Consider the following 112,981-nt stretch of genomic DNA (forward strand, 5'->3'; position numbering starts at 1 on the left):
CCCCTAACCCCTCCCTCGCCCCGCTGGGCGATGGAGGGGGACTTCATTTGGCCGCGTGTGCTGCTGCCACGTGCAAACATGACGGCCAACGGAATCCGACCTGACGCGCTTCGCGCGTCAGGTCTCCCTGTACCCGAATTCACTCTCCCACCCGTCGGGCTGGGCCGAGGAGCGCAGCCGAAAGCGGATCAGGGCGAGCGATTGTCTGAGCGAAGCGAGTTCGAGCTCGACCCCGCTTTCGGCGAGCACCGCAGGTTGCCCGTAGCGCAGCGAAGGGACCCAGACCATCGGGTCGCCTTTCTTTTGGGTACTTTTCTTTGGCGACGCAAAGAAAAGTGCCTCGCCCGCCGGGGCGAGACCCGGCTTGCAGGAAGACCCACAGCCGCACAAGCTTGCACAGGCTTCGACAAGCTCAGCCCGAACGGTGGAAGATGTGGCGTTAGAGAATCGCCTGCATGGATCCCGGATCAAGTCCGGGATGACAAGCCAGATTAATGGATGATCAAGATGCTATGAATTCAATAGCTGCTTGTGACCGTATCAAAAGGGCAAAAGGCGTATTTGACTAACAGACCCCGAGAAGAACGCTTCCTCAGGACCCAGCCTCAATCACCCGCACAATCTCCCCCCACCCCAACCGCCGCGCATACCCCAACGCATTCACCCCCTCCCGGTCCACCAGCGCAGGGTTCGCCCCGGCAGCCAGCAGGCGCCGCACAACCGCGGTGTGGCCATGAATGGCGGCGAGCATCAGCGGCGTCCGGCCGGCTTCGTCGGGCGCGTTGATGCGTGCACCCTGCGCGATCAGGCGCTCCACCTGCGCGAGTTGGCCGCTGCGTGCAGCCTCGTGCAGCGGTTGCGGCGCAGCGCGCTCCTGTGTTTTCGCCAAACCCACTTCCGCGCGGTTGCGCTGTGTTTGTGCGGCACGGTCCTCCTGCGCATTCGGTGCGGCAGGCATTGCGCTTCTTGCCACAGGAGCCGGGGCTGCCGCGGATGCAGCTGAAGCGGTGGCTGGAGCGACCGGGGCGGCGGGCGCAGCCGAACCTTTCACGATGGGCACGGGCTCGTCTGCCGCACTTGCAGCGTCTGCCATCCGGCTCGGAGGAGCAGCTTGCATCGCGGGTTTCGGTTCAGAACGAGGTGCGGGCGCGGGAGCAGGAGCAGGAGCAGGAGCAGGAGCAGGAGCAGGAGCAGGAGCAGGAGCAGGAGGCGCGGCGGTTGCCGGCGCTGGGGGGTGTGCGCTTTCCGCCAGCTGCGCTGCAGGTTCCCTGCTGACAGCTGCAGTATCTGTTCTGGCGCCCGCGACTGGCGGAGCAGGGCGCGGGGCTGGTGGTCTGGCGGGGGAAGTTGCAGCGGCTGTCGCTGCGCTGTCTGCCGGCTTTGCGGAAGACTTGGCGGGTGTCGAGGGGGCGGGCGCTGCAGGAGCTACGGGCGCCACGGGCGTAGCAGATGGAGCGGGAACTGCCGCAGGCGCCGCTCCACGGCCGGCCACCAGTTCTTTCTCTTCGGGGGTGCCACGGTCGAACTGCAGCACCAGCAAACCCGTCAGCCCCGCCAGGGCGACGCTGGCCAGCAACGATATCTTCCAGCGCGACTGGTTGGCCGCAGGTACCTGCGGCGCGGCTGCGTGGGTGACGGCCTTTGCGTCAAGCACCGCCTGCGCATGCGCACGCACGGCGTCGCGCACGTGCACACCCGGGCGGCGCGTGTCCTGCGCGCTGGCCTCGTGGTAGCGCCGTGTCAGCTCATCGCCTTGACGGGGTTCTGTCATGCAAACTCCTGTAGCTGTTGGCGCAGGCTGCGCCGGGCATAACGCAGTCGGCTCTTGGCGGTTTCAAAACTCACGCCGGTGGTGCTGGCGATGTCTTCAACACTCAGGCCGGCTTCGGCCTGGAGCAAAAAGGCTTCGCGCTGGTCTGCCGGTAACTGCTCTACCGCGGTGATCAGCGCCTCGGCCTGCTCCCGTGACTGCAACTGGCGCACCGGGCCAAAACCGGAGTCGGCCGCCAGCGTGTGGGCCAGGCCGTTCTCTTCATCGTCGTCCCCATGGTCGTCCATGCTCGCATGGTTCTTCGCCGTGCGGAAGTGGTCAACCATCCGGTTGTGCGCGATGGTGAACAGCCAGGTCTTGAAGCGGGCCGTCGGCTGGTAGCTCGCGCCTTGCCGCGCGACGGCAAACCACACATCCTGCAGCAGGTCGTCGGCCACCGCCTGCACCCGCACACTGCGGAACACATAACGCCACACACCCATTTCATGCCGCGCATAGAGCGCATCGAATGCACTGATATCGCCGCCGGCGTAGCGCAGCATCAGCGACTCGTCGCTGTCCTGGGCATCGTCGGCGGGCGGTGCGGCACTAGGCATGCCGCACATTAGCACGCCGCAGCACAAGGCTTCTTCAGGACAGCGGCTCGCCGCAAGGTACCGGAGCGCAGCGAGCGGTCTCCCCATCAAGCAGGGGCCGCGGGTCCGGCTTTGCCGGCCCGCACGCGCAGCGGCCCCCCGGGGGGGCAGGGCGCTACACGCAGTGAGCAACCGTGGGGGCTCAATAAGGATCAGGCACGTAAGTAGTGTTCCCCGACTGCGGAAACGGGTTGGGCACCGGCAACTGCACCACTGGTTCGCGGATGATGCCGGCGGCAACCAGGTTCTCTCGGCTGTCATAACGGATGCGGATGATTTCGTTGGGTTGCGCCTGCAGCCGTGCAAAGCTGGTGTGCGACACCACCGAGGTTTCGCGCTGGCCGTGGGCCGTGCCCAGCTGCGGCGCAGGGCGGGGAGCGGCCGGAGGGGTGTTGTAGGACTTGGCCAGGCTGTCGGCAGAAGAAGGGGCGCGTTCCGCCTGGGCAGACGATTCGCTGGCGCTGCGATCAGCCAGGCCGGCGCTGCCTGCGGCCGAGGGTGATGCCGGTGCCGGGGAAGGTACGGGGGCACCGCGCAGCCGACCGTCGAAGTCGTTGCGTGACTCTTCGCGCCGCGAATAGGCCGGCGCCTGGGCAACCGGCTCGGGCAGCCTTTCGCGAAACAGCGCGACGCCGATCACGCCCACGTTGCCGGGCCGTCCGGTGCGTCCAGCGTAGGAATTACCAACGCCGGAGAACTCAAAGGCGGCCACTTCGCTGCTGCTTTTGCGCCAGCCGGTCACCGCGTACTGTTGCCAGGGTGAAAACACATAACCAGTCTGCTCCCAGGCTGCGGTTTCGCCGCTGAGGACGTTGACGCCGTCTACGGTGGTGACAGCCAGCACACGCTCGCCCAGCCGGTTGCGCACCATGATCGAGTATTTCGCGCCGTACTGGCCCGCCACCCAGTATTCGCCGCGGTGGCGGTACACCGGGAGTGTCGCGCCGGAATGGCGGTCGATCACGGTGACGTCGGCCAGGCTGCCCACGGCATGGGCCGGCAGGGTGAAGGCGGCGGTAGCCAGTGCCAGGGAAAAGGCAAGAAGGGTGGTTTTCATGTGAGCTCCATAAAAAGTAGTGGAGCTGACTGAAACGAACGGGGTGGGCCGATGGGGTTAAAGGCTGTGAAAAATAATTTCGCCAGAGATAATTTCGGGAGAGACCGGTGGGTCGGAATACGCTATCAAATAAGTAGCTGCTGGCGCCCGTATTCAAAGGGCTAGTGGCTGATTTACCTTGAAGAATTGGTCGTACAGCTGCGTCAACGCCGGAAACTCCTGCGTGAAGCGGTCGCGGTTCACAAAATAGGCTTCGCAAGTCACGGCAAAAAACTCTGCCGGCGCGGTGGCGCCGTAGGCATCCAGCCAGGGCACTTGGCCGCCGAAACGTTCAGCCATGGTGACCTGCTCGCGAAAGGCGTCATAGGCAGGTTGCATCACATCGCGCCAGGCGGCGTGCGCCGCGCGCGAGGGCAGCGGCGGGCAACCGTCGGCTGCGCCGTCACGCATGTCGATCTTGTGGACGAATTCGTGGATCACCACGTTGTAGCCGTGCCCGGCGAGTGCGCCGGCCGAGGCTACGTCCTGCCAGCTCAGGGTGACCGGCCCGCGGTCCATGGCCTCGCCGGACAGCACTTCGCTGTAGCGGTGCATCACACCGGCCTCGTCCACCATTTCGCGGCGCGCCACCATCTGGCCCGGATGCACCACGATGCCCACGAAGTCGTCATACCAGCCCAGACCCAGGTGCAGCACCGGCAGGCAGGCCTGCGCGGCGATGGCAATGGCCATGGCGTCGGTGACCACCAGGCCTTGCGCCCCGCTGAACTCCTTGTGCGCCAGAAACTCGCTGACCAGACCGCGCAAGTGCAGCAGTTGGGCGGCAGATCGTTCTGCAAGAAACGGGTAATCAGCCAGCATGGCCTGCCAAAGCTTGTCGGGAATGGTTTCAGGGCGCGCACGACGAAGGCCCAGGAGCTGGCGCAAACGCTTGAACATGCCGGCGCTTTACAGCAATGCGATGCGCCGAAGGCCGCCCGCTGTCAGGCGCAGCACTTCCGCGCGTGGGTGCTGTGCGGCTGCATCCCAGTCGCTGAGCACCACGCGTGAGTATCCGTGGCCCAGATCGTGCACTGCCGGCTGGTGGGTGTGGCCGTGAATAAGAATGTGTGCCTTGGCTGCCTGCAATTGCTGGAGCGCGGCACCGCTGTCTACATCGGCGTAGGTGGCGCCCGATTTTTTGCGCGCCTCGCTTTGCTCACGCAGGCCGCGCGCGATGGCCTGGCGTTCTGCCAGTGGTTTTGCCAGGAAGGCGCGCTGCCAGTCGATGCTTCGTACCTGGCGGCGAAACTGCATGTAGTCCACATCGCCCAGGCACAGCGCATCGCCGTGCGAGAGCAACCAGCGCTGGTGGTTGAAGTCCAGCACGGTCGGGTCGGCCAGCAGCGTGGTGTTGCAAAGTCCCATCAGGCCTTGGCCCACGAGAAAATCACGGTTGCCGTGCATGAAAAAGAGGGCCAGCCGGCCCGCAGCCTGACCCATGACGCGGGCACAGTGTTCTTCAAAACTTCCATCGCTTTCTGACGGAGAGACTGCCAGATCGGTGCCGACGATGTCGTCCCCGACCCAGACTTCAAACAGGTCGCCCAATATGAAGACCGCGTCGGCCGGCGTGCTTTCCATGTAGTGCCGCCAGGCTTCGAATGTGGCCGGCTCGGCGGACTGCAGGTGCAGGTCGGAAATGAAATCGACCGTGCGCCAGGAGGGCGGAGCCTGAAGCTCTGCAATCCGGGGCACGGTCGACGGTATTTTCACGGGGCCGGAAATCAGGCCAGTGCGACGGCTTTTTCGATCACCACGTCGGTTTGCGGCACGTCGTCATGAAAGCCCTTGCGGCCGGTTTTGACGGCAGCAATCTTGTCGACCACATCGTTTCCGCTGACCACTTTGCCAAACACGGCGTAACCCCAGCCGGAGGCATTGGGGGCAGTGTGGTTCAAGAAGGCGTTGTCCGACACGTTGATGAAAAACTGCGAGCTGGCCGAGTGCGGTGCATTGGTGCGCGCCATGGCCACGGTGTAGTGGTCGTTCTTCAGGCCGTTGTTGGCCTCGTTCTCGATTTCGCCATCCGTGGGCTTTTGTTTCATGCCGACTTCGAAGCCGCCGCCCTGGACCATGAAGCCCGGGATCACGCGGTGGAACACCGTGTTGTTGTAATGGCCCTTGCTGACGTAGCTCAGGAAGTTGGCGACCGACTTCGGTGCCTTGTCCTGATCGAGTTCAAGCGTGATGACGCCGTGGCCTGCAATGTGGAGTTCGACTTTGGGGTTGCTCATGATGGGTTACTTAACAAGAGTTGCAGAGTTAATGAGAATGGGTGTTTTGGGCACATCGCTGGGGAAGGGCCCGCCCGCGCCGGTGGGGGTGGCCTTGATCTTGTTCACAACGTCCATGCCGCTGACGACCTTGCCGAAGACGGTGTAGCCGAACAGCTGCGGCGCGTTCACCAGTTGGGCGCGTGGCGTATTTTCGTAAACGCGGCCCTGGTACTCAAACTTCGGCACCGGGTCGCCAGGCGGTATCGGCGTGGGGTTCAGGAAGTCGTTGTCCTTGACGTTGATGAAGAACTGCGAGGATGCTGAATGCGGGTCGTTGGTGCGGGCCATGGCCAGCGTGCCGACGACGTTTTTGTCGCCACCCTTGGCCAATGCTTCGCGACCTTCGTGTGGCACGGGTGCGCGGGTTTTCTTTTCGGCGTATTTGGCGTCGTAGCCGCCGCCCTGAACCATGAAGTTCTCGATCACGCGATGAAAAACCGTGCCGTCGTAGTGCTTGTCTTTCACGTACTGTAGAAAACTCTCGACGGTTTTCGGTGCCTTGTCGGGATAGACCTCGACCACAAAATCGCCGGCGCTGGTGGCAAATTTCACCCGGGGTGCACCGGCCGCGCCCTCCGCCCATGCCTGGCTTGCCACCAGGCCCAGTGCCGCCATCATCAGGCAGGCACGCCGGCCCAGGGTGCTGTTGCTCAAAGTCATCCAATCACTCCTTCAAAAAATATCTTCCACTGCTTGCCCTGGCGCACCCAGTACTGGCGCCGCACCGGGCCTGTGCGTGAGCCGCTCAGCACTTCGCCAAAGGTTACCACCATGGTGTCGGCGCTGTCGGTCCAGCGCAGGTAGGACAGGTCCTTGAGCTGTACCGTGCGGCCCGCCCGTTTGTCCACTTCACTGCGGAGCACCGCCGTCCAGTCTGCAAGCGTCTTGCCATAACTGTTGAAGTCGCTGCTGTACAGGCTGGTCAACATGGCCAGATCACCCCCTGATTTCGCCTGGTGCCAGTTGTTCAGCGCCTCCTCAAAAGACTTGCCATCTGCCTTGGCGCTGTGCGGCGCTACCCACTTGAGGCTTTGCGCGATGACGACTGGTGTGGTGCGCACCTCGACCGTCCGGATGATGCGCTCCAGGTCCGGATTGGCCAACACAACGCAGCCGTCACTGGCCAGCGGTGCGCGCGAGAACTGGTTGGGCGGGGTGCCGTGCAGCCAGATACCGCCGCCGGTTTTGCCGCGTTTAACGTCCAGCGGGTTGGGGTAATTGATGGGCAGGGCACCCGAGCCGTAGAAGTCCTTGAGCGACTTTGGGTCAAGATTGCTGGTGACGAAATAAATTCCCAGAGGCGTGCGCGCGTCGCCTTCCACGGTTTTTTCGGTGCCTGACTTGCCCAATGAAATGTAATAGTCACCCAGAAGCTTGAGCCCGGTTGGCGTGTTTTCAAACAGATAAAGCCGTGACCGCGAGGCATCGACGGCAATGGCGTGTTTGTTGCGCGGCGCCAGTGCGAGGAATTGCGACGGGATGGTGCCGGGCGCGGGCCGCTCGCGCAGCGCTTTCAAGCGCATCAGCGATTCTTGGCGCAGCTCGGCCAGGGTGCTGGCGCCGGCTTTGGCGGTGCTGTCGGAGACGTCGCCGAGCGTGCGCAACGGCCGGGATTGGGCGGCCAGCAGGTCGCCATAAACCAGCTGCGCTAGCTGGAAGTTGGGGTGGTCATTGACCAATCGCTCGGCTTTGGCCAGTGCTTCGCGCCCTTTGGACTGGCCCGCGAGTTTGTAGATCTCAATCAGGCGGGCTTCGGCTTCTCCGTCGCGAACCACGGGCCGTGTGGGGATGCGAGCCGGTGATTTGGCATGCCCGTTGGCTGCTGCCATGCCCGGTTTTCCCGATGAGGTTGATTTTTTTTCCGCATTCTCCGCAAACACGGGGGTTCCACACAGCATAGCCAAGGCCGCGATGACGGAAGTTGCGGAGGTGGCGGGCGCCCGCGGAATGGAGAGTCGAAAAAACATGTCAGTTAGGCGCTGGTAAGTACGCGCCGGCCTCGCCGCCAGTCATTAGCCGCCCGTGGATTCCCTGACGATAAGCCAGCGCTCGCCGGCTTTGGTCATGTCCAGGGTTTTTCGGCTCGAGATGTGGAGCGTGTCAGCACTGTAGTCTTGTCTGAATTTCGCGGTGGCCTTGCTGCCGCTGACGTCGACCGAGAGCTCGCTCAGCTTCACGCTGATTTTCGACTTGCCGACGATGCGCGCGCGCCTGTCTTCTTCCCAGGCCTTGCGGGTCTGCTTGCCGGGCGTGTCAAAGTCCTTGCCATAGGCTGCGAGGTAGGCGTTCATGTCCTTGGCGGACCAGGCGCCGGCCCAGGCTTTGACAGCGTTTTCCACGTCTTTTCCGGCGGCACTGGCTGCCGCCGTGGGAGCCGGGGCTGCGGGCGCGGGAGTTGGTGTAACAGCGGGGGCTGCTGGTGCTGCAGCAACTGGCGGTGCGGCAGGCGGTGCGGGCACCACCGCTGGTTTGGCCGGCGCGGCCGGCGCCTGGGCTACCACCGGGGGCGATGCGGGAGCGGCCGCGGCCGGCTTCTGGTTTTTGGCTTCAGCGCTGAAGAGCGTGCGGATCAGGGCCAGCTTGGGGGGCACGGCGCTGTTGCCACCGTCAAGCTGCAGGGCCTTGCTATAAGCCTGGCTGGCAAGCTTGGCGTACACGTCGCCGAGGTTTTCATGCGCTGTGGCGTAGCTCGGGTTGGTGCGAATGGCCATTTCCAGGGCGGCCCTGGCCTTGTCGTACTGGTTCTGACCGGCATAAAGCACAGCCAGATTGTTGTAGGGCTCGGGCAGTTCAGGGTAGTCCTGGGTGATCTTGGTGAAGGTGGCAATCGCGTCGGCCGGTTTGCCCGCCTCCGTCTGGATCACGCCCTTGATAAAACGCATCTGCGGGTCGCGCGGCTTGGCGGCCAGATACTGGTCGGCTTTGGCCAGCGCCTGCGGCAGCTGCCCCGAACGCACCAGGGCATTCACGTCGGCGTAGTCGTCGGCGTGCGCAGCCGTGATGAACATGGCTGCCGCCAGAGCCAGCCAGCGCAGGGCAACGGGAAACGCCCGGGTTGAAGGATAAGCTGACTTGGACATAATTCCTCTGAAACACATGGGGTGGCAGGTATGAAAGGGGTACCTGGGAAAAACCGGCGCTACAGTCTGCGGCATGGGTCTTTGCCCGTGCTGGCTATACTGGAAGATTGTATCTGAGGGGTATAGTTTAAGTCCCGGTGAAAATCACCCTCCGCCTTCCCTGTTGATTGATCTTTCGGAGCAGCTTTCCCCCTTTGCTGATGCACTTGATGACCTGCCTCCTTTCCAGCATCCCCTTCCGGTTTCGGCGCTTCCAGCCGGACTGAACACCCAGACTTTTCATGAGCCTTCGTATTTACAACACGCTGACGCGTGCCGTAGAAGATTTTTCGCCCCTGGTGCCCGGCCATGTACGCATGTACGTCTGCGGCATGACCATTTATGACCTGTGCCACATCGGCCACGCCCGCATGATGATGGCCTTTGACGTGGTGCAGCGCTGGCTCAGGGCCAGCGGCTACCAGGTCACCTATGTGCGCAACATCACCGACATTGACGACAAGATCATCAAGCGTGCCGTGGAGCGCAACATCAGCATCCGCACGCTGACCGACGAGATGATCGTGGCGATGAACCAGGACATCGGCGCGCTTGGCATCGAGCCGCCCACGCTGGAGCCGCGCGCCACTGAATACGTGCCGCAGATGCTGGACATGATTGGCACGCTGGAGCAAAAAGGCCTGGCCTACCGCTCTGGCAACGGCGACGTGAACTATGCGGTGCGCAAGTTTCCCGGCTACGGCAAGCTCTCGGGCAAGTCGCTCGACGAATTGCGTGCCGGCGAGCGCGTGGCCGTGCTTGACGGCAAGGAAGATCCGCTCGACTTCGTGCTGTGGAAGTCCGCCAAACCCACCGAGCCCGACGATGCCAAATGGGCAAGCGACTATGGCCCGGGCCGTCCGGGGTGGCACATCGAGTGCTCCGCCATGTGCCGCGGCACCTTGGGTGAGACCTTCGACATTCATGGTGGCGGCGCCGACTTGCAGTTTCCGCACCATGAAAATGAAATTGCCCAGAGCGAAGCGGCCAATGGCAAGCCTCTGGCGAACTTTTGGGTACACAACGGGTTTGTGCGTGTGGACAACGAGAAGATGTCCAAGAGCTTGGGCAACTTCTTCACCATCCGCGAGGTTCTGGCCAAGTACGACCCCGAGACCGTGCGCTTTTTCATCGTGCGTGCGCACTACCGCAGCGGGTTGAACTACAGCGATGCACACCTGGACGACGCCCGCAATTCGCTCAAGCGCCTGTACACCGCCTTGCATCTTGTGAAGCCGGCCGAGGTCCAGCTGGACTGGACCCACCCGTTCGCAGCCCGCTTCAAGGCAGCCATGGACGAAGACTTCGGCACGCCCGAAGCCGTCGCCGTGTTGTTCGAGCTGGCCGGCGAAATCAACAAGACCCGGTCTGCCGAACTGGCCGGCTTGCTCCGGGCGCTGGGCGCCTGCCTGGGCTTGCTGCAAAACGACGCGGCCACCTTTTTGCAAGCCGGGGCTACGCTGGACGAAGCGGCCATCCAGGAGATGATTGCCCAGCGCGCCGCGGCCAAGGCTGGCAAGAATTTTGCTGAAGCCGACCGGATCCGCAATGATTTGCTCGCGCGGGGCATCGTGCTGAAGGATTCGTCCGCCGGTACGACCTGGGAAGTGCAATCTTGATTAAAAATACAAGCCTTTTCGGCCTCCAGCCCTTGAATGGTATGCGCGAGCAGCTATGAAAAAGATAGTAAAAAGCGGGCCGGCCAGCGTTGAGCTGGCCGAGGTGCTTGAGCCGGCTGCCACCACGATTCCCGCCTATTGGGCAGAGGCCTGCAAGCACCTGGTCAAGAAAGACCGGGTCATGAAACGCCTGATTCCCCAGTTTGGTGACGCCTGCCTGCAGTCGCGCGGCGATGCTTTCAGCACGCTGGCGCGCAGCATCGTCGGCCAGCAGATTTCCGTCAAGGCGGCGCAGACGGTGTGGCACCGCTTTGACGCCTTGCCCAGAAAGATGACGCCCGGCAACGTGCTCAAGCTCAAGGTGGACGACATGCGCGCTGCTGGCCTGAGCGCGCGCAAGGTTGAATATCTGGTCGACCTGGCCATTCATTTCGACGCTGGCACCGTGCACGTCAAGGACTGGCAGGCGATGGACGACGAAGCCATCATTGCCGAGCTGGTGGCCATTCGCGGCATTGGCCGCTGGACGGCCGAGATGTTCCTGATTTTTTACCTGACACGGCCCAATGTGCTTCCGCTGGACGATGTGGGCCTGATCAGCGGCATCAGCCAGAACTATTTTTCGGGCGAGTCAGTGAGCCGCAGCGATGCGCGCGAAGTGGCCGCCGCCTGGGCGCCGTATTGCAGCGTCGCAACTTGGTATATTTGGCGCTCGCTGGACCCCTTGCCGGTTCTGGGTGCCGAGTAACCCCACCAAAAAAGCCTGAGGAGCAGAAATGAGCCCCCACATTCACTTTCGTTCACTGCCCCCCGAGGGGGCGCATGCCTCCTTAGAGGCGGCTCGTCAGGAGGCATAACATGGCCAAGAAGACCTTCCTCGATTTCGAGCAACCGATTGCGGAGCTTGAAGGGAAAATTGAAGAGCTGCGTTACGTGCAGACCGAGTCAGCGGTCGATATTTCCGAAGAAATCGACCAGCTCGCCAAGAAGAGCCAGCAGCTCACCAAAGACATCTACAGCGATCTGACGCCCTGGCAGATCACCAAGATCGCGCGCCACCCCGAGCGGCCCTACACGCTGGACTACGTCAACGAGCTGTTCACCGACTTTGTTGAACTGCACGGCGACAGGCATTTTGCCGATGATCTGAGCATCGTTGGCGGCCTGGCCCGCTTCAATGGCACCGCCTGCATGGTGCTGGGCCATCAAAAAGGGCGCGACACGAAAGAGCGCGGACTGCGCAACTTCGGCATGAGCAAGCCAGAGGGTTACCGCAAGGCCTTGCGCCTGATGAAAACCGCCGAAAAGTTCAAGCTGCCGGTGTTCACCTTTGTCGACACCCCTGGCGCTTACCCCGGCATTGATGCTGAAGAGCGCGGCCAGTCCGAAGCCATAGGCCGCAATATTTTTGAAATGGCGCAACTCGAGGTGCCCATCATCACCACCATCATCGGCGAGGGTGGTTCGGGCGGTGCACTGGCCATTTCCGTAGCTGACCAGGTCGTGATGCTGCAGTATTCGATTTATTCAGTGATCAGCCCGGAAGGCTGTGCCTCCATCCTCTGGAAGACCTCGGACAAGGCCGAAGAAGCCGCCGAGGCCCTGGGCATCACCGCGCATCGCCTGAAGGCACTGGGCGTGATCGACAAGATCGTCAACGAGCCGGTGGGCGGCGCGCACCGCGACCACAAGCAGATGGCCGCCTTTCTCAAGCGTGCGCTCAATGACGCCTTCCGCCAGGTCAGTGACCTCAAGGTCAAGGAACTGCTGGACCGCCGCTACGAGCGCCTGCAAAGTTATGGCCGCTACACCGACACCAAGGCGGACGCGAAATAGGGCCTGCTTGGGCCAGCTCTAGCTAAATTGCACGGAGACCGCGAGTTTCTTTGTCGCTGGATCGGGCTGGAAAACAATCGTGGTGATCGCATCGACGGCATTCATGCTGTCCGGGTCGAAGGTCTTTTTCTTGTAGACCCATTTCATCGCGTCGCCGGACTTCTCTTCCGATGTCGGTTTGCCTACCTTGTCGATGACCTGCTCCTGCGTCTGGCCGACGACGTAGCCCTCAAACAAGCCGCGTGAAAAGGTGCTGTCGATGCAGCCGCTGAGCAGGGAACCTATGAGCAGGATGGCAGCAAGCCACGCCAGGCGCAGGGGGGATTTCATGGATATGTCTCCGTTATTGGGAAATTCAGTATCCATACGGTGCTGACGCTCTTCTGACAGCGCAAAACAGCTTTTTTCGCTTTTTGTGCAGGTTTTTGCTGTGCGGCATCCACCGATAATCGGGCCATGAGCTGCCAGCCGCCTGCATGCCAGACCTTGCCCCACGCCCACGGCACAGCAGGGTTGGGAGCCGTCACGTGAGCACTTTGCTGGATGACGCCATGCGCGTTTTTTCTCCCGCACTTCCCCTGGCTGTGGGCTATAGCGGCGGTGCAGACTCCACCGCCTTGCTGCTGGCCTGCGTCGAAAAATGGCCGGGGCAGGTGAGGGCGGTGCATGTTCACCACGGCCTGCAGGCCGCTGCCGACGGATTTGCAAGCCACTGTGAAGTCTTCTGCGCGCAACTGCAGGTCCCGTTGCGGGTGATTCGGGTCCAGGCGAGCCATGCCCCGGGCGAAAGCCCGGAAGATGCCGCCCGCAAGGCGCGTTATGAAGCTTTCAGGGTGTTTGCCCAGGAGGAACGGGCGCAATTAGCTATCAAAAGCATAGCGCTTGCCCAGCATGCCGACGATCAGGTGGAGACCATGTTGCTGGCGCTTAGCCGCGGCGCTGGCTTGCCCGGCCTGAGCGCCATGCCGGCCAGCTGGCAGCGCGACGGGCTGGCGTACCACCGCCCCTTGCTGCAGGTGCCGGCGCCCGAAATCCGCGCCTGGCTGGCGCGCCGGGGCGCGGCCTTCATTGAAGACCCCACCAACACCGACGAGCGATTCACCCGCAACCGCATTCGCGCCCGCCTGTTGCCTGCACTGGCAGAGGCCTTTCCGCAGTTTCGCGAAACTTTTGCACGCAGTGCCCAGCACGCGGCCCAGGCGCAGGCGCTGTTGCTGGAGGTGGCGCGTGAAGACCTGAAAGCGCTGGGCAATCCGCCCACGATCAAGGCCCTGCAGGGTTTGTCGCCGGCACGTCAGGCCAACGCGCTGCGTACCTGGCTGCGTGATTTCCACCAGGCCGCGCCCAGTGCGGCGCAGCTGGAGCAACTGCTCTCGCAGGTGGCAGCCTGCACCACGCGGGGCCACCAGATTCATCTCAAGATTGCGTCCGGTCACGTGACGCGGGCCGGGGACCGGTTGCACTACACCGCGTAGACGCTTGTCAATGCAGGCTCATCTAGGTAGTTGTCCTAGGTATAATTGAAGGCTTTGCTGGCGGCTCTGGCCTTCTGTACGGGGTGAAAACGGTAAGGCCGCCCTCAGCAATAGCAATGTTCGCAACCAACTCCTGATTGACACCCTGCAATGGCATTGATCGTTCATAAATACGGTGGCACGTCGATGGGCTCGACAGAGCGTATCCGCAACGTCGCCAAACGCGTGGCCAAATGGGCTCGCGCCGGCCACCAGATGGTCGTGGTTCCCAGTGCCATGAGTGGCGAAACCAACCGCCTGCTGGGCCTGGCCAAAGAGCTGGCCCCCGGCAAAGCCAGCGACGCCTTCCACCGGGAGCTTGACGCCCTGGCCGCCACCGGCGAACAGGCCTCCAGCGCGCTGCTGGCCATTGCGCTGCAGGCCGAGGGCATGGAAGCCGTCAGCTACGCGGGCTGGCAGGTCGCCATCAAGACCAACAGCGCCTACACCAAGGCCCGCATCGAGTCGATTGACGACAAGCGTGTGCGCGCCGACCTCGATGCCGGCCGGGTGGTCATCATCACCGGTTTTCAGGGTATGGACGACGCCGGCAACATCACTACGCTGGGCCGCGGCGGTTCAGACACCTCGGCCGTGGCCGTGGCGGCTGCGCTGAAAGCGCATGAGTGCCTGATCTATACCGACGTGGACGGCGTCTACACCACCGACCCGCGCGTCGTGCCTGAAGCACGCCGCCTGCACACCGTGAGTTTTGAAGAGATGCTCGAGATGGCATCCATGGGCTCCAAGGTGCTGCAGATCCGCTCGGTGGAGTTTGCGGGCAAATACAAAGTGCCCCTGCGTGTGCTTTCAAGCTTCACACCCTGGGACATCGACATCGACGAAGAGGCCAAGTCCGGCACCCTGATCAGTTTTGAGGAAGACGAACAAATGGAACAAGCCATCGTATCGGGCATCGCATTCAACCGCGACGAAGCCAAAATCTCCATCCTGGGTGTTCCTGACACCCCGGGCATTGCGTACCAGATCCTGGGTGCTGTGGCAGATGCCAACATCGAAGTCGATGTGATCATCCAGAACATCAGCAAGGACGGCAAGACCGACTTCAGCTTCACCGTGCACCGCAACGACTACGCCCGTGCCATTGATCTGCTCAAGTCGCAAGTGCTGCCCAAGCTGGGTGCGCAGGAGATCACCGGCGACGCCAAGATCTGCAAGGTCAGCATTGTGGGCATCGGCATGCGCAGCCATGTGGGCATCGCGGCAAAAATGTTCCGTTGCCTGAGCGAAGAAGGCATCAACATCCAGATGATCTCCACCAGCGAGATCAAGACTTCGGTCGTGATTGACGAAAAATACATGGAGCTCGCCGTGCGCGCACTGCACAAGGCTTTTGACCTGGACCAGCCCCCCGCCTGAGTCTTGTGCCCCTCGGGGTGGACAGGCGCCCAAGACGTGAGATAATTCGCGTTAGCCAGAAATCAGGAAACGTGACCGAGTGGCCGAAGGTGCTCCCCTGCTAAGGGAGTATGGGGTGTAGAGCCTCATCGAGGGTTCGAATCCCTCCGTTTCCGCCAGATAAAAAGCCACCGCAAGGTGGCTTTTTTATGGGTGTGTGATTTGCGCCTGCAGTCAGCAGTGCCTTCGCTGGCAACCAGGCGTAAAAAAGCGCGCACCGCGCGGCCGCTCTTGTTATGGTGGCGCTTTTGCTTTTTCCGGAGAACACATGTCTTTGAAACCCCTGATGACCAGTGCTGTGCTGGCCGGTCTTGTTACCCTTGCTGGTTGTACGGCTCCTGGCGGCAACCAGCCCACCAGCCCGATGCCGCCACCCCCGCCGGGTACTGCCTGCAATGCGCAGGGTGCGCAATTCGCCATTGGAAAGACGGCCGGTGCCAGTGTCATCGAAGAGGCGCGCCAGCGTTCCGGGTCTTACATGGCACGGGTATTGCGTCCCAACCAGGTCGTCACCATGGAGTTCAATGCCCAGCGTCTCAACCTGGATGTGGATGCAGCCGGGGTGATCAAAAAGGCGCGTTGCGGGTAGACGTGAACGGGCAAACGGGCGAATGGCCCGTGTTTTCCTGGAGCGGCGGGCCAGGTGACGTAGCGGCAGGATAATCTCCGCCTGTTGCTTGTCTGAAAAAGAAGTCCGGACCCCTCCATGCGATTGCGCCACATCGAAGTTTTCAATGCCGTCATGCTCACCGGCAGTGTGAGCGGTGCTGCACGGTTGATCAACGTGACTCAGCCGGCGGTCAGCCGCATTCTCCAGCATGCGGAACTGCAGCTTGGTTTTGCGCTTTTTCAGCGCAGCAAGGGCCGGCTGACGGCCACTTCTGAAGCGCTGACGCTGTACCCGCATATCGAACGCCTGTTCGGAATGCTGGATGAAGTGCAGCGTTTGGCGGTCAATCTCAGAACGGGTGAGAGCGCCAAGGAGCTGCGACTGCTGACCGTGTTGGCGCTGAGTTATGAAATCCTCCCGCATGCCATCAAGCTTTTTCGGGTGAAGCACCCCGAGATCGCCATTACCGTCAAGGCTTTGCATTCGCCGCAGATTGTGTCGACGCTGGCTTTGCAGGAAGCGGACGTCGGTTTCCTGCTCAGCCCGGTGACGCATCCGGCGCTTTCCCAGCAGCACCTGGCCGACGGGCGTGTCGTGTGTATCGCCCCCAAAGGAATGCTTTCCGCACGACTGCTCAAGCGGGGCTCCGTCACGCTGGCCGATTTGAACAAGGTTCCCGTGATTGGTCTGGACGTGCTGGACCCTGTGGGCCGCAGCCTCAACAATGCCTGCCGCGAGGCAGAGGTTGGGCTGGACATTGCCATCACCGTGCAGACCTATCACTCGGCCCTGGCCCTGGCGCACCATGGGCTGGGCGTTGCGCTGGTTGATTCCTGTACGGCCGCCTCGGTGGACCTCAAGCGCGTGGATGTTTTGGCGCTGGAGCCATTGATTGCCGTGCCCATCAAGGCTTTGCTGCCTGCCGCCAAGCCTGCTTCTGTAGCCGTCAAATCATTTGTGCATTGCTTTCAGCAGGCTTTGTCCCGCACGGGTGGGGCTGAAACAGTGACCCTGATCAAGTGATCGCGCGCTGACTCGTTTCCCCGGACAGCATGGTGCTGATTCGCTCGGCAGAACCAAATGCCAAAGTAAAACCCAGTGCCCCGTGTCCGGTGTTGAACAGGAGGTTGGGCGGGCCTTTCGCGTGCCTGCCGATCACCGGCAAACCGGTAGGTGTGGCCGGCCGCATGCCGGCCCACGGGGATAAATTTTCAAATGAACTGCAGCCAGGAAAAATTGTCTGGGTTGATGCCTGGAGCGAGGCGATTTGCTTCGGGCAGACGGCGGTGTTGTAGCCCGCAAGTTCTGCCATGCCGGCCACCCTGAGGCGTGAACCGATGCGCGCGAAAACCACCTTGCGTGCGCTGTCTGTCACGCTTACCGACGGTGCTGCGCCGGTTGATTCGTCCGCCTCCACAGTGATGCTGTAGCCCTTGAGCGGATAAATGGGGAGGTGAATGCCCAGCGTGCGCGCCATGCGGGAAGAGTCGGCGCCCAGCGCCAGAACATAGTGGTCTGCCTCAACGGGGCCTTGTGAGGTTGTGGCCGCAACCACCGTCTCGCCGCGTACTTCCAGTTGGGCGATGGATGTGCCCAGCAAAAAACGAACGCCATCACGGCGCAAAACGGTGAGCAGCCCGTCGCAGGTTTTCTGGCAATCGGCGGCACATTCACCGGGCGTGTAAATTGCGCCGGCGATTTGCCGATGATGCATTTTTAGCGCCGACTCGATTTCGACACAGCGATCGGCACTCACGGCTTCCTGGATGCTGCCCAATTGCCGCTGCAGCAACAGCTGCCGCTTTGCAGCGGCAAACGTGTTCGGTGTCGGATACAACACCAATTTGCCTGTGGCCGAAAAATCGCAGTCGAGTTTTTCCTCCTCCATCATCCTGTCAAAGGCCTGCCGGCTCGATGCCGCAAGCCTCAACAGCCATGCCGTGCTTGCGCGTGAGCGCGAGCCATTACAGGCGGCCAGAAATTGCAGACCCCACAACCACTGCTGCGGGTCCAGGCGAGGCTGCAGCTTGAGCGGGGAAGAGCGTGAAAGCAGCAACTTGGGGAGTTGCCGCCAGATTCCTGGATCGGCCAGGGGCTGCACGTAGGAGTAACTCAATTGAGCACCGTTGCCGCCACTGGCGCCGCTGCCGGGGTTGGCGCGGTCAATCACCGTGACTTCGTGGCCGGCGCGGCGCAGGCTGTAGGCGCTGGCCAGTCCGATGATCCCCGCGCCCAGCACACACACATGCATAAAAGCCCCTGGTTTTTTTGGAAGAGCGGCCACTTTAAGCAATGCATATGCGCTTGAACAATGCTGAATTCGCTGCGGCCATGACGGGGGGTTATGTGCGCGCTGCAACCATGCCTGCGGCGGGTAAGCCATGAGTTTTCATCATGGGTTTGTCGCCAAAATGAATAACACGTGCAGCGAAGTGTTCATACACTGGCCATGCCAACACTTACTTTCCCTCACACCCTCTGCTCCCCGAAAGGACTCGTATGAAGTACTCGACTCTCATGATTGCCACCTTGCTGGCAGCCGGCCTGGCAACGACGGCAGGCGCACAGACCCTGAAAAAGGTCGCCGACAGCAACAAGATCACTGTTGCCTACCGCGAAGCCTCGGTTCCTTTCAGTTACCTGATCGGATCGACCAAGTCGGTGGGGTTTTCGGTGGAACTGACCGAAGCGATCATTGATGACGTGCGCAAGAAGATTAAAAAGCCCAATCTTGAAGTCTCGTACATGCCGGTAACTTCCCAGAACCGCATTCCGCTTCTGGTCAACGGCACTTACGACCTGGAGTGTGGATCCACCACCAACAACTCCACACGCGGCAAGGACGTGGCTTTTGCCGTCAACCATTTCTACACCGGAACGCGCTTGCTGGTGAAGAAGAGTTCGGCCATCAAGAACTACGCTGATCTCGCCAAAAAAACAGTTGCCAGCACCACCGGCACCACCAACTCGCAGGTGATCCGCAAGTACAGCACCGACAAAAAACTCGACATGCAGATCATCCTGGGCAAAGACCACGATGACTCCCTGCTGCTTGTTGAAAATGACCGCGCTGTGGCGTTTGCGATGGACGACATCCTGCTGTTTGGCTTGATGGCCAACTCGAAGAACCCGGCTTCCCTGGAAGTGGTGGGTGATGCGCTGCAGGTCGAGCCCTACAGCTGCATGTTGCGCAAGGACGACCCCGAGTTCAAGAAGCTGGTCGACGGCACCATCTCGCGCCTGATGAAATCGGGCGAGTTCAGCAAGCTCTATGACAAGTGGTTCATGTCGCCGATTCCTCCCAAGGGCGTCAACCTGAATCTGCCAATGAGTGCGGAACTCAAAGCCAACCTCAAGGCGGCAAGCGACAAGCCTGCACTGTAATTGCGAACAAGGCGGCCTTGCCGCCTGATGTTCCCGGGTGGCAAGGCCCCGCAGGTGCCGAGCCGCCAGTTCTGTCTTTATCAAACGCGGACTGCGATGCGGTCTGCAGCGCCATGCGCCGGATGATCACTTGTTGACCCTGGAGGTCGGCAGGCCAGTCGGCCGAAATGCAAAAAAATGAAGGTCAACACATGAGCAGAACCCCGGTTGTCGGCATTTTGGGAGGCATGGGCCCGGCCGCCGGCGCAGACTTTGCACGGCTGTTCGTTCAGGCCTGCGCTGACCGTATGCGGGAGCTCAACATTCCGGTGTCGGATCAGGCGTTTCCCGAGCATTGGCTGGCGCAGGTGCCTGTTCCTGACCGGAGCGCGGCTCTGGAGTCGAGCGACCTGGGCGCACACCAGCCGCTGGACCCGATGCTGCAGGCCGTGGGCAAGCTGGCTGCACTCGGCGCCACGACAGTTGCTGTTGCCTGCAACACGGCGCATGCATGGCATGGTGCGCTGCAAGAACGTTTCCCGCAGATCGAGGTGCTACATGTGGCGCGCGAAGTGGCCCGGACGCTGGCCGCTCGCGGCGTGCGCGAAGTGGGGTTGATGGCAACGGAGGGTACTTATCGCGCCGGCCTTTACGACCAGGCGCTGCGCCAGGCAGGGTTGGTATGCCACACGCCTCTGCCTGCTGAGCGTGAGCGTTTGATGCAGGGCATCTACGACGGCGTCAAGGTGGGCAACCTGGCGCTTGCGCACGACTGCTTTTCAGACGTGGCTCGCACGCTGGCCCAACGGCACGGCTTGTCAACGCTCATACTTGGTTGCACGGAAATTCCGCTGGTCTTGCGCTCGGTTCCAGGCATGGACCGTCTGGAACTGGTCGATCCTGCCGACTTGCTGGCGCGCGCGTTGGCGCAACGGGCCTATGCGCAGGCCAGCTGAGGCCTGACTGGGTCGTCCAAGCCCTGAAAAGACTTTTTTGTTAACGAAATCGGCCATTTCCCCACGAGTGGTGGACGTGAATAGCTATTAAAACAATAGCAAATGCCAACTCCTCATTGGTCTACCGAGGCACTCCAGCGGTCACCCCAAGCCTTGTCCTGGGCTTTGTCCAGACTGCGCCGGTCGCGTTTGGTGGGACGACCGTGCTCATAGCCACCGGCCGGGTCGGCGCCAAGGCGCCGTTGCTCGGCCGCCGCTTCACGCAGGCGCAGGCTGTCTGCAGTTTCTTCGTAGAGTTGCTGTGCGACAGGCGCCGGTCCGCGTTGCTGGCTCAGGGCCTTCACCAGCACCGTGCGGGTGACGGGTCCTTGCCGCATGGCCACCGTGTCGCCGGGTTTGACTTCCCGGGCCGGTTTGGCTTCCTGGCTGTTGACCTGAACGCGACCCTTGCCGATTTCCTCGCTTGCCAGGGAGCGGGTTTTGTAAAACCGTGCGGCCCACAGCCACTTGTCAAGACGCATCCGTCAACTCCGGTCGCTTCTGAAGCCGTCGATCTGCGTGCATTGTTTTCATCACTCGTGATTGTGTACCAGTGGCAGCCGCACCGTTGCATCCAGCCCGGTAATACGCCCATGGTCTTCGCGGTTTTCGAGCGTGACGCTGCCCCCCAGCGCCTGCGTGATCTCGCGGCAGATGGCCAGGCCCAGGCCCGAGCCGTGGCGCACATTGCCGGCGGAAAAAGGCTGGTACAGACGTGCTGCCAGCTCGCCCGAAATGCCCGGACCGCTGTCGCTGACCGTCAGGGCCAGGTACTGCGAATCGGTGACAAGCCGTACCGACAGCGCGCCGCACGGCTGGCTGTGCTTGATGGCGTTATGCAGCAGGTTACGGCAAAGCTCGCCCAGCATCCATTCGTGGGCGTGCACGCTGGCTGGCGTGGTTTCGATATCGAAGTCAAGGTCTTTCTCGGCAATCAGCGGCGCAAGGTCCAGCGCCACGGCCCGGACGATGGCCGCCATGTCGACCGGACCCAGGTCGGCCTGCTGGCGCAATTGCTCCACCTTGGCCAGCGCCAGCATCTGGTTGGCCAGCAGGGTGGCGCGATCCACGGTCTGGTTGATTTCGGCCAATGCAGCCAGGGCGTCCATGTCGCCGCGCAATGCGGACTGCACCTGCACCTTGAGCACGGCCAGCGGCGTGCGAAGCTGGTGCGCCGCGTCGCGCACAAACCGCTTTTGATTGTCCAGCAGGTGTTGCAGGCGGCCCATCACATCGTTTGTTGCTTCCACCAGCGGCAGCAATTCGCGCGGCGCGTCCGGTGCGGCGATGGCGGTCAGGTCCCCTTCGGGACGTGCCTGCAGTTCTGCGCTGAGACGCCGCACCGGGCGCGTGGCGCGCTGCACCACCACCACGGCCACCAGCGCGATGACGACCAGCAGCAGCGCCTGCCGCCACAAGGTGTCGACCAGGATTTTGCGGGCCAGGGTGGTTCGCAGTTCCAGTGTTTCGGCGACCTGCACGACGGCCATGCCACGTCCCTGCGAGCTGGCCACCGGTTGCAGCAGAACTCCCACGCGCACCGCGTCTCCCGCGTAAACGTCGTCGTAAAAATCAACCAACGCGGAGTAGGGCGGCTTCGCAGGAATATGGCCGCGCCAGAAAGGAAGCTGGGCATAACCCGAGACCATCTCCCCCTTGAGGCTGGATACCCGGTAGAAAAGACGGCTCTGGTTGTCGGCCTCGAACGCTTCCAGTGCCGCGTAAGACACGGTCACGCGCAGCACGGACTGTTCGTCATAACCGGTCACATCAAGCTGCTCGCCAATCGACTTGGCCGAGGCCAGCAGTGTGCGGTCATAGGCGGTGTTGACCGCGTCCAGGGCTTGCCTGTACAGGCTCACGGTATTGGCAGTGACGAGCAAACCCACCGGGATCAGGATGCCCAGCAGAAGGTACTTGCGCAGGGACATGACCCCCACGCTTTTCACTTCGTGTGCCTCCGACGTTGCGTTGCCCCTTTCGCCGGAAGATGGGGTTGTGCTTGCTTGGGACGGCCCGGCGCTGAAAGCTTCGACCCCCACGCTTTTCACTTCGTGTGATGCACTGCCCCCCGAGGGGGTTGTGCTCGTTTGGGTCGGCCCGGCACTGCGCACGTCAGCCTCACCACCTTTCATTGCACATCCACTTTCAGCAGGTAGCCCAGGCCACGCAGGGTCACCAAGGTGACACCGGTGTGTGCTATTTTTTTGCGCAGCCGGTACACCACCACTTCGACCGCTTCGTATTGCACGTCGGCTTCGCCGGGAAACACCAGCTCGAACAGCCTTTCCTTTGACACCGCTTGGTCGGGCTTGACGATCAGGGCCTGCAGCAGGGCAAGTTCACGGGGCGTGAGCTCCAGGATCTGGTCGCGGTGGTAAATCGCGCCGCTGTCTTTCTCATATCTGAGCTGGCCCGCCAGATGGTCCCCGCTGCCGGGTTCGGTACTTGACGTTGTGCGCCGGCGGCTCAGGGCACGCAGGCGGGCTTCGAGCTCGTCGAGATCAAACGGTTTGGGCAGGTAATCGTCTGCGCCCGTGTTCAGGCCGATGATGCGGTCACCGACGGTGCCGCGTGCCGTGAGGATGAGTACCGGCGTTGTCAGGCCCTGGCTGCGCGCCTGCTCCAGCACCTGCAGGCCATCCATCCCGGGCAGGCTCAAGTCCAGCACCACCACGTCGGGCTGCGCGGCGGTCCATTGCGCCAGCGCCTTGCGGCCGTCGGTGCAACCCAGCACGTCCATGCCGCGCCGGCTCAGTGCGCGTTGCAAGGCAGTTTGCATGGAGGGGTCGTCCTCGATCAGCAGCAATTTCATGTTCAACAGCATGACACGACATTAGCACTTTCCCCAGTGCTTTTGGACAGCCGTTTGACAGACAGGCGGCGCATGATCCACCTGTTACTACATCACACGGAGACATTCATGCGTCGCGATACTTTTCTCAAATCCCTGGCGGCACTTGCCGCTGCGGGTGCTTTCCCACTCTCGGCCCGGGCTGCGGCCAGCGTCAAAATGATGATCCCCGCCAATCCCGGCGGCGGCTGGGACACCACCGGCCGCGCACTGGGCAAAGCCCTGCAGGACTCAACTGCCGCATCTACAGTGACCTACGACAACAAGGGCGGTGCCGCGGGTGCGCTCGGCCTGGCCCAGTTCATCAACGGCAGCAAGGGTGACCCCAATGCCATGATGGTGATGGGAGCGGTCATGCTCGGTGGCCTGATCACCGGCAAGCCGCCCGTCAGCCTGTCCCAGGTCACGCCGATTGCGCGCCTGACCAGCGAGTACAACGTGTTTGTGCTGCCTGCCAACTCGCCTTTCAAGACCATGGCTGACGTGATTGCGCAGCTCAAGAAAGACCCCGGCAGCGTGAAATGGGGCGGCGGCTCGCGCGGATCCACAGAACACATTGCGGCGGCCATGATTGCCCGCGAAGTCGGCGTTGATCCTTCGAAGATCAACTACGTTGCCTTCCGTGGCGGCGGTGAAGCCACAGCGGCCATCCTGGGCGGCAACGTCACCATAGGCGGCAGCGGCTACAGCGAGTTTGCCGAATATATCAACACCGGAAAAATGAGGGCACTGGCCGTCACGTCCGACACCCGCCTCAAGGGCATCAACGTGCCCACCCTCAAGGAGCAGGGTGTCAATGTGGTCATCGGCAACTGGCGCGGCGTTTACGGCGCACCCGGTATCTCTGCCGCCGAGCGTCAGGCTCTGACCGACATGATTCTCAAGGCCGTCAAATCCAAGGCCTGGATGGAAGCCTCCGAGAAAAACAACTGGACGCCTGCTGTGCTCACCGGTGCCGCCTTCGACAAGTTTGTCGATGACGACATGGCCAGCCTGCGCGCCACCATGGTCAAGTCGGGCATGGTCTAGGAGTCTGCAAACGCCCCGGGCCTCGGTTCGGGGTGGTGGCTGCAGCGAGAGGCTACCCGGCCGGGTAGCAAGCGCCCATGCCGTCACGGCATGGTGTTGACCCGTCTTCCCTGTACCCGTCTTCACGGCTACGATGTCGTGACGATAAGGAAAAAAAATGACACAACCTTCGTTTTCCAATGCGCAATTACGTTTGCAGAAGCTGGTTGGCGCTGGCGTGGTGCTGCTCGCCCTCGGCTTGGCGTTTGGTGCCGTCACCATCCCGTCCGAGGCTGGTTATGGCGGTGTCGGGCCGAACTTTCTGCCCTGGCTGGTTTCCCTGGCCTTGCTTGTTTGTGGCGTCTTTATTGTCTGGGAGGCGTTGAGTGGTGGCTTTCGTTCGCTCGATGAGCCAAGCGGGGCGCCACATGGCGACTGGACGGGGTTTGCCTGGGTGTCGGCGGGCCTTCTCGCTAACGCCGCATTGATCACCACCATCGGCTTTATTTTCAGTTGCACCTTGTGCTTTGTGCTGGCGGTTCAGGGTTTGCGCGGCGCCGAAGGCAAGGCTGATCTGAGGCCCACAGTCTGGCTCAAGGACGTGCTGATCGGCATGGCGATTTCCGCGCCGGTGTACTGGACTTTCACGAAATTCCTGGCAATCAACCTGCCAGGGCTGACTTCAACCGGCTGGCTCTAAATCATGGACATCTTCAATCAGCTGCTGCAGGGCTTTGCAACTGCCGCCACACCGGTCAACCTGCTGTGGTGTTTTGTGGGTTGTGCTCTGGGCACAGCCATTGGTGTGTTGCCGGGTATCGGGCCTGCCGTGGCGGTGGCCATGCTGCTGCCCATTACCGCCAAGGTTGAGGCCACCGCCTCGATGATTTTTTTCGCGGGCATTTATTACGGCGCCATGTACGGCGGCTCCACAACCTCCATCCTGCTCAATACGCCGGGGGAAACGGCGAGCATGGTCACGGCGATGGAGGGCAACCGCATGGCCAAGAGCGGGCGAGCGGGCGCGGCGCTGGCTACGGCAGCCATCGGCTCTTTTGTGGCAGGCACGATCGCCACGGTGATGGTTACGCTGTTTGCGCCCATCGTGGCAGAACTTGCCGTCAAGCTCGGCCCGCCCGAGTACTTCATGTTGATGGTGCTGGCATTCACCACCGTCAGTGCGGTGCTGGGCAAAAGCACCGTGCGCGGCCTGACAGCTTTGTTTGTCGGCTTGGCAGCGGGTCTTGTGGGGCTGGACCAGATCTCCGGTCAGGCGCGCTACACGGGCGGCGTGCCCGAGTTGCTCGATGGCGTCGAGATTGTTCTGGTGGCTGTGGGCCTGTTTGCGGTTGCTGAAGCCATGTATGCGGTGCTGTACGAAGGCCGTGTGGTCGAGTCGCAGAACAAGATGAGCAGGGTGTACATGACGGGCCGGGACTGGCGCCGTTCCTTGCCGGCCTGGCTGCGCGGAACCGCCATTGGTGCGCCGTTTGGCTGCATTCCCGCCGGCGGCACCGAGATCCCGACCTTCCTGAGCTACGCTGCCGAGAAGAAGCTGGCCAAGGGCGATGACAAGGCCGAGTTCGGTGCGGCAGGCGCCATTGAAGGCGTGGCCGGCCCCGAAGCCGCCAACAACGCCACGGTGACCGCGGCCATGATTCCGTTGCTCACACTGGGCATCCCAACGTCCAACACCACGGCCATCTTGCTGGGTGCTTTCCAGAACTACGGCATCCAGCCCGGCCCGCAGCTGTTCACCACGTCGTCGGCATTGGTCTGGGCATTGATTGCTTCGCTGTACATCGGCAACGTGATGCTGCTGGTGCTGAACCTGCCCCTGGTCGGGCTGTGGGTCAAGCTGCTGAAGATTCCCAAGACCTACCTGTATGCAGGCATCCTGATTTTTGCGACGGTAGGCGTCTACGGCATGCGGCAAAGCGCGTTTGACCTCTTCCTGCTGTACGGCATTGGCGTGCTTGGCGTGGTGATGCGGCGCTTCGACTTTCCGACCGCCCCGGTGGTGGTCGGAATGATTCTTGGCCCCCTGGCTGAAGCGCAACTGCGCAACGCCATGTCGATCGGTGAAGGCAGTGCGATGGTGTTCCTGCAGCGTCCGGTGTCGGTGATCCTGATCGTTGTGGTGCTTGGCGTTCTCATCCTGCCGAGGTTGGCCAAAACCTGGTCTGCGCGCCGTTTGGCGGCCTGAAGCCGGTTTCTTTATAAGAAAAGTGGCTTCAGCCCTTTGATTACGGGCGCAAGCAGCTATAAAAAACAGAGCAAATCAACCCGTGAGAAAACCGGGTTGATCTTGCCGAACTGACATGTGAGCCTGCCGCGCTACCATCTGCGCATGGAACACGCCGACACCCCGACCAACGGTTTACCCCTGGATGCGCAAAGCATCCTGGAGCTGGCGGCGCGGTCGATGTTTCAGCTGTTTTCCAGCATCAGCCAGGGCATGTTCCTGGTGGACCGCACCGGCCGCATCGTCTGGGTCAATGAAGGCTACAAGCGCTTTTTGCCGGCGCTGGGCTTTTCTTCGGTGGACCAGTTCGTGGGCCATATGGTCGAAGAAGTGATTCCCAACACCCAGATGCGCCGCGTGCTCGAAACCGGCGAGGCCTTCCTGATTGACCTGCTGACCAACCGTGCCGGCACTTTCGTGGTCAGCCGTATTCCGCTGCGCGACGAGAGCGGCGGCGACGTGATAGGCGCCATCGGCATCGTGCTGTTCGACCACCCTGAAACCACGCTGCAGCCGCTGATCAGCAAGTTTGCGTTGTTGCACCGTGACCTGGACGATGCGCGCCGTGAGCTGGCCAGCCAGCGGCTTCAACATACCGGCGGTCAGCGCCAGTCCAAATACACCTTCGCCAGTTTTGTAGGCACCAGCCCGGCGGCGGTGGAGGTCAAGCGCCAGGCGCGCCGTGCGGCGCAGACAAGCAGTCCGGTGCTTCTGCTGGGCGAAACCGGTACCGGCAAGGAGTTGCTGGCACACGCCATCCATGCCACCTCCAGCCGTTCGCGCGGCCCCTTCATCAGCGTCAACATCGCGGCCGTGCCCGACACCTTGCTGGAAGCCGAATTTTTTGGCGTGGCACCGGGGGCTTACACCGGCGCTGACCGCAAGGGCCGCGACGGCAAGTTCAAGCTCGCCGATGGCGGCACCCTGTTCCTCGACGAGATCGGCGACATGCCGCAGGCCCTGCAGGCCAAGCTGCTGCGGGCCTTGCAGGAAGGCGAGATTGAGCCGCTGGGCTCGAACAAGCTGATTCCGTTTGACGCAAGGTTGATTGCCGCAACCTCGCGCGACCTGGCGGTGCTGGTGCGCGAAGGCAAATTTCGCGAAGACCTTTTCTACCGCCTCAACGTGCTGCCCATCAAGGTGCCGCCGCTGCGCGAGCGGCGTGCCGATATTCCTGCGCTGCTGGAGGTGCTGGGCGAAGAGATGGCGCTGCGCAGCGGTGACCGTCAGCCCGAGCTGGCGCCCGATGCCCTGGCCCTGCTGTCGGCGCAAACCTGGCGCGGCAATATTCGTGAGCTGCGCAATGTGCTGGAGCAAGCGGTAATGCGCAGCGACTCTCTGAACATCGGCCGTGCGCAGTTTGAAGAAGTGCTGAAGGAATCTGGCATTGAGCGCATCGTTCCCGCACTTCTGGCTGATGCGGGCGAGGGCGCAGATTCAGCATCCGACCCGTTGCGTCCGCTCGCCGAGCAGGTGGCACAGGTCGAGCGACGCGCGATTGCGGCCGCCATGGAAGCGACCGGCGGCAACAAGCTGGCGGCCTCGCGTTTGCTGGGCATCTCGCGTGCCAAGCTTTATGAGCGTCTGGATAACCCTGTATAAAAATAAGGCAATTGTCTGATTATAAGGCAATAAATTTGCCTTATAAGCAGACAATTATTGGATTGATGTGAAAATATTCATATAAATCAACAGTTTATTTCTGGCACGACATGTGCAATCCTGGTGCGCAACACATAACAGGAGACATCCATGCATCGTCGTAGCCTCATCGCGCTTGCCGCACTTGCCACTGCCTTTGTTTCACCTGTGGCCCTGAGCCAGGGCAAAGACATCAAGATCGCCATCATCGCCAGCAAAACCGGCCCGCTGGAGGCCTATGCCAAGCAGACCATCGTCGGCTTTCATATGGGACTGAACTACGCCACAGGCGGCACCATGATGGTGGCGGGCAGGAAGCTCGTGGTGATCGAGAAGGACGACCAGGGCAAGCCCGACGTGGGCAAGGCGGCGCTGGCCGCGGCCTATGCCGACGAAAAGGTCGACATCGCCGTCGGCCCAACGGCTTCGCCGATTGCATTGGCCATGCTGCCGGTGGCTGAGGAATACAAGAAGATCCTGCTGGTCGAGCCTGCCGTGGCCGACAGCATTACCGGCGACAAGTGGAACAAGTACATCTTCCGCACCGGCCGCAATTCAAGCCAGGATGCCGCTGCCAACGCCGTGGCGCTGGACCGTCCAGGCAATGTGGTCGCCATTCTGGCCAACGACAATGCCTTCGGCCGTGACGGCGTGAAGGCCACCAAGTCGTTCATGAAGAATGCCAAGATCGTTCATGAAGAATACCTGCCCGTGGGCACCACCGACTTCACGGCGGGCCTGCAGCGCGTTGTTGACAAGCTCAAGGATCAGCCGGGCAGCAAGTACCTCTCGGTAGGCTGGTCGGGCAGCCCGACGCCGTTTCCGAAAATTGCTGACCTGGACCTTGAAAAACGCTACGGCATCAAGCTCGCCACTGGCGGCAACATCCTTCCCGCCATGGTCGCGTACAAGAGCTTCCCGGGCATGGAAGGCGCGCTGTACTACTACTTCGGCATTCCCAAGAACCCGGTGAACGAAGCGATGGTGGCCCAGCACTACAAGCAGTTCAAGGCACCGCCAGACTTTTTCACGGCAGGCGGTTTCTCGGCAGCCATGGCCGTGGTGACGGCGCTCAACAAAACCAAGGGCGAAACCGATACCAACAAGCTCATCTCCACCATGGAAGGCATGAGCTTTGACACACCCAAGGGCAAGATGACCTTCCGCAAGGAAGACCACCAGGCCATGCAGAGCATGTTCCACTTCAAGATCAAGGCCGATCCGGCGTTTGCCTGGGGCGTGCCCGAGCTGATCCGCGAGATCAAGCCGGAAGAGATGAATATCCCGATCACGAACAAGCGCTAAAACAGCGTGCTCGGCTACTGCGCGCGCCGATAGCGGCGTTGCGCAGTGCTCGAAATCCTCACGTACTTGAGTACGTTCCGGTTCCTGCGCGCTGTGCGCCTTGCTCTCGACCCGCTCGCTACGCCGCTCCCGCTGTTTTGGGGGACACAGAAAACATGCTTCAAACCAAAGAACTCACGATCCGCTTCGGTGGCCACGTGGCGGTGAATGCCGTGACTTGCTCGTTCGCGCCAGGCACGCTCACGGCCATCGTCGGCCCCAATGGCGCGGGCAAAACGACTTATTTCAATTTGATCTCCGGTCAGCTCAAGGCCAGCAGCGGCACGGTCACGCTCAATGGCCAGGAGCTGTCAGGCATGAGCGCGTCGGCGCGTACCCATGCCGGTCTGGGCCGGGCTTTTCAGCTGACCAACCTGTTTCCCAACCTCACGGTGCTGGAAAACGTGCGCCTTGCCGTTCAGGCCACGCGCCATGGCAAGCACCGCCATGGTTTGAACCTGTGGAGCATCTGGAGCGATCACAAGGCGCTGGTAGGCCGGGCCGAAGAAATTCTCGCGGCTGTGGCCATGGAGACCAAAGCGCAGATGCCGGTGGCCAGCCTGCCGCACGGCGACCAGCGCAAGCTCGAAGTCGCGTTGCTGATGGCGCTGGAGTCGCAGGTCTTCATGTTCGATGAGCCGACCGCGGGCATGAGCACCGACGAGGCGCCGGTGATTCTCAACCTGATTCGCCAATTGAAGCAGGACAAGACCAAAACAATTTTGCTGGTGGAACACAAGATGGACGTGGTGCGTGAACTGGCCGACCGCATCATCGTTCTGCACAACGGCACGCTGGTCGCCGATGGCGCGCCGGCAGAGGTGATTGCCTCGCCGATCGTGCAGGAAGCTTATCTGGGCGTGGCGCCGGTGCAGGCAGGGGAGGCGGCATGAGCGCAAACCTGCTGACCCTCGAAGGCGTGCACACACACATCGGCGCGTACCACATCCTGCATGGCGTGAACCTCTCCATACCGAAGGGGCAACTCACCATGCTGCTGGGCCGCAATGGCGCCGGCAAGACCACCACACTGCGCACCATCATGGGCTTGTGGCAAGCCTCGCAGGGCAAGGTGACTTTCGGCGGGCGCGACATCACGCTACTGGCCACACCGCAGATCGCCGGCCTCAACATCGCCTACGTGCCCGAAAACATGGGCATTTTTTCGGACCTCACGGTCAAGGAAAACATGCTGCTGGCTGCCCGCAGTGCCAAGCGTGCCAGTCAGATGGATGAAGACCGGCTCAAGTGGATCTACTCGCTGTTTCCGGCAGTCGAAAAATTCTGGAATCACCCCGCCGGCAAGCTGTCGGGCGGGCAAAAGCAGATGCTGGCGGTGGCCCGCGCCATCGTCGAACCGCGTGAACTGCTGATTGTTGATGAACCCAGCAAAGGCCTGGCACCGGCCATCATCAACAACATGATCGACGCGTTTGCGCAGCTCAAGGCCAGCGGCGTGACGATTTTGCTGGTGGAGCAAAACATCAATTTCGCCAAGCGCCTGGGCGACACCGTCGCCGTGATGGACAACGGTGTGGTGGTGCACGCCGGCTCCATGGCTGAGCTGGCTGAAGACACCGCGTTGCAGCAATCGCTGCTTGGACTGGCCTTATGAAAACTCTTGATTTCGATTGGAAGCCGCTGGCACTGGTGCCTTTGCTGGCGCTGGGGATTTTTCCATTTATCGGCTCCGGCTCCACCTGGCTCACGCTGACGGTCGCCGGCCTGGCCATGGGCATGATCATTTTCATCATTGCCTCGGGCCTGACGCTGGTGTTCGGTCTGATGGACGTGCTCAATTTCGGCCACGGTGTGTTCATTGCGCTGGGTGCTTTCGTGGCCACCAGCGTGCTCGGCGCCATGAGTGACTACACGCAAAGCGAATCGTTGTTGCGCAACATGCTGGCGGTGCTGCCGGCCATGCTGGTAGCCATGCTGGTGGCGGGCGGCGTTGGCCTGGTGTTTGAGCGCTTCATCGTGCGGCCGGTCTACGGCCAGCACCTCAAGCAGATCCTCATCACCATGGGCGGCATGATCATCGGCGAAGAACTGATCAAGGTGATCTGGGGGCCGGCGCAGATTGCCCTGCCCATGCCCGAGGGCATGCGCGGCTCGCTGCTGCTTGGTGACGCGGCGATTGAAAAATACCGTCTCATCGCCGTGACCGTGGGCGTCGTGGTGTTCGCCATCCTGGCCTGGACGCTGGTGCGCACCAAGGTCGGCCTGCTGATCCGCGCCGGCGTGCAGGACCGCGAGATGGTTGAATCGCTCGGCTACCGTATCAAGCGCCTGTTTATCGGCGTGTTTGTGGTCGGCAGCGCACTGGCTGGACTGGGCGGCGTGATGTGGGGCATGTACCAGCAGAGCGTGACGCCGCAGATGGGCGCCCATGTCAATGTGCTGATCTTCATCGTCATCATCATCGGCGGACTGGGATCGACCGGTGGTGCGCTGATAGGCGCGCTGCTGGTCGGACTGATGGCCAACTACACCGGCTTCCTGGCCCCCAAGGTGGCGCTGTTTTCGAACATCGCGCTGATGGCGGCCGTCCTGTTGTGGCGGCCCCAGGGCATCTACCCCGTGACCAACCGTTGAGGAGCTGATGCCATGAACAACATCCTCACACGCATCGTCTCCAACGACTATCCGCGCAGCCGCGTGCTGGCCGTCATTCTGGTCGGCCTGCTGCTGGCCCTGGCCCTTGCGCCATTCATCTTTCCCGGCGTCAAGGCTTTAAGCGTTGCGGCCAAGGTGCTGGTTTTTATTGTGCTGGTGGCCAGCTTTGACTTGCTGCTGGGCTACACCGGCATCGTCAGTTTTGCGCACACCATGTTTTTCGGCATTGGCGCCTACGGCATCGCCGTGGCAACAACCCGCATGGGGCCGACCTGGGAAGCCCTGGCGGTCGGGCTGGTGTCCTCGCTGGCTTTGTCTTTTGTGCTGTCGCTGCTGGTGGGGCTGTTTTCGCTGCGGGTCAAAGCCATCTTTTTTGCCATGATCACGCTGGCGGTGGCCTCGGCTTTTCAGACCCTGGCCTCGCAACTGTCGGAAATCACCGGCGGTGAAGACGGCCTGAGCTTCAAGGTGCCTGAGCTGCTGTCACCCAGCATGGAGTTTTTTGAGCAGCCCTTCCTCGGTGTCTCCATTGACGGGCGTCTGCTGACCTACTACCTGCTGTTTGTGATCACCCTGGTGTTGCTGCTGAGTCTGCTGCGCATCGTCAATTCGCCTTTCGGCCGCGTGCTGCAGGCCATTCGCGAGAACGAGTTCCGCGCCGAGGCCATCGGTTACCGCGTGGTGGTCTACCGCACCACCTCCAGCGTGCTGTCGGCCCTGTTTGCGACCATGGCCGGCGCCATGCTGGCACTCTGGTTGCGCTACAACGGGCCCGACACCTCGCTGTCGTTCGAAATCATGATCGACGTGCTGCTGATCGTCGTGATCGGCGGCATGGGCACGATTTACGGCGCGGCCATAGGCGCAGCGGTGTTTCTGGTTGCCCAAAGCTACCTGCAGGATTTGTTGCGCCTTGCCAGCGAGGCGGCGGCCGGCCTGCCGTGGCTGGCAGCGCTGCTGTCACCTGACCGCTGGCTTCTATGGCTCGGTGTTCTGTTTGTTTTGTCGGTGTATTACTTCCCCACCGGCGTTGTGGGGCGGCTCAGGGCCGCGCGCGTTCAGGCAGCCAGGCAAGCCTGAGTCGAACAAAGAATTGATCACGGAGAGTCCAGCGTCATGCAACACACGTCCGAATATTTGACTTGCGCAGGGCGCGAAATCCACTACACCGAGTGGGGTGCGCAGCACAGCGCCACCGTGATTGCCTGGCACGGGTTGGCCCGTACCGGGCGTGACATGGACGAGCTGGCGGCGCATCTGAGCACGCGTTACCGCGTGATTTGTCCAGACACCATTGGCCGGGGGCTGAGCCAGTGGAGCCCGGATCCGCAGAATGAGTACCAGCTCTCTTTTTACGCACGGATTGCGGCTGACCTCTTTGAACAGCTGAACATCCCGAAGGCGCACTGGGTGGGCACTTCCATGGGCGGTGCCATCGGTACCGTTTGCGCTTCAGGCTTGTTTGAGCCGGCCATGAAGGGCCGCATCCAGAGCCTGGTGCTCAACGACACGGCACCGCAGATTGCCGAACCAGCCGTCGAGCGGATCAAGTCCTATGCCGGCAACCCGCCGGCCTTTGACACCATGCTCGCCCTCGAGTCCTTCTTCCGGCAGGTGTACAAACCTTATGGCTGGCTCAGCGATGCGCAATGGCGGCGCCTGGCGGAAACTTCCGCCCGCCGCCTGCCCGATGGCCGCCTGACGCCGCACTACGACCCGGCCATGGTGCAGCAGTTCACCCACCACCCCAACGACTACCTGATCTGGGACCATTACGACGCGCTCGATATCCCGGTGTTATGCCTGCGCGGCGCGGACTCCGACCTGGTGTTGCGCGACACCACCACCGAAATGCAGACGCGCGGCCCTGGAGCGGCGGGCAGGCTTCAGGTGGTGGAAGTTCCGGGTTGCGGGCATGCACCTGCGCTGAATGTGCCCGACCAGCTGGAACGGGTGGCGGCATTTATTGCTACGGCAAGCCAGTTGGCTGCCTCCGCTACTTAATTAATAGCAAGCTATTGCCGTTCTTAAAGGGCTCAAGCCCGATTTGATTCGTATGGAAAGGGCATTTCAGGCCTTTGAGGCCTGTTTGAGTAGTTCTTTATGCGTCAAATCGGCACTTCGCCCCTTAAGGATAACGATAGTTCGCTATCAAATAAAGAGTGACCTCCAGCAATTGAGTCGGCTTGCAACGCCATCTCACAGCTTTCGCAGCCCCGCCCATGCGAATCCTTCAAAAGAAGGAGGACGAGCATTGGAAAATGGTTACCACTTGTCCAGGCGCATGGCTGGAATCAAAATGATTATGGGGAAGCCTGTAAAGGCCGAATCGCCAAAATACGTGGATGCGAACCAGCACAGTGCCGCCGCAGGAACGAGGAGCGCAGCGATAACCTTCCCGGAAAAGGCATACGTGATTTTCTCGCCGCAAGTTGGACACCTACCCCATACTTGATCGAATAGCCCTGCTGGGTTGCCCCCACGCAAGTGCGGCCATCGGACTCCTGATCGACAGTACGGACACTTCATTCGCCACATGATTTAAGAATGTTTGTAATACGGGGTTGCGACGAGTAAGAGCAATTGCCGCTCCTTATCAAGCTCTGCATCTATCGTGATACCCTGAAAGCTTCTAATTGGAAGCCAACTAGGAGAGGTGGAGCACCGCACACGAAACTCCTTAATGTCCTCACTTCGTTTGGCTGCTTCGGACATCGTGACTCCATCCGGAAGAACCAACTTAACGTAGGGTTCGACGGGGCCGCATGACACTCCGCTACTAACGAGCCGCTCGACAACAGTTTTCCATGATGTACCAATAGGAAATTCAGAGGTCAATTTTTTCTGAATCTTCTCAATATCCGAGAAAGAGTTCAGCGGAATTGGAGCATCTTTCCTCTCCGCACTGGTCATTGCTTGCCCCTCTTTGCGCGCCAAAATTGAACCGCTGACCAGCATCAGACAGATCGCCGTCCACCAAATTTTTCGTACTTTTCCTCGTGTCATACCTTGTACTAAGTAGATTGGCACTTACTTTGGTTTTTTTGCAGGTTGATGGTGAATGGATTGCAGGCTTTGCGCGTTCAGATTTAGGAACCTGGCTTTGCGTCCGGGATGACACGGGCCAGTCGTAAAGTGACGGGCGGGGTGGTCACCAATGCCACAAACAGATAGCCTCTGAAAGTCGCGTCGGCCTTCAGCGCATAGCCGCAGAAGGCAAACGCGATGTTGTGGACGCAGTCCGGCGTAATCTGCGCAAGGGTCGCAGCTGGGAAGAAGCGTTGAATGTCGGCATCGCCTGAGGTTTGCAAGGTGCAGTCCTTGTCGCAGCTCACGCTAACCCACGATCCGTCGGTCTTGCGGTCTTCCATCGTCCATCCGGTGGCAGACTGAGACAGCCGCATGGCCTTGGGAGTCACTTCCCCCTTTGCGTTTACGAGCAGGTAGATGCCTGCGTCGCGAGGCTCGATAGCTACCGCCGGCTGCCATATCGATAACGCCGCTATCGCAAAAATCAAGGACCGAATAAACATGGCAACTCTTTGTGTATGGTTGGTAGGGCGGGATTCTAGGATAGATCAGTGTCCTTGGATGGCAAAGACGTGTCAGCGGCACTTAGGGTTGAAGGTTGATGTTGCCAATTCTTCCCTCGTCAATTGCTTTCCAGTGCTGTTTGCACCAGTTCTGAACCAGTCGCCTGCGGCTTGGTGCCCATGCCTGCCTGGATACGCTCGCTTCGCTGAAGATCCAGTTTTGTTCAATTGCTTGGACGACGCGCCATTCGAGTTTTCCCGCTTTCGACTGAATAACGGCGGCACCGCGCGATCCGTTCTCCGCGAAAGCGCTTGTGAATTGCACGGAAGCATTTCGTGCACGGACTGTACCGACAATCCATGAAGCATCAACCTTGTCTCCAGAGATGGCTGTGACTTGGCCGCATACAAGGCGACCGTTCTGGACCAGTTCCAAAGAAAACAAGCCACTTTGTTGATTCGACCAGGAGCCGTCGAGTTGCCCAGCATGGACTTGAGTACCGATCAGAAACAGTACCACGGTCATCGCCCGTCGCACAGAGCGTCCAGATGTTGGGTCATAGGGAGAGGGCATACACCAGCAGTCCAAAAGCGAGATAGAAGAAAAATCCGGCGAGTACGCAGCCAGTCGCTGTTATTACGCACTGACCACGTCGCTTGAAATACAGCCCGGCTTCTGGAGCATAGGCCTGAGCCTCCCCTTCTTCAAATCGCTCGGCCCTCCATCTACCGAACGTCGCGATCCACACAACGAACCGGCCCGTTTGGGCCAGTACGATGTCTACGATGATGTTTGTCATGATGCTTCGCCTACACAGCGAAAGCTGTGGAAAGGCGATTGGTCATTGATTAAGCGCACAAAATCGCGCGGTCTGTTCCTTCAGTTTGTCGCAGAGTAGGGACTTAAACATGAATGGCGGCGTGATGTGATCATCAGCATCTCGGCGCATGTAGGGGTACAACTCAAGAAGGCCTTTGCTGTCAGCACCTGCTCTGGCAATGATCGTTCCTTCAGCACCGTTTTCGGGATAAGGGCCGCAGCTTGTGAACTCGTATTTCACGGCAATTTTTGCGCCCTGTTGAACCCTTGCGTCAGATGTCCTTAAAACCTGCATGACCGTTGCCGTTGCCGTTCCTAAATATCTGTCCAACACGGATACGTCCGACAAGGAAACTTTCGCAATCACATCGGCATCAGGTTGGGGATTGGGAATGGTCTCAAAGAAAAGCTTGTGCGAAAGGCTGGCCCCTAAACAAGCATGTACTTGCGGTGGTACAAGTAGTAAGCAAAAAACGAGTGCAATGAGGTAGCGCATGAATTTCTCAGAAAGTTCGGTATGAGCGGAGCACAAGTAGCGATAAAAAGCCGTCAAACACCGCACGATTCTAGGCTGAGTACCAAGACGGATGCGTCCTCCGATAGAGGGAGAACCCGTAAAAATACGGCGGCAAATCATCTCGCAAGTTGCCCCCACTCACACCGCCATCTACCGGCGCCTGCTGCTTCAAATCGTCAATCTCCCGAAAACGAGAAGACTGAAAGCGAAATGAAAGAGGGTGTCCCTAACATTCATGGCGTTACAGATATAAATTCAAAAGGAGACACCATGGAACGAAGAAGTTTTCTCGCGGCAGCACTGATCAGTGCAACTGCCGGATCACGCGCCTACGCGCAGGGCGCCTGGCCCACCAAACCGGTTCGCCTGATCGTGCCCTTCGCCCCGGGTGGCAGCAGCGAGATCATTGCCCGCAGCACTGCCGCTGAAATGGGTGGCCTGCTCGGGCAGACCATGTACGTGGAAAACAAGCCCGGTGGCAGTGGCAACATTGCGATGCAGGAGTGCCTGAATGCAAGCGATGGCCACACCATCATTCTTGGGCATATCGGCACGCTGGCAGTGAACCCTTTCATCTTTGCCAAATTGCCTTTTGACGTCAATCGCGACTTCAAGCCTGTCTCGCTGCTTGCCAAGGTGCCGAGCCTGTATGTTGTGAACCCCAATGTGCCGGCGAAAAACCTCAAGGAGTTCGTGGCCATGGCCAAGGCTGCGCCCGGCAAGCTGAACTACGGATCGGCCGGCAATGGCAGTGCCGGCCATCTGGCAATGGAATTTTTGAAGTCGGAGGCCGGCATTTTCATGCTCCACGTGCCGTATCGCGGCACCGGCCCGCAGATGACCGATTTGCTGGCCGGCCGACTGGAGGCTGCCTCTGTGGGCGCTGCCGCTGTGCTGCCTTTCATCAAGGCGGGCAAGTTGCGCTGTATTGCCACAGGTTCCAAAGAACGCCTGCCGCAGCTTCCCGACGTGGCAACGGTGGCGGAGCAAGGGTACCCCGGCTTCGAAATGACGCAGTGGTATGGGTTGATGGCGCCGTCCAGCTTCAGCGAAGAGCAAATCTCCAAATTGGCGCTTGCCGCAGGCAAGGCCGTCAAGGCTCCCGCCGCGTCCACACGGTTCAATGACGAAGCGGTGTTTGCCATGGGTGATTCGCCTGCCCAGTTTAAGACATTCATTGCCGCGGAACAGGCCCGCTGGAAGAAGGTCGTCCGTCAGGCCAACATCAGGCTCGACTGATTTGCCCGGGAAGCCGCACGACGGCTTCCACGCCTGTGCCTTGCGGCGAATTGAAGTTACGCAGCTCGACCGTGCCTGCCAGCCAGCGCACGATTTCCCTGCAAATCGTCAGGCCGAGGCCGGTGCCGCGCAGTGAGTCGGTGGTTGAAAAGGGTTCGAACAAGCGATCTGCAATCTCGGGCGCGATGCCGGGGCCCATGTTCCAGACGCGGATGGTGACTTCCTCGCCCGAACGGATGTCTATCCCCAACGCACCGCCTTCCGGCGTGTGCCGTACGGCGTTGGACAGCAGGTTGGCGAGCAACTGCTCGACCATCCAGCTGTGGGCTGTGATGACGGGCGTGTCGCCCGTCAACTCGACCTGCAGCGCCCGTTCGCTGATCAAAGGTGACAAGCCCACCATGACCTGCCGCGCGATGGCTTCCACGTTGACCGGTGCAGTGTTGGCCTGGCCTCGCACCTGTTCGATCTTGGCCAGCGCCAGCAGCTGATTGGTAACGCTGATGGCGTGTTCCGTGGTTTGGGCCAGCTCGTCGATCAACTGCGGTTCCGGGGTGTCGCTGCGCTGGGCCAGCTGCAGCTGGATTTTCATGACTGCCAGCGGTGTCTTCAGTTGATGGGAGGCGTCACGAATGAAACGGCGCTGGTGGTCCAGCAATTGGTTCAGGCGTTCCATCACTTCATTCAGCGCGTGCACGAGGGGGACCAGTTCGCGCGCAGGCGGCCGTGCAATGGGCGAGAGGTCACCGGGGTCGCGATGAAGCAGCGTTTGCTCCAGCTTGCGCAGCGGCGCCAGAAATGCCGTCACCACCAGCCAGGTCAGCGCAATCGTTGCTGCCAGGTAGACGAGTTGCCAGGCGATCGTTTCGGCGAGCAATTTGCGGGCCTTGGTCTGCCGCAGTGACAGGGGTTCGGCCACTTGCACCAGCGCCAGGCCACGGTCATCGCTGCTGGCCACCGCCTGGTACAAAGAGGCCACGCGCAGGGGCTCACCCAGGTAGTCGGCATCAAAAAAAGAGACCTGAGTCGGGTGCGTGGCCCTGGGAGGAATGCCTGCCGGATCGGCAGGAAAGTCTTCATACCCCGCCACATGCTCGCCATTAAAACCCTTGATGCGGTAGAGAAGGCGTGACCGGTTGTCTGCCTCGTAGAACTCGATGACGGTGTAGGGCACGACAGCCACCAGTTTGTTGTTTCTGATCTCCAGCAGGTCGCCGATCATGCGAGCGGAGCCGAGGAGAGACCGATCATACGCGGAGTTGAGCGCAACCAGTGCACGGTAGTACAGGCCGATGGTGTCCAGGGTCATCAGGACAACCACCGGAACAATCAACCAGAATGCGAGCCGGGTGCGAAGCGACCAGGCCTTTTTCACGCCGCGGCCTTGATCAGGTAGCCGACACCGCGCAGGGTCACGATGGTCACGCCACAGGCGTCGAGTTTCTTGCGCAGCCTGTGCGCCACCACTTCAACGGCGTCTTGCTGTACTTCCTCGTGCTTGAACACCACCTCGTTGAGGTATTCCTTGGTGTGCGCATAGTTGGGCCGCTCGACAAGCGCACGCAGCAGGGCGGCCTCGCGCGGGGTGAGCCCAAGGGGTTCTTCCCCACAATAAAACGCGGCACCCGAGGATTCCCAGACCAGCGAGCCCAGGCTGCGGGGCCGGTCCAGCGACGCAGGTGGCGTTGATTGAACGCGCCTGAGCAAGGCGCGCAATCGCGCTTCAAGTTCATCGAGGTCGAAGGGTTTGGCCAGGTAGTCGTCGGCACCGAAGTTCAAGCCCAGGATGCGGTCACCCACAGTCCCCCGCGCGGTGAGCAGTAGCACCGGTGTCGTCAGGCCCAGCGCCCGGCCTTGCTGCAACACATTCAAGCCGTCCATGCCCGGCAGACTCAAGTCCAGCAAGACAACAGCGGGGCGCAGTTGCTGCCATTGAAGCAGGGCCTCGGGCCCGTCCATAGCGCTGGCCGTGGTAAAGCCCCAGCGCGCCAACGCACGGCACAGAGACTTGTGCATTTGTGCATCGTCTTCAACCACCAAAGCCTTCATGTGGTTCACCTTAACACCCGGGCGTCAGCCCTTCTGAAAGCGGTTTGAAAGCAGGGATTCCCCCTCTGATGGGCACACATCTGGGGGCTGCGGTGCAGCGCAGTGAATAAGGGAAAAGTGCTATCCAATTTATAGCTATCAGCGCCCGAAAATAAAGGGCTGGTAGCCACTTTCTTATGAAAAAAGACGAAAACCTGACCCACATCTCATGATCAGGTTTCCTGAAGATACCCTCGCTCCATCGCCAGCGACTGGTTCTCAAAAATCGCCATGGCAGTGCGCATGCGTTTGAAGCCCAGCTTTTCATAAAAGGACTCCTTGCCGGGCACCGCGTACAGAATGATTTTTCGGTGACCGCGCGAGAGATTCACCAGTTTGCCGACGATCTCTTTTCCAAGGCCTGTGCCTTGGTGGCTCGGCATGACCGCGATGTCGCAGATATAAGAGCAGTCCACGCCATCTGCCAGCGCACGGCCCACGCCCACAAGTTGACTGTCTTCGTAAACAAAACATCGGAACATGCTGTTCGTGAACACGGTTTTCAGCCCGGCCGGGCTTTTGTCGCCGAGGGGAGCCACCCGGTAGAGGGCCGAGAGTTCGTCCCAGTCGACCTTGTCGAGCAAATCGGTCCAGACGCGCTGCATGGGATTCTCCTGGTGAAATCGAGACCTGATGGAAGACGGCTCTCAGTCCGGAGCCAGGGCGGTTGCAATCAAGGATTCATCGAGTGAAGCGAAGGTGGTGTTGTGCCGGTCGGTCAGCGGCCCGCCGCCGGGGATCACTTCACCCTGGCTGTCGTAACCGATGGCCTTGAATTTCCATTGCCCGCCGATCAGCTTGAGGTTGCCGACGTGGTCGCCGGTGCCGGCCAAAACACGGTACACGCCGTCATTGACCTTGCTGAGCGTCAAGGGCTGGACGGCTGCCATGCTTGCCTCTTCCTCGCTTCTCAGGCCTTGATCGCCGCGGCGAGTTCGCGCTTGTCAATGCCGTACATGTCGGCAAACTCTTCGGCGGTCTTGCCGCTGCTTTCAAAAGTGCGGCGCAACGCTTCACGTTTGGCCACTTTTTGCTCACGTTCGGCAAAAGCTTCTTCCAGCAATGCAGTGGCCTCAATGTCGTTGGTTTGCACCCGCACCTGGTAGTCCTGCCGGGTCAAACCGCTGGCTTCAAAAGCGGCTATCAACTGCGCGCGGAATTTGGGTCGCAGGTCTTCGCGGGCTCGCGCCTGGCGACGGCGAAAAAGTTCGAGCAAGGTCAGGTAGACATGCTCCGGAGCCACGTCTTCCCCCGGGTTGCCCTGAAGGTCGTGGCGCTTGTGGCCGGCGGCCACACATTGCAGGTAACGCGTGGAGCGTGTGTGAAAACCCAATGCGGCCTTGAGGCTTTCGCGCTGGAAGTGTTCCGGGTGGGCGGCCAGCAGATCCTGAAAAATCCCGAGTTTGAGTGGCAGGAAGTTGGTGCCGAAGAGATGGGGGTAGAGCTCAAACAGTTTTTCCAGAACCGGTTGCACCGAGCGGGTGCGGCCGGTTGCACTTGAGGGCTCACCCGCGGGCCCTGTGGACGGTTGCGCCGCTGCTGCGGGGGCCTCCGCCGGGAGGGTGTCGTCGGGCGCTGTGCTGGCTGCGGAAGGGGTCATGGTCATGGAGCTCATCTTGGGGTCAACCCATGATTGTCGGCGAAATGACCGGATTGCCGCGGGCAGCCTGTTAACGCCCTGGCCGGAATTGTGCGGTTGGAGGGGTGCTGTCCGGGTCGTCCATAATTTGACCGGGCATGCGGAACTGACATTTCGAGGCTTTCTGCTGTCTTTTCGGAAGAAGAATTCAGGCAAATTTTCATGAAACACGGCAGAACCCCGATCCCCCAGCCCAAGCGGCCGGCGCCAGCGCGCCAGCCGTCTGGCGCGGCCGCACAAAACCACGCTGCCAAACTGGCGACGGCCCTGGCGCTGCACCAGCAGGGGCGGCTGGATCAGGCGGCCATGATGTACCAGGAGATATTGCAGTCGCAGCCGCAGCACTTCGAGGCATTGCAGTTACTGGCAACAATTGCGCTGCAACAAGAAAGCCCAGAGGCCGCCGTGGCTCTGTTTGACCAGGCGCTCGCTATCAATCCGCGTCATGCCAGTGCGCTTCACAACTATGGTGTTGCCCTGCGGGATCTGAAGCGTTTTGACGAAGCGTTGGAGAGCTATGACCGGGCTCTCAAGATCCAGCCGAACTATGCGGAAGCACTGAACAGCCGTGGCAACGTATTACAGGACTTGAGGCGTTTTGACGAAGCACTGGAGAGTTATGACCGGGCTCTCAAAATCCAGCGGGACTATGCGGAGGCGCTAAGCAACCGTGGCAACGTATTGCAGGACCTGAGGCGTTTTGAGGAAGCATTGGAGAGTTATGACCGTGCACTTCAAATCAGGCCGGATTATGTACAGGCACTGAGCAACCGCGGCAACACGTTACGGATTCTGAAGCGCTTTGAGGAAGCGCTGACGAGTTATGACCGTTCACTTCAACTCAGGCCGGATTATGTGGAGGCGCTGATTAACCGCGGCAACACATTACGGATCCTGAAGCGCCCTGCGCAGGCGCTGGAGAGTTATGACCGGGCTCTCAAGATCCAGCCGGACTTTGCAGAGGCGCTAAGCAACCGGGGCCTGGTATTGCAAGATATGAAGCGCCTGGAGGAAGCGCTGAATAGTTATGGCCGCGCATTACGGATCAGGCCCGACTATGCAGAAGCCCACTGGAATGAGGGTTTATGCAGGCTGCTGATGGGTGATTTTCCCGAAGGCTGGTCGAAGTACGAGTGGCGCTGGAAAAAAGAACCCGGTAGTTCTTCGGTGAGAAACTTCACCCAACCACTCTGGCTGGGCAAGGAAAAGCTCGAAGGCAAAACCATTTTGTTGCATGCCGAGCAGGGGCTTGGCGACACGATCCAGTTTTGCCGGTATGCCCGGCAAGTGGCGGCTCTGGGTGCGCGGGTGGTGCTGGAAGTCCAGCCGCCGCTCAAGAGGCTGCTTCAGGAAGTGGAGGGTGCGAGCCTGGTGTTGGGCCGGGGCGAGCACCTGCCTGATTTCGACTTTCATTGTCCGCTGATGAGTTTGCCGCTGGCGTTCCACACGGATGTTGGGACGATCACCGGTTCGAGTTACCTGCACAGTGACCCGGAAAAGCTCAAAGAGTGGCAAATCCGATTGGGCAAGACCAGCAGGAAACGAGTCGGTCTCGTGTGGACAGGTAACACGGTCCACACGAACGACCACAATCGCTCCCTTGCGCTGGAGAACGTCAAGGCACTGGTGACGGATCAGGCAGATTTCTATTGCCTGCAAAAGGAATGGCGTTTGGCCGAGCCGCCGGCGTTGGTGAGTGCCTCCGGCATCGAGGTGTTAGGGGACTCATTAGAGGATTTCAGCGACACGGCTGCGGTGGTGGCGCTGATGGACCTGGTGATCACCGTGGATACCAGCGTGGCCCATCTGGCCGGCGCGATGGGTAAAGAGGTGTGGATATTGCTGCCCTTCAACCCCGATTGGCGGTGGTTGCTGGAGAGAAGCGACAGCCCGTGGTATTCACCGGCCAGGCTGTTCCGGCAGCCAGCCCTGGGCGACTGGGCCAGCGTGTTGAAGCAAGTGCAAGCCGAGCTGGGCTCGCGCCTTGCTGCTTCTGAAGGCGGATCCCTCCGACCGGTAGCGCCCCTGCACCGGCAGCCCGGCGCGGCAACACAAAACCATGCTGCCAAACTGGCGACAGCCCTGGCGCTGCACCAGCAGGGAAGGCTGGATCAGGCGGCGGCGCTGTACCAGGAGATATTGCAGTTGCAGCCGCAGCACTTCGAGGCACTGCAGTTGCTGGGAACGATTGCCCTGCAACAGAAAAGCCCGGCCATCGCGGTGGTCTTGCTCGATCAGGCGCTCGCCATCAACCCGCGGCTTCCCAGTGCACTTCATAACCGAGGCAATGCGATGCGGGACCTGAAACGTCCGGCCGAGGCGCTGGCGAGTTATGACGCCGCGCTCACGATCAAGCCGGGTTATGTGGAGGCGCTGAGCGGCCGTGGCAACGCCTTGCATGACCTGGCGCGTTATGAGGAGGCGTTGGCGAGCTTTGACCAGGCGCTTAAGCTCAAGCCGGACCATGCAGAGGCGTTCAACAACCGCGGCAATACGTTGCAGGACCTGAAACGCCCCGATGAAGCGCTGAAGAGTTTTGAAAACGCGTTGCAGATCAGGCCCGATTACGCGGAAGCACACTGGAATGAAGGTTTGTGCAGGTTGCTGATGGGGGACTTCACCGGTGGGTGGCCGAAGTACGAGTGGCGCTGGAAAAGGGAACCCGGCAGTTCTTCATTGAGAAACTTCATCCAACCGCTCTGGCTGGGCAAGGAAAAGCTCGCGGGCAAAACCATTCTGTTGCACGCCGAGCAAGGGCTGGGCGACACGATCCAGTTTTGCCGGTATGCCCGGCAAGTGGCGGCTCTGGGTGCGCGGGTGGTGCTGGAAGTCCAGCCGCCGCTCAAGATGCTGCTTCAGGATCTGGAGGGGGCGAGCCTGGTATTGGGCCAGGGCGAGCGCCTGCCTGGTTTTGATTTTCACTGCCCCCTGATGAGTTTGCCCTTGGCCTTCCAGGTGAACATGGGGTCAATCACCGGCTCGGGTTACTTGCACAGCGATCCGAAAAAATTTGCAGAGTGGCAAACCCGCTTGGGCAATGTCCGTCAAAAGAAAGTAGGCCTGGTGTGGAGCGGCAGCGCGGGGCATCCCCACGATCGCAGCCGCTCCCTGAGCCTGGAGGACATCAAGACGCTGGTGACGGCTCAGGCAAGTTACTACTGCCTGCAAAAAGAATGGCGGCCGGCCGAGCCGCCAGCGTTGATAAGTGCATCGGGCATCGAGGTTTTGGGGGATGCGTTGAAAGATTTCAGCGACACCGCTGCGGTGGTGGCGCTGATGGACGTTGTCATCACGGTGGACACCAGCGTGGCGCATCTGGCCGGTGCCATGGGCAAGGAAGTGTGGGTGCTCCTGCCTTTCAGTCCGGACTGGCGCTGGTTGCTGGACAGGAACGACAGCCCCTGGTATGGCTCGGCCAGGCTGTTCCGGCAGCCTGCGCTGGGTGACTGGGCCAGCGTGTTGATGCAAGTGCAGGCTGTGCTGAAGGCGCGGTTTCAATAGGCCTTCCTGGCCAGGCCTTGTCGCGCCCCCATGTTCATGGGATCCGGATTGTCACCGGCGCCGGTTATTCTCTTCGCAAGGCCTTTATTCGGGGCGCAGCTTTTCTTTTTTATTTGAAATTTTCTCAAGAAGGAACCACCATGATTTCTGGAATCCGGGCTGTTGCAGCCAGACTTTTCTTCACCTTGCTGCTTTCTTTGGCCGGAGGCCAGGCCATGGCGGCAGGTGCGCTGGCGATTGACAGCCTGCAGGGCGAAAAATACGGCTTCTCCTTCAACCATCCCAACTCCGAGCAGGCCGAACAGCGTGCATTGAGGGAATGTGGGTCGGATTGCGCCGTGGTGCTTCGCTTTCGCGCGGAATGCGGCGCCTATGCCGCTGACCAGGCCAAGGGCTCCAACGCCTATGGCTGGGGAACGGGGGCGACGAGTTCCGCCGTCCAGCAGCGGGCATTGTCGGAGTGCCGGGCCAAGGGCGGCTCGAGCTGCAAGGTCCGTTCATGGGGCTGTGACGCCATCAAGGCGTCGTCTGAGCAGGATGCCGGGTCCAGGGAGAACAAGCCGGCCAGCGCGGAATTCCAGATACAGGGCAACTGGCGTGTGGAATACGCAGGGTCGGCCGGCTTTCCTTACAGGGGAACGCTGCAGGTCAATGAAAAAGCCGGCAACGGCATTTACAGGGGTGTGATGGTATTGGCCTACACCAACAACCAGGGCCAGTCCAAGAAGGTCCAGCAGGACGCGCGGGTCACGGTGCGGGGAAATACCGTGATCATCCAGGGCAGCAATCCCGTCTACCTGCAGGGTTCCGGCAACTACGACCCTGACACCTACACCGTGAACATCAGCGGCGCCAACGTGATGCGTGGGGAAAACAACGACGCCGGCGGTGCCGGCGGTGCGGTGGTCATCACCAGGAATTAAACCGGCGGGGCAGCGGTGCGCCCCGGGCGCTTGATGTTTGCTGCGGATGTATTACTGTTTGGCCCCGCGCGCCAGCGCGGCGGCGCGTGAGGCGGCCAGTGCCTGCACATCGGGCGTTGTATGGGTGGGCCAGCCCGACAGGTGCTGCTGCGCAATGTCACTCAGTGCGGCCAGCCATACCGGGTTGTCGTTCAGGCAGGGGATGTAGTTAAAACTCTGCCCCCCGGCACGCATGAAGGCTTCCCTGGCCTCCTGTGCAATTTCTTCCAGTGTCTCCAGGCAGTCGCCTGTGAAACCCGGACAAATCACGTCGACATTTTTAACGCCGGCCCGTGCCAGGGCCACCAGTGTGGGCTCGGTATAGGGCTCCAGCCACTTGGCCTTGCCGAAGCGTGATTGAAAGGTCACGCGGTACTGCTCCTTGCTGAGGCCAAGCTCGGCTGCCAGCAGGCGGGCGGTTTTGTGGCATTCGCAGTGATAGGGGTCGCCCAGCTGCAGCGTGCGCTCGGGCACGCCGTGAAAACTCATGACCAATTTTTCGGCGCGGCCGTTTTTGGACCAATGGGCACGTACACACGCTGACAGCGCGTCAATGTAGCCCGGGTGATCGTGGTAATTGTTGACAAAGCGAAACTCGGGAATGCGGCGTGTTTTTGCGGCCCAGCTGTACACCGCGTCGAACACGCTGGCGGTGCTGGTGCCGCTGTATTGCGGATAGGCCGGCAGCACCAGGATTCGCGTCACGCCTTCAGCCTTGAGCGCATTGAGTTGTGTTGCGATGGACGGCTGGCCGTAGCGCATGGCATAACGTACTTCGACAAAATGATCGCGCTCACCCAGATAGCCGCGCAGCATCGCCGCCTGTTTGGCCGTCCATACCTTCAGGGGGGAGCCGTCCTTGGTCCAGATGCTGGCGTATTTGGCGGCTGACTTTGCTGGCCGCACGCGCAGAATGATGCCGTGCAATACCAGCCACCACAACACCTTAGGAATTTCAATCACCCGTGGGTCGCTGAGAAACTGCGCGAGGTAAGGGCGCAGCGCTGCGGCGGTGGGGGCCTCGGGTGTGCCGAGGTTGCAATACAACACGGCCGTGCCACTTGCGGCGCTGGGCGGCTGTCCATGCACAAAGGTGGGTTCGGGAGAAAAAGACATGGGTTATTCTCCCTTACCTATGCTCGACCTGACAATTATCAAAGCCATAACTCTTGACCTTGACGATACCCTCTGGCCGGTCTGGCCAGCCATAGAGCGGGCCGAAGCCGCACTCGACCAATGGCTGGGACGCTACGCGCCCATGACCGCTGCGCTGTTTGCCAACCCCACGGCCCGCCACGATATCCGTGAACAGATTGTACGAACCCGCCCCGAGCTCAAGCACAACCTCAGCGCCATCCGGCGTGAGGCGATCCGGGTGGCCTTGTACCGCTCCAAGGAAAATCCCTTGCTCGCCGATGAAGCGTTCGAAGTTTTTTATGCCGCGCGCCACGAAGTCACACTGTTTGACGACGCGGTGCTCGCACTCGAGTTTTTCTCGGCGCGTTTCCCGGTGGTGGCGCTGTCCAACGGCAACGCCGATGTGGGGCGCATTGGATTGGGGCCCTATTTCCGTGCGGCTATCAGCGCGCAGGAGTTCGGTGTGGGCAAGCCGGACCCGAGGATTTTTCATGCAGCTGCGGGCGCCGTGGATGTGGAGCCGCACAACGTGTTGCATGTGGGCGATGACGCAACCCTCGACATATTGGGCGCGCTCAACGCGGGCATGCAGACGGTCTGGGTCAACCGGGCCGACCACTTGTGGACGCACGAGGCCACGCCGCACGAAACCGTGACCAGCCTGACCGAGTTGTGCGACATGTTCAGACTTTCAGAGACAAAACCATGACATTGAAGATTTACGGCATTGCGGCCTCGCGCACCTCACGCCCCTTGTGGGTTGCAGAGGAGCTTGGCCTGGTGTACGAGCGCATTGCCCAGCCCTACGAAAACGGCGCAACCCGCACGCCGCAATTCCTGGCGCTTAACCCCAACGGGCATATTCCGGTGATCGACGACGATGGTGTGCTGGTCTGGGAGTCCATGGCCTGTGCCCTGTACCTGGCCGGGCGTTTTCCTGGCGAGGTGCAGGCTTCGCTGGGCGCACTGAACCATGCAGAGCAGGCCGACATCCTGCGCTGGAGCTTCTGGGTTGTCACCGAATGCGAAAAGGATGCGCTGACTTTTCTCATGCATCGCGTGGCCATGCCCGAAGACAAGCGCAAGCCGGAGCTGGCTCGGGAGGCCGAGCGGCGCCTGGCACCGGCGTTGCGCGTGCTGGAACAACACTTGCAGACGCGCAGCTATGTGGCGGGTGAGCGCTTCACCGTGGCCGACATTTGCGTTGCGTCGGTGCTGGCCTGGGCGCAGCGTGCCGAGACCATGGCGCAATGCCCGCGGCTGGCTGACTGGTTGGAGCGTTGCCTGGCGCGGCCTGCACAATTGCAGGTGCGTGTGATGGCCAAGAACGAGCGCCAGAACCCGCCACCGCCAAAAGTTTAAGAAAAAAAGGCCGAATCCCCTTATTCCGCGGGCGCCAATAGCTATCTATTTGGTAGCAAGCTGGGCGGCCTGCAGGCCGGAGCGGACCGCACCTTCCAGTGTGGCCGGGTAGGGGCCTTCCACATAGTCGCCGCAAGCAAGCAGGCCGGGCCGCACCTGGATGGCGGGGCGCTGAAGCCCGGGCAGGCAGGCAAAGGTTGCGCGTTTTTCCACAACGGTTTGCACCGCCTGAAGCCCGGCCTGGCCGAGTTGCCGTTCGCCCTGGCCCAAAATGCGCTGCGTGAGCGCGGCATTGTCAACGCTGCTGGCGCTCACCACAAAGGCCAGCAGGCCCGCCGGGCCGCCGAGCTGACCGCGGTCGAACACGAACTGTGCGGGCGCGTCTCCCTCGGGTGCGCTGGCGCGCAGCGTGAGCATGGGTTGGGCCAGTCGCGCGCCCGGCGAAAAAGCATAAACCGTGGTGATGGCTTCAAACTGCAATGCGCGGGTGTGTGCCAGCCATGACACGCAGGGCAGACCGCAGCTTTCAAGCAGCCGCGCGGCCTCTGCGGGTGGGCAGGCCAGAATCACGCGGTCAAACAGCGCACCATCAACCCGCCAGCCATTAGCGGCGGGCACGACTGATTGCGCGCGGCGGCCCAAGCAGACTTCACCGCCCCGCTGCGCCACCCATGCCAGGGCAGCGTCAGGCAGCAGGGCACTCAGGTCAACCCGCGGCAACAGCAGGTTGGAGCCGCCGGACTGCGCAAACAAGGCGTCGCGCAGCACGCGCAAGTACACCTGGGCGCTTGCGCGGTCGGCCGGGGTGTTCAGGGCCGACACGCACAAGGGTTCAATCAGTGTGGCCATCACTGCCGGGCTCAGGCCGCGACAGAGTTGTGCAACAGTGAGCTCCTGCGCGCACTGGAAGCCGGCGAGTTGCCAGCCCAGCGCGGCACGCAACAGGCCGAGCTTGTCAGGCCAGGTCCAGCCCTGCGCAGTGACGATACCGGCCAGCGCGTCCAGCGGCGCAGGCAGCCGCGGAAAAGTCAGGCCCGCGCCATCGGGGAAGCGCAGAGTCAGTGGCTGGCGCAGCAAGGAGGCGGCAGCGTTCATGCCGACATCGGCCATCAAGCGCAGGGTTTCGCTGTAGGCGCCGATCAGGATGTGCTGGCCGTTGTCCAGCACCAGCGGCGTGCCATCAGGCAACTGGCTTTCAATGCGGCGAGCGCGGCCACCGGCGATGCGCGTAGCTTCGAAGACGGTGACTTGCTGACCCAGCCGTGTGGCTTCAACCGCGGCGGCGCAGCCGGCCCAACCCGCGCCGATAACTGCAACTCTCACCTTGGACCCTGTGGTGCCGCCCAATGCCCCAGAAACAGGCGCTGCCCGAGGTGGGGTATAGACCAGCAGGGGCCGCGGAACCGGCTTTGCCGGGCCGCAGGCGCAGCGGCCCCCTCGGGGGGCAGCGAACCACACGAAGTGGGGAGCGTGGGGGTCATATCCTTCCGAAAGCCTGGGTCTTCCACGCCAGCCAGAACTTGCGCAGCGGCGTGAGGCTGACACGCTGGTGCAGCACCTGGTAGCCGTCGGCTGCAATTTCACGCAGCAGGGTGCGGTAGATGCTGGCCATCATCAGGCCGGGTTTTTGCGAGCGGCGGTCGGCTTCGGGCAGCAAGTCCAGCGCTTCGTCGTAAAGGGCGAGCGTACGGTCCGTCTGGAATTTCATGAGCGCGGTGAAGCGGTCCGAGTACTGGCGCTTGAGGATTTCGTGCGCCTTCACGTCGAACTGCTGCAGTTCGTTGACCGGCAGGTAGATGCGTCCGCGCAGCGCGTCTTCGCCCACATCGCGAATGATGTTGGTCATCTGGAAAGCCAGCCCCAGCTTGTGGGCGTAGGTTGTGGTGGCTTCTTCGGTTTGCCCGAAAATGTGCGCCGCGACTTCACCGACGATGCCCGCCACCAGGTGGCAGTAGGTCTTCAGGTTGGGAAAGTCGAGATAGCGGTTTTGTGTCAGGTCCATCTGGCAACCTTCAATCACTGCCTGCAGGTGCCGCGCTTCGATCTGGTAGCCGGGTGCCAGCGGCATCAGCGCTTTCATCACCGGGTGAGTGGGCGAGCCGGCGTAGGACTTGAGCACTTCGGCTTGCCACCAGGCCAGCTTGGTGTGTGCCACGCCGGGGTCGGTCACCTCATCAACGATGTCGTCGATCTCGCGGCAGAACGCGTAGAAGGCGGTGATGGCTGCACGCCGTTCCCGGGGTAAAAACAGGAAGGCGTAATAAAAACTGCTGCCGGATGCTGCGGCTTTTTGCTGGACATATTCTTCAGGGCTCATGGGCCAGATTCTCGCAGGCTTGCCGCCACGGCTTGCGGCGCACGGCGCATCACCGCGGGGGCGATCACCTTGTGGGCCGGGCCTACAAAAAACATGTAAGTCCGCCCCAAGGTGTTGTGGATGTGGACCACGGTGCTCAGAGTCAGCTTGTCGTGCGTGCCGTCGTGCGTCTCCTTGAGCACCGACAGCCGAGCCACCAGGTGTTTGTCGTCGTCCTGCAGGATCAGCTCATGCGCGTTGCTGCTGACCACCTCAAAAAGCCCCATGCGCTGGCCGGGAAGCGCTTCACCCTCCCGCACGGCTGACATGGCACCCAGGTTCTTCAGGCCGAAGGGCTGAACCACCCGGTTGCGCAGCCACATCAGCTTTTCCACCCATGCAGGCGTGCGCCGGGTGATGGCGCGGTAGATCTCGGTGGCGGTGAGCGCTGAGGCTGGCACCAGCACCTGGTACGCGTCGGCAAAGTCTGCGTTGTGCTGTGTGGTGGCGAGCGGACAGGCCGCGGGAATGGGAACGGATTGAACCATCAGAACAGGGCCTTCCATAAAACAACCACGGCATCCCAGGTGTTGAGCTTGGGGCGCTGCTTCAGGGTGCGGTAGTGCAGCGCTTCGATCTTGTCCAGGATGCGCAGGCCGCCCTGCATCACGCAGCGCAGCTCAAACCCTGCACGCCAGCCGTCGAAGCCGCCCAGCTGCGCGGCCACTGTGGCCGGAAGTTGTATGCCTTTTAGCATGCGGGCCCTTGCCGTGCGGGCGCAAGCAGCTATCAAATTTGTAGTGGAAGGCAGGACTTCCTGCCTGAGCAACTGGCCTTCGTCGACACCGTGGGCTACCCACAAGTCCTGCGGCAGGTAGATGCGTCCGCGTGGAATGTCCACGCTCAGGTCTTGCCAGAAGTTGATCAGCTGCAGGGCGCTGCAGATGGCATCGCTTTGCTGCAGCGAGTCTGCATCCCTTACTCCATACAGATGTAGCAGCAGCCGACCGACCGGATTGGCGGAGCGGCTGCAATAGTCCAGCAACTCGGCTTCGCTGGCGTAACGCTGCTTGACAACGTCCTGTTCAAACGCACTCAGCAGGGCGGCCAGCAAGGGCACCGGAAGCTGGAACTGCTTTAAAACCGGCTGCAGGGCGCCAAACACTTCCGGCCAGCGGGACGAGACGGGATGGCCTTCGGAGGCGGCCTGAAGGTCGGCGCGGTAGGCGGCCAGGTCTTGCAGGCGCTGGGCGGGCAGGGCGTCGCCCTCATCGGCGATGTCGTCGGCGGTGCGGGCGAACCAGTAGATGGCGGCTACCGCGGGACGCAGCCGTGGCGGGCACAGCAGCGAGGCCACGGGAAAGTTCTCATAGTGTTGTGACGGCGCTTGCAGCGTTGCTGCGGTGCCGGTCGGAGGGCCTGGATTCATGGCTGGGATTGTCGCTTGACAAGCCTAGTGATTTACCCTAGATTACTAACCGGTCAGTCAGTAGTACGTCTTTCCAAGCCTGTTTCCAGGTTTTTTGCCACCGCTTTTGTCAACACATCATGAATAAAACCGCATTTGCCATCCTCAGCAGCGCCGTCCTGCTGGCAGCCTGTTCAAAGCCCGCACCGCCCGAAGAGCCGGTGCGCGCCGTCAAGGTGATGACGGTGGGGACGGACTCTTTCATGTCGAACCATGAGTTTGCGGGGGAGGTCAAGGCGCAGGTCGAGTCCCGGCTGGGCTTTCGGGTGGGGGGCAAGATGATCCGGCGCCAGGCCGAACTTGGCCAGCACGTGAAGGCCGGGCAGGTGTTGGCCCAGCTGGACCCGCAGGACTACAAGCTGGCGGCCGACGCCGCGCGAGCCCAGGTGGCGGCAGCTTCGACCAACCGTGACCTGGCTGCAGCCGACTTCAAGCGCTACAAAGAGCTGAAAGACCAGAACTTCATCAGCGGCGCCGAACTCGAGCGCCGCGAAACCACATTGAAGGCAGCCCAGGCCCAGCTGGAGCAGGCGCAGTCGCAATTGGCCGTTCAAGGCAACCAGGCCAATTACGCGGCGCTGGTAGCAGATGTGTCGGGCGTGGTCACAGCCGTGGAGGCCGAAGCCGGGCAGGTGGTGTCGGCTGGCACGCCGGTGCTGCGCATTGCGGCTGACGGCCCGCGTGATGTGGTTTTTTCAGTGCCGGAAGACAAGGTTGCAGCCATCAAGGTGGGTGCACCGGTCAAGGTGCGGGTATGGGCCCAGAACTTGGAGCTGACCGGCAAGGTGCGTGAGGTGTCCGCCAGTGCCGACCCGGCCACCCGCACCTACGCCGTCAAGGTTTTGCTGGACACCAAGGAACCGCCTGTGCTGGGTGCAACGGTTTATGTGCAACCAGAGGGCTTGGCCGCTGCGGGGGTGCAAGTCATCAAGCTGCCCACCACGGCGCTGCGCCAGGAGGGCAAGAACAGCGCGGTCTGGGTGCTCGACAAGGCAAGCATGACCGTGAAGTCGCAAACGGTGCAGATCGCCACGGCCGACGGCAACGAGGCTGTGATTGCGGGCGGCCTGCAGCCGGGCATGCTGGTGGTCAGCGCGGGTGTGCATGTGCTCTCGCCCGGCCAGAAGGTTACGCTTTATCAACCAAAAGTGGCTTTAGCCAACGCTCCGCCTTCGCAGACAGCTATCAATCCGATAGCAAATGCCGCTGCCGCCACCTTGCCGGCCACCGCCGCATCTGCGGCGAAGTGAGGCTGGCATGACGCAAGAACAACCAAAAGACAGTTTCAACCTGTCTAAGTGGGCGCTGGACCATCCGGCGCTGACGCGTTACCTGATGGTGGTGCTGATGCTGCTCGGCTTTGCCGCCTACTTCCAGCTCGGGCAGGACGAAGACCCGCCATTTACCTTCCGCGCGATGGTGGTGCGCACTTACTGGCCCGGTGCCACAGCGCAGCAGGTGGCCGAACAGGTGACCGACAAGATCGAACGTACGCTGCAGGAAGTGCCGTTTGCCGACAAGATCCGCAGCTATTCCAAGCCCGGCGAGTCGCAGATCATTTTCCAGATCAAGGATTCGTCCAAGGCGGCCGATGTGGCAGGCGTCTGGTATGCCGTGCGCAAGAAGGTGGGCGACATGCGCGGCACCCTGCCGGGCGGGGTGGTGGGTCCGTTCTTCAACGACGACTTCGGCGATGTGTATGGCGTGATTTACGCGCTGCAGGCCGACGGTTTCAGCTACGCCGAGCTCAAGACTTTTGCCGACGAGGCGCGGCAGCTGTTGTTACGCGTGCCCGATGTGGCCAAGGTCGAGCAGTTTGGCGTGCAGGACGAAAAACTGTTCATCGAAATCTCGCAAAAGCGGCTGGCCCAACTGGGCCTTGATTTCAACCAGGTGCTCAATCAACTGGGCCAGCAGAACGCGGTGGAGTCCGCCGGTGCGGTGCAGACGCCGTTGGACGTGGTGCAGGTGCGTGTGGCCGGGCAGTTTGAAGCCGTTGAGCAACTGCGGGCAATGCCCATCCGCGGAAACTCGGGCAACCAGCTGCGCCTGGGCGACATCGCCGAGATCAAACGCGGCTACGTGGACCCGCCGGCTGTCAAGGTGCGTCATCAGGGCCGTGAAGTGATTGCGCTCGGTGTGTCCATGGCCAAGGGCGGGGACATCATTGCTTTGGGCAAGGCACTGAAAGCAACCACGGCCCGCATCGGCTCGCGTTTGCCGGCCGGCATCGAGCTGGTGCAGATTCAGGATCAGCCGACCGCGGTGGCTACCTCGGTCAATGAATTCGTCAAGGTGCTGATTGAAGCTGTGGTGATCGTGCTGGCCGTAAGTTTCATCGCGCTGGGCTTTCACCGGCGCCCGGGCCAGCACCCGCTGTGGAAGCGTTATTACATCGACATGCGGCCAGGCCTGGTGGTGGGCATCACGATTCCGCTGGTGCTGGCCGTCACCTTTCTGGCCATGAGTTACTTCGGCATTGGCCTGCACAAAATTTCGCTCGGCTCGCTGATCATCGCGCTGGGCCTGCTGGTGGACGACGCCATCATTGCGGTGGAAATGATGGTGCGCAAGATGGAAGAGGGCTACGACAAGGTGCGCGCTGCGACCTTTGCCTACGAGATCACCGCGATGCCCATGCTGACCGGCACACTGATCACCGCGGTCGGTTTCCTGCCGATCGGCATGGCGAAATCGACGGTAGGTGAATACACGTTTGCGATTTTCGCGGTGACGGTGATTGCGCTGGTATTGAGCTGGATTGTGTCGGTGTATTTTGTGCCCTACCTGGGTACGCTGTTGCTCAAGGCCAAGCCCTTGCCCGCTGGGGGCGAGGCAGACCATCACGAGCACTTTGACACCCCGTTTTACCGGGGCTTTCGCAGCGCCGTGAACTGGTGTGTGGAATACCGCTGGCTCACGATAGGCGCGACGATACTGGTCTTTGCGCTTGGCATTGTTGGCATGGGCAAGGTCCAGCAGCAGTTTTTTCCCGATTCGAGCCGTCCGGAGATCATGGTTGATATCTGGTTCCCGGAAGGCACCGCGTTTGCTGCCAATGAGTTGACCGCCAAGCGCGTGGAAGAGCGGCTGCTCAAGGAAGAGGGTGTCAGTTCTGTCAGCACCTGGGTGGGCTCGGGCGTGCCGCGTTTTTACCTGCCGCTGGACCAGGTTTTCCCGCAGACCAATGTGTCGCAATTCATTGTGCTGCCCAAGGACCTGAAGGTGCGCGAGTCCTTGCGTGTCAAGCTACCGGCCTTGCTGGCCCAGGAGTTTCCCGAGGTGCGCGGCCGCATCAAGCTGCTGCCCAATGGCCCGCCTGTGCCTTACCCGGTGCAGTTTCGCGTTGTCGGCATCGACCCGCTGGTCTTGCGCGACCGCGCCGACGAGGTCAAGGCTGCCATGCGCGAGAGCCCCAACACACGGGGCGTGAATGACAACTGGAACGAGTCGGTGAAAGTGCTGCGCCTGGAAGTAGACCAGTCCAAGGCGCGGGCGCTGGGCGTGACCAGCCAGTCGATTGCGCAGGCGTCCAAGACCATCCTGGCCGGCAGCAACGTGGGCCAGTTCCGCGAGGGCGACAAGCTCATCGACATCGTGCTGCGCCAGCCCATGGACGAGCGCAACGCGATCACTGACATCGCCAATGCCTACTTGCCGACGGCTTCGGGCAAGTCGATCCCGCTGACCCAGATCGCCAAGCCGGTCTTCACCTGGGAGCCGGGGGTGATGTGGCGGGAGAACCGCGACTACGCGATCACGGTGCAAAGCGACATCGTCGAGGGCCTGCAGGGCGCGACGGTGACCAACGAGTTGCTTCCTGCGCTGAAGGCTATCGAGGCCAAATGGCAGAAAAATGGCATGAGCGGCTATCGGATCGAAGTGGCCGGTGCTGTCGAGGAAAGCAGCAAGGGTTCCAGCTCCATCGTGGCTGGCGTTCCCATCATGCTGTTCCTGACCTTTACCCTGTTGATGCTGCAACTGCACAGTTTCAGCCGGGCCATGCTGGTGTTTCTGACCGGGCCACTGGGGATTGCAGGTGTGGCTGGGGCCTTGCTGCTGCTCGGCCGTCCGTTCGGTTTTGTAGCCCTGCTCGGAGTGATTGCCTTGATGGGGATGATCCAGCGGAACTCCGTGATCCTGATCGACCAGATCGAGCAGGACCGCGCAGCGGGCATTCCAGCTTGGGACGCGATCGTAGAGTCTGCCGTGCGGCGTTTGCGCCCGATCGTGCTGACGGCCGCTGCCGCCGTGCTGGCCATGATTCCGCTGTCGCGCAGCGTGTTCTGGGGGCCGATGGCGGTTGCCATCATGGGGGGCCTGATTGTTGCCACGGTGCTGACGCTGCTGGCTTTGCCGGCGATGTACGCCGCATGGTTTCGCGTAAAACGCGAAACACCGGCGTTTCAATAATCCGCCCTGCGGGGCGGCGCGTAGCGCCCAGACCCGCATGGTTTCGCGTAAAACGCGAAACACCTGCCGTTCCGGCGTAAGGCAACTTCCGGGACGGTCGGCGGCCAAGGGGTGCCGATACAGGCTAAAATAGAAAGTTGACCGATTTCAGGCGGGGGTCCGTAAGCCTAAAAGCTGAGGATTCCCGTTTTTGTTTCCGGCGCGCGGGTGGCGAAATTGGTAGACGCACCAGGTTTAGGTCCTGACGGTAGCAATACTGTGCGGGTTCGAGTCCCGCCCCGCGCACCACTTTTGAGTTTTTTCAGGACGATTGCTTGCTGCACAGCCCGGCTGGGCGTGCGCGCAACCCGTCCTTTCATATTCTGGATTAGGAGTAAATCATGGCCGTGACTGTTGAAACCCTTGAGAAGCTGGAACGCAAGATGACGTTGACTTTGCCCGTCAACACCATCCAGTCGGAAGTGGATTCACGGCTGAAACGCCTGGCTCGCACCGTCAAGATGGACGGTTTTCGCCCGGGCAAGGTCCCGATGAACGTCGTTGCCCAGCGTTACGGCTATTCGGTGCATTACGAAGTCATGAACGACAAGGTTGGCGAAGCTTTCTCGGTTGCTGCCAACGAAGCCAAATTGCGCGTTGCCGGCCAGCCACGCATCAGTGAAAAAGAAGGCGCGCCTGAGGGCGAGCTGGCTTTCGACGCGGTTTTCGAGGTGTATCCCGAAGTCAAGATCGGCGACCTGAGCACAGCACAAGTTGAAAAAGTGACTGCCGAAGTCACCGACGAAGCCATCGACAAGACGGTGGATATCCTGCGCAAGCAGCGCCGTACGTTTGCCCAGCGCGCCGGTGATGCGCCTGCCCAAGACGGTGACCGCGTCACCATCGACTTCGAAGGCAAGATTGATGGCGAACCGTTTGCCGGCGGCAAGGCAGAAGCCTTCCAGTTCCTGGTGGGTGAAGGCCAAATGCTCAAGGAATTCGAAGACGCCGTGCGCGGCATGAAAAATGGCGAAAGCAAGACTTTTCCCTTGAGCTTCCCTGCTGACTACCACGGCAAAGACGTTGCGGGCAAACAGGCCGACTTCATGGTCACGGTCAAGAAAATTGAAGCCGCCCACCTGCCTGAAGTCAACGAAGCCCTGGCCAAGTCCCTGGGCATTGCCGATGCCAGCGTTGAAGGTCTGCGCGCCGACATCAAGAAGAACCTGGAGCGCGAAGTCAAGTTCCGCCTGTTGGCACGCAACAAGAATGCCGTCATGGACGCATTGCTGGCGAGTGCCGAACTTGACGTGCCGCAGGCGATTGTGCAGTCCGAACTCGACCGCATGGTCGAGGGTGCCCGTGCCGACCTGAAGCAGCGCGGCATCAAGGACGCTGACAAGGCGCCCATTCCCGACGATATTTTCCGTCCGCAAGCCGAGCGCCGTGTGCGTCTGGGCCTGGTGGTCGCAGAGCTGACCCGTGCCAATGACCTGTTCCCCAAGACCGAGCAGGTCAAGGCCCACGTCGAAGAACTGGCTTCGAGCTACGAAAAACCCCAGGATGTGGTGCGTTGGTACTTCAGCGACGAAAAACGCATGGCTGAGGTTGAGTCTGTCGTGATCGAAAACAATGTGACCAGTTTTGTGCTCGGCAAGGCCAAAATCGTCGAAAAATCAGTCTCCTTTGATGAATTGATGGCGCAGAACTGAAGCGGGTCGCGGGCTGCGGCCCGGCGTTCAGCAGATTTTCCGTTGCAGGGGCTTGCGGCTACGGCTTCAAGCCCCATTTATTTTGGGTAAAGTAGGCCCACAAATTGGAGAACACATGATTTACAGCAGTGCACAGGACATTCAAGGCCTCGGCATGGTGCCGATGGTGATTGAACAGTCCGGCCGCGGCGAGCGGTCGTATGACATTTATTCGCGTCTGCTGAAGGAGCGCGTCATTTTCCTGGTTGGCCCGGTCAACGACCAGACTGCCAACCTGGTCGTGGCGCAACTGCTTTTCCTCGAGAGCGAAAACCCGGACAAGGACATCTCGTTCTACATCAATTCCCCGGGCGGCTCTGTGACAGCGGGCATGGCGATTTATGACACCATGCAGTTCATCAAGGCAGACGTTTCCACGCTTTGCGTCGGTATGGCTGCCAGCATGGGCGCGTTCCTGCTGGCCGCGGGCGCGAAGGGCAAACGCTTTTCCCTGCCCAATTCACGTGTGATGATCCACCAGCCCTCGGGCGGCGCGCAAGGTCAGGCCACGGACATTGAAATCCACGCGCGTGACATCCTCAAGACGCGTGAGCAGCTCAACCGGATCCTGGCAGCCAACACAGGCCAGACCGTTGAGAAGATCGAGCGCGACACCGAGCGCGACTACTTCATGTTTGCCGAAGAGGCGAAGGCCTACGGCGTGGTGGACCAGGTGATTGCAAAACGGGCCTGAAAAAGCCCCGTTTTCCCCTAGTTGCACGACAGCAACGGCGTTTTCTGTAACAGAGAACGCCGTTTTTATTTGGTTATCATTGACTAACATTTCCTCCGGGTATCCAAAGGCATTCCATCCATGGCCGAAAAAAAAGGCTCTACCAGCGAAAAAACCCTGTATTGCTCCTTCTGCGGCAAAAGCCAGCACGAGGTCAAGAAGCTCATTGCTGGACCATCGGTTTTCATCTGTGATGAATGCATAGACCTTTGCAATGAAATCATTCGCGATGAGCTGCCCGCCGGAGACGACGTGCGCGAAACGCGCGGAGATTTGCCGACGCCCCTGGAAATCAAGGCCACGCTCGATGGCTATGTCATCGGGCAGGAACCAGCCAAGCGCACCCTGGCCGTCGCTGTGTACAACCACTACAAGCGACTGCGCCACAAAGAAAAGGCGAAAAAGGACGATGTCGAACTGACCAAAAGCAATATCTTGCTGATCGGCCCTACGGGCTCGGGCAAGACGCTTTTGGCGCAGACGCTTGCGCGCACCCTCAACGTTCCTTTTGTAATGGCTGATGCGACAACGCTGACTGAAGCCGGCTACGTTGGTGAGGATGTTGAAAACATCATCCAGAAACTTCTGCAGAGCTGTAATTACGAAGTCGAGCGTGCCCAGCAAGGCATTGTTTACATCGACGAAATCGACAAGATTTCACGGAAATCCGACAATCCTTCGATCACGCGCGATGTGTCGGGCGAGGGCGTTCAGCAGGCCCTTCTCAAGTTGATTGAAGGCACGATGGCCTCCGTGCCTCCGCAGGGCGGCCGCAAGCACCCCAATCAGGATTTTTTGCAGGTCGACACGACCAACATCCTGTTTATTTGCGGCGGTGCTTTCTCGGGACTGGAAAAGGTCATTGAAAACCGTACGGAATCCTCCGGCATAGGTTTTGGCGCATCCGTCAAAAGCAAGAAGGCCCGCAGCCTGACCGAGGCCTTCAAGGACGTTGAACCTGAAGACCTGATCAAGTTCGGATTGATTCCCGAGCTGGTCGGCCGGATGCCTGTGGTCGCTACCCTGGCCGAGCTGACTGAAGATGCGCTGGTGCAAATCCTGACTGAGCCAAAAAATGCAGTGGTCAAGCAGTTCAGCAAGTTGCTGTCCATGGAAGGCGTGGATCTGGAGATTCGTCCTTCTGCACTGAAAGCCATTGCGCGCAAGGCGCTTGCCCGAAAAACCGGGGCGCGCGGCCTGCGTTCGATTCTTGAGCAATCGCTGATTGACACCATGTTTGATCTGCCCAACACAAGCAACGTGGAAAAAGTGGTTGTTGATGAGTCGACGATTGAAGAAAACAAGGCGCCCCTGCTTGTCTACCGGGAAGCGGCCAAGCAGGCTTGATGCTTTAGATAAGGTGAAGATGACCCGGATCCTGGCCTTGAGGCAGGGCAAACCCGGCCTGTGGCTTGAAAAGTGATCTCTGTCCCCCACTTTTCAAATAATGTTTTCACCGATACGAAAGTTTCATCTGTACGTGCAGGATGAACTTTCGTTAAGGCTTACCTTTAAAGGTTGATATGTCCGCTCAAACTACATTGCCTTCCAGCCCCATCGACCTGCCGTTGCTGCCCTTGCGCGACGTGGTGGTGTTCCCCCACATGGTGATCCCGCTGTTTGTTGGGCGCCCCAAAAGCATCAAGGCGCTGGAGTCTGCCATGGAAGCGGAGCGCCGCATCATGCTGGTAGCGCAGAAGGCCGCAGCCAAGGATGAGCCGTCGGTCGAAGACATGTTCGGAGTCGGTTGCGTCGCTACCATCCTGCAAATGCTCAAACTGCCCGATGGCACCGTCAAGGTGCTGGTTGAAGGCCAGCAACGCGCAACCGTGAACAAGATCGATGAAGGCGAGTTTCACTTCACCGCCAACGTCACTCCGGTGGAGTCGGAGATCCTTGTTCCCGGCGACAAAACCAGTGAGACGGAAGCACTGCGCCGCGCTGTGATGCAGCAGTTTGACCACTACGTCAAGTTGAACAAGAAAATTCCGCCGGAAATTCTCACCTCGATTTCCAGCATCGACGATGCAGGCCGGTTGGCTGACACGATTGCCGCGCATCTACCTCTCAAGCTCGACGCCAAGCAGGTCATTCTGGATCTTGGCAACGTCAAAGCGCGGCTGGAAAACCTTTACGAGCAGTTGGAGCGTGAGGTCGACATTCTCAATGTCGACAAAAAAATCCGTGGCCGCGTCAAGCGCCAGATGGAGAAGAATCAGCGCGACTTCTATTTGAACGAGCAGGTCAAGGCAATCCAGAAAGAATTGGGCGAAGGCGAAGAAGGCGCGGACATCGAAGAGATCGAGAAAAAGATCAAGAGCGCCAAGATGCCTCAGGAAGCGCGCAAGAAGGCTGAAAGCGAGCTGAAAAAACTCAAACTGATGTCACCGATGTCGGCAGAGGCTACTGTTGTGCGCACCTATATTGATGTGCTCACCGGACTGCCCTGGAGCAAAAAAACAAAAATCAAGCACGATCTCGCCAATGCTGAAAGCGTGCTGGATGAAGACCATTACGGCCTGGAAAAGGTTAAAGACCGGATTGTGGAATACCTCGCGGTTCAGCAACGTGTGGACAAGCTGAAAGCACCGATTCTTTGCCTGGTCGGCCCTCCCGGTGTCGGCAAGACTTCGTTGGGCCAGTCGATTGCGAAAGCCACCGGCCGCAAATACGTGCGCATGGCGCTGGGCGGCATGCGGGACGAAGCGGAGATCCGCGGACACCGCCGTACCTACATTGGTGCGTTGCCAGGCAAGGTTCTGCAGAGTCTGACCAAGGCGGGTACACGCAATCCCTTGTTCCTGCTCGACGAGATCGACAAGCTGGGCACCGATTTTCGGGGTGACCCTTCCAGCGCCTTGCTGGAGGTTCTCGACCCGGAGCAGAACCATACCTTTGGTGACCATTACGTCGAGGTGGACTTCGACCTGAGCGACGTGATGTTTGTGGCAACGTCGAATTCGATGAATATTCCGCCAGCCTTGCTGGACCGCATGGAGGTGATTCGCCTTTCCGGCTACACGGAAGACGAAAAAACCAGCATTGCGATGCGCTATCTGCTGCCCAAGCAACTCAAGAACAATGGCGTGAAGGAAGAAGAGCTGGAGATCACCGAACAGGCGGTCCGCGATATCGTGCGTTATTACACGCGTGAAGCCGGCGTGCGTTCGCTTGAGCGTGAGCTGTCCAAGATCTGCCGCAAGGTGGTCAAGGGCATACAGCTCAAGAAAATGGAACCGAAGGTCATTGTTACCGCCGACAATCTCAACGATTTCCTGGGCGTTCGCAAGTTTGACTATGGTCGGGCGGAAGACCACAACCAGATCGGCCAAGTGGTCGGTCTGGCCTGGACTGAAGTGGGCGGCGATCTGCTGACGATCGAAGCTGCGATCATGCCGGGCAAGGGTGTGATCACACGCACCGGCTCGCTGGGTGATGTGATGAAAGAGTCCGTGGAGGCCGCCCGTACGGTCGTGCGTAGCCGGTCGCGCGTACTTGGCATCAAGGACGAGATGTTCGAGAAGCGTGACATTCATATTCACGTTCCTGACGGCGCCACGCCGAAGGATGGGCCGAGCGCCGGTGCAGCGATGACCACTGCCTTTGTTTCGGCTCTCACCGGTATCCCCGTGCGTGGCGATGTGGCGATGACGGGCGAGATCACCCTTCGCGGAGAGGTCACGGCCATTGGGGGGCTGAAGGAAAAACTGCTTGCCGCTTTGCGCGGCGGCATCAAGACCGTCCTGATCCCCCAGGAAAACGCCAAAGACCTGCAGGAGATTCCGGAGAACGTTAAAAACGGGCTGGAAATCGTGCCGGTCAAATGGATTGATCAGGTGCTGCAGATTGCCCTGGTGCGCCAGCCGGTTCCTCTCACCGACGACGAGCCAGCGAGTGCGACGGCTGCGCCACCGCCTCCTGTGGTCGAGGCGGCAGGCAGCATCAAACACTGAGATGCAAATTTTTCAGAGCTCTTCGCAAAGCACAAAAAAGTACGCTATAATTTGAGGCTGTAATCGCGGGAGTAGCTCAGTTGGTAGAGCGCAACCTTGCCAAGGTTGAGGTCGAGAGTTCGAGACTCTTCTCCCGCTCCAATTCAAAAGGGCAGCATGTCAAAATGCTGTCCTTTTTCATTGGTGGTGATTCATAAAGATGGCCGGTAAAATCCTGATGGTTTTGCTGGCAGCAGACAGATTACGGCGCGGTAACAAAGCGGTTATGTACCGGATTGCAAATCCGAGTAGGTCGGTTCGACTCCGGCCCGCGCCTCCATTCATTTTTGCCCGCCCCTTGTTCAGGGGCTTTTTTGTCCGTCGGTATCTCCTGGCCTGAGTGGTGAAATAGGTAGACACAGCGGACTTAAAATCCGCCGCTTCGTGAAAACGGGCGTACCGGTTCGATTCCGGTCTCAGGCACCAGCTCCAGTACGAGGCATCGCAAGCGCCAGCCTGCATACGTGGCGATGTTCATTTCAGACCACAAATGGTTAAGATAGATTCCATGGCCCGCTACAACACACCTCCCTTTGAAATACACGTCCACGGCGAAGTGCCGTTGCGTGAGGATGTCGGCTTTGAGCAGTTGCAGGAAGCCTTGAAGCCTCTCTGGAGATACTCCGGCGCCAAGTCACTGGCCGACGGCGCATCCAGCGTCTACGAAGAGGAGCCGGGCATACGGTTTGACGTGCACAAGCATCTGTTGCAACTGTGCTGGACGGTGCCTGGCGACGAAGATTTTCGGCAGGTCCTCGACGAGGTTTGCATGGCTCTCAATGAGCTTGCCGACAGCGGCGCACCGCTTGAAGTGACGTTTTACGATGCGGATTTCGACGAAGACGAGGAGCCCGACGGCGAAGAGGCCAGGGATGATTTCGCGATGTATTTTGTGGGCCCCACGCCGGCGGCGATCATGCAGGTCCAGCGCGACCTGCTGGTGCAGGACATGATCGGCTTGATGGAGCGTCACTTTGACGCCTCAGAACTTGGCGACGTAGTGTCCGCCGTTGACAAACTGTTCGAGCAACGTTTTGATGCACTGGTCAGTTCGATGCAGTTGGGTCGACCTCCGCGCGGTATGGGCGGCCCGCAGGGTGGCTCGGGCCATGGCGGCGGCGGGCGCAAGCCGCGGCACCTGCACTAAGGCAGGTTCGGGCCTTCGCTATCTGGGCGGATAAACCCCAGACCTCGCAAATACACGTCCACCACCTGTCGTCCCAAGGCCACAAGATCGAAATCGGCGCTCTCCAGCAACCAGCCCTGGATCAGCCCGTCGATGATGGCGTGCAGGCCTTGCGCTGCTGTAGCGGCGGAAACTGACAGTTCCATCCCACGCTGCTGGGCCGCCGTCAAGAGGCCACGTTCAACCTGCTCCAGAAAGTCGCTGCGGCTCTTGAGGTGACGCCGTCGAACTTCCATAAGCTCGTCCACATATTCGACCTTGTGGGTGGCTACCTCAAAGACACGGCGCGTTTGGGGATCGTTGGCGATGCGCGCCAATGCTTCTCCCACGCCGCTTCGAATGCGTGCCAGCGGGTCGGCTTGTGCTTCCTGCCCCAACCTGTCCTGAAAAGCCTGCTCAAGGGGCAGGATGACCCGCTCCATCATCGCGTTGAACAGATCCGCCTTGTCCTTGAAGTGCCAGTAGACGGCACCCCGCGTCGCCCCTGCACGGCGCGCAATATCCTGCAGGCTGGTGCGGGATACGCCCTGAGCCTGGAACAGGTGTTCGGCTGCGTCCAGCAGCTTATGGCGCGTGGCCAAGGCTTCTTCTTTGGTTCTCCGAACCACGGCGTCTCCTGAAATGCGTTTTTGGCTGTGGGTTGATATACATTCACAAATGTATGTAAACTATACCACTCGCCAAAACCCTTATTCTTTGCGGTTTCGTCTCGCTGGGCTTGCCGCTCATCGCCCGACGATCCCTCCATTGCGCTTTCATTCAAGAAAATCTCGAGGATCAGCATGCCCACGTCCCCCTCAAGCCAGCTCAGTCTGGCGTTTCCTTTTGGTCGTCGCCAGTCATGGGCGATGGTGGCTTTGCTTCCCTTGTTCCTGGCTGCATGCGGCAAGGACGGCGGTGCGCCCCCCACGGCGCCGCCATCTGCACAGGTGGGCGTAGTGACAGTTACCCAGGGCGATGTGGGGTTGGTCACAGAGCTTCCGGGCCGTCTGGAAGCCTCCCGTGTGGCCCAGGTTCGAGCGCGAGCCACCGGCATTTTGCAGAAGCGGATATTTCGTGAAGGCAGCGATGTGAAGGCGGGCCAGCCCTTGTTCACCATCGACGCAGCCCCCTACGCTGCGGCATCGGCCAGCGCCAAGGCCGGACTTGCCAGGGCGGAGGCTAACCTGGCTCAGGCCACAGCATTGGCCACACGCTACAAGCCGCTGGTGGAGGCCAATGCCATCAGCAAGCAGGAATACGCCAACGCTGTTGCCGCGCAAAAGCAGGCTGAAGCCGACGTGGCCGTGGGAAAAGCCAACGTGCAAACTGCTGGCATCAATCTCGGTTATGCCTCAGTCACCGCCCCGATTTCGGGACGTATCGGACGGGCTTTGGTAACCGAAGGCGCGTTGGTGGGGCAGGGCGATGCCACTCAGCTGGCTGTGATCCAACAGATTCACCCGATGTATGTCAACTTCACGCAGTCTGCCTCTGAAGTGATGAAGCTGCGTGCCGCGATGGACAGCGGCAAGTTCAAACGTGCCAGCGGCGATAACGCCGCAAGCGTGCGCATAGTGCTGGAGGATGGCACTGAATATTCACGTCCCGGGCGCTTGCTGTTTTCCGACCTGACCGTTGACGCCACCACGGGTCAGGTTACCCTTCGCGCGGAAGTCCCCAACCCCAACGGACAATTGCTGCCTGGTCTTTACGTCCGGGTCCGCCTGGAGCAGGCACAGGCCACCAATGCCATGACGCTTCCGCAACAGGCGGTCACCCGCTCGGGCCAGGGGGACACGGTGATGGTGGTGGATGCCGAAGGCAAGGTATCGACACGATCGGTCAAGATCGGTTCGGCCAAGGGCAACCAGTGGGTGATTCTGGAAGGGCTGAAGACCGGCGAGCAGGTGATGGTGGACGGCTTTCAGAAGGTCCGGCCGGGCGCAAGCGTCAAGCCTGTGCCTTGGCAACCGGGCGGCACCGCCCAGCAGCCTGCCGGGGCGGCCTCTGCGCCGGCCAACGCTGCTTCGGCACCTGCCACAGCGCCTGTCGCGCCAGCTGCTTCCGCAGCTTCGAAGTAAGGAGCGCGCTACATGGCCAAGTTTTTCATTGACCGGCCCATTTTTGCCTGGGTGATTGCACTTTTCATCATCGTGATGGGCAGTGTGGCGATCACTCAGCTGCCGATTTCCCAGTACCCCCCGGTAGCACCACCGGCCATCGTCATCAACGTTGCCTATCCCGGCGCCGCGGCCCAGACACTCGAAGACAGCGTACTTTCCGTGATCGAACGCGAGATGAATGGTTCACCCGGACTGATTTACATGGAATCAGTGGCTCAGGCCAACGGTACCGGCAGCATCACCATCAGTTTCCAGCCCGGTACCAACGCCGACCTGGCCCAGGTTGATGTGCAAAACCGTTTGTCGCGCGCTTCGCCGCGCTTGCCACAGGCCGTGACGCAGCAGGGTGTGCGGGTTGACAAGTCTCGCTCAAACTTCCTGCTGTTCACCATGTTGTCGTCGAGCAATCCGGCCATCGATCCGATTGCGCTGGGCGACTACGCTTCCCGCACCGTGGTCCCCGAACTGCAGCGCCTGCCCGGCATCGGCCAGGCCCAGCTGTTCGGTTCAGAGCGCGCCATGCGTATCTGGATTGACCCGGCAAAACTGGCGGGCTTCAGTCTGTCGTCCGCAGAGGTCACGGCCGCGATCCGGGCGCAGAACGCGCAGGTTGCTTCAGGAACCATCGGTGACTTGCCCAATGTCGCAGGGCAAGGCATCGCCGCCACAGTGGTGGTCAACGGCCAGCTCGCCAATGTGGAGCAGTTCGGCAATATTGTCTTGCGCGCCAACACGGACGGCTCTGCAGTGCGTCTCAAGGATGTCGCGCGTATTGAACTCGGTGGCCAGGCCTATGCAACTTCGGCAAGGCTCAACGGCCAGCCGGCCGTCGGTATTGGTGTGCAGCTTTCGCCCAGCGGCAACGCGCTGGCATCAGCCAAGGCTGTGCGCCAGAAGATGGCTGAGCTCGAGCGGTATTTTCCGCAAGGTGTGAGCTGGAGTATTCCGTACGACAGTTCACGGTTTGTCCAGATTTCAATTTCGCAGGTTGCTGTCACGCTGTTTGAAGCAATCGCGCTGGTGTTTCTGGTGATGTTTCTTTTCCTGCAAAACTGGCGCTACACCGTCATCCCGACCGTGGTGGTGCCCATTGCACTCCTCGGCACTTTTGGAACACTGCTGGCACTGGGCTTCTCCATCAATGTGTTGACGATGTTCGGCATGGTGCTGGTGATCGGCATTGTGGTCGACGATGCCATCGTGGTTGTGGAAAACGTCGAGCGCATCATGAGCGAAGAGGGCTTGCCGCCGTTGGAGGCGACACGCAAGGCAATGAAGCAGATCTCGGGCGCCATCATCGGCGTGACCGTGGTGCTGATCTCGGTGTTCGTCCCTTTGGCTTTTTTCGCCGGCTCCACCGGCAATATTTACCGCCAATTCTCGGCGGTGATGGTGGCGTCGATTGGCTTCTCGGCCTTCATGGCGCTGTCGCTCACACCGGCACTCTGCGCGACTTTGCTCAAGCCAGTGGAGGCGGGCCATCATCACGAGAAGCGCGGTTTCTTCGGCTGGTTCAATCGCGGCTTTTCCCGCACCGCCAAAGGGTATGAGGGCATTGTTGCCCGCGTGCTCAAGCGCGCTGCGCGTTACCTGATCATCTATGTGGCCATCATCGCTGCGGTTGCCGTGGTTTACATGCGGCTGCCGACATCCTTTCTGCCCGGCGAAGATCAGGGCAACATGCTGGTCAACGTGCAGCTTCCTCCGGGGGCTACCCAGGAACGCACGCTTTCCGTCATGCAGCAGGTCGAGGGCTACATCCTCAAGCAGCCTGAAGTGCAAAGCATGGTCGGGGTGTTGGGCTTCAGCTTTTCCGGCCAGGGTCAGAATGCGGCGCTCGCGTTCGTGACGCTGAAGGACTGGTCGGAGCGGGAAGGCAAGGGCCAGTCGGCCGAAGCCCTGGCGGGGCGTGCCTTCGGTGCCTTGTCCGGCATCCGCGATGCCTTCATCTTTCCGCTCAGCCCGCCACCGATTCCCGAGCTGGGTACGGCCAGCGGCTTTACCTTCCGCCTGCAGGACCGTGGCGGCGCCGGCCATGAAGCGTTGGTCAATGCGCGCAACCAGTTGCTGGGCATGACGGGCAAGAGCCCGGTGCTGGCCCAAGTGCGGCCGGACGGGCTGGAAGACGGCCCCCAACTGCAAATCGACATTGACCGCGACAAGGCCAATGCGCTGGGCGTTTCCTTCGACGCTATCAACACCACACTGTCAACCGCACTGGGCTCCAGCTACGTGAACGACTTTCCGAACCAGGGACGCTTGCAGCGCGTGGTGGTGCAGGCGGACGCACCGGCGCGCATGCAGCCCGATGACTTGCTGCAGCTCAATGCCAGCAACAACCAGGGCCGGTCGGTACCGCTCTCGGCCTTTGCGACCACACGCTGGGTGACCGGCGCGGCTCAGACCATCCGTTACAACGGCTACCCTGCGATGCGTATATCGGGCTCGGCGGCGCCAGGCTACAGCTCTGGTGCTGCCATGGCGGAAATGGAAAAACTCGCGGCCCAACTGCCACCGGGCTTCGGTTTCGAGTGGACTGGCCAGTCGCGTGAAGAAAAACTGGCAGGCTCTCAGGCGCTGATTCTTTACGGCTTTGCCATCCTCGCTGTGTTTCTCTGTCTGGCGGCGCTCTATGAGAGCTGGACCATTCCGCTGGCGGTGATCATGGTGGTGCCACTGGGGGTGCTTGGCGTCCTGCTGGCCACCCTGATGCGCGCCTACTCGAACGACGTGTATTTTCAGGTCGGGCTGATCGCCATCATTGGCCTGTCGGCAAAAAATGCCATTCTGATCATCGAGTTTGCAAAAGACCTGGAAGCACAGGGCAAGAGCGTGATCGAATCCGCATTGGCTGCGGCTCATCTGCGGTTCCGTCCGATCGTGATGACCTCCCTGGCATTCATGATGGGCGTGTTGCCGCTGGCCATTGCTACCGGCGCCGGCTCGGCGAGCCAGCGTGCCATCGGCACCGGGGTGATCGGAGGAATGATCACCGGTACGGCGTTGGCGGTCATTTTTGTACCCGTATTTTTTGTTGTGGTGCGCAGGCTGTTCAAGAGCAGCGAACGTCAACGCAAGATGTATTCCGACCACGCCAAAGCGGCTGGTTTTGATGGAGATGGCAATGAAGCTAAAGCCCATGAATAAAGCCAGATTGGCACAGCTGGCCGCACTGGGCGCGGCAGCGCTGGTGGCTGGTTGCTCGATGGCTCCGAAATACGAACGGCCCGAGGCCCCGATTGCCACCGACTGGCCGGGCTTGCGCCTGTCGCGCTCACTGGCCGGCACGGTGCCTGAGGCTTCGCCGGCCGTGCAGACCACAGCGGCAGCCGATATCGAATGGCAGAGTTTTTTCAGCGACCCCAAGCTGCGCCTGCTGATCGAGGCGGCCCTGCGCAACAACCGCGACCTGCGCGTTGCCGTACTCAATATCGAGCAGGCGCGGGCCCAGTTCCAGATCCGGCGAGCGGACCAGTTCCCAACCGTAGGTGCGGTGGCAACTGGTTCTCGCCAGCCCAGCACCAGTGGCAATGGCAGCATTTCCAGCACCTACACCGCCGGGTTTTCGCTCACCTCGTACGAGATCGATTTTTTTGGCCGCGTGGCCAGCCTGAAAGACGCCGCGCTGGCGCAGTACCTTGCAACCGAAGAGGGACGCAAGACGACACAAATTTCCCTGATTGCCTCCGTGGCCAACACCTACCTGAGCCTGTTGGCCGACGAAGAGTTGCTGGCCATCACCCAGCAGACGTTGGCAACGCGTGAGGAGTCCTTCAAGTTGAGCCAGCTCCGGTTTGACAACGGCGCTACCTCCGAGCTTGATTTGCGGCAGGCTGAATCGTTGACGGAAGCCGCGCGGGTCAGCCTGGCTCAGCTGCAACGCCAGCGGGCGCTGGATATCAACCTGCTGACCCTGCTGCTGGGCCAGCCGATGACGGGTGAGCTGGCTGCGGCATTGCCGGCAGGGCAGGCGTTGGCCGACGCACCGTTGATGATTGACGTGCCCGCTGGTCTGCCGTCGGACCTGCTTACCAAGCGGCCCGATATCCGCCAAGCCGAGCAGCAGCTGCTGGCCGCCAACGCCAACATCGGCGCTGCCCGTGCCGCATTTTTTCCGCGAATCTCGCTGACGGCTTCGGCCGGTAGTGTCAGCAACCATTTGTCGGGATTGTTCGAAAGCGGCACCTTCGGGTGGACACTGGCGCCGCAGCTGTTTTTGCCGTTGTTTGATGCGGGCCGCAATCGGGCCGGTCTCGACTCGGCCAATGCCGGCCGGGACATTGCCGTGGCGCAGTATGAAAAAGCCATACAGACGGCATTCCGCGAGGTGGCCGACGCACTCGCGGGCCGCGCGACGTTGGGTGAGCAGTTGCGCGCGCAGCAGGCCCAGGCCAGCGCTGAGGCAACCCGTTTTAAGTTGTCTGATCTGCGTTACCAAAACGGTATTGCCAGCCAGCTGGACCTGCTCGATGCACAGCGCTCACTGTTCGCGGCGCGTCAGGCGGTGGCGCAAACCCGCCTGCTGCAGTTGCAAAACCAGGTCACGCTGTACAAGACGCTGGGTGGCGGCTGGAAGGAACCCGATGCAACTGCTGCAGCGGCGGGTACCCCTACGCCCTGACCGAACCCGAGGGCAGCTTATGGCAGCCCTGCGAGGCATTCAAGCGCTATTTTTTAAGCATTTTTTGCCTCTAGCCCTTTGAATACGGGCGAAGACAGCTATTGAAATAATAGCACCACTTCCGTCCCGCAGCAGCCACAGGGCCGTGCACAGGGGCGTGGATTATGCTTGGCTCCTCTTCAGGAGCTCAGCCATGGCCCTTTTTTCCCAGGATGCCCTCAACCCCGGCGTGCGCAAGCGCGAAGTGTTTGGCTGGGCCATGTACGACTTTGCCAACTCCGGCTACACCACGGTCGTGATCACCGCGGTGTTTGCCGCTTACTTTGTGGGCGGTATCGCGCAGAAGGCTGAATGGGCCACGTTTGCCTGGACGGCAGCGCTCAGCGTGTCGTATGCGATTGTCATGCTCACCATGCCCAGCATCGGGGCCTACGCCGACCTGCGAGCGGCAAAAAAACGGCTGTTGATGATGGCCACCGTGGGTTGCGTGGTGACAACTGCCGCACTGGCCCTTGCCGGCCCCGGCAGCCTGGCTTTTGCAGTGCTGCTGATCATTCTTTCGAACACTTTCTTTGCCTATGGCGAGTCCCTGACCGCCGCTTTCCTGCCGGAACTTGCGCGGCCCGCCGCTCTGGGCAAGGTCAGCGGCTGGGGTTGGAGCTTTGGCTATTTCGGCGGCATGCTGGCCCTGGGTATCTGTCTGGGCTATGTGCTCTGGGCCCAGGCCCGGGGTATTCCGGCCGATCAGTTTGTCCCGGTCACCATGCTGATCACCGCGGTAATTTACGGGCTGGCATCGCTGGTGACTTTTCGCCTGTTGAAGGAACGCGCCCAGCCCAACCCGGCGGCCTTGCAGCAGGGCGGCTTGAAGGCGTCGCTGGTGCAACTCGGCCAGACCTTCCGCCAGGCCAGGCGCTACAAGGACTTCATGTGGCTGCTGGCTTGCGCCGTGTTCTACCAGGGCGGCGTGGCCGTGGCGATTGCGCTGGCCGCCATTTACGCCGAGCAAGTGATCGGGTTTCAGCCGCAGGAAACCATGGTGCTGATTTTTGTTCTCAACTTTGCCGCGGCCGGCGGTGCATTTGCCTTTGGTTATTTCCAGGATCGCATCGGCCACAAGCTGGCGCTCGGTATCACGCTCGTCGGCTGGATCGCCACCTGCGTGATCGCCGCCGTCACCACGACCAAGGGCGGTTTTTGGTATGCAGCCGCTATTGCCGGTGTGTGCATGGGCTCCAGCCAGTCGGCCGGCCGTGCCATGGCCGGCATGTTTTCACCCAAGCGGCAGCTGGCCGAGTTCTACGGCCTCTGGACTTTCGCGGTGCGTCTGGCCAGCATCATCGGGCCGCTGAGTTATGGCGCCATCACCTGGATGACCGGGGGTGACCAGCGCACCGCCATCCTGTCGACGGCCGTGCTGTTTGCGGTGGGCTTGGCCTTGCTGATTCCAGTAAATGTGCAGCGCGGGCGGGAAGCTGCGCTGGCAGCCGACGCATTGACGGATTAAATTCCGAGCCAGCGGCGCGCAGCCGCCTCCAGCGCCTGCTGCGAGCCCGTGGTGAGCAGCGTGACGCTGCCTTCACCTTCAGCTTTGAGCAGGCCCGCGGCTTCCAGCAGGCGGCGCGTCTGCCGCGCCACCGGCTCGCCCGTCTCGATCATTTTCACGTTCTCACCCGCATGGGCCGCCAAGTAGTGCTGGGCAAACGGGTAATGGGTGCAACCCAGCACCAGCGTGTCGATCTGGCCCTCTTCACCGCCGAAACTGCCAAGGGCCTGCATGTAGCGGGCGCTCAGCTGCGTGATCTGCCCGGCATCGTCGTTCTGGATGGCGTCTGCCAGGCCATCGCAAGGCACAAACACGAAATCGGCCTGGTCTTTCAGCGAGTCATGCAGCGTGCGGACTTTGGCGCTGGTCAATGTTCCGCGTGTGCCGATTACGCCAATGCGGCGCGTCTTGCTGAGGGCGACTGCCGGTTTGAGCGCGGGCTCGACGCCCACCAGCGGCAGACCCGGATATTGCGCGCGCACCAGATGAACGGCGGCAGCGGTCGCCGTGTTGCAGGCAATCACCAGGGCCTTGACCTGATGCGCGCGCAACAGGCGATCCACCACAACACGGGTGCGCTCGATGACGTAGTCGTCACCCCGCTCGCCATAGGGCGCAAAGCCTGCGTCGGCCAGATAGACAAAATCCTCGGCCGGAAGCTGGGAGCGCAGCGCCTTGAGAATACTCAGGCCACCGACGCCGCTGTCAAATACTCCGATGGGCTTCAAGCAGCCGCGACCGCAATGCCCTTGAACTCCCCGGTGGCAATTTTCTTCTGCCATTCGGCCGGGCCGGTGATGTGCGCGCTGGTGCCGCCGGCATCCACCGCCACAGTGACGGGCATGTCCACCACGTCGAATTCGTAGATGGCTTCCATGCCGAGGTCGGCAAACCCCACCACCTTCGCGCTCTTGATCGCCTTGCTGACCAGGTAGGCGGCACCGCCCACGGCCATCAGGTAGGCGCTCTGGTGCTTCTTGATGGCGTCGATGGCGACCGGGCCACGTTCGGCTTTGCCGATCATGGAGATCAGCCCGGTTTGGGCCAGCATCATCTCGGTGAAGCCATCCATGCGGGTGGCGGTGGTTGGTCCGGCGGGGCCCACGGCTTCGTTGCCGACCGGGTCCACTGGGCCCACGTAATAAATCACGCGATTGGTGAAATCGACCGGCAGCTTTTCACCTTTGGCCAGCATGTCGGCAATGCGCTTGTGCGCCGCATCACGGCCGGTCAGCATCTTGCCGTTGAGCAGCAGCGTGTCGCCGGGCTTCCAGCTGGCAACTTCAGCCTTGGTCAGGGTGTCGAGGTTGACCTTCTTGCTCTTCACGTAGTCGGGCGTCCAGTTCACGTCGGGCCACAGGTCCAGCGAAGGTGGGTCCAGGTACACCGGACCGCTGCCGTCGAGCACGAAGTGAGCGTGGCGCGTGGCAGCGCAATTGGGAATCATGGCCACGGGCTTGCTGGCCGCGTGGGTCGGGTACAGCTTGATCTTGACGTCCAGCACTGTGGTCAGGCCGCCCAGGCCTTGTGCACCTATGCCCAGGGCGTTGACCTTGTCGAACAGTTCCAGGCGAAGTTCTTCGGTTTTGGTGAGCTTCTGGCCGGCCGAGGACTTGGCCTGGAGTTCGTACATGTCCAGGTCGTCCATCAGGCTTTCCTTGGCCATCAGCACGGCTTTTTCGGCGGTGCCGCCAATGCCAATGCCCAGCATGCCGGGCGGGCACCAGCCGGCGCCCATGGTGGGCACGGTTTTGAGCACCCAGTCCACCACAGAGTCGCCGGGGTTGAGCATGACCATCTTGCTTTTGTTTTCCGAACCGCCGCCTTTGGCCGCGACGGTCACTTCCACGGTGTTGCCCGGCACGATTTCGGTGAAGATCACTGCGGGGGTGTTGTCCTTGGTGTTCTTGCGGTCAAACTGCGGATCGGCGACGACGCTGGCGCGTAGGGTGTTGTCGGGATGGTTATAGCCACGCCGCACGCCTTCGTTGATGGCGTCGTCCAGGCCGCCGGTAAAACCGTCCCAGCGCACGTCCATGCCGACCTTGAGAAACACATTGACGATGCCGGTGTCCTGGCAGATCGGACGGTGGCCGGTCGCGCTCATCTTGCTGTTGGTCAGAATTTGCGCAATCGCATCTTTGGCCGCCGGGCTTTGCTCGCGCGCATAGGCCCGCGCCAGGTGGGCAATGTAGTCGGCCGGGTGGTAGTAGCTGATGTACTGCAGGGCGGCGGCAACGGATTCAATCAGGTCGGCTTGTTTGATGAGGGTTGTCATGGTCAGGGTGATTCGTGGGGGTGGCTTTTCAAGGGGGCCAGCCGTGTGCTACGGTAGGTGCCACCCCGTATTTTGACAGGTAAGCGAAGACCATGAAGACACGCACTGAACACGACTCTTTCGGCCCGATTGATGTGCCTGCCGACAGGCTGTGGGGCGCGCAGACCCAGCGCTCCCTGCAAAACTTCGATATTTCGGGCGAGCAGCAGCCCCGCGAGATCATCCGGGCGCTGGCGCAGGTCAAGCGGGCCTCCGCCAGTGTCAATCTGGCGCTGGGCCTGCTTGACGTCAAGAAGGCAGGGGCCATCATTGCTGCCGCCGATGAGGTGATTGAAGGCCGGCACGCTGACGAGTTTCCTCTGGTGGTGTGGCAAACCGGCTCGGGCACCCAGACCAACATGAATGTCAATGAAGTGCTGGCCAACCGTGCAAGCCAGCTTCTGGGCGGCGAGTGCGGGGAAAACCGGCTGGTGCACCCCAACGACGAGGTGAACCGCAGCCAGTCGTCCAACGACGTATTTCCCACTGCCATGCATGCGGCGGCGGTGGACGCGATTTCCAACCGGCTGATTCCGGCGATTGAAAAACTGCATGGCACGCTGGCACAAAAGGCCCGGGACTTTGATCGCATCGTCAAAATCGGTCGCACCCACCTGCAGGACGCCACACCGCTGACGCTGGGCCAGGAGTTTTCAGGGTATGCGGCGCAGTTGGCTCACGGCCAGCAGCACTTGAAGGCGGCCTTGCCGCATTTGTGTGAGCTGGCATTGGGCGGCACGGCCGTAGGCACCGGGCTGAACGCGCCTGCCGGTTATGCCGAGCAGGCTGCGGCGGAACTGGCGCGTTTGACAGGTCTGCCGTTTGTCACCGCTCCGAGCAAGTTTGAAGCCATGGCCTCCTGCGACGCGCTGGTTCACGCGCATGGCGCGCTCAAGACCCTGGCCGCCAGCATGATGAAAATTGCCAATGACGTGCGCTGGCTGGCCAGCGGCCCGCGCAGCGGTATTGGCGAGCTGAGTATTCCGGAAAACGAGCCCGGTTCATCCATCATGCCGGGCAAGGTCAACCCCACGCAAAGCGAAGCGGTGACCATGCTGTGCTGCCAGGTGTTCGGCAACGATGTGGCCATCAACCTGGGCGGCGCGTCGGGCAACTTCGAGCTCAATGTGTTTCGCCCCATGATCGCCCACAACTTCCTGCAAAGTGTGCGGCTGCTGGCAGACGGCATGGTCAGCTTCAACGACCATTGCGCCGTGGGCATTGAGCCGAACCGGGACCGTATCGCCGAACTGGTGGACCGTTCCCTGATGCTGGTGACGGCGCTCAACCCGCATATCGGCTACGACAAGGCTGCCTTCATTGCCAAGAAGGCGCACCAGGAAGGCAGCAGCCTGCGCGAAGCGGCTGTTGCGTCGGGCCATGTGACGGCGGAGCAGTTTGACGAATGGGTGGTGCCCGGCAACATGACAGGGCGCTGAGAGTGCCCGCAAATTTGCTATCTTATTTATAGCTGCTTGCGACCGTAGAACAAGGAGGAATGGCCAATTTGAATACAAAAAAAGGGCATAACTGCCCTTTTTTGCCTTGCGCGAAGAACTCAGTGTTTTTGCGCGGCGATTCCCGACATGATCTTGTCGGTGTAGGCGATGGCCAAGGCGGAAAGCAGGAAGGTGATGTGGATAGTCGTCTGCGCAACAAGCACCCGGTCGGTGTAATTGTCGGCATTGATGAAGGTTTTCAGCAGGTGGATGGAGCTGATGCCGATGATGGCGGTTGCCAGCTTGACCTTGAGTACGGAGGCATTGACATGGCTCAACCATTCGGGCTGGTCGCGGTGGCCTTCCAGGTTCATGCGGCTGACAAAGGTTTCGTAGCCGCCAACGATCACCATGATCAACAGGTTGGAGATCATGACCACGTCGATGAGCGCCAGAACCACCAGCATGATGACTGTTTCATTGAGTGTGGTGACCGGAGTGGTGGTCTTGTAGCCAATGCTGGTGATCAGCGCCTGCAGCGCAGTCTGGCTGCCGAAAACGGCCTCGATCAGGTGCAGCAGTTCAACCAGAAAGTGGAACACGTAGACACCCTGGGCGGCAATCAGGCCGACGTACAGGGGCAGCTGCAGCCAGCGACTGGCGAAAATGAAGTTCGGAATCGGCCGCAGCGGCGAGACTTTGTCGGAGTTGATTTTGGGTTCTGACATGAATTTGAGGGTTTGTACGGATTTTGCGAATTGTAGGCGGGCTCGGAGGGCCTGCCGCTTGAGGTAATCTGTAAGCTTGGTGCCAGTCAGTCGAATGTAAGTGCCAAATATGACATTAGCACGCATTGCATTCAAACCCGAGGAGACAAGCCATCATGAACGCGCCCTTATCTGCCATCGAATCCACACTGGTCGAAAACCGGGTGTTTCCCCCGAATCCGGCATTTGTCAAAGCTGCGCGTATTTCGGGTATGGACGCCTATCACGCGCTGTGCGCTGAAGCCGAGAAAGACTTCGAAGGTTTCTGGGCCCGGCTGGCGCGCGAAAACCTCAGCTGGAAAAAACCTTTCACCCAGACACTGGACGAGTCGAATGTCCCGTTCTACAAATGGTTTGCAGACGGTGAACTCAATGCCTCGTTTAACTGCCTGGACCGCCACCTGGGTACCGCCACCGAGAACAAGAAGGCCATCATCTTCGAGAGCGACGACGGCAAGGTGACTAACGTCACCTACAAGGAATTGCACGGCAAGGTCTGCCAGTTCGCCAATGCGCTCAAGGCCATGGGCATCAAGAAGGGCGACCGCGTCATCATCTACATGCCAATGACGGTGGAAGGCGTGGTTGCCATGCAGGCCTGCGCCCGCATAGGCGCGACCCACTCGGTGGTGTTCGGTGGCTTTTCCGCCAAGAGCCTGCAGGAGCGCATCCAGGACGCTGGCGCGGTCGCGGTGATTACGGCCAATTACCAGTTGCGTGGCGGTAAGGAGCTGCCGCTCAAGGCCATCGTGGATGAAGGGATCGCCATGGGCGGCTGCGAGTCCATCAAGAATGTGATCGTCTACCAGCGCACCTCCACCGTCTGCAACATGGTGACCGGGCGCGACAGCCTGATGCACGATGTCACCGCCAAGCAGCCGGCCACCTGCGAGCCGGAATTCGTGGGCGCCGAGCATCCGCTGTTCATCCTGTACACCTCCGGCTCGACCGGCAAGCCCAAAGGCGTGCAACACAGCACGGGTGGTTATCTGCTCTGGGCCAAGTTGACGATGGACTGGACCTTCGACATCCAGCCTTCCGACGTGTTCTGGTGCACGGCCGACATCGGCTGGATCACCGGTCATACCTATGTGGCCTATGGGCCGCTGGCCGCGGGCGCCACCCAAGTCATCTTCGAAGGCATTCCCACCTACCCGAATGCCGGACGCTTCTGGCAGATGATCGAAAAACACAAGGTCAGCATTTTCTACACGGCGCCCACCGCGATCCGTTCGCTCATCAAGGCCGCCGAGGGCGACGAAAAAATCCACCCGGCCCGTTCTGATTTGAGCAGCCTGCGCATTCTCGGTACGGTGGGCGAGCCCATCAACCCTGAGGCCTGGATGTGGTACTACAAAAATGTGGGCGGCAAGCGCTGCCCGGTGGTGGACACCTTCTGGCAGACCGAAACCGGCGGCCACATGATCACTCCGCTGCCGGGTGCGACACCGCTTGTGCCCGGCAGTTGCACCCTGCCGCTGCCCGGCATCATGGCGGCCATCGTTGATGAACTGGGCAAGGACGTGCCCAACGGTTCCGGCGGCATGTTGGTCGTCAAGCGCCCGTGGCCCTCGATGATCCGTACCATCTGGAACGATCCCGAGCGTTTCAAGAAGAGCTATTTTCCCGAGGAAATGGGTGGGAAAATCTACCTCGCAGGCGACGGCGCAGTGCGCAGCACCGATCGCGGTTATTTCCGCATCACCGGGCGTATTGACGACGTGCTCAACGTGTCGGGCCACCGCATGGGGACGATGGAGATTGAGTCGGCGCTGGTGTCGCATTCCGCGCTGGTGGCCGAGGCTGCTGTGGTGGGCCGACCCGACGACCTGACGGGCGAGGCGATCGTGGCTTTTGTGGTGCTCAAGCGCTCGCGGCCCACGGGTGAGGAGGCCAAGGCGATTGCCAAGGAGCTGCGCGACTGGGTCGGCAAGGAGATCGGACCGATTGCCAAGCCCAAGGACATCCGCTTTGGCGACAACCTGCCCAAAACGCGCAGCGGAAAAATCATGCGACGCCTGCTGCGCGGCATCGCCAAGGGCGAGGCCATCACCCAGGACACCTCCACCCTGGAAAACCCCGCCATCCTCGATCAGCTGTCTGAAAGACAGTGAGGGAGGGCGGCGCAAGCCGCGTCAGCGAAGCTGTGGTGGGGATGGAGGACACTCATATCGCGAAGCGATGTGATGTGGCCACAAAACCCCGCCATCCTCGATCAGCTGTCTGAAAGACAGTGAGGGAGGGCGGCGAAGCCGCGTCAGCGAAGCTGTGGTGGGGATGGAGGACACTCATATCGCGAAGCGATGTGATGTGGTCACAAAACCCCGCCATCCTCGATCAGCTGTCTGAAAGACAGTGAGCAGGCGACCATGAAAAAGCCCGCTTCAAGCGGGCTTTTTTTGAGCTGGTGAGCCGCAGAGATTATTTCTGCGTCAGCACCCAGGTGGCCAGCTTCTTGGCTTCGTCGGCATTGACCTGTGCATTGGCCGGCATGGGTACTGGACCCCAGACACCGGCACCGCCTTTGACGATTTTTGCAGCCAGCTTGTCAACTGCGTCTTTCTGGCCAGCATATTTGGCCGCCACGTCCTTGTAGGAAGGGCCGACCAGCTTCGTGGCCACGGCATGGCAGGCCATGCAGTTTTTGGCGGTGGCCAGTTGCAGGTCCGCCAGGGCCGGCGTGGAAACGGCAAAGCCGGCAGCCAGCGAAGCAATCAGTATGCAGAGACGTTTCATCGTTAACCTCATGGATAGAGTTGTAGATTCGGGTACAGTCAATCAACGTTATTGTAGTGGGGCAGGTTGACCTTGCTGTGTAAAGGTCAAGCCCGGATTTTCAGGAGTCAGCCATGTATTTTTTACTCATCGGCATCATCGGCATTGCATTGAAGTATCTGGAAGTGGCGCCGGTGGCGGGCTGGCCCTGGTGGGTCGTTCTGGCGCCGTTCGGGCTGGCCGTGCTTTGGTGGTGGTGGGCCGATAAATCGGGCTACACCGAAAAAAAGGCCATGGAAAAAATGGAAGTACGCAGGCAGGCGCGAGTCGACAAGCAACGCGATGCGATGGGGATGCTCAAAAGACGGAAGTAGAGCCCCCACGGTTGCTCACTGCGTGTAGCGCCCTGCCCCCCGAGGGGGCCGCTGCGCCTGCGGGCCGGCGGAGCCGGACCCGCGGCCCCTGCTTGCAGGGAGCGCCGCTCGCTACGCTCCGGCGCAAAAAAAGGCCCTTACCGCTTCATTGAGAGCGCGTTTGCTGCAATCTCAATAATCGTCGAGTACCGCGCCCTTGCTGGCGCTGGACGCGTTGAATGCAAATTTCGCTTGAACGCCGCGCATGTAACGCGGCAGGGGCGCTTTCCAGCCCACTTTGCGTTTGGCCAGTTCGTCATCGCTGATGTTCAGTTGCAGTAGCAGCTGTTTGGCATCAATCGTGATGGAGTCACCTTCCTTGATGAAGGCGATGTTGCCGCCGGCTGCCGCTTCCGGTGCGACGTGGCCGACCACCATGCCCCAGGTGCCGCCCGAAAAGCGGCCGTCGGTGATGAGGCCGACGCTTTCGCCCAGGCCTGCGCCGATCAGCGCACCGGTAGGTGCGAGCATTTCGGGCATGCCGGGGCCACCTTTGGGGCCGAGGTAACGCAACACCATCACGTCGCCCGCCTTGATCTTGCCGGCCAGAATAGCTGCGAGTGCTGACTGCTCGTCGTCGAAGACACGCGCCGGGCCGGTCATCACCGGGTTTTTCAGGCCGGTGATCTTGGCGACGCAGCCTTCGGGCGAGAGGTTGCCCTTGAGAATGGCCAGGTGGCCCTGTTTGTACATGGGCTTGTCGATAGGGCGAATCACGTCCTGGTCGGCGCGCGGGACGTCGGGAACACCTTTGAGCACTTCTGCAATGGTTTGGCCACTGATGGTCAAACAGTCACCATGCAGCAAGCCCGCAGCCAGAAGCGTCTTCATGACCTGCGGAATGCCACCGGCCTTGTGCAGGTCCACCGCGAGGTATTTCCCGCTGGGTTTTAGGTCGCAGAGCACAGGTGTTTTCTGGCGCACGCGCTCAAAGTCGTCAATGGTCCAGTCCACTTCAGCGGCGTGAGCAATCGCCAGGAAATGCAGCACGGCATTGGTCGAACCGCCGGTGGCCATGATCACGGCAACGGCGTTTTCAATCGCCTTTTTGGTGACGATGTCGCGTGGCTTGATGTTCTTTTTGATGGCCTCCACCAGCACCTTGGCCGATTCCCTGGCCGAGTTGGCTTTTTCGTCGTGCGGGTTGGCCATGGTCGACGAGTAGGGCAGAGAGATGCCCAGCGCCTCGAAAGCGGACGACATGGTGTTGGCCGTGTACATGCCGCCGCAACTGCCGGTACCGGGGATGGCGCGGCGCTCGATTTGCAATAGGTCTTCATCACTCATGCGGCCTGCCGAATGTTCGCCCACGGCCTCGAACACGCTGACGATGTTCAGGTCCTTGCCCTTGTAATGGCCTGGCAGGATGGTGCCGCCGTAGACGTAAATGGCTGGCACATTGGCACGCAGCATGCCCATCAGGCCACCGGGCATGTTCTTGTCGCAGCCGCCGACCACCAGCACGCCGTCCATCCATTGGCCCTGCACGCAGGTCTCGATGCAGTCGGAGATCACTTCGCGGCTGACCAGCGAATATTTCATGCCTTCGGTGCCCATGGCCATGCCGTCGGAAATGGTGGGCGTGCCGAAGACCTGCGCGTTGCCGCCGGCCTCCTCGATGCCTGCAATGGCCGCGTCGGCCAGTTTTTGCAGGCCGCTGTTGCAGGGCGTGATGGTGCTGTGGCCGTTGGCCACGCCGACCATAGGTTTCTTGAAGTCGCTGGATTCATAACCCATGGCGTAGTACATCGAGCGGTTGGGCGCCCGGGATGTGCCTTCAGTGATGTTCTTGCTGCGGCGGTTGATCGCGTCGCCGATGCTGTCTTTGTCCTGCTGTGTCATGGGTGTCTCTGCTGTGGGGGGTTGGCAAAAAGGTGAGTATGCGCTGCCTTTTTGTGTTGTTCCAATATATTTATGAAGCTGTATTAATATGCATGGGATATGACAACACCAGCCATTGAACTCCGACTTTGGCGCCAGTTTGCGGCAGTGGCCGAGGAACTTCACTTCGGCCGTGCCGCAGCACGGTTGCATATGACGCAACCGCCGCTGACCCAGGCGATTGCCCATCTGGAAGCGCTGCTCGGGGTGCGCCTGTTTGACCGCACCAAGCGCAGTGTGCGCATGACCGACGCCGGCGAGGCGCTGTTGCCGCAGGTGTTGGATTTGCTGGCACGGGCGCAGGCATTGCCTGCGCAGGCACGGGCAGCTGCAGCAGGGGAGGTGGGCCGCCTGCGGTTGGCTTTTGTATCTACCGCTGGTTTTTCACTGCTGCCCGAATGGGTCAGGCTTTTTCGTGAGCAGTATCCGCGCGTCCAGCTGGAGCTGCTGGAGGCCACCGGTGACACGCAGCTGCAGGCCTTCGAGCGCCATGAAATAGACGCCGGCATCATGCTGCACTCGCCTGGTTTTGCACCGGTGGGGCTGGAACGTCGCCTGATTGCCCGGGAGCCCCTGGTGTTGGCGCTTGCTGCGGAGCACCCGCTTGCCGCCAAAACGGCCTTGACGGTGGACGACGTGTTGGACCAGCAACTGGTGATTTTTCCACGCCGGATATTGCCGTCGCTTTACGATGCCATTTTTGCGATGTACCACGCCGCGGGGCAGTTGCCGCAGGTTGCGCAGGAGGCGATCCAGATGCAGACCATCGTCAACCTGGTTTCTGCCGGGCTTGGCATCGCCTGGGTGCCCGAGAGTGTCAGGCAGTTCCAGCGCTCTGGGGTTGTTTACCGAAGCGTTGCCGCAGGAAAACCGGGGGCCAAGGTGGCGGGCCGTGTTGTCCGGCCCGTGGTTCCCGGATGTGAAACCAGCCTGGTCTGGCCAGCAGGCGATGCCAGTCCTGCATTGGAGCGCTTGATGGCTTTTATCGGCGAATCGCCCGATGGAATGCCTCATCTGCCTCACGCTGTCGACGAGCCGCAACCGCACTTTGTTGCTGCTGGCGTTCTGAGGCGCTGAGTTCGCGCTGTTCCATCCTGCGTTGGGCTATTTCCCCCGCACTGCTGCAGCGCGCGCCGTGGTTGGCTTCGCAGTTGGCAATGATTTGCTGGTTGCTGCTCCCCGCGGACGCCGGTGTCGACTTTCGCAGGCCACCGGAAGGCGAAGGCATGGCCTGGCGTGACGAACGCGCTGCTGCGTTGGCACGATCCGCGGCTTGCGCGCGCGCATTGGCCGCTGCGTTTTCCGCTGCCCAATTCTTGGATCCGGTAGTTGCACCGCCGTTGCCGTAAAGCACGCCTGGCTCGCCTTTCACTGGCGTGCCGCTGGTTGGTGCTTCTGCTGCCGTGGGCATGGCAGGGGCCCGCAGGAGTAGTTTTTCGCCGCTACCGCCTTGAGCTGCGCAAGGTGTTTGCGAAAACACTTTTTTACCGCCGGCATCGATGCACTGGTACACCTGCGCCCCTGCGTGTTGCGCGAAGAACAGGCCGACCAGGCCAGTAACAGTGGTGAGGTAGAAAGACTGGCAAAACTGGCGCATGGCTTGATCCGATGTGGCGGTGCCCGCAGTCTAAACCGGCGCTGCCTGCATGTAAGCCTTTTCCTACCGGGCTTGCGTGCAAAATACCGCCATGCTCATTCATCCCCAAATCGATCCCGTCGCCCTGCAGCTTGGCCCACTGGCCATTCACTGGTATGGCTTGACCTACCTGGCCGCGTTTGGCTTGTTCTTGTTTCTGGGGATTCGCCGGCTGCGGCATGAGCCGTATGCATCAATGTCGGGTGCTGCCGCCTGGAGCCGCAGGGATATTGAGGACATTCTGTTTCTCGGAGTCATGGGCGTAGTGCTTGGCGGACGCATTGGTTATTGCCTCTTTTACAAGCCTGGCTATTACCTGGCACACCCGCTGGAGATACTGTATGTCTGGCAGGGTGGCATGAGTTTTCATGGCGGCCTGCTGGGCGTGCTGGTTTCGCAGGTCTGGTTTGCACGCACCCGGCAAAAACCGTGGCTGCAGGTGATGGACCTGGTGGCGCCCTGTGTGCCGACCGGGCTGGCGGCGGGGCGGGTCGGCAACTTCATCAACGGCGAGCTGTGGGGGCGTTTCAGCAGCCCGGACCTTCCTTGGGGCATGGTTTTCAGGCAAAGCGGTTCAATGTTGCCGCGCCACCCCTCGCAGGTCTACCAGTTTCTGCTGGAGGGGCTGTTGCTCTTCGTGCTGCTGTGGCTGTATGCACGCAAGCCGCGCAAGACCGGGCAGGTGTCGGCGGCGTTTCTCGCCGGTTACGGCGTGTTCCGTTTCATTGCCGAATTTTTCCGCGAGCCGGACGATTTCCTTGGGGTGCTGGCGCTCGGCATGAGCATGGGCCAGTGGTTGTGTCTACCGATGATCGCGGCCGGTGCCTGGCTCTGGTTGTGGGCTGAAAAACGGGGTTAGCCCATACCAGACGTACATGGTTTGCTATCGTTAATATAGCGAAAAGCAACCGTAAGGGGGCAATCAGCGGCAGCAAGACCCGTCTCTGCGGTCCGGCCTGCGGGTTTTTACCTGTGGTTTTATGTACCAACACTCTTGCAAGGGCGCTTCTAATCTTTAATAATTACCTGTAATTATAGGAAATTATGACAATTCAAGCGATTCAGCTCAAAGGATTTGCAGCCAGTGCCTTCCGGCGCGGCCTCTGTTCACCGGCGTATGGCCTTCACTTCTGCAGGGCGGACTGACACCATGCGCCTCGTCCAGAGCTCACTGCACCAGGAAGTCGCGGCCACGCTGCGTGAGCAGATTTTTGCCGGGGTGTTCGCTCCTGGCAGTTTTCTGGACGAGCTGGTGTTGTGCGAGCGGTTGCAGATTTCGCGTACACCGCTGCGCGAGGCACTCAAAGTGCTCACGGCAGAGGGGTTGTTGCGGCACGAGCCGCGGCGCGGCTGTTTCATCAGCGAGGTCACCGAGAAAGACCTGGACGATATTTTCCCGGTGATTGCGCTGTTGGAAGGGCGTTGTGCCTATGAAGCGGCGCGCAATGCCACCGATGCAGACCTGGAAGCCTTGACCCGACTGCACGAGCGCCTGGCCAGCCATGCCCAGGCGGGCCGTATCAATGACTATTACGAGACCAACTTCGCCATCCACGAGGCCATCATCACGCTGGCGGACAACCGCTGGCTCGCCACCGCCATTGCGGATTTGCGCAAGATTCTCAAGCTCGCCCGTTCACAGCAACTCCATGCGCCGGGTCGGCTGGCGCAGAGCTTGTTCGAGCACATGGCGGTGTTTGCTGCGCTCAAGGCGCGCGACAGCGAAGGTGCCGACGCGGCCATGCGCACCCACCTGACTCGCCAGCGCGAAGCGCTGCGCGAGCTGGCCCGCAGCCAGCGCACACGGGTGAGCGCATGAACGCGGCCGACTGGATCAATCGCAGCGTGTCCCGCTTCGCGGGCGATAAAAAACAGGCATCAAAAGAGCCCGAGGCCCTTGCGCCACCTGCGCAAGCAGCTACAAAAAAAATAGCAACTGGCGCATCGGTGGACGCACTTCCGGCAGTGCGTTCTACCCGGGAGCGCCTGAAGGCGACGCTTCGGCAAAAAGAAGAAGCCCTGTCACCCCGGGTGTTGCGCCGTACGCTGGAAGAGCTCCGGGCCATCGTCGATCCGCAAGTCAGCGAGGTCGAAGGCGGGCGCCGGGCACGCGGCGTCGCTGGCTGGTATGCAGGGGCTTCGCTCAATGAACGCCGTGACATGTGGCTGCTGATGAGCGAGCAGTTTGTGGCCGATGCGCAAAAGGTCAAGCTGGCGCAGGCCCAGTTTGCCGCAGCGGTGGGAACACCTGACGAAGCGGTGGCTGAAGTGCGCTACCGCCGGGCCACGGTCTCGCCGCGCAGGCGGCTGCTGCAGCGCTTCAGTGCCTTTCCGGAAGGATTCCGTTTCCTGGTCGACCTGCGCGCCGACATGCTGCCCTACCTCAAGGCGGACAAGCGCCTGCAGGCGCTCGATGTCGAGATGGAATACATGTTCTCGACCTGGTTCGACGTGGGCTTTCTCGATTTGCGCCGCATCAGCTGGGATTCGCCGGCATCGCTGATCGAAAAGCTGATCAAGTACGAAGCCGTGCATGACATCAAGAGCTGGGCCGATGTGAAGAACCGGCTTGACAGCGACCGCCGGTGCTATGGGTTTTTTCACCCGCGCATGCCCGATGAGCCGTTGATCTTTGTGGAAGTGGCGCTGATTGACGAGATGGCCGCCGGCATTACGCCGCTGCTGGATGAGTCGGCGGCACCGGCGGACCTGGCCAAAGCCACCAACGCGATTTTTTATTCCATCAGCAACACGCAGGCCGGTTTGCGCGGCGTGAGTTTTGGCGACTCGCTGATCAAGCGAGTGGTGGAGACCCTGTGCGCGGAATTTCCCCGGCTCAAGCACTTTGCCACCTTGTCGCCGATTCCCGGTTTTCGCCAATGGCTTGGCAAAAACGCCGGCGCCATGCTGGAAGCGCTTGATGACAAAGAGCGCGCCTTGCTGGGCCGCGCCGTCGGGTTTGAGCCGCCCACGGCGCAGCATTTTCTTACGGCAGCCGACACGGCATCCACGCTGGACGAGAAATCGCCTGTGCGCCGCATGCTGCTGCATTGCGCGGCACACTACCTGGGAAAGGCGCTGGAAGACGGCAAGCCGCTGGATCCGGTGGCGCGTTTTCATCTGGGTAACGGCGCCCGCATCGAGCGGCTGAACTGGATGGGCGATCCTTCGCCGAAAGGGCTCAAGCAGTCCTGCGGCTTGATGGTCAATTACCTTTATGACCTCAAGCGGCTGGACAAGCACAGGGCGCTGCTGTCTCAGGGGAAAATCCCCGTATCCGGTGGTATTGAGGGTTTATATATTTGATGGTGATGCAGGAATTTTTTTGATTTAACAACGACAGGAGACAGACATGACCTCGAGCTTTGACATCAACGCGTCCCGACGCGATGTGCTGCGTACCGCGGCCGCCGGCCTGGCTGCGTTTTCCCTGGGCAGCCACGCGCAATCGGGCTGGCCTGCCAAGCCCGTGACCATGATCGTGCCTTTTCCCGCAGGTGGTGGCACGGACGCTTTCGCGCGGCCCATGTCGGCGCAGTTTGCACGCCTGACCGGCAAGCAGCTTGTCATTGACAACCGCGGCGGCGCGGGCGGTACCCTGGGTGCCAGCATCGCGGCGAAGGCGCAGCCTGATGGCTACACGCTGTTCATGGGCGCAGTGCATCACACCATTGCCCCCAGCATGTACAAGAAGCTGGACTACGACATCGAGAAAGACCTGGTGCCGCTCATCCTGGTGGCCAGTGTGCCGCAGGTGATTGTGGTCAATCCGAAAAAGATGCCGGTCAACAACTTCAAGGAGTTTCTCGATCAGGCTCGCAGGAACCCCGGCAAGTTCAGCTACGGTTCGGCCGGCAACGGCACTTCGCATCATCTGGCGGGAGAGCTGTTCAAACAACAAAGCAAGACATTCATCACCCACATTCCCTACCGCGGCGCCGGTCCGGCCTTGCAGGGCCTGATTGCCGGTGATGTGGAAATGATGTTCGACGGGTTGGGGTCTTCGGCCAGCCACATTGCCGGCGGCCGCATCAAGGCGCTGATGGTGTCGGGCAACAAGCGCAACCCTGCGATACCGGATGTTCCCAGCGCCGCTGAGTTGGGTTTTCCGGAATACAACGTCACCACCTGGTACGGTGTATGGGGCCCCAAGGGCATGCCAGCCGACGCCCAGGCCCGAGCCATTGAGGAGATACGCAAAGCATGCAGCACCGACGAAGCCAAAGCCGTCTGGACGCGCCAAGGTGCGGAGTTCGCCGGGCTGGCGGGGCCCCAGTTTGGCAGCTTCATCAACAGCGAAATCAAGAAGTGGGCACGGGTGGTCAAGGATTCTGGTGCCCAGCTTGATTGATATGACCCTCACGCTTGTCGCTTCGCGTACTACGCTGCCCCCCGAGGGGGCTGCCCCGCCTAAGGGTGGCCTGTTGGCGGGCCTGGTCCCCGCGCTTGTCGCTGCGTGTACTGACTTGTTCCTCGCATTTCCATGACGGGTCGGGTTCTGCTGACCGTTGAGGGCTCAGTTGCAAAGGTCACCTTGTCTCATCCGGGCAAGCTCAATGCAATGTCACGCGCCATGTGGAGCCAGTTGCGCGACGTGTTTCTCGCGTTGCAGCAGCGCAGCGACGTGCGTTGCGTGCTGCTGCGCGGGGAAGGCGCGGCTTTTTGTGCAGGCGGTGATATCTCCGAATACCCAAGCTTCCGTTTTGACGAGGCCGCCTTGCGCGGTTTCCACGAAGACGAGGTCTGGGGTGGCCTGCAGGCCATGCTCGATTGCGATGTTCCCATCGTGGCGCAGATCGAGGGTGCCTGCATGGGCGCGGGCATGGAGATAGCCAGTTGCTGCGACATGCGCCTGGCCGCCGTATCGGCAAAGTTTGGCGCTCCGATTGCGAAGCTCGGTTTTCCGATGGCCCCGCGTGAGGCGGCACTGGTGATACGCGCTGCCGGCGAGTTGACGGCCCGCGAAATGCTGCTGGCTGCGGCGGTGGTAGACGCGCCCACGATGCTTCAGCGCGGGTTTTTGAATCGTGTGTTGCCTGACGTTGAAGTGGCCAATGAGGCTGCGGCGATGGCTGAACGCGTGGCCGGGCTCGCGCAGGCCGCTGCACGTCTGAATAAGCAGTCATTTCGGGCATTGGCCCTTGAAGGACGGGCGCGAGTAGCTACTGATTTGATAGCGTCGGCCTATGCCTACGCGGATTCCGCCGAGCACCGCGAGGGTGTTGCAGCATTTGTTGAAAAGCGTTCGCCGCGCTTCTAGCGCGGCCGGGCGATTCTCTGATTTTTGATTCTCAGGTAACCAAGCGATGAAAAACAACAACCTGTTTGCCGCCTTGCGCGCAGCTTTCCCGAAAGACCTCGATGCGGTGGCGGTGGAAACCGACAACGGATTGCACTATTCCTGGCGCGATATGGATCGCTCCACCGCGATGATCGCCAACCTGCTCAAGTCGCTCGATTTGCCGGAGGGCGCCCGCATTGCCGTGCAGGTTGAAAAATCGGTTGAAGCGATGATGCTCTACCTGGCCACATTGCGGGCCGGCTACGTGTTTTTGCCGCTCAACACCGCTTACCAGAGCGCAGAGATCGAATACTTCATCGGCAACGCCGAGCCGTCGGTAGTGGTGTGCGCCTCAAAGAACTTTGGCTGGGTCAGCAAGATCGCTTTCAAGGCCGGTACGCAGAATGTCTTCACGCTGGATGACGACCGCACTGGCTCGCTCCTGGAGCGAGCCGCCCACTGCAGCGACCGGCACGAGGTGGTCCAGCGCGGCGCGGATGATCTGGCGGCCATTCTCTACACCAGCGGCACCACCGGCCGCAGCAAGGGTGCCATGCTCTCGCACGGCAACATGCTGAGCAACGCGCTGGTGCTCAAGGACTACTGGGGCTGGACGGCTTCCGGAGGGCCCGAAGGCCGTGGCGACGTGCTGATCCACGCACTGCCCATCTTCCATGTGCACGGCCTGTTTGTGGCCATCCACGGCGCGCTGATCAATGGCAGCAAGATGATCTGGTTTTCAAAGTTCGACCCGAAGCTGGTGGTGCAGAAGCTGCCGGAGGCCACGGTGTTCATGGGCGTGCCTACGCTGTATGTGCGCCTGCTGGCCGAGCCGGGCCTGAACCGCGAAACCTGCCGCAACATGCGTCTGTTTGTGGCGGGGTCTGCGCCGCTGCTGATTGAAACCTTCACCGAATGGCAGGAGCGCACCGGCCACACCATCCTCGAGCGTTACGGCATGAGCGAGACGGCGATGCTGACCTCCAATCCCTACAGCGGCGAGCGGCGTGGCGGAACCGTCGGCTTTGCCTTGCCCGGCGTGAGCTTGCGTGTGCAGGACGATGACGCACAGGCATTGCCGACAGGCGAGATCGGAGGCATCCAGGTCAAAGGCCCGAACATCTTCAAGGGTTACTGGCGCATGCCCGAAAAAACGAAGGAAGAGTTCACCGCCGATGGTTACTTCAAGACTGGGGACGTCGGCAAGATCGACGAGCGCGGCTACATCACCATCGTCGGGCGCAGCAAGGACCTGATCATCAGCGGCGGCTACAACGTCTACCCGGCCGAGATCGAGGGCTACATCAATGACATGCCCGGTGTTGCTGAAAGCGCACTGGTGGGTGTGCCGCATCCTGATTTTGGCGAGGTCGGTGTGGCCATCGTGATTGCCAGGCCCGGCACGAAGCTGGAGGCCGAGCAGATCATCGCCGGGCTCAAGGCCCAGCTTGCCAACTTCAAAATCCCCAAACGTTGCTTCATCGTCAGCGAACTGCCGCGCAACACCATGGGCAAGGTCCAGAAGAACCTGCTGCGCGAGCAGCACAAGCACCTGTTTGCCTGACCGCGGGTCAGGCCGGGCTCGTGCGGTTTTTCTCGGGGAAGGTTGCCAGCGCCACGCCGGCGAGCGCCAGTGCAAAAGCCGCCAGCTGCGCTGTGCCGACCGACTCGCCGAGCACCACCACACCCACCAGCGCTGCGCTGATGGGCAGCATGACGGTGAACACACCGGCCTGGCTGGCGGGCACGCCTTTGAGCCCGGTCATCCATAACCACACGGTCCATACGCTGGCCGCCAGGGCGTAGAACAGCAACAACAGCCAGGTGCCGGACGCTACGGTGCCAAAGTCAAAACCCCAGGCCATCCACAGGCCGAAAGGCGTGACGAGTGCAAACCCCCACAGATTGATCAACGCGGTGATGCGTTTGGGGCCGAGTGCGCCGGTGAGTTTTTTGCCGATGACCGCATAGGCCGCTTCGCAGAGCACGGCACCAACGAGGAGCAAGTTGCCCAACCAGGCCAGGCTTGAAGGTGAATTGGCCTCTGGCCCTTTGATTCCGTGCGCAGACAGCTCTGTTTTTGATAGCGAGACGAGCATGATGCCCAGCACGGCGCAGGCGATGGCCAGAGCAACACGCGGGCGGATGCGTTCACCCAGGAAAATCCGGCTCAGCACCGCCACAGCGGCCGGGATGGCTGCCATGATCACGCCGGCCGCGACTGCGCTGCTCAGGCTGACACCAAACAGCATGCAGACTGAAAACAGAAAGTTGCCAAGGAAAGATTCAAGAAACAGGAGTTGCCGGATTTGCCGCGTCATCGGCACTTCATCGGCGGGCTTGCGCAGCCAGTGCAGCATGGCTGCCCCGCCAATGCCAAACCTCAACCAGGCCAGAAGGAACACCGGGAACACCGCCACCAGAGGCTTGGACAGCGCAACGTAGCTGCCCACCAGGGACATGCTGAGCGCCAGGCAGGCGTAGGCCACAATGCGATTCATCAAGCGGGCTTCTTTGTGAGTGTTGAAGGTTTCGCTGCCAGCTCTTGGTGAAACTGTTGCTACGCCTTCAGAGTGGGTGCTTTTCCGAGTCCGAAATCATGCCTTACTTTCATGCCTGAACCGACGCCTCCCTTTTCCTTTCGCCATGTCTTTGTCTACGGGACCTTGCGCCGCGGCGACGTGCGAGACATCACCAGGCTGCGTCCCGAGCCGCGTTTTATCGGCATGGCCAGTGTGGCAGGAGCGCTCTACGACCTGGGGCCTTATCCGGGCGTTGTACTTGGCGGGCCAGGTCGTGTCGTTGGTGAGGTCTATGCCATCAGTCCTGATCTCGAGAGCCAGCTTGATGCGATTGAAGAAGTCTGGCCGCAGCAGACGGGTGAATACAGCAAGCGGCAGGTGAGTGCGGTGTTGAACGAGGCTGCTGCGCCCGGTGGTGAGATGGCGCTGCAATGCCTGGTCTATGAAATCAATCCATTGCGGACCGCGGGCAAGAGGTTGATTGCGAGCGGGGATTGGCTGGACGGCCGTCTTGGTCAGGGTTAAGGAGAGGAGGGTGGAGGAAGAGGCGTCTTCTCTCGATCAGCGCGAAGCTGCCTGGTGCGTGCCAGATGCGGGATCAACCGCCAAACCAGGCTCTGAGTGAAGCCTTTGCCTGATCTTTCACTATCCGATAAAACATTTCCGCATGGTGAAATTTAAAAATGGTGCAATGCGGAAAAATTTCTCAATATAAGAATTCATTTTTCGTATCATAAAAATAATTACAAAGATCCTTGATTTTATTGATAATAAATTTTCTCTTATATAAGACATAAGAGCTTCACAAAGTCTTGTAGAAGACTTAAAGTTATCTCCAGAGCAAACGACAAAGGCATGAACAGTGCTAAGACGTTTGCCCCCTTTTTTTCAACCTCTGGAGTGACCCCATGCCACAAACCCTCACCGAACAACTGAGCCGCGAGCAGCAGATCTCCGCCCTCGAAAAAGACTGGGCGACCAACCCCCGCTGGAAAGGCATCAAACGCGGCTACAGCGCCGCCGACGTCGTGCGCCTGCGCGGCTCCTTCCCCATCGAGCACACGCTGGCCCGCCGCGGTGCTGAAAAACTGTGGGACCTCCTGCACAACGAGCCTTACGTGAACTGCCTGGGTGCGCTGACAGGCGGCCAGGCCATGCAGCAGGTCAAGGCTGGTGTCAAAGCCATTTACCTGTCGGGCTGGCAAGTTGCTGCCGACAACAACAGCTATTCCGCGATGTACCCTGACCAGTCGCTGTACCCGGTGGATTCGGTGCCAAAAGTGGTTGAGACCATCAACAATACCTTCCGCCGCGCCGACGAGATCCAGCATTCCAAAGGTATTGATGCTGGCGACAAGGGTTACATCGATTACTTCGCACCCATCGTGGCCGATGCCGAAGCCGGTTTCGGTGGTGTGCTCAACGCCTTCGAACTGATGAAAGCCATGATCAAGTCGGGCGCAGGTGGCGTGCACTGGGAAGACCAGCTGGCTTCCGTCAAAAAATGCGGCCACATGGGCGGCAAGGTGCTGTTGCCAACCCGCGAGTCCTGCCAGAAGCTGATTGCAGCGCGCATGGCAGCTGACGTCTGCGGCGTGCCTACACTGGTGATTGCCCGCACCGACGCGGAAGCCGCTGATTTGCTGACTTCCGACTACGACGAGATCGACAAGCCTTTCCTGACCGGTGAGCGTACGGCTGAAGGTTTCTACAAGACCCGCAAGGGCCTGGACCAGGCCGTGGCCCGTGCCAATGCCTATGCCCACTATGCCGACCTGGTGTGGTGCGAAACCGGCACGCCCGACCTCGACTTCGCCAAGAAGTTTGCCGACGCCGTGCACAAGGTTCACCCCGGCAAGATGCTGGCCTACAACTGCTCGCCGTCGTTCAACTGGAAGAAAAACCTGGACGATGCCACCATCGCCAAGTTCCAGCGCGAGCTCGGCGCCATGGGTTACAAGTACCAGTTCATCACGCTCGCCGGCATTCACTCCATGTGGTACAACATGTACGACCTGTCGCAGGACTACGTCAAGCGCGGCATGACGGCGTACATCGAGAAAGTGCAGGAGCCCGAGTTCGCAGCGCGCGACCGTGGCTACACCTTTGTGTCGCACCAGCAGGAAGTGGGCACCGGCTACTTCGACGAAGTCACCACAGCCATCCAGGGCGGCAAGTCCAGCGTGACTGCGCTGACCGGCTCGACCGAAGAAGAGCAGTTCCACTGAACTGAGTCACGAAGGTGACTGCCCTCTCGGGGGCGGTCCGAAGCCCGGCTGAAGCACTGTTGCTTTGCCCGGGCTTTTTTCTTGGGCATTCGGCTTTTTTCGCGTAGAGTGCGGCTGATTGGGGTCCAACAGCGGAGAGAGCACATGTCAGAAGCCACCATGGGATTCAAGCGTACGCCGTGTCCGGATTGCAATGGCACGGGCGAACTGCGCATCGACAGCGAAAACATCAACGAGAATTTCGAGGTCGAAAAACAGACAGTCATCACTGAGTGCCCGCGCTGCCTGGGACTCACCTTTTTGCCGCCCGGCTCGCCTGAGCCGGCCTGAACCCGAAGCTGCCGTAAAATAGCGCCATGCAATCAATCAAGCTGGAAACAGGAAGGATCGCGCGGGTTATGACACCGCGAACTACGACCACGCCTTCAGTTTGGAGTCATCTCGGGCGCTAGCCGCATCCCCAGGTGATTTGTAGCTACTGAATTAATAGCATACCTCCAGCCTAAACCCATTCAAAGCGCGGCAGTTACCGCGCTTTTTTCATTTCCAGAGCCAAACATCATGATCAAAATTACGCTGCCAGACGCCTCGATCCGTGAATTTCCCCAGCCTGTGACGGTGGCCGAGGTCGCTGCGTCCATTGGTGCCGGCTTGGCCAAGGCTGCGCTGGGCGGCAAGGTCAACGGCAAAGTGGTGGATACCAGCTACCTCATTTCAGTCGACAGCCCGCTTTCCATCATCACGGCCAAGGACCCGGAAGGCTTGGACATGATTCGCCACTCGACGGCTCACCTGCTGGCCTATGCGGTCAAAGAGCTGTTTCCGGATGCGCAGGTCACCATCGGCCCGGTCATCGAGAACGGCTTCTTCTACGATTTTTCCTACAAACGGCCATTTACGCCGGAAGACTTGGCTGCCATTGAAAAGAAGATGACCGAGCTGGCGGCCAAAGACGAACCGGTGACTCGCCGCGTGTTGCCGCGTGACGAGGCGGTGGCTCACTTCAAGGAAATCGGCGAGCACTACAAGGCCGAGATCATCGCCAGTATTCCGGCCAATGAAGATGTGTCGCTGTACCGGGAGGGCAAGTTCGAAGACCTGTGCCGCGGCCCGCACGTGCCCAGCACCGGCAAGCTCAAATTCTTCAAGCTCATGAAGCTGGCTGGCGCCTACTGGCGCGGCGACCACAACAACGAGATGCTCCAGCGCGTGTACGGCACGGCTTGGGCCACAAAGGACGAGCTGCAGCAATACCTGACGATGCTTGAAGAGGCCGAAAAGCGCGACCACCGCAAGCTGGGCCGCGAGCTTGATCTGTTCCACATCGACGACCACGCGCCCGGACTGGTGTTCTGGCACCCCAAGGGCTGGACGGTGTGGCAGGGCGTCGAGCAGTACATGCGCAAGGTCTACCAGGACAACGGCTACCAGGAGGTCAAGGGACCGCAGGTGATCGACAAGACGCTGTGGGAAAAAACCGGGCACTGGGACAAGTACCGCGACAACATGTTCACGACGGAGTCGGAGAAGCGCGAATACGCGCTCAAACCAATGAACTGCCCGGGCCATATCTTGATCTTCAAGCAGGGCATCAAAAGCTACCGCGATTTGCCGCTGCGTTACGGCGAGTTTGGTCAGTGCCACCGCAACGAGCCCTCGGGCGGCCTGCACGGCATCATGCGCGTGCGTGGCTTCACCCAGGACGATGGCCATATCTTCTGCACCGAAGAGCAGATCCTCAAGGAATGCGTGGATTACACGACCCTGCTGCAGAAGGTCTACACCGACTTTGGCTTCAAGAACATCATCTACAAGGTCGCGACGCGGCCTGACGCGCGCATCGGTTCCGACGAAAGCTGGGACAAGGCCGAACATGCGCTGATGGAAAGCTTGCGCGCTTCAGGTTGCGAGTTCGAAATCGCTCCCGGCGACGGCGCGTTCTATGGCCCGAAGATTGAATACACACTAAAGGACGCAATTGGCCGGCAGTGGCAGTGCGGCACCATGCAGGTCGATTTTTCGATGCCGGAGCGGCTCGACGCCGAATACGTGGGCGAAGATGGCGCCCGGCATCGCCCCGTTATGCTGCACCGGGCCATTGTTGGCAGCCTGGAGCGTTTTATCGGAATTTTGATCGAGGAACATGCCGGCGCGCTGCCCACCTGGCTGGCGCCGGTACAGGTTTCGGTGCTCAATATCACCGATGCGCAGGCTGATTACTGTCGTGAAATAGCTAAAAGGCTTCAAAATCAAGGGCTTAGGGTCAACCTGGACCTGCGCAACGAGAAAATTACGTATAAAATACGGGAGCACTCAATGCAAAAGCTGCCTTACATCCTGGTCGTGGGCGACAAGGAGAAGGAAGCCGGAGCGGTTGCGGTGCGGGCCCGGGGTAACAAAGACCTTGGCGTCATGTCACTCGAAGCCTTTGCCCAAACGATTGCTTCTGACATTACCCAAAAAGCCTGATTTTTGACTGTTTGTTAATGATCTTGGCCATTCGTCCTTGCTGGACGGGCGCAAGCAGCTATAGCTTTTATAGCAATTGTTAAAAGGATTAGAACCATCGCTACTGAATTTCGTGACCGCCGTCACCGCGAAGAACGCAAGCACCGCTTGAACCGTGAAATCATGGCCCCCGAAGTACGACTGACCGGGCCCGACAATGAGCCGCTGGGTGTTGTCACCACGATGGAAGCCTTGCGCCTTGCCGGTGAATATGACGTGGATCTGGTTGAAATCTCTCCCACGGCGGTGCCGCCGGTGTGCAGATTGATGGATTACGGCAAATTCAAATACGCTGAGCAGAAGAAGGCCGCGGACGCGAAATCCAAGCAAAAAGTGATCGAGGTCAAGGAAATCAAGTTCCGGCCCGGTACCGATGATGGTGACTACAACATCAAATTGCGCAACATCAAGCGCTTTTTGGAAGAAGGCGACAAGTGCAAGATTACCTTACGCTTTCGCGGTCGGGAGATCACGCACCAGGAACTGGGTCTGGCCCTGCTGGCGCGTATCCGCGACGAGTTGGCTGATTTGATTGTGGTGGAGCAGTTTCCCAAGCTCGAAGGCCGGCAGATGGTCATGATGATCGCGCCGGGCAAGAAGAAGGTGGCTGCCAAGCCCGCTGCGGCGCCTGCGGAGGCAGCGCCAGTGGCACCGACAAGCGCTTGAGGCGGTTGTCGAAAAGTGAGTTCAGCCTGACGGTGTAGCCACCGGCAGGTTTTTCAGGGATGCGAAAGCATTCCCGGAAAGCAGGTAAAACTGCTTTCCAAAGGTGGCGGCGTAAAAGTTGCCGCCAAGTGGCGAATTTAAAACTCGCCACTGACAAGTGGCTCGGGGCCATCAAGTCTGCGGAAGGTTCGCAGCGCCTCACGAGCACAAATGAAAAGGAGCATTTAAATGCCCAAAATGAAGACCAAGAGCAGCGCGAAGAAACGTTTTCGCGTTCGTCCGGGTGGTACCGTCAAGCGCGGCCAAGCCTTCAAACGTCACATTCTGACCAAGAAGACCACCAAAAACAAACGCCATCTGCGTGGCGCAGTTGCTGTTCATGAGACCAATATGGGTCACATGGCACAGATGCTGCCCGGCATGGGCATTTAATTAACGACGAACAAGGAGTACTCACATGCCTCGCGTCAAACGTGGTGTAACGGCTCGCGCCCGCCACAAAAAAGTTTTAGCCCTTGCAAAAGGTTTCCGCGGCCGCCGCGGCAATGTCTATCGCATCGCCAAAGAAGCGGTGATGAAGGCCGGGCAATATGCCTACCGTGACCGCCGTACCAAGAAGCGCGTGTTCCGTCAGCTCTGGATTGCGCGTATCAACGCCGCCAGCCGCTCATTCGGCATGACATACAGCCAGTTCGCCAACGGCCTGAAAAAAGCCGGCATCGAGATCGATCGCAAGGTCCTTTCCGACATGGCGATTCACGACAGCGCTGCTTTTGGCGCCATCGTGGAGCAGGTCAAGGCCAAGCTTGCTGCCTGATTTTTGAGGGGCGATCAGCTATTGAATTGATAGCTGGTTGCGCACAAAAGACGAGGGCTGGAGCTTGAAAAGGCTCTGGCCCTTTTTCTTTGTCCGCGCTGCAGGCGAGGTAGCCGGGCGGTTTGGCAATTTACAAGAAATTTATGAACGAACTCGATGCTCTCGTGGATGCGGCGACAACCAGTTTTGCCCAGGCTGTCACGCCAGCCGATCTGGAAAACGCCAAGGCGCAATTTCTCGGCAAGTCCGGCCGCATCACGGAGCTGATGAAGGGCCTGGCAGCACTGCCTGTGGAAGAGAAAAAAACACGCGGTGCTGCCATCAACCTGGCCAAGCAGGGCGTTGAAGCTGCGCTGACTGCACGCCGCCAGGCGCTGGCGGATGCAGAGTTGCAGGTGCAGCTCAAGGCCGAGGCGCTGGATGTTTCGCTGCCGGGCCGCCAGCGGCCGACCGGCGGCCTGCACCCGGTCTCCCTGACGCTGGAGCGCATCGAGGCCATCTTCGGCTCCATGGGCTTTGATGTGGCCGAAGGCCCGGAGATCGAAACCGACTGGTTCAACTTCACCGCGCTGAACACGCCGGAAGACCACCCAGCCCGCTCCATGCACGACACCTTCTATGTTGAAGGCGGCACGGAAACCGCACCCAACCTGCTGCGCACGCACACCAGCCCGATGCAGATCCGTTACGCCGTTCAGCACGTCAAGAAGCACAAGGTGCTGATAACTGCCGGCGGCGTGATGCCCGAGATTCGTGTGATCGCGCCGGGCCGTACCTACCGCGTGGACAGCGATGCCACGCACTCGCCGATGTTCCACCAGTGCGAAGGCCTGTGGGTAGGCCAGAACGTCAGTTTCAAGGACCTGAAAGTCGTGTTCACCGACTTCTGCCGTACCTTCTTCGAAAGTGACGATCTGGTGCTGCGCTTTCGCCCCAGCTTTTTCCCCTTCACCGAGCCGAGCGCTGAGATCGACATCCAGTTCCAGGCCGGTCCGCTGGCCGGCCGCTGGCTGGAGGTGGCCGGCTCTGGCCAGGTGCACCCGAACGTGGTGCGCAACATGGGTCTGGACCCCGAGCACTACATCGGTTTTGCCTTCGGCATGGGTCCGGACCGCTTGACCATGCTGCGGTACGACGTCAACGATTTGCGGCTGTTTTTTGACGGTGACCTGCGCTTTCTCTCGCAATTCCAGTAATTCATTGGGACTGATTAAAAATGCAATTTCCTGAATCCTGGTTGCGTGAATTCTGCAATCCACCGCTGAGCACCGAACAGCTCGCTGAAACCCTGACGATGGCCGGACTGGAAGTGGAGGAGCTCAAACCGGTGGCTCCGCCTTTCAGCAAGATCGTGGTCGGAGAAATCCGCGAGGCGGTGCAGCATCCAGATGCCGACCGTCTGCGTGTCTGCCAGGTTGACGTGGGGCAGGGCGCCCTGCTCAACATCGTTTGCGGCGCGCCCAATGCGCGAGTCGGCATCAAGGTGCCATGCGCGCTGGTGGGCGCCGAGCTGCCTCCCGGTGAAGATGGCAAACCTTTCCTGATCAAGGTCGGCAAGCTTCGTGGTGTGGAAAGCCAGGGCATGTTGTGCTCGGCTCGCGAACTCAAGCTCTCCGAAGACCACGGCGGACTGCTTGAGCTGGCCTCGGATGCAGCGGTGGGCCAGGATATCCGTGAACACCTCAAGCTCGACGACACGCTGTTCACCCTCAAGCTCACGCCCAACCTGGCGCATTGCCTGAGCGTTTACGGTGTGGCGCGCGAAGTCGCTGCGCTCACGGGTGCACCGCTTCAAACGCCTGTCATCCCGGCCGTGGCCGCGACCGACGCCACGAAGTTGCCAGTCAAGATCAGCGCGCCCGATTTGTGCGGCCGCTTTTCGGGGCGTGTGGTGCGCAACGTCAATACAAAGGCCGTCACGCCGCAATGGATGGTGGATCGCCTGGCTCGCTGCGGCCAGCGCAGTGTTACCGCGCTGGTGGATATTTCGAACTATGTGATGTTCGAACTGGGTCGGCCCTCACACATCTTTGACCTCGACAAGATCCATGGCGGCCTCGACGTCCGCTGGGGCAAGCCCGGCGAGACGCTCAAGCTGCTCAACGGGAACACCGTCACAGTTGACGAAAAAGTTGGCGTCATTGCCGACAACGCGCAGGTTGAGTCGCTGGCAGGCATCATGGGTGGTGACGCGACGGCGGTGTCTGATGACACGAAGCACGTCTACGTCGAAGCTGCCTTCTGGTGGCCCAAGTCGATTGCCGGACGCTCACGCCGCTACAACTTTTCCACCGATGCTGGCCACCGCTTCGAGCGCGGTGTAGATCCCGGCCAGACCGTGGAGCACATCGAACGTATCACCCAGCTGATCATTGACATTTGCGGCACGCCGGAAACCGTGTGCGGCCCCATGGACGACCAGCAGGTCAATGTACCGAAAGCGGCACCCGTCACCTTGCGTGTGGCGCGTGCGGCAAAAGTGATCGGCATGCCGCTCACGCAGGCGCAATGCCTTGATGCCCTTCAGCGTCTCGGCCTGCCGGTGTCGCAAGGCGATGGCACGCTGACGGTGACCCCGCCAAGCTATCGCTTTGACCTGCAGATCGAGGAAGACCTGATCGAGGAAGTGGTGCGCATGGTGGGTTATCAGCAACTGCCCACCACACCGCCATTGGCGCCCATCACCTCGCGCATACGCCCCGAAGCCAGACGCAGTCCCTTTGCCGTGCGCCGCGCGCTGGCTGCGCTGGGCTACCAGGAAACCATCAATTTCAGTTTTGTCGAAGAACGCTGGGAGCACGAGCTCGCCGGTAACCCGAATCCCATCAAGCTGCTCAACCCGATTGCCAGCCAGATGAGCGTGATGCGCTCGTCCCTGCTCGGCTCGCTGTTGCAGGTGCTCAAGTTCAACCTGGACCGCAAGGCCGGCCGGGTCAATGTATTTGAACTCGGACGGGTTTTCTTGCGCGATGCACGCAGCCAGAACACTGACACCACCGTCGCCGGTTTTGACCAGCCCATGCGGGTGGCGGGTCTGGCTTATGGGCCGCGCGAGACTCTGCAGTGGGGTACCTCCGACAAGGGCGTCGATTTCTTCGACGTCAAGGGTGATGTGCAGGCTTTGCTGGCACCCTTGCAGCCGGTGTTTGCGCCGGCAACCCATCCAGCCATGCATCCGGGACGCTGTGCCAGCGTGACCCTGAACGGTGTGGCGGTCGGCTTTGTGGGTGAGTTGCATCCGCAGTGGCGTCAGGGCTACGAGCTGGCTCAGGCGCCCATTGTTTTCGAGCTGGCACTCGATGCCGTGCTGCAACGTCCCGTGCCCAGTTTCCAGCCGGTGAGCAAGCTCCAGCCCGTTGAGCGGGACATTGCAGTCATTGTTGCCGAAGCGGTGACGCATTCGGCGCTGATGGCAGCGATTGAGGGTGCCGACACGCGCGGCCTGCTCAAATCGGCCACGCTGTTCGATATCTACCGTCCGCAACAGGCCAATGCCGCGATGCAGCTCGGCGAAAAAAGCCTGGCTGTGCGCTTGGTGCTTGGCAGCGACGAAGCTACACTGACCGACGAGCAAATTGAGGCGGCGATCAAGGCCGTGCTTGAGAATCTTGGTAGCGGCCTGCAGGCGCGTTTGCGTGCCTGAGGCTGGAGGCCACAAGAACAATGAACAGCGAGGAGCGTGCCGTGGAATTTTCCGTTGAAAGTCTTGAGAGCCCTGCGCTGACCAAGGCCCATCTTGCAGAGCTACTGTTCGAACAGATCGGCCTGAACAAGCGTGAATCCAAGGACATGATTGACGCCTTTTTCGACCTGATTTCCGACAGCCTGGTCGACGGCAACGATGTCAAAATTTCCGGTTTCGGTAATTTCCAGATTCGCACCAAGGCGCCGCGCCCGGGGCGAAACCCGCGCACTGGCGAGTCCATTCCGATTCGAGCGCGCCGTGTGGTGACTTTTCACGCCAGTCATAAACTCAAAGAGCAGATCCAGGGAGAAACGGGTACTGCTCCAGTTTGACATTGCTTGAGCCAGGGCTAGCGCGCTGAGATCTGCGCCGAGTTGTTCCTGCATACGATCTTCGTACCCAGGGTTGCTCAGACTTTGCTCTCAATTTCGTAGCCGCTGGCGCCCGTGAAATAGGGGGAGAAGGCCAAATTGGCAAAATAAAACCCGCCGAAGCGGGTTGTTGCCGAGCACGATGGCTTACTTCTTCGCAGCGCTCGCTGCAGCTTTAGGTGAGTCAGCTTTCGCATCTGCCTTGGGCATCACCGCAGCTTTTGCGTCTTTTGCCGTTTCTTTTACTGCCTCTTTGGTGGCAATGGCTGCGCCTTTAACGGCATCTTTGGTCGCAACAGCTGCATCCTTGGCTTTTTCCGTGACTGGCTTGTTTATTTTCTTCTCCGCTTTTTTGTCTGCTTTTGCATCGGCTTTGGTTTCTGCCTTGGCGCTGACTTTGTAGCTGGTGCCGTTGACGGTCAGGCCATCGGCGGAGAAAGTGGCGGCGCTGTCGGTGCCTACACCTTTGACGCGTGTCACAAAGTCATTCCAGTCTTTGAAGGGGGCTTTCTTGCGCTCGGAGATGATGAGGGCGGACTTGACGGGACCAATGCCCTTGATGCTGTCGAGTTCGGCAGAGGTGGCGGTGTTGACCTCCACCGCGGCGAAGGCCATCGCGACGTACATGGTGGCGATAAAGGCCAGCAATTTTTTGAACATCAGGAAACTCCTCAAATGGATTGGTGAAGCAGGGGCGCCATCCTGTGAATCAGGATGTCCACCTTGATAACGGTTGTCGGAAATGCGGCGTTGACCGGTCTGTGAAACTGAAATACAGAATAGCGCTTAAATGCTGCTTGAGAGAGCCTTCATGTAAGCAGCTACACCCGTCTGGACGTCTGCAAACGAATGCTTACATCCGGCCGCGCGCAGAGCCGTCAGATCAGCCTGGGTGTAGCTCTGGTATTTGCCGACGAGGGCGGGCGGGAAGTCAATGTAGTCGATCAGGCTGCCGTGTGCAGCTTCCTGCAGCGTCAGGGGATTATCGCCCTGTTGCTGGCGCAGTGCGTTGACAACGGCCAGTGCGACGTCGTTGAACGGCTGGGCACGACCGGTGCCCAGGTTGAAGATGCCGGATTTTTCCGGGTTGTCAAAAAACCAGAGATTCACGGCCACCACATCATCGATAAAGACAAAATCGCGCATCTGTTCGCCGGGGCCATAGCCGCCGTGACCACCGAACAGTTTGACCTTGCCTTCCGCGCGGAACTGGTTGAACTGGTGAAAGGCGACGCTGGCCATGCGGCCTTTATGCTGCTCGCGTGGGCCGTACACATTGAAGTAGCGAAAGCCGGCGACCTGTGTTGCCGCACCGGAAAAGTCGTGCCCCAGTTCGCGCCGCAGCCGCTGATCGAACAGCAGCTTGGAGTAGCCGTATACGTTGAGCGGCTTTTCAAACTCAGGCGATTCGCGAAAGGTGTCTGATCCGCCATAGGTTGCGGCCGATGATGCGTACAACAGCCGCGCGCCCTGGTCCTGGCAGGCAGCATACAGGTCGCAGGACAGCGTGTAGTTGTTGTCCATCATGTACTTGCCGTCTGACTCCATGGTGTCGCTGCAGGCGCCTTCGTGGAAGACGGCTTCAACATCGCCAAAGGCTGACTCTGCAAACAAGTCGTAAAAGTCGTCAGCGTCGACGTAGTCTGCAATCTGCAAGTCCGCCAGGTTGCGGAATTTGTCGCCGTGGGTCAGATCGTCCACCGCAATGATGTCGTCAATGCCGCGGGCATTCAGGCCTCGAATGAGATTGGATCCAATGAAGCCGGCCGCGCCGGTGACCACGATTTTCATGAAAATTCCTTGCGTTATGGCGTGGCGAACAACTCGTCGTAGCTGACAGTGGCCGTGCCGAACTTGCCGACCACGATACCGCCTGCACGATTGGCCACGGGCACCGCCTCGCGCAGGCTCAGGCCGGCCGCCAGCATGGTTGCGAGGGTGCCGATCACTGTGTCGCCGGCGCCTGTAACGTCAAATACTTCGCGCGCCAGGGCCGGTACATGCAGCTGGCCTTGCTCGTCAAACAGCGTCATGCCCTCTTCGCTGCGCGTCAATAACAGAGCTTGCAGTTTGAGACTCGCTCGCAAATTCTGTGCTTTGATTTGAAGATCAGCCTCAGTGCTCCAGTGGCCAATGACTTGCTCAAGCTCGGCGCGATTGGGCGTGATTGCGGTGGCATGCTGATAGCGCGAGTAGTCAGACCCCTTGGGATCAACCAGCACGGCTTTGCCAGCTTCACGGGCCTGCGCAATCATCAGACCGATATGGGCAAGACCGCCTTTGCCGTAGTCGGAGAAGAGCACGGTGTCATGCTGAGGGAGCAGACGGTTAAATTCCGCCGACTGCGATGCGAGGACTTCGTTTTCGGGCGTGTTTTCAAAATCAAGCCGAAGCAGCTGTTGCTGACGGCCGATCACACGCAGCTTGACGGTTGTTTTGAGTTTGGGGTCGCGGCCGAAGCAGGGTGTGATGCCGGAGCCGGCCACCAGGGCTTCCAGCTGGTGGCTGGCCTCGTCGTCACCCACCACGCTCAAAAGTGATGCCCGGGCGTTCAAGGTCACGATGTTATAGGCAACATTGGCAGCACCGCCCATGCGCTCTTCCTGACGCGTGACGCGCACCACAGGCACAGGCGCTTCCGGCGAGATGCGGTCTACCGCGCCATACCAATAGCGGTCCAGCATGGCGTCGCCCACTACGAGGACGCGGGCCTTGGCGAGCTGCTCACGGGATAGGTTTGAAGTTGTTGCCATGTTCTGTTCTCAAGCAAGGAACAGCGTGGAACCGGCTTTGCCGGGCCACAGCTGTTGCCCCTGCAAGGGGGGGGAGGCGAAGCCTCCACGGGGTGTACATAAGCTTTTCATAACTCTTCAATGCGCCGGGCCGGGTAGCTGTCCCAGGCCTGGCAGCCGGGACAGTGCCAGAAATGCTGGGTTGCCTCAAAACCGCAGGCGGCGCAACGGTAACGCATCAGGGGTTTGGTCGCCTTGTCCAGCGCGCGCTGGACAAGGATGTGTTGATGCTCATCGCCCAGTTTTTCGCCAGCGATCCATTTTGCGGCGGCAACCAGCGAAGGTTCGTGCTCCAGATGCTGGACATAGCGGTCGCGCGGTTCACCAGGATTCGAATCGAGTTTGATGATCGCTTCAACCAGGTCAATGGACGGCATGCTTGCATAACTGGCTTGCAAGAGATCAGTGGCCTGCTGCTGTCGACCACTTTGCTGGGCCACGTTGCCAAGCAGACTCGCAGCAAGTGGCAGGGCTTGCGGTGCAGTTTTCTCCAGTTTCAGGAGGGTTTCAAAGGCATCCTGGTGCCGGCCCAACTGGCTTTGCAGTTTGGCCAGATCAATCAGTGGGCGGGGTGAGTTTGGCGCCAGGCGAATGGCCTGTTGGAGAGTCCCAAGAGCTTCTTCGGTGTCACCGGACGCTGACGCCGTGAGCGCCTGTTCGCACAGGTAATGCGCCTGGCGGCCGCTGAAACTTCCGTGGCTGGCGCTATCGAGTTTGCCGGCAATCTCGGTGGCATGAGCCCAATCGCGCGAGCGCTCATAAATCGCAAGCAGAGCCAACATTGACTCTTCTCCGTAGCTGGTGCCCTCAAGTTTCCTCAGTGCAATTTCAGCACGGTCCAACAGCCCGGCCTTAAGGAAATCGAGTGCCAACGCGTGCTGGGCCCGGTCGCGTTCTGGCTGGGTCAGGTCGCCGCGCGACATCAGATGTTCATGCACGCGTACGGCACGCTCGTATTCGCCACGGCGGCGAAACAGGTTGCCCAATGCGAAGTGCAGCTCGGACGTGTCGGGATCGTTCTGGACGGCTTCGATGAAAGCGTCGATGGCCTGGTCCTGCTGCTCATTGAGCAGGAAGTTGAGGCCGCGAAAGTAGGCTTTGGGCGCCTGCCGGTTCTCTATCCGCAACTGCCTCAAATCAAGCCGGGAGGCCAGCCAACCCAGTGTGAACGCTATCGGAAAGCCGAGCAGGACCCAGGTGAAATCAAAGTCCATGGTGCATGGTGGACGGGTTCTCGCTGTGGATACTGGTCATGTTCAGGCGGGCATTTTTTCGCTTTTTCCACCAGCGCGGCATCATCATCAGGACGCCGGTTCCGAGTCCGACCGCAAACGTGATCAGCACGACCAGCACGAGCGGCGCCTGCCACAACGTGCCGAAAAAGAAGTACACGGACACGGCTTGCTGGTTATTCAGCGCGAAAGCAAAAAGCGTAAAAAAAATGGCTGCTTTGAGCAGCCACATGAGGTATTTCACTTCGGTCCCCTTGTGGTCTGGCAATTGTAGCCAGAGCGGGGCGAAAAGCCCTTATTTCGCCGGAGGGGCGAGCATTTCTTCGGTGCGGGTGTCCACCGCTTCGCGCAGTGCCTTGCCCGGTTTGAAATGAGGAACACGCTTTTCCGGGATGGCGACGCTCTCGCCCGAGCGGGGATTGCGGCCCATGCGCGGCGGGCGGCGGTTGATGGAAAAACTGCCAAAACCGCGAATCTCGATCCGGTGCCCACGCACCAGGGCATCGCTCATGGCGTCAAGAATCGTCTTGACGGCATATTCGGCGTCGCGGTGGGTCAGCTGGCTGAATCGGGCGGCCAGTTCTTCGACAAGATCGCTTCGGGTCATAGGAATAGGGGGACAGAAAAATGGCGTGCCGGTCCGGGGAGCAGGCACGCCATTTTGCGAAAGTCCGCTTGATTACTTCTCGTTGTTGTCCAGCTTGGCACGCAGCAAGGCGCCCAGGTTGGTCAGGCCGGCGTTATCGCGTGAAGACTGCTGGCTCAGGGAGGCCATGGCTTCCTGCTGGTCAGCGTTGTCCTTGGCTTTGACCGACAGCTGGATGTTGCGGGTCTTGCGATCCACGTTCACCACGACTGCCGACACTTCGTCGCCTTCTTTCAGCACATTGCGCGCGTCTTCAACGCGGTCACGGCTGATTTCGCTGGCACGCAGGTAGCCAATGATGTCTTCGCCCAGATCGATTTCGGCGCCTTTGGCATCCACGGTCTTGACCTTGCCAGTCACGATCGCACCCTTGTCGTTGATCGACACGAATGTGGTGAACGGATCAGAATCAAGCTGTTTGATACCCAGGGAAATACGTTCGCGGTCGACGTCGACAGCCAGAACGATGGCTTCCACTTCCTGGCCTTTTTTGTAGTTGCGAACAGCGGCTTCGCCGGGCTCGTTCCACGAGAGGTCAGACAGGTGCACGAGGCCGTCGATGCCGGCAGCCAGGCCCACAAAGACACCGAAGTCGGTGATCGACTTGATCGGGCCCTTGACGCGGTCGCCGCGCTTGGTGTCCTGTGCGAACTCTTGCCATGGGTTGGCCTTGCACTGTTTCATGCCCAAGCTGATGCGGCGCTTGTCTTCGTCGATCTCGAGGACCATGACTTCGACTTCGTCGCCGAGGTTGACGAGCTTGCTCGGAGCCACGTTCTTGTTGGTCCAGTCCATTTCGGACACGTGGACCAGGCCTTCGATGCCGGGTTCGAGTTCCACAAACGCGCCGTAGTCGGCGATGTTGGTGATTTTGCCGAACAGGCGGGTGCTTTGCGGGTAGCGGCGGTTCACGCCCATCCATGGATCGTCGCCCATTTGTTTCAGACCCAGCGACACGCGGTTTTTCTCGGTGTCGAACTTCAGGATCTTGGCAACGATTTCCTGGCCGGCTGTCACCACTTCGCTTGGGTGACGCACGCGGCGCCATGCCATGTCGGTGATGTGCAGCAGGCCGTCAATACCGCCCAGGTCAACGAAGGCACCGTACTCGGTGATGTTCTTGACGATACCTTTGACGGCGGAGCCTTCTTTCAGGGTTTCCATCAGCTTGGCGCGTTCTTCGCCCATGGACGCCTCGACAACCGCACGGCGTGACAGCACGACGTTGTTGCGCTTGCGGTCCAGCTTGATGACCTTGAATTCCATGGTCTTGTTCTCGTACGGAGACAAGTCCTTGATGGGGCGGGTGTCGATCAGCGAACCGGGCAGGAAGGCACGGATGCCGTTGACCAGGACGGTCAGGCCGCCCTTGACTTTGCCGCTGGTCTGGCCGGTGACGAATTCGCCGGATTCCAGGGCTTTCTCCAGGCTCATCCAGGATGCCAGGCGCTTGGCCTTGTCGCGGGACAGCAGCGTGTCGCCATAGCCGTTTTCGACGGAGTCGATGGCCACGGAGACAAAGTCGCCGACTTGGACTTCGAGTTCGCCCTGGTCGTTCTTGAATTCTTCGAGGGGGACATAAGCCTCGGATTTGAGTCCGGCGTTGACGACAACGTGGTTGTGGTCGATACGAACGACTTCAGCGGTGATGACTTCACCGGTACGCATTTCAGAGCGTTTCAGCGATTCTTCAAATAGGGCGGCAAAAGATTCAGACATTGATTTTCCTAGTCCACAGGGCAGGTTTCCGAGAGCACCATTGCTATCGTTTTTAGAGCTGGCTGCGGCGGTTGCGTGCGGATGATCCGCGGGTTAAGTTAATGAGCCTGCTGACCGTGTACTGGCGTACGTTGAAGGTCAGAAGGGCCGTAAGCCTTGCCACCAGCTGAGCACTTGCTCGACCGATTCCTCGATCGACAATGCGGAATTGTCCAGTGGCTTGGCGTCATCAGCGGGCTTCAAAGGGGCGGATTGCCGTGACATGTCACGCGCGTCCCTAGCCTCCAAATCCTGCTGAATCCCGGAAATTGTAGCCGAAATCCCCTTTGAAATCAACTGCTTATAGCGCCGCTCGGCCCTTTGGCGGGCGCTGGCCGTCAAAAAGATTTTCAGGGGGGCATTCGGGAAAATCACCGTGCCCATGTCCCGGCCGTCGGCCACCAGGCCCGGCAGTTGCCGGAAGCTGTGCTGGAGGTCTACCAGTGCCAGGCGAACGGAAGGCAGGGCCGATACGCGGGAAGCGTTCATGCCAGCTTCCTCGGTGCGAATGGTTTCGGTGACATCCTGCTCGCCCAGAAAGACCTTGCCGTCCGAAAAGCGGACCGGCAACTGCCTCGCCAGGGCGGCAATCGCCATTTCTTGTGCCGGTTCGATGGACAGCCCGGCCTGGATGGCTGCCAGGGCCGTGATCCGGTACATGGCGCCGGAATCAAGAAAGTGGTAACCCAACCGGCGTGCCACCAGCGCTGCGACGGTTCCCTTTCCCGAGGCGGTTGGGCCGTCGATGCAGAGCACTGGAATCAGCTCGGGCTCGGTGTGGGAGACCGAGAACAGGGTTTCAAAGTAATCCGGGAAGGTTTTGGCTACACATTTTGGATCCAGGATGCGGATGGGCAATCGTGCGGGATTGAAGGCTGCCAGTGAGAAACACATGGCCACCCGATGATCGTCATAGGTTTGGATGGGCGCGGCTTGCCACTGAGACGGAACCCCCACGCTCCCCACTCCGTGAGGTTCGCTGCCCCCCGAGGGGGCTGCCCCGCCTTGGGGCGGCCCGGCGGCGGGGCGGGGCGGCGTAATCTTCAAGTAGTCGGCGCCTTCTTCAACGCCGGCGCCGAGCTTGCGCAACTCGCAGGCCATGGCGGCAATGCGGTCGGTTTCCTTGACGCGCCAGCTGGCGATGTTGCGCAAGGTGGTGGTCCCGTCGGCGTACAGGGCCATCACGGCCAGGGTCATGGCTGCATCGGGAATGTGGTTGCAGTCCAGGTCGATGGCCTTGAGCGGCCAGGCGCCGCGCCGGATGGTCAGGCTGTTGGCGCTGCTGTCGACAAGCGCGCCCATTTGCCGTGCTGCTTCGACAAAACGGATGTCGCCCTGGATGGAATCAGCGCCAACCCCCAGAATTTTGATGCCATTTTGGCCTTTAGCCGTCGTCGCTATTGCACCAAGTGCTATGAAATAGCTAGCGGAAGAGGCGTCTCCTTCAACGTGGACCTTACCGGGTGAGCGGTAGCGGCTGCCGGCGGGGATCGTGAAGCGCTGCCATCCGCTTCTGCGGACCTGGATGCCGAAACGCGCCAGCAAATTGAGTGTGATTTCAATATACGGCTTGGAAATCAGCTCACCGACGACTTCCAGTGTGATGTCCTTGGTTGCTACCAGCGGTAGCGCCAGCAGCAAGGCCGTCAGAAACTGGCTGGAAACGTCGCCGCGTACCTGAATGGGCGCATCCAGTGTGAGCTGGCCGGTCCGGATGCGCAGCGGCGGAAAGCCCTCCTGCCCGAGGTAGTCGATATGGCAGCCGAGCTGGCGCAGGGCGTCTACCAGGTCGCCAATGGGGCGTTCGTGCATGCGCGGAACGCCTGACAGTTCAAAGTCGCCGCCCAACAGCGCCAGCGCGGCCGTCAGCGGGCGCATGGCGGTTCCTGCATTGCCGAGATAAAGCTTGCCCTGTCCTCGCCGCGATTGACCGCCCAAGCCGCCGATGACGGCGGTACTCCCGCTTTGTTCAATCGAGCAACCCAGCTGTTCGAGCGCAGCCAGCATCACTGCAGTGTCGTCAGAGGCAAGCAGATCATGAACGGTGGTACTGCCCTCGCTTAACGCGGCAAGCAGCAAAACCCTGTTGGAGATGCTTTTGGAGCCGGGCAAGCGGACTGTGCCTCCGGCGCCCGTCAGTGCTGGAATGTCCAGGAACTCGGTATCGAACATGACTCCGCGCCTATTTGAGGGACTTGATCGGAGTGATTCGCCAATTAGCACGGGTATGGCTGGCGTGGTCGATACGTTCTTCCAGCGCATCGCCGTCTGAGCCGGAAATCAGTTTTTCGAGTGAATGCAGAGATTCCTGAAAGATTTTGGACTGTGCCAGCAACTCCTCCCGATTGGCGATCAGGATGTCACGCCACATTTTCGGGTCGCTGGCCGCGATACGTGTGAAATCGCGAAAACCCGGGCCTGCCAACGACAGGTAGTCTTTTCCCTGTGCTTGGCCGGAGATGCTGTTGATCAGCGCAAACGCAATCAGGTGCGGCAGATGGCTGACCGCTGCATAAGCTGCATCGTGTGCTTGGGGCGACATTTTAATGACGTTGCATCCCAGCGCTGTCCAGACATCAACAGCCTTTTGCAGCTGGACCGTGAAGGTTCGTTCGATAGGCGTCAGGATGACCTGTTTGCCTGTGTACAAGTCCGCATCGGCATGTTCGACACCCGAGACTTCCTTGCCGGTAATGGGGTGTGCCGGTACGAAACAGCCGACGTGGTCGCGCAATACCCGGCGCGCTGCGTCCACCACGTCGCGTTTGGTGGAGCCGACGTCCATGATCAGGGTATTGGGACCCACCAGATGACGAATCGCCTTGAAGGAAGCTTCGGTTGCCGATACGGGGACTGCCAGGAGGACGATGTCCGCACCGGAAACCGCCAGCAGTGCCGAGGGCGCTTCCACGTCAATGACGCCCATCTGGCGCGCACGTTCGGTGGTGGAGGGCGATTTGCTATAGCCGACGACACGCTTGACCAAACCTGCACGTTTGAGTGCTAGCGCGAAAGATCCTCCCATGAGGCCGCAGCCTATCAATCCCAGTTGTTCAAACATGAAAGAGTGCCGTGGTTGCTTGCAATTGCTGCATTGTTGTTTTAGTCGCTGACAGGATAAGTGCCGAGCACTTTGTAAAAGGCACAAAGTTGCTGCAGGTCTTTCAATGCTTCGGCCACGTTGGGTTGCGAAGGATGACCCTGCAGGTCAATGTAGAAGAAGTACTCCCACTGGCCGGAGCGGGCCGGACGGGACTCGAAGCGCGTCATGGACACCCCGTGTGTCTTCAAGGGAACCAAAATATCGTGGACAGCACCGGGTTTGTTGGGTACCGACACAATCAGGCTGACGCAGTCCTTGCCCGACGCCTGCGGCGCTTCCAGCACTTGCGGCAAGCAGATGACGGCAAAGCGGGTTCGGTTGAAGGCGTCGTCCTGGATGGCGTGTGCGGCGACATGGAGGCCGAACTCGGCACCGGCGCGTTCGCTGGCGATGCCTGCCCAGGCCGGATTGCCGGCAGCGAGCCGGGCCCCTTCGGCATTGCTCGAAACAGCACGCCGCTCGGCGTTGGGAAGATGAATGCCGAGCCAACCCTGGCACTGCGCCAGCGCCTGCGCGTGGGCCAACACCACTTCAATGCCCTCCAGAGAGGACGACATTCTCAGCAGGTTGTGACGGACCAATAGGCTGGTTTCACCCACCACATGCAAGGGGGAGTTGAGGAACAGGTCCAGGGTCCGCGTAACCACACCCTCCGTGTTGTTCTCAACGGGCACCACACCGAACTGTGCTGTGCCGGCAGTTGCCGCGCGAAACACTTCATCAAAGCTGGCGCAGGGCAGGTGTTCGATGCTGGAACCGAAAAACTGGGTTGCAGCTTGTTCGCTGAAAGTGCCGGCGGGACCGAGATAGGCCACACGTTGCGGTGCTTCAAGCGCGCGGCAAGCAGACATCACCTCTCGCCAGATGTGGGAGATGTTGTCGCCTTTGAGTGGTCCTTTGTTGGCAGCCTGCAAACCCTGGATCACCTGTGCTTCGCGCTCTGGTCGGAACACCGGCGAGCCGTCCTGTCGTTTGATCTCGCCAACTTCGTTGGCCAAGGCGGCGCGCTGGTTGAGAAGCGCGAGCAATTGTTGGTCGACCGAGTCAATGCCGTGACGAAGTTGCTGCAGGGTTTGAGTCATGAATGAAACGTCTCGGGCAGATCGACATTTCGGCAATCACGTGACCGGCATCGACTCGCAGAACAAGGGGCTGACGTCATTTCTTCGCAGGTTTGGCGGCTGGTGCTGGGCCGATGATTTTGCCGGCGGTCTCATCAAACTGCTTTGCCCGTGCCTGGATTTCAGGCTTGGAAGACTCGACCAGTTTCTTCACGAATACATTGACCAGCTCGGGAGAGGTCGCCTTGTATTTCTTGACGGCAGGGGATTCGAAGAAGGCGGTGAGCTGTT

The 112,981-nt window shown here is 60.5% G+C and carries 104 protein-coding genes and 5 tRNA genes (1 of these 109 cut by a window edge); 60 read left to right on the forward strand and 49 right to left on the reverse strand.

Translation table 11 applies throughout. From position 1 onward, the window contains the following. Positions 1 to 592: 592 nt before the first annotated feature. From B0B52_RS22800 to B0B52_RS21190, 9 genes are all read right to left on the reverse strand, one after another. The gene (locus B0B52_RS22800; RefSeq protein WP_139352057.1) at positions 593 to 1,771 is read right to left on the reverse strand and encodes an ankyrin repeat domain-containing protein; all 1,179 of its coding nucleotides are present in this window, start codon (positions 1,769 to 1,771) and stop codon (positions 593 to 595) included. Beyond that, the gene (locus B0B52_RS21155; protein WP_077595801.1) at positions 1,768 to 2,367 is read right to left on the reverse strand and encodes an RNA polymerase sigma factor; all 600 of its coding nucleotides are present in this window, start codon (positions 2,365 to 2,367) and stop codon (positions 1,768 to 1,770) included. Before B0B52_RS21155 ends, B0B52_RS22800 begins: the two co-directional genes overlap by 4 nt. A gap of 181 nt (positions 2,368 to 2,548) precedes the next feature. Further along, positions 2,549 to 3,463: a hypothetical protein gene (locus B0B52_RS21160; RefSeq protein WP_077595665.1), complete on the reverse strand. Its 915-nt coding sequence runs from the start codon at positions 3,461 to 3,463 to the stop codon at positions 2,549 to 2,551. 153 nt (positions 3,464 to 3,616) lie between these two features. Then, entirely contained in the window at positions 3,617 to 4,402 is a 786-nt protein-coding gene (locus tag B0B52_RS21165) for a zinc-dependent peptidase (protein WP_077595666.1), read from the reverse strand. A gap of 9 nt (positions 4,403 to 4,411) precedes the next feature. Next, positions 4,412 to 5,218 carry a UDP-2,3-diacylglucosamine diphosphatase gene (locus B0B52_RS21170; RefSeq protein ID WP_254425804.1) on the reverse strand — a complete coding sequence of 269 codons (807 nt, stop codon included), beginning with the start codon at positions 5,216 to 5,218 and terminating at the stop codon, positions 4,412 to 4,414. A gap of 11 nt (positions 5,219 to 5,229) precedes the next feature. Next, a complete protein-coding gene (locus tag B0B52_RS21175; protein WP_077595668.1) occupies positions 5,230 to 5,739 on the reverse strand; it encodes a peptidylprolyl isomerase in 510 nt (169 codons plus the stop codon). Between the two features lie 6 nt (positions 5,740 to 5,745). After that, a complete protein-coding gene (locus B0B52_RS21180) occupies positions 5,746 to 6,441 on the reverse strand; it encodes a peptidylprolyl isomerase (RefSeq protein WP_077595669.1) in 696 nt (231 codons plus the stop codon). After that, positions 6,438 to 7,748, reverse strand: a complete 1,311-nt coding sequence (locus B0B52_RS21185) for a murein L,D-transpeptidase family protein (protein WP_077595670.1) — start codon at positions 7,746 to 7,748, stop codon at positions 6,438 to 6,440. The genes B0B52_RS21180 and B0B52_RS21185 overlap by 4 nt, the downstream gene beginning before the upstream one ends. Positions 7,749 to 7,793: 45 nt before the next feature. Beyond that, positions 7,794 to 8,861 (reverse strand): nuclear transport factor 2 family protein, encoded by a 1,068-nt coding sequence (locus B0B52_RS21190; RefSeq protein ID WP_077595671.1) that lies wholly within the window; start codon positions 8,859 to 8,861, stop codon positions 7,794 to 7,796. A 281-nt stretch (positions 8,862 to 9,142) separates the two neighbouring features. On the opposite strand from B0B52_RS21190, the gene cysS reads away from it, so the two are divergent. The 3 genes from cysS to B0B52_RS21205 all read left to right on the forward strand — a co-directional run bounded on the left by cysS (position 9,143) and on the right by B0B52_RS21205 (position 12,355). Beyond that, positions 9,143 to 10,519 (forward strand): cysteine--tRNA ligase, encoded by a 1,377-nt coding sequence (cysS, locus tag B0B52_RS21195; RefSeq protein WP_077595672.1) that lies wholly within the window; start codon positions 9,143 to 9,145, stop codon positions 10,517 to 10,519. Positions 10,520 to 10,574: 55 nt separating this feature from the next. Beyond that, on the forward strand, positions 10,575 to 11,267 hold the full coding sequence (locus tag B0B52_RS21200) for a DNA-3-methyladenine glycosylase (RefSeq protein ID WP_077595673.1): 693 nt from the start codon (positions 10,575 to 10,577) through the stop codon (positions 11,265 to 11,267). 110 nt (positions 11,268 to 11,377) lie between these two features. Further along, positions 11,378 to 12,355 (forward strand): acetyl-CoA carboxylase carboxyltransferase subunit alpha, encoded by a 978-nt coding sequence (locus B0B52_RS21205; RefSeq protein ID WP_077595674.1) that lies wholly within the window; start codon positions 11,378 to 11,380, stop codon positions 12,353 to 12,355. Between the two features lie 18 nt (positions 12,356 to 12,373). On the opposite strand, the gene B0B52_RS21210 is transcribed toward B0B52_RS21205, so the two are convergent. After that, entirely contained in the window at positions 12,374 to 12,685 is a 312-nt protein-coding gene (locus B0B52_RS21210; protein ID WP_077595675.1) for a hypothetical protein, read from the reverse strand. Beyond that, positions 12,682 to 12,882: a hypothetical protein gene (locus tag B0B52_RS22360; protein ID WP_139352058.1), complete on the reverse strand. Its 201-nt coding sequence runs from the start codon at positions 12,880 to 12,882 to the stop codon at positions 12,682 to 12,684. Before B0B52_RS22360 ends, B0B52_RS21210 begins: the two co-directional genes overlap by 4 nt. 24 nt (positions 12,883 to 12,906) lie before the next feature. On the opposite strand from B0B52_RS22360, the gene tilS reads away from it, so the two are divergent. The 5 genes from tilS to B0B52_RS21235 all read left to right on the forward strand — a co-directional run bounded on the left by tilS (position 12,907) and on the right by B0B52_RS21235 (position 16,921). Further along, the gene (tilS, locus tag B0B52_RS21215; protein WP_371327420.1) at positions 12,907 to 13,830 is read left to right on the forward strand and encodes a tRNA lysidine(34) synthetase TilS; all 924 of its coding nucleotides are present in this window, start codon (positions 12,907 to 12,909) and stop codon (positions 13,828 to 13,830) included. A 150-nt stretch (positions 13,831 to 13,980) separates the two neighbouring features. After that, positions 13,981 to 15,249: an aspartate kinase gene (locus B0B52_RS21220; RefSeq protein ID WP_077595677.1), complete on the forward strand. Its 1,269-nt coding sequence runs from the start codon at positions 13,981 to 13,983 to the stop codon at positions 15,247 to 15,249. 65 nt (positions 15,250 to 15,314) lie between these two features. Beyond that, a tRNA-Ser gene (locus B0B52_RS21225) sits at positions 15,315 to 15,407 on the forward strand. Between the two features lie 149 nt (positions 15,408 to 15,556). Next, the gene (locus B0B52_RS21230; protein WP_077595678.1) at positions 15,557 to 15,877 is read left to right on the forward strand and encodes an I78 family peptidase inhibitor; all 321 of its coding nucleotides are present in this window, start codon (positions 15,557 to 15,559) and stop codon (positions 15,875 to 15,877) included. Positions 15,878 to 15,994: 117 nt separating this feature from the next. Next, positions 15,995 to 16,921: a LysR family transcriptional regulator gene (locus B0B52_RS21235; RefSeq protein ID WP_077595679.1), complete on the forward strand. Its 927-nt coding sequence runs from the start codon at positions 15,995 to 15,997 to the stop codon at positions 16,919 to 16,921. On the opposite strand, the gene B0B52_RS21240 is transcribed toward B0B52_RS21235, so the two are convergent. Beyond that, positions 16,914 to 18,149 carry a D-amino acid dehydrogenase gene (locus B0B52_RS21240; protein WP_077595680.1) on the reverse strand — a complete coding sequence of 412 codons (1,236 nt, stop codon included), beginning with the start codon at positions 18,147 to 18,149 and terminating at the stop codon, positions 16,914 to 16,916. The two genes, B0B52_RS21235 and B0B52_RS21240, sit on opposite strands and share 8 nt — an antisense overlap. Before the next feature lie 248 nt (positions 18,150 to 18,397). Here B0B52_RS21240 and B0B52_RS21245 point away from each other — a divergent pair, with 248 nt between their 5' ends. Next, positions 18,398 to 19,282: a transporter substrate-binding domain-containing protein gene (locus B0B52_RS21245; protein ID WP_077595681.1), complete on the forward strand. Its 885-nt coding sequence runs from the start codon at positions 18,398 to 18,400 to the stop codon at positions 19,280 to 19,282. Between the two features lie 191 nt (positions 19,283 to 19,473). Next, positions 19,474 to 20,217 carry an aspartate/glutamate racemase family protein gene (locus B0B52_RS21250; protein WP_077595802.1) on the forward strand — a complete coding sequence of 248 codons (744 nt, stop codon included), beginning with the start codon at positions 19,474 to 19,476 and terminating at the stop codon, positions 20,215 to 20,217. A gap of 113 nt (positions 20,218 to 20,330) precedes the next feature. On the opposite strand, the gene B0B52_RS21255 is transcribed toward B0B52_RS21250, so the two are convergent. From B0B52_RS21255 to B0B52_RS21265, 3 genes are all read right to left on the reverse strand, one after another. Next, positions 20,331 to 20,738 (reverse strand): RNA-binding S4 domain-containing protein, encoded by a 408-nt coding sequence (locus B0B52_RS21255; RefSeq protein WP_077595682.1) that lies wholly within the window; start codon positions 20,736 to 20,738, stop codon positions 20,331 to 20,333. A 51-nt stretch (positions 20,739 to 20,789) separates the two neighbouring features. Continuing rightward, the gene (locus tag B0B52_RS21260) at positions 20,790 to 22,187 is read right to left on the reverse strand and encodes a sensor histidine kinase (RefSeq protein ID WP_077595803.1); all 1,398 of its coding nucleotides are present in this window, start codon (positions 22,185 to 22,187) and stop codon (positions 20,790 to 20,792) included. 200 nt (positions 22,188 to 22,387) lie between these two features. Continuing rightward, the gene (locus tag B0B52_RS21265) at positions 22,388 to 23,083 is read right to left on the reverse strand and encodes a response regulator transcription factor (RefSeq protein ID WP_077595683.1); all 696 of its coding nucleotides are present in this window, start codon (positions 23,081 to 23,083) and stop codon (positions 22,388 to 22,390) included. Positions 23,084 to 23,179: 96 nt separating this feature from the next. Here B0B52_RS21265 and B0B52_RS21270 point away from each other — a divergent pair, with 96 nt between their 5' ends. The 10 genes from B0B52_RS21270 to B0B52_RS21315 all read left to right on the forward strand — a co-directional run bounded on the left by B0B52_RS21270 (position 23,180) and on the right by B0B52_RS21315 (position 33,968). Then, on the forward strand, positions 23,180 to 24,139 hold the full coding sequence (locus tag B0B52_RS21270) for a tripartite tricarboxylate transporter substrate binding protein (RefSeq protein ID WP_077595684.1): 960 nt from the start codon (positions 23,180 to 23,182) through the stop codon (positions 24,137 to 24,139). Between the two features lie 157 nt (positions 24,140 to 24,296). Continuing rightward, positions 24,297 to 24,818, forward strand: a complete 522-nt coding sequence (locus B0B52_RS21275) for a tripartite tricarboxylate transporter TctB family protein (RefSeq protein WP_077595685.1) — start codon at positions 24,297 to 24,299, stop codon at positions 24,816 to 24,818. 3 nt (positions 24,819 to 24,821) lie between these two features. After that, positions 24,822 to 26,324, forward strand: coding sequence for a tripartite tricarboxylate transporter permease (locus tag B0B52_RS21280; protein ID WP_077595686.1), 1,503 nt, complete (start codon positions 24,822 to 24,824; stop codon positions 26,322 to 26,324). Between the two features lie 144 nt (positions 26,325 to 26,468). After that, positions 26,469 to 27,965 carry a sigma-54-dependent Fis family transcriptional regulator gene (locus tag B0B52_RS21285; protein WP_077595804.1) on the forward strand — a complete coding sequence of 499 codons (1,497 nt, stop codon included), beginning with the start codon at positions 26,469 to 26,471 and terminating at the stop codon, positions 27,963 to 27,965. Between the two features lie 150 nt (positions 27,966 to 28,115). Further along, positions 28,116 to 29,309 (forward strand): substrate-binding domain-containing protein, encoded by a 1,194-nt coding sequence (locus B0B52_RS21290; RefSeq protein ID WP_077595687.1) that lies wholly within the window; start codon positions 28,116 to 28,118, stop codon positions 29,307 to 29,309. Between the two features lie 155 nt (positions 29,310 to 29,464). After that, positions 29,465 to 30,241, forward strand: a complete 777-nt coding sequence (locus B0B52_RS21295) for an ABC transporter ATP-binding protein (protein ID WP_077595688.1) — start codon at positions 29,465 to 29,467, stop codon at positions 30,239 to 30,241. Beyond that, entirely contained in the window at positions 30,238 to 30,963 is a 726-nt protein-coding gene (locus tag B0B52_RS21300) for an ABC transporter ATP-binding protein (RefSeq protein ID WP_077595689.1), read from the forward strand. Before B0B52_RS21295 ends, B0B52_RS21300 begins: the two co-directional genes overlap by 4 nt. Then, complete coding sequence (locus B0B52_RS21305; RefSeq protein ID WP_077595690.1) at positions 30,960 to 31,943, forward strand: branched-chain amino acid ABC transporter permease; 984 nt, start codon at positions 30,960 to 30,962, stop codon at positions 31,941 to 31,943. Before B0B52_RS21300 ends, B0B52_RS21305 begins: the two co-directional genes overlap by 4 nt. A gap of 12 nt (positions 31,944 to 31,955) precedes the next feature. Next, on the forward strand, positions 31,956 to 33,044 hold the full coding sequence (locus B0B52_RS21310; RefSeq protein WP_077595691.1) for a branched-chain amino acid ABC transporter permease: 1,089 nt from the start codon (positions 31,956 to 31,958) through the stop codon (positions 33,042 to 33,044). 36 nt (positions 33,045 to 33,080) lie between these two features. Next, positions 33,081 to 33,968: an alpha/beta fold hydrolase gene (locus B0B52_RS21315; protein WP_077595692.1), complete on the forward strand. Its 888-nt coding sequence runs from the start codon at positions 33,081 to 33,083 to the stop codon at positions 33,966 to 33,968. Between the two features lie 537 nt (positions 33,969 to 34,505). Here the strand turns inward: B0B52_RS21315 and B0B52_RS21320 are convergent. From B0B52_RS21320 to B0B52_RS21340, 5 genes are all read right to left on the reverse strand, one after another. Continuing rightward, entirely contained in the window at positions 34,506 to 34,970 is a 465-nt protein-coding gene (locus B0B52_RS21320; protein ID WP_139352059.1) for a hypothetical protein, read from the reverse strand. 83 nt (positions 34,971 to 35,053) lie between these two features. Beyond that, positions 35,054 to 35,497, reverse strand: a complete 444-nt coding sequence (locus B0B52_RS21325) for a hypothetical protein (RefSeq protein WP_077595694.1) — start codon at positions 35,495 to 35,497, stop codon at positions 35,054 to 35,056. A gap of 82 nt (positions 35,498 to 35,579) precedes the next feature. Beyond that, a complete protein-coding gene (locus B0B52_RS21330) occupies positions 35,580 to 36,023 on the reverse strand; it encodes a hypothetical protein (protein ID WP_077595695.1) in 444 nt (147 codons plus the stop codon). Between the two features lie 31 nt (positions 36,024 to 36,054). Continuing rightward, positions 36,055 to 36,297, reverse strand: coding sequence for a hypothetical protein (locus B0B52_RS21335; RefSeq protein ID WP_077595696.1), 243 nt, complete (start codon positions 36,295 to 36,297; stop codon positions 36,055 to 36,057). Positions 36,298 to 36,339: 42 nt separating this feature from the next. After that, the gene (locus tag B0B52_RS21340; RefSeq protein WP_077595697.1) at positions 36,340 to 36,813 is read right to left on the reverse strand and encodes a hypothetical protein; all 474 of its coding nucleotides are present in this window, start codon (positions 36,811 to 36,813) and stop codon (positions 36,340 to 36,342) included. 291 nt (positions 36,814 to 37,104) lie between these two features. Here B0B52_RS21340 and B0B52_RS21345 point away from each other — a divergent pair, with 291 nt between their 5' ends. Next, positions 37,105 to 38,073, forward strand: a complete 969-nt coding sequence (locus tag B0B52_RS21345; RefSeq protein ID WP_139352060.1) for a tripartite tricarboxylate transporter substrate binding protein — start codon at positions 37,105 to 37,107, stop codon at positions 38,071 to 38,073. Here the strand turns inward: B0B52_RS21345 and B0B52_RS21350 are convergent. From B0B52_RS21350 to B0B52_RS21370, 5 genes are all read right to left on the reverse strand, one after another. Further along, on the reverse strand, positions 38,060 to 39,448 hold the full coding sequence (locus B0B52_RS21350) for a HAMP domain-containing histidine kinase (protein WP_077595699.1): 1,389 nt from the start codon (positions 39,446 to 39,448) through the stop codon (positions 38,060 to 38,062). The genes B0B52_RS21345 and B0B52_RS21350 overlap by 14 nt on opposite strands. Then, complete coding sequence (locus tag B0B52_RS21355; protein WP_077595700.1) at positions 39,445 to 40,122, reverse strand: response regulator transcription factor; 678 nt, start codon at positions 40,120 to 40,122, stop codon at positions 39,445 to 39,447. The genes B0B52_RS21350 and B0B52_RS21355 overlap by 4 nt, the downstream gene beginning before the upstream one ends. Positions 40,123 to 40,334: 212 nt before the next feature. Then, positions 40,335 to 40,766, reverse strand: a complete 432-nt coding sequence (locus B0B52_RS21360) for a GNAT family N-acetyltransferase (protein ID WP_077595701.1) — start codon at positions 40,764 to 40,766, stop codon at positions 40,335 to 40,337. 42 nt (positions 40,767 to 40,808) lie between these two features. Then, positions 40,809 to 41,051 (reverse strand): hypothetical protein, encoded by a 243-nt coding sequence (locus B0B52_RS21365; RefSeq protein ID WP_077595702.1) that lies wholly within the window; start codon positions 41,049 to 41,051, stop codon positions 40,809 to 40,811. A gap of 20 nt (positions 41,052 to 41,071) precedes the next feature. After that, positions 41,072 to 41,761: a ProQ/FINO family protein gene (locus B0B52_RS21370; RefSeq protein WP_077595805.1), complete on the reverse strand. Its 690-nt coding sequence runs from the start codon at positions 41,759 to 41,761 to the stop codon at positions 41,072 to 41,074. Between the two features lie 201 nt (positions 41,762 to 41,962). Between B0B52_RS21370 and B0B52_RS21375 the strand changes: the two genes are divergently transcribed. Together B0B52_RS21375 and B0B52_RS21380 are read left to right on the forward strand one after the other, a co-directional pair. Further along, entirely contained in the window at positions 41,963 to 45,301 is a 3,339-nt protein-coding gene (locus tag B0B52_RS21375; RefSeq protein WP_077595703.1) for a tetratricopeptide repeat protein, read from the forward strand. Positions 45,302 to 45,441: 140 nt separating this feature from the next. Next, complete coding sequence (locus tag B0B52_RS21380; RefSeq protein ID WP_077595806.1) at positions 45,442 to 46,224, forward strand: DUF4189 domain-containing protein; 783 nt, start codon at positions 45,442 to 45,444, stop codon at positions 46,222 to 46,224. 51 nt (positions 46,225 to 46,275) lie between these two features. Here B0B52_RS21380 and hemH read toward each other — a convergent pair whose 3' ends face one another. Further along, complete coding sequence (hemH, locus tag B0B52_RS21385) at positions 46,276 to 47,379, reverse strand: ferrochelatase (RefSeq protein WP_077595704.1); 1,104 nt, start codon at positions 47,377 to 47,379, stop codon at positions 46,276 to 46,278. A 19-nt stretch (positions 47,380 to 47,398) separates the two neighbouring features. On the opposite strand from hemH, the gene B0B52_RS21390 reads away from it, so the two are divergent. Together B0B52_RS21390 and B0B52_RS21395 are read left to right on the forward strand one after the other, a co-directional pair. Next, positions 47,399 to 48,109 (forward strand): HAD family hydrolase, encoded by a 711-nt coding sequence (locus tag B0B52_RS21390; protein WP_139352068.1) that lies wholly within the window; start codon positions 47,399 to 47,401, stop codon positions 48,107 to 48,109. Beyond that, positions 48,106 to 48,762: a glutathione S-transferase family protein gene (locus B0B52_RS21395; RefSeq protein WP_077595706.1), complete on the forward strand. Its 657-nt coding sequence runs from the start codon at positions 48,106 to 48,108 to the stop codon at positions 48,760 to 48,762. Before B0B52_RS21390 ends, B0B52_RS21395 begins: the two co-directional genes overlap by 4 nt. A gap of 45 nt (positions 48,763 to 48,807) precedes the next feature. Here the strand turns inward: B0B52_RS21395 and hpnE are convergent, their stop codons facing one another. From hpnE to hpnC, 4 genes are all read right to left on the reverse strand, one after another. Further along, positions 48,808 to 50,109, reverse strand: coding sequence for a hydroxysqualene dehydroxylase HpnE (hpnE, locus tag B0B52_RS21400; protein WP_139352061.1), 1,302 nt, complete (start codon positions 50,107 to 50,109; stop codon positions 48,808 to 48,810). Between the two features lie 130 nt (positions 50,110 to 50,239). Then, the gene (hpnD, locus tag B0B52_RS21410) at positions 50,240 to 51,079 is read right to left on the reverse strand and encodes a presqualene diphosphate synthase HpnD (protein WP_077595709.1); all 840 of its coding nucleotides are present in this window, start codon (positions 51,077 to 51,079) and stop codon (positions 50,240 to 50,242) included. Further along, a complete protein-coding gene (locus B0B52_RS21415) occupies positions 51,076 to 51,606 on the reverse strand; it encodes a DUF2867 domain-containing protein (protein ID WP_168173608.1) in 531 nt (176 codons plus the stop codon). Before B0B52_RS21415 ends, hpnD begins: the two co-directional genes overlap by 4 nt. Further along, entirely contained in the window at positions 51,606 to 52,487 is an 882-nt protein-coding gene (hpnC, locus tag B0B52_RS21420) for a squalene synthase HpnC (RefSeq protein WP_077595711.1), read from the reverse strand. Before hpnC ends, B0B52_RS21415 begins: the two co-directional genes overlap by 1 nt. A 119-nt stretch (positions 52,488 to 52,606) precedes the next feature. Between hpnC and B0B52_RS21425 the strand changes: the two genes are divergently transcribed. From B0B52_RS21425 to B0B52_RS21475, 11 genes are all read left to right on the forward strand, one after another. Continuing rightward, on the forward strand, positions 52,607 to 53,776 hold the full coding sequence (locus tag B0B52_RS21425) for an efflux RND transporter periplasmic adaptor subunit (protein WP_077595712.1): 1,170 nt from the start codon (positions 52,607 to 52,609) through the stop codon (positions 53,774 to 53,776). A gap of 7 nt (positions 53,777 to 53,783) precedes the next feature. Further along, positions 53,784 to 56,939: an efflux RND transporter permease subunit gene (locus tag B0B52_RS21430; RefSeq protein ID WP_077595713.1), complete on the forward strand. Its 3,156-nt coding sequence runs from the start codon at positions 53,784 to 53,786 to the stop codon at positions 56,937 to 56,939. A 201-nt stretch (positions 56,940 to 57,140) separates the two neighbouring features. After that, a tRNA-Leu gene (locus B0B52_RS21435) sits at positions 57,141 to 57,227 on the forward strand. Between the two features lie 92 nt (positions 57,228 to 57,319). After that, positions 57,320 to 58,630 (forward strand): trigger factor, encoded by a 1,311-nt coding sequence (gene tig, locus B0B52_RS21440; protein WP_077595714.1) that lies wholly within the window; start codon positions 57,320 to 57,322, stop codon positions 58,628 to 58,630. A 115-nt stretch (positions 58,631 to 58,745) separates the two neighbouring features. Continuing rightward, a complete protein-coding gene (gene clpP, locus B0B52_RS21445; protein ID WP_077595715.1) occupies positions 58,746 to 59,363 on the forward strand; it encodes an ATP-dependent Clp endopeptidase proteolytic subunit ClpP in 618 nt (205 codons plus the stop codon). Positions 59,364 to 59,483: 120 nt separating this feature from the next. Then, positions 59,484 to 60,749: an ATP-dependent Clp protease ATP-binding subunit ClpX gene (gene clpX / locus B0B52_RS21450; protein WP_077595716.1), complete on the forward strand. Its 1,266-nt coding sequence runs from the start codon at positions 59,484 to 59,486 to the stop codon at positions 60,747 to 60,749. Between the two features lie 176 nt (positions 60,750 to 60,925). Further along, a complete protein-coding gene (gene lon / locus B0B52_RS21455) occupies positions 60,926 to 63,355 on the forward strand; it encodes an endopeptidase La (RefSeq protein ID WP_077595717.1) in 2,430 nt (809 codons plus the stop codon). Positions 63,356 to 63,420: 65 nt separating this feature from the next. Continuing rightward, positions 63,421 to 63,496 (forward strand) — tRNA-Gly (locus B0B52_RS21460). 104 nt (positions 63,497 to 63,600) lie between these two features. Further along, positions 63,601 to 63,674, forward strand: a tRNA-Cys gene (locus tag B0B52_RS21465). A 54-nt stretch (positions 63,675 to 63,728) separates the two neighbouring features. Beyond that, positions 63,729 to 63,820, forward strand: a tRNA-Leu gene (locus B0B52_RS21470). Positions 63,821 to 63,902: 82 nt separating this feature from the next. Further along, entirely contained in the window at positions 63,903 to 64,541 is a 639-nt protein-coding gene (locus tag B0B52_RS21475) for a DUF6806 family protein (RefSeq protein WP_077595718.1), read from the forward strand. Here B0B52_RS21475 and B0B52_RS21480 read toward each other — a convergent pair. Next, positions 64,538 to 65,188, reverse strand: a complete 651-nt coding sequence (locus B0B52_RS21480; protein ID WP_077595719.1) for a TetR family transcriptional regulator — start codon at positions 65,186 to 65,188, stop codon at positions 64,538 to 64,540. The genes B0B52_RS21475 and B0B52_RS21480 overlap by 4 nt on opposite strands. Positions 65,189 to 65,362: 174 nt before the next feature. On the opposite strand from B0B52_RS21480, the gene B0B52_RS21485 reads away from it, so the two are divergent. The 4 genes from B0B52_RS21485 to B0B52_RS21500 all read left to right on the forward strand — a co-directional run bounded on the left by B0B52_RS21485 (position 65,363) and on the right by B0B52_RS21500 (position 72,813). After that, on the forward strand, positions 65,363 to 66,643 hold the full coding sequence (locus tag B0B52_RS21485) for an efflux RND transporter periplasmic adaptor subunit (protein WP_077595720.1): 1,281 nt from the start codon (positions 65,363 to 65,365) through the stop codon (positions 66,641 to 66,643). A 12-nt stretch (positions 66,644 to 66,655) separates the two neighbouring features. After that, positions 66,656 to 69,832 (forward strand): efflux RND transporter permease subunit, encoded by a 3,177-nt coding sequence (locus B0B52_RS21490; RefSeq protein ID WP_077595721.1) that lies wholly within the window; start codon positions 66,656 to 66,658, stop codon positions 69,830 to 69,832. Further along, entirely contained in the window at positions 69,825 to 71,306 is a 1,482-nt protein-coding gene (locus B0B52_RS21495) for an efflux transporter outer membrane subunit (RefSeq protein ID WP_077595722.1), read from the forward strand. Before B0B52_RS21490 ends, B0B52_RS21495 begins: the two co-directional genes overlap by 8 nt. Before the next feature lie 193 nt (positions 71,307 to 71,499). Continuing rightward, entirely contained in the window at positions 71,500 to 72,813 is a 1,314-nt protein-coding gene (locus tag B0B52_RS21500) for an MFS transporter (protein ID WP_077595723.1), read from the forward strand. Here B0B52_RS21500 and murI read toward each other — a convergent pair. Continuing rightward, entirely contained in the window at positions 72,810 to 73,634 is an 825-nt protein-coding gene (gene murI / locus B0B52_RS21505; protein WP_077595724.1) for a glutamate racemase, read from the reverse strand. The two genes, B0B52_RS21500 and murI, sit on opposite strands and share 4 nt — an antisense overlap. Further along, positions 73,577 to 75,130, reverse strand: a complete 1,554-nt coding sequence (locus B0B52_RS21510; RefSeq protein ID WP_077595725.1) for a fumarate hydratase — start codon at positions 75,128 to 75,130, stop codon at positions 73,577 to 73,579. Before B0B52_RS21510 ends, murI begins: the two co-directional genes overlap by 58 nt. 92 nt (positions 75,131 to 75,222) lie before the next feature. Between B0B52_RS21510 and fumC the strand changes: the two genes are divergently transcribed. Next, entirely contained in the window at positions 75,223 to 76,608 is a 1,386-nt protein-coding gene (gene fumC / locus B0B52_RS21515; protein ID WP_077595726.1) for a class II fumarate hydratase, read from the forward strand. 119 nt (positions 76,609 to 76,727) lie between these two features. Here fumC and B0B52_RS21520 read toward each other — a convergent pair whose 3' ends face one another. Continuing rightward, positions 76,728 to 77,336, reverse strand: a complete 609-nt coding sequence (locus B0B52_RS21520) for a YqhA family protein (protein ID WP_077595727.1) — start codon at positions 77,334 to 77,336, stop codon at positions 76,728 to 76,730. Positions 77,337 to 77,491: 155 nt separating this feature from the next. Between B0B52_RS21520 and acs the strand changes: the two genes are divergently transcribed. Next, positions 77,492 to 79,489 carry an acetate--CoA ligase gene (acs, locus tag B0B52_RS21525; RefSeq protein WP_077595728.1) on the forward strand — a complete coding sequence of 666 codons (1,998 nt, stop codon included), beginning with the start codon at positions 77,492 to 77,494 and terminating at the stop codon, positions 79,487 to 79,489. Positions 79,490 to 79,796: 307 nt separating this feature from the next. Here the strand turns inward: acs and B0B52_RS21530 are convergent, their stop codons facing one another. Continuing rightward, positions 79,797 to 80,111: a c-type cytochrome gene (locus tag B0B52_RS21530; RefSeq protein WP_077595729.1), complete on the reverse strand. Its 315-nt coding sequence runs from the start codon at positions 80,109 to 80,111 to the stop codon at positions 79,797 to 79,799. A gap of 113 nt (positions 80,112 to 80,224) precedes the next feature. On the opposite strand from B0B52_RS21530, the gene B0B52_RS21535 reads away from it, so the two are divergent. Continuing rightward, positions 80,225 to 80,464, forward strand: coding sequence for a TIGR04438 family Trp-rich protein (locus tag B0B52_RS21535; protein ID WP_077595730.1), 240 nt, complete (start codon positions 80,225 to 80,227; stop codon positions 80,462 to 80,464). A 171-nt stretch (positions 80,465 to 80,635) separates the two neighbouring features. Here the strand turns inward: B0B52_RS21535 and ilvD are convergent, their stop codons facing one another. Further along, positions 80,636 to 82,345: a dihydroxy-acid dehydratase gene (ilvD, locus tag B0B52_RS21540; RefSeq protein WP_077595731.1), complete on the reverse strand. Its 1,710-nt coding sequence runs from the start codon at positions 82,343 to 82,345 to the stop codon at positions 80,636 to 80,638. A gap of 99 nt (positions 82,346 to 82,444) precedes the next feature. Between ilvD and B0B52_RS21545 the strand changes: the two genes are divergently transcribed. Beyond that, positions 82,445 to 83,461 carry a LysR family transcriptional regulator gene (locus B0B52_RS21545; protein ID WP_077595732.1) on the forward strand — a complete coding sequence of 339 codons (1,017 nt, stop codon included), beginning with the start codon at positions 82,445 to 82,447 and terminating at the stop codon, positions 83,459 to 83,461. Here the strand turns inward: B0B52_RS21545 and B0B52_RS21550 are convergent. Continuing rightward, positions 83,367 to 83,981 (reverse strand): DUF4124 domain-containing protein, encoded by a 615-nt coding sequence (locus tag B0B52_RS21550; protein WP_077595733.1) that lies wholly within the window; start codon positions 83,979 to 83,981, stop codon positions 83,367 to 83,369. The two genes, B0B52_RS21545 and B0B52_RS21550, sit on opposite strands and share 95 nt — an antisense overlap. A gap of 91 nt (positions 83,982 to 84,072) precedes the next feature. Here B0B52_RS21550 and lgt point away from each other — a divergent pair, with 91 nt between their 5' ends. The 6 genes from lgt (at position 84,073) to B0B52_RS21580 (ending at position 90,865) form a co-directional block, all read left to right on the forward strand. Beyond that, positions 84,073 to 84,879 carry a prolipoprotein diacylglyceryl transferase gene (lgt, locus tag B0B52_RS21555; protein ID WP_077595734.1) on the forward strand — a complete coding sequence of 269 codons (807 nt, stop codon included), beginning with the start codon at positions 84,073 to 84,075 and terminating at the stop codon, positions 84,877 to 84,879. 291 nt (positions 84,880 to 85,170) lie between these two features. After that, positions 85,171 to 85,839 carry a GntR family transcriptional regulator gene (locus B0B52_RS21560; RefSeq protein ID WP_077595807.1) on the forward strand — a complete coding sequence of 223 codons (669 nt, stop codon included), beginning with the start codon at positions 85,171 to 85,173 and terminating at the stop codon, positions 85,837 to 85,839. Next, entirely contained in the window at positions 85,836 to 87,326 is a 1,491-nt protein-coding gene (locus B0B52_RS21565) for a malonyl-CoA decarboxylase (protein ID WP_077595735.1), read from the forward strand. The genes B0B52_RS21560 and B0B52_RS21565 overlap by 4 nt, the downstream gene beginning before the upstream one ends. A gap of 46 nt (positions 87,327 to 87,372) precedes the next feature. Then, positions 87,373 to 88,371, forward strand: a complete 999-nt coding sequence (locus tag B0B52_RS21570; protein ID WP_077595736.1) for a tripartite tricarboxylate transporter substrate binding protein — start codon at positions 87,373 to 87,375, stop codon at positions 88,369 to 88,371. Positions 88,372 to 88,503: 132 nt separating this feature from the next. After that, entirely contained in the window at positions 88,504 to 89,280 is a 777-nt protein-coding gene (locus tag B0B52_RS21575; protein ID WP_077595737.1) for an enoyl-CoA hydratase/isomerase family protein, read from the forward strand. A gap of 46 nt (positions 89,281 to 89,326) precedes the next feature. Next, positions 89,327 to 90,865: a malonyl-CoA synthase gene (locus B0B52_RS21580; RefSeq protein ID WP_077595738.1), complete on the forward strand. Its 1,539-nt coding sequence runs from the start codon at positions 89,327 to 89,329 to the stop codon at positions 90,863 to 90,865. A gap of 7 nt (positions 90,866 to 90,872) precedes the next feature. Here the strand turns inward: B0B52_RS21580 and B0B52_RS21585 are convergent, their stop codons facing one another. Continuing rightward, positions 90,873 to 91,802 carry a DMT family transporter gene (locus B0B52_RS21585; RefSeq protein WP_077595739.1) on the reverse strand — a complete coding sequence of 310 codons (930 nt, stop codon included), beginning with the start codon at positions 91,800 to 91,802 and terminating at the stop codon, positions 90,873 to 90,875. A gap of 111 nt (positions 91,803 to 91,913) precedes the next feature. Between B0B52_RS21585 and B0B52_RS21590 the strand changes: the two genes are divergently transcribed. The 10 genes from B0B52_RS21590 to B0B52_RS21635 all read left to right on the forward strand — a co-directional run bounded on the left by B0B52_RS21590 (position 91,914) and on the right by B0B52_RS21635 (position 102,059). Next, positions 91,914 to 92,348: a gamma-glutamylcyclotransferase gene (locus B0B52_RS21590; protein ID WP_077595740.1), complete on the forward strand. Its 435-nt coding sequence runs from the start codon at positions 91,914 to 91,916 to the stop codon at positions 92,346 to 92,348. A gap of 383 nt (positions 92,349 to 92,731) precedes the next feature. Further along, complete coding sequence (gene aceA / locus B0B52_RS21595) at positions 92,732 to 94,051, forward strand: isocitrate lyase (protein WP_077595741.1); 1,320 nt, start codon at positions 92,732 to 92,734, stop codon at positions 94,049 to 94,051. Positions 94,052 to 94,195: 144 nt separating this feature from the next. Next, positions 94,196 to 94,381 carry a hypothetical protein gene (locus B0B52_RS21600; protein ID WP_077595742.1) on the forward strand — a complete coding sequence of 62 codons (186 nt, stop codon included), beginning with the start codon at positions 94,196 to 94,198 and terminating at the stop codon, positions 94,379 to 94,381. Between the two features lie 231 nt (positions 94,382 to 94,612). Then, a complete protein-coding gene (gene thrS / locus B0B52_RS21605) occupies positions 94,613 to 96,520 on the forward strand; it encodes a threonine--tRNA ligase (protein WP_077595743.1) in 1,908 nt (635 codons plus the stop codon). An 87-nt stretch (positions 96,521 to 96,607) separates the two neighbouring features. Next, on the forward strand, positions 96,608 to 97,225 hold the full coding sequence (gene infC, locus B0B52_RS21610) for a translation initiation factor IF-3 (RefSeq protein ID WP_077595744.1): 618 nt from the start codon (positions 96,608 to 96,610) through the stop codon (positions 97,223 to 97,225). 228 nt (positions 97,226 to 97,453) lie between these two features. Then, positions 97,454 to 97,657, forward strand: coding sequence for a 50S ribosomal protein L35 (gene rpmI / locus B0B52_RS21615; protein WP_077595745.1), 204 nt, complete (start codon positions 97,454 to 97,456; stop codon positions 97,655 to 97,657). Positions 97,658 to 97,682: 25 nt separating this feature from the next. Beyond that, positions 97,683 to 98,042: a 50S ribosomal protein L20 gene (rplT, locus tag B0B52_RS21620; protein ID WP_077595746.1), complete on the forward strand. Its 360-nt coding sequence runs from the start codon at positions 97,683 to 97,685 to the stop codon at positions 98,040 to 98,042. A 143-nt stretch (positions 98,043 to 98,185) separates the two neighbouring features. Next, positions 98,186 to 99,238 (forward strand): phenylalanine--tRNA ligase subunit alpha, encoded by a 1,053-nt coding sequence (gene pheS / locus B0B52_RS21625; protein ID WP_077595747.1) that lies wholly within the window; start codon positions 98,186 to 98,188, stop codon positions 99,236 to 99,238. Between the two features lie 20 nt (positions 99,239 to 99,258). Then, positions 99,259 to 101,685, forward strand: coding sequence for a phenylalanine--tRNA ligase subunit beta (pheT, locus tag B0B52_RS21630; RefSeq protein ID WP_077595748.1), 2,427 nt, complete (start codon positions 99,259 to 99,261; stop codon positions 101,683 to 101,685). A gap of 20 nt (positions 101,686 to 101,705) precedes the next feature. Continuing rightward, complete coding sequence (locus tag B0B52_RS21635) at positions 101,706 to 102,059, forward strand: integration host factor subunit alpha (RefSeq protein WP_077595749.1); 354 nt, start codon at positions 101,706 to 101,708, stop codon at positions 102,057 to 102,059. Between the two features lie 186 nt (positions 102,060 to 102,245). Here B0B52_RS21635 and B0B52_RS21640 read toward each other — a convergent pair whose 3' ends face one another. The 11 genes from B0B52_RS21640 to B0B52_RS21690 all read right to left on the reverse strand — a co-directional run. Beyond that, positions 102,246 to 102,758 carry a helix-hairpin-helix domain-containing protein gene (locus tag B0B52_RS21640; RefSeq protein ID WP_077595750.1) on the reverse strand — a complete coding sequence of 171 codons (513 nt, stop codon included), beginning with the start codon at positions 102,756 to 102,758 and terminating at the stop codon, positions 102,246 to 102,248. Positions 102,759 to 102,884: 126 nt separating this feature from the next. Next, positions 102,885 to 103,889, reverse strand: coding sequence for an ADP-glyceromanno-heptose 6-epimerase (gene rfaD, locus B0B52_RS21645; protein WP_077595751.1), 1,005 nt, complete (start codon positions 103,887 to 103,889; stop codon positions 102,885 to 102,887). 14 nt (positions 103,890 to 103,903) lie between these two features. Continuing rightward, positions 103,904 to 104,851, reverse strand: a complete 948-nt coding sequence (gene rfaE1, locus B0B52_RS21650; protein WP_077595752.1) for a D-glycero-beta-D-manno-heptose-7-phosphate kinase — start codon at positions 104,849 to 104,851, stop codon at positions 103,904 to 103,906. 107 nt (positions 104,852 to 104,958) lie between these two features. Next, complete coding sequence (lapB, locus tag B0B52_RS21655; protein ID WP_077595753.1) at positions 104,959 to 106,104, reverse strand: lipopolysaccharide assembly protein LapB; 1,146 nt, start codon at positions 106,102 to 106,104, stop codon at positions 104,959 to 104,961. Continuing rightward, positions 106,094 to 106,366 carry a lipopolysaccharide assembly LapA domain-containing protein gene (locus B0B52_RS21660; protein ID WP_077595808.1) on the reverse strand — a complete coding sequence of 91 codons (273 nt, stop codon included), beginning with the start codon at positions 106,364 to 106,366 and terminating at the stop codon, positions 106,094 to 106,096. Before B0B52_RS21660 ends, lapB begins: the two co-directional genes overlap by 11 nt. 51 nt (positions 106,367 to 106,417) lie before the next feature. Beyond that, positions 106,418 to 106,729 carry an integration host factor subunit beta gene (locus B0B52_RS21665; protein WP_077595754.1) on the reverse strand — a complete coding sequence of 104 codons (312 nt, stop codon included), beginning with the start codon at positions 106,727 to 106,729 and terminating at the stop codon, positions 106,418 to 106,420. A 72-nt stretch (positions 106,730 to 106,801) separates the two neighbouring features. Continuing rightward, positions 106,802 to 108,487, reverse strand: coding sequence for a 30S ribosomal protein S1 (gene rpsA, locus B0B52_RS21670; RefSeq protein ID WP_077595755.1), 1,686 nt, complete (start codon positions 108,485 to 108,487; stop codon positions 106,802 to 106,804). A 138-nt stretch (positions 108,488 to 108,625) separates the two neighbouring features. Next, the gene (locus B0B52_RS21675) at positions 108,626 to 110,698 is read right to left on the reverse strand and encodes a bifunctional 3-phosphoshikimate 1-carboxyvinyltransferase/cytidylate kinase (protein ID WP_077595756.1); all 2,073 of its coding nucleotides are present in this window, start codon (positions 110,696 to 110,698) and stop codon (positions 108,626 to 108,628) included. A gap of 10 nt (positions 110,699 to 110,708) precedes the next feature. Beyond that, positions 110,709 to 111,587 carry a prephenate dehydrogenase/arogenate dehydrogenase family protein gene (locus B0B52_RS21680; protein WP_077595757.1) on the reverse strand — a complete coding sequence of 293 codons (879 nt, stop codon included), beginning with the start codon at positions 111,585 to 111,587 and terminating at the stop codon, positions 110,709 to 110,711. Positions 111,588 to 111,628: 41 nt separating this feature from the next. Then, the gene (pheA, locus tag B0B52_RS21685) at positions 111,629 to 112,711 is read right to left on the reverse strand and encodes a prephenate dehydratase (RefSeq protein ID WP_077595758.1); all 1,083 of its coding nucleotides are present in this window, start codon (positions 112,709 to 112,711) and stop codon (positions 111,629 to 111,631) included. 76 nt (positions 112,712 to 112,787) lie between these two features. Continuing rightward, on the reverse strand, positions 112,788 to 112,981 hold the end of the coding sequence (locus B0B52_RS21690; RefSeq protein WP_077595759.1) for a DUF2059 domain-containing protein. It continues 364 nt past the right edge of the window; the window shows 194 of its 558 coding nt (coding positions 365-558); its start codon lies off the right edge, out of view; its stop codon occupies positions 112,788 to 112,790.

The sequence above is a fragment of the Polaromonas sp. A23 genome (assembly GCF_002001015.1).
Classification (GTDB): Bacteria; Pseudomonadota; Gammaproteobacteria; order Burkholderiales; family Burkholderiaceae_C; genus Polaromonas.

Bases quoted from the DNA above. Each gene is read 5' to 3' on its own strand.
- B0B52_RS22800 (WP_139352057.1), bottom strand. From the start codon at position 1,771: ATGACAGAACCCCGTCAAGGCGATGAGCTGACACGGCGCTACCACGAG.
- B0B52_RS21155 (WP_077595801.1), bottom strand. From the start codon at position 2,367: ATGCCTAGTGCCGCACCGCCCGCCGACGATGCCCAGGACAGCGACGAG.
- B0B52_RS21160 (WP_077595665.1), bottom strand. From the start codon at position 3,463: ATGAAAACCACCCTTCTTGCCTTTTCCCTGGCACTGGCTACCGCCGCC.
- B0B52_RS21165 (WP_077595666.1), bottom strand. From the start codon at position 4,402: ATGTTCAAGCGTTTGCGCCAGCTCCTGGGCCTTCGTCGTGCGCGCCCT.
- B0B52_RS21175 (WP_077595668.1), bottom strand. From the start codon at position 5,739: ATGAGCAACCCCAAAGTCGAACTCCACATTGCAGGCCACGGCGTCATC.
- B0B52_RS21180 (WP_077595669.1), bottom strand. From the start codon at position 6,441: ATGACTTTGAGCAACAGCACCCTGGGCCGGCGTGCCTGCCTGATGATG.
- B0B52_RS21185 (WP_077595670.1), bottom strand. From the start codon at position 7,748: ATGTTTTTTCGACTCTCCATTCCGCGGGCGCCCGCCACCTCCGCAACT.
- B0B52_RS21190 (WP_077595671.1), bottom strand. From the start codon at position 8,861: ATGTCCAAGTCAGCTTATCCTTCAACCCGGGCGTTTCCCGTTGCCCTG.
- cysS (WP_077595672.1), top strand. From the start codon at position 9,143: ATGAGCCTTCGTATTTACAACACGCTGACGCGTGCCGTAGAAGATTTT.
- B0B52_RS21200 (WP_077595673.1), top strand. From the start codon at position 10,575: ATGAAAAAGATAGTAAAAAGCGGGCCGGCCAGCGTTGAGCTGGCCGAG.
- B0B52_RS21205 (WP_077595674.1), top strand. From the start codon at position 11,378: ATGGCCAAGAAGACCTTCCTCGATTTCGAGCAACCGATTGCGGAGCTT.
- B0B52_RS21210 (WP_077595675.1), bottom strand. From the start codon at position 12,685: ATGAAATCCCCCCTGCGCCTGGCGTGGCTTGCTGCCATCCTGCTCATA.
- tilS (WP_371327420.1), top strand. From the start codon at position 12,907: ATGCGCGTTTTTTCTCCCGCACTTCCCCTGGCTGTGGGCTATAGCGGC.
- B0B52_RS21220 (WP_077595677.1), top strand. From the start codon at position 13,981: ATGGCATTGATCGTTCATAAATACGGTGGCACGTCGATGGGCTCGACA.
- B0B52_RS21230 (WP_077595678.1), top strand. From the start codon at position 15,557: ATGTCTTTGAAACCCCTGATGACCAGTGCTGTGCTGGCCGGTCTTGTT.
- B0B52_RS21235 (WP_077595679.1), top strand. From the start codon at position 15,995: ATGCGATTGCGCCACATCGAAGTTTTCAATGCCGTCATGCTCACCGGC.
- B0B52_RS21240 (WP_077595680.1), bottom strand. From the start codon at position 18,149: ATGCATGTGTGTGTGCTGGGCGCGGGGATCATCGGACTGGCCAGCGCC.
- B0B52_RS21245 (WP_077595681.1), top strand. From the start codon at position 18,398: ATGAAGTACTCGACTCTCATGATTGCCACCTTGCTGGCAGCCGGCCTG.
- B0B52_RS21250 (WP_077595802.1), top strand. From the start codon at position 19,474: ATGAGCAGAACCCCGGTTGTCGGCATTTTGGGAGGCATGGGCCCGGCC.
- B0B52_RS21255 (WP_077595682.1), bottom strand. From the start codon at position 20,738: ATGCGTCTTGACAAGTGGCTGTGGGCCGCACGGTTTTACAAAACCCGC.
- B0B52_RS21260 (WP_077595803.1), bottom strand. From the start codon at position 22,187: ATGTCCCTGCGCAAGTACCTTCTGCTGGGCATCCTGATCCCGGTGGGT.
- B0B52_RS21265 (WP_077595683.1), bottom strand. From the start codon at position 23,083: ATGCTGTTGAACATGAAATTGCTGCTGATCGAGGACGACCCCTCCATG.
- B0B52_RS21270 (WP_077595684.1), top strand. From the start codon at position 23,180: ATGCGTCGCGATACTTTTCTCAAATCCCTGGCGGCACTTGCCGCTGCG.
- B0B52_RS21275 (WP_077595685.1), top strand. From the start codon at position 24,297: ATGACACAACCTTCGTTTTCCAATGCGCAATTACGTTTGCAGAAGCTG.
- B0B52_RS21280 (WP_077595686.1), top strand. From the start codon at position 24,822: ATGGACATCTTCAATCAGCTGCTGCAGGGCTTTGCAACTGCCGCCACA.
- B0B52_RS21285 (WP_077595804.1), top strand. From the start codon at position 26,469: ATGGAACACGCCGACACCCCGACCAACGGTTTACCCCTGGATGCGCAA.
- B0B52_RS21290 (WP_077595687.1), top strand. From the start codon at position 28,116: ATGCATCGTCGTAGCCTCATCGCGCTTGCCGCACTTGCCACTGCCTTT.
- B0B52_RS21295 (WP_077595688.1), top strand. From the start codon at position 29,465: ATGCTTCAAACCAAAGAACTCACGATCCGCTTCGGTGGCCACGTGGCG.
- B0B52_RS21300 (WP_077595689.1), top strand. From the start codon at position 30,238: ATGAGCGCAAACCTGCTGACCCTCGAAGGCGTGCACACACACATCGGC.
- B0B52_RS21305 (WP_077595690.1), top strand. From the start codon at position 30,960: ATGAAAACTCTTGATTTCGATTGGAAGCCGCTGGCACTGGTGCCTTTG.
- B0B52_RS21310 (WP_077595691.1), top strand. From the start codon at position 31,956: ATGAACAACATCCTCACACGCATCGTCTCCAACGACTATCCGCGCAGC.
- B0B52_RS21315 (WP_077595692.1), top strand. From the start codon at position 33,081: ATGCAACACACGTCCGAATATTTGACTTGCGCAGGGCGCGAAATCCAC.
- B0B52_RS21320 (WP_139352059.1), bottom strand. From the start codon at position 34,970: ATGACACGAGGAAAAGTACGAAAAATTTGGTGGACGGCGATCTGTCTG.
- B0B52_RS21325 (WP_077595694.1), bottom strand. From the start codon at position 35,497: ATGTTTATTCGGTCCTTGATTTTTGCGATAGCGGCGTTATCGATATGG.
- B0B52_RS21330 (WP_077595695.1), bottom strand. From the start codon at position 36,023: ATGACCGTGGTACTGTTTCTGATCGGTACTCAAGTCCATGCTGGGCAA.
- B0B52_RS21335 (WP_077595696.1), bottom strand. From the start codon at position 36,297: ATGACAAACATCATCGTAGACATCGTACTGGCCCAAACGGGCCGGTTC.
- B0B52_RS21340 (WP_077595697.1), bottom strand. From the start codon at position 36,813: ATGCGCTACCTCATTGCACTCGTTTTTTGCTTACTACTTGTACCACCG.
- B0B52_RS21345 (WP_139352060.1), top strand. From the start codon at position 37,105: ATGGAACGAAGAAGTTTTCTCGCGGCAGCACTGATCAGTGCAACTGCC.
- B0B52_RS21355 (WP_077595700.1), bottom strand. From the start codon at position 40,122: ATGAAGGCTTTGGTGGTTGAAGACGATGCACAAATGCACAAGTCTCTG.
- B0B52_RS21360 (WP_077595701.1), bottom strand. From the start codon at position 40,766: ATGCAGCGCGTCTGGACCGATTTGCTCGACAAGGTCGACTGGGACGAA.
- B0B52_RS21365 (WP_077595702.1), bottom strand. From the start codon at position 41,051: ATGGCAGCCGTCCAGCCCTTGACGCTCAGCAAGGTCAATGACGGCGTG.
- B0B52_RS21370 (WP_077595805.1), bottom strand. From the start codon at position 41,761: ATGACCCCTTCCGCAGCCAGCACAGCGCCCGACGACACCCTCCCGGCG.
- B0B52_RS21375 (WP_077595703.1), top strand. From the start codon at position 41,963: ATGAAACACGGCAGAACCCCGATCCCCCAGCCCAAGCGGCCGGCGCCA.
- B0B52_RS21380 (WP_077595806.1), top strand. From the start codon at position 45,442: ATGATTTCTGGAATCCGGGCTGTTGCAGCCAGACTTTTCTTCACCTTG.
- hemH (WP_077595704.1), bottom strand. From the start codon at position 47,379: ATGTCTTTTTCTCCCGAACCCACCTTTGTGCATGGACAGCCGCCCAGC.
- B0B52_RS21390 (WP_139352068.1), top strand. From the start codon at position 47,399: ATGCTCGACCTGACAATTATCAAAGCCATAACTCTTGACCTTGACGAT.
- B0B52_RS21395 (WP_077595706.1), top strand. From the start codon at position 48,106: ATGACATTGAAGATTTACGGCATTGCGGCCTCGCGCACCTCACGCCCC.
- hpnD (WP_077595709.1), bottom strand. From the start codon at position 51,079: ATGAGCCCTGAAGAATATGTCCAGCAAAAAGCCGCAGCATCCGGCAGC.
- B0B52_RS21415 (WP_168173608.1), bottom strand. From the start codon at position 51,606: ATGGTTCAATCCGTTCCCATTCCCGCGGCCTGTCCGCTCGCCACCACA.
- hpnC (WP_077595711.1), bottom strand. From the start codon at position 52,487: ATGAATCCAGGCCCTCCGACCGGCACCGCAGCAACGCTGCAAGCGCCG.
- B0B52_RS21425 (WP_077595712.1), top strand. From the start codon at position 52,607: ATGAATAAAACCGCATTTGCCATCCTCAGCAGCGCCGTCCTGCTGGCA.
- B0B52_RS21430 (WP_077595713.1), top strand. From the start codon at position 53,784: ATGACGCAAGAACAACCAAAAGACAGTTTCAACCTGTCTAAGTGGGCG.
- tig (WP_077595714.1), top strand. From the start codon at position 57,320: ATGGCCGTGACTGTTGAAACCCTTGAGAAGCTGGAACGCAAGATGACG.
- clpP (WP_077595715.1), top strand. From the start codon at position 58,746: ATGATTTACAGCAGTGCACAGGACATTCAAGGCCTCGGCATGGTGCCG.
- clpX (WP_077595716.1), top strand. From the start codon at position 59,484: ATGGCCGAAAAAAAAGGCTCTACCAGCGAAAAAACCCTGTATTGCTCC.
- lon (WP_077595717.1), top strand. From the start codon at position 60,926: ATGTCCGCTCAAACTACATTGCCTTCCAGCCCCATCGACCTGCCGTTG.
- B0B52_RS21475 (WP_077595718.1), top strand. From the start codon at position 63,903: ATGGCCCGCTACAACACACCTCCCTTTGAAATACACGTCCACGGCGAA.
- B0B52_RS21485 (WP_077595720.1), top strand. From the start codon at position 65,363: ATGCCCACGTCCCCCTCAAGCCAGCTCAGTCTGGCGTTTCCTTTTGGT.
- B0B52_RS21490 (WP_077595721.1), top strand. From the start codon at position 66,656: ATGGCCAAGTTTTTCATTGACCGGCCCATTTTTGCCTGGGTGATTGCA.
- B0B52_RS21495 (WP_077595722.1), top strand. From the start codon at position 69,825: ATGAATAAAGCCAGATTGGCACAGCTGGCCGCACTGGGCGCGGCAGCG.
- B0B52_RS21500 (WP_077595723.1), top strand. From the start codon at position 71,500: ATGGCCCTTTTTTCCCAGGATGCCCTCAACCCCGGCGTGCGCAAGCGC.
- murI (WP_077595724.1), bottom strand. From the start codon at position 73,634: ATGGCAGAAGAAAATTGCCACCGGGGAGTTCAAGGGCATTGCGGTCGC.
- B0B52_RS21510 (WP_077595725.1), bottom strand. From the start codon at position 75,130: ATGACAACCCTCATCAAACAAGCCGACCTGATTGAATCCGTTGCCGCC.
- fumC (WP_077595726.1), top strand. From the start codon at position 75,223: ATGAAGACACGCACTGAACACGACTCTTTCGGCCCGATTGATGTGCCT.
- B0B52_RS21520 (WP_077595727.1), bottom strand. From the start codon at position 77,336: ATGTCAGAACCCAAAATCAACTCCGACAAAGTCTCGCCGCTGCGGCCG.
- acs (WP_077595728.1), top strand. From the start codon at position 77,492: ATGAACGCGCCCTTATCTGCCATCGAATCCACACTGGTCGAAAACCGG.
- B0B52_RS21530 (WP_077595729.1), bottom strand. From the start codon at position 80,111: ATGAAACGTCTCTGCATACTGATTGCTTCGCTGGCTGCCGGCTTTGCC.
- B0B52_RS21535 (WP_077595730.1), top strand. From the start codon at position 80,225: ATGTATTTTTTACTCATCGGCATCATCGGCATTGCATTGAAGTATCTG.
- ilvD (WP_077595731.1), bottom strand. From the start codon at position 82,345: ATGACACAGCAGGACAAAGACAGCATCGGCGACGCGATCAACCGCCGC.
- B0B52_RS21545 (WP_077595732.1), top strand. From the start codon at position 82,445: ATGACAACACCAGCCATTGAACTCCGACTTTGGCGCCAGTTTGCGGCA.
- B0B52_RS21550 (WP_077595733.1), bottom strand. From the start codon at position 83,981: ATGCGCCAGTTTTGCCAGTCTTTCTACCTCACCACTGTTACTGGCCTG.
- lgt (WP_077595734.1), top strand. From the start codon at position 84,073: ATGCTCATTCATCCCCAAATCGATCCCGTCGCCCTGCAGCTTGGCCCA.
- B0B52_RS21560 (WP_077595807.1), top strand. From the start codon at position 85,171: ATGCGCCTCGTCCAGAGCTCACTGCACCAGGAAGTCGCGGCCACGCTG.
- B0B52_RS21565 (WP_077595735.1), top strand. From the start codon at position 85,836: ATGAACGCGGCCGACTGGATCAATCGCAGCGTGTCCCGCTTCGCGGGC.
- B0B52_RS21570 (WP_077595736.1), top strand. From the start codon at position 87,373: ATGACCTCGAGCTTTGACATCAACGCGTCCCGACGCGATGTGCTGCGT.
- B0B52_RS21575 (WP_077595737.1), top strand. From the start codon at position 88,504: ATGACGGGTCGGGTTCTGCTGACCGTTGAGGGCTCAGTTGCAAAGGTC.
- B0B52_RS21580 (WP_077595738.1), top strand. From the start codon at position 89,327: ATGAAAAACAACAACCTGTTTGCCGCCTTGCGCGCAGCTTTCCCGAAA.
- B0B52_RS21585 (WP_077595739.1), bottom strand. From the start codon at position 91,802: ATGAATCGCATTGTGGCCTACGCCTGCCTGGCGCTCAGCATGTCCCTG.
- B0B52_RS21590 (WP_077595740.1), top strand. From the start codon at position 91,914: ATGCCTGAACCGACGCCTCCCTTTTCCTTTCGCCATGTCTTTGTCTAC.
- aceA (WP_077595741.1), top strand. From the start codon at position 92,732: ATGCCACAAACCCTCACCGAACAACTGAGCCGCGAGCAGCAGATCTCC.
- B0B52_RS21600 (WP_077595742.1), top strand. From the start codon at position 94,196: ATGTCAGAAGCCACCATGGGATTCAAGCGTACGCCGTGTCCGGATTGC.
- thrS (WP_077595743.1), top strand. From the start codon at position 94,613: ATGATCAAAATTACGCTGCCAGACGCCTCGATCCGTGAATTTCCCCAG.
- rpmI (WP_077595745.1), top strand. From the start codon at position 97,454: ATGCCCAAAATGAAGACCAAGAGCAGCGCGAAGAAACGTTTTCGCGTT.
- rplT (WP_077595746.1), top strand. From the start codon at position 97,683: ATGCCTCGCGTCAAACGTGGTGTAACGGCTCGCGCCCGCCACAAAAAA.
- pheS (WP_077595747.1), top strand. From the start codon at position 98,186: ATGAACGAACTCGATGCTCTCGTGGATGCGGCGACAACCAGTTTTGCC.
- pheT (WP_077595748.1), top strand. From the start codon at position 99,259: ATGCAATTTCCTGAATCCTGGTTGCGTGAATTCTGCAATCCACCGCTG.
- B0B52_RS21635 (WP_077595749.1), top strand. From the start codon at position 101,706: ATGAACAGCGAGGAGCGTGCCGTGGAATTTTCCGTTGAAAGTCTTGAG.
- B0B52_RS21640 (WP_077595750.1), bottom strand. From the start codon at position 102,758: ATGTTCAAAAAATTGCTGGCCTTTATCGCCACCATGTACGTCGCGATG.
- rfaD (WP_077595751.1), bottom strand. From the start codon at position 103,889: ATGAAAATCGTGGTCACCGGCGCGGCCGGCTTCATTGGATCCAATCTC.
- rfaE1 (WP_077595752.1), bottom strand. From the start codon at position 104,851: ATGGCAACAACTTCAAACCTATCCCGTGAGCAGCTCGCCAAGGCCCGC.
- lapB (WP_077595753.1), bottom strand. From the start codon at position 106,104: ATGGACTTTGATTTCACCTGGGTCCTGCTCGGCTTTCCGATAGCGTTC.
- B0B52_RS21665 (WP_077595754.1), bottom strand. From the start codon at position 106,729: ATGACCCGAAGCGATCTTGTCGAAGAACTGGCCGCCCGATTCAGCCAG.
- rpsA (WP_077595755.1), bottom strand. From the start codon at position 108,487: ATGTCTGAATCTTTTGCCGCCCTATTTGAAGAATCGCTGAAACGCTCT.
- B0B52_RS21675 (WP_077595756.1), bottom strand. From the start codon at position 110,698: ATGTTCGATACCGAGTTCCTGGACATTCCAGCACTGACGGGCGCCGGA.
- B0B52_RS21680 (WP_077595757.1), bottom strand. From the start codon at position 111,587: ATGTTTGAACAACTGGGATTGATAGGCTGCGGCCTCATGGGAGGATCT.
- pheA (WP_077595758.1), bottom strand. From the start codon at position 112,711: ATGACTCAAACCCTGCAGCAACTTCGTCACGGCATTGACTCGGTCGAC.